The sequence below is a fragment of the Massilia luteola genome (assembly GCF_034420155.1).
GTDB classification, from domain to species: Bacteria; Pseudomonadota; Gammaproteobacteria; order Burkholderiales; family Burkholderiaceae_D; genus Telluria; species Telluria luteola.
Genome location: NZ_JAXOFN010000002.1, coordinates 227752 through 342715, shown reverse-complemented (window position 1 = coordinate 342715; position 114964 = coordinate 227752). Strand labels below are relative to the sequence as shown.

101 protein-coding genes and 1 pseudogene (2 of these 102 running past the window's edge) are annotated in these 114964 nt (G+C 67.9%); 65 read left to right on the top strand and 37 right to left on the bottom strand.

What is annotated here, in order from left to right:
* From U9J41_RS04560 to U9J41_RS04535, 6 genes are all read left to right on the top strand, one after another.
* Positions 1–864, top strand: the end of a protein-coding gene (locus U9J41_RS04560; RefSeq protein WP_322400504.1) for a glycoside hydrolase family 2 TIM barrel-domain containing protein. Its footprint begins 1158 nt before the window's first position; 864 of the gene's 2022 nt are visible here — the last part of the coding sequence; its start codon lies beyond the left edge, outside the window; its stop codon occupies positions 862–864.
* A gap of 131 nt (positions 865–995) precedes the next feature.
* Positions 996–2303: an extracellular solute-binding protein gene (locus tag U9J41_RS04555; protein ID WP_322400503.1), complete on the top strand. Its 1308-nt coding sequence runs from the start codon at positions 996–998 to the stop codon at positions 2301–2303.
* Between the two features lie 7 nt (positions 2304–2310).
* Positions 2311–3216: a carbohydrate ABC transporter permease gene (locus U9J41_RS04550; RefSeq protein WP_322400502.1), complete on the top strand. Its 906-nt coding sequence runs from the start codon at positions 2311–2313 to the stop codon at positions 3214–3216.
* Positions 3213–4037 (top strand): carbohydrate ABC transporter permease, encoded by an 825-nt coding sequence (locus tag U9J41_RS04545; RefSeq protein ID WP_322400501.1) that lies wholly within the window; start codon positions 3213–3215, stop codon positions 4035–4037. The genes U9J41_RS04550 and U9J41_RS04545 overlap by 4 nt, the downstream gene beginning before the upstream one ends.
* Before the next feature lie 15 nt (positions 4038–4052).
* Positions 4053–5168, top strand: a complete 1116-nt coding sequence (locus U9J41_RS04540; protein WP_322400500.1) for an ABC transporter ATP-binding protein — start codon at positions 4053–4055, stop codon at positions 5166–5168.
* Positions 5169–5396: 228 nt separating this feature from the next.
* Positions 5397–6029, top strand: a complete 633-nt coding sequence (locus U9J41_RS04535) for a PEP-CTERM sorting domain-containing protein (protein ID WP_322400499.1) — start codon at positions 5397–5399, stop codon at positions 6027–6029.
* Between the two features lie 87 nt (positions 6030–6116).
* On the opposite strand, the gene U9J41_RS04530 is transcribed toward U9J41_RS04535, so the two are convergent.
* Entirely contained in the window at positions 6117–6569 is a 453-nt protein-coding gene (locus tag U9J41_RS04530; RefSeq protein WP_322400498.1) for an ester cyclase, read from the bottom strand.
* Between the two features lie 94 nt (positions 6570–6663).
* Here U9J41_RS04530 and soxR point away from each other — a divergent pair, with 94 nt between their 5' ends.
* The 4 genes from soxR (at position 6664) to U9J41_RS04510 (ending at position 12028) form a co-directional block, all read left to right on the top strand.
* Positions 6664–7116: a redox-sensitive transcriptional activator SoxR gene (gene soxR / locus U9J41_RS04525; RefSeq protein WP_322400497.1), complete on the top strand. Its 453-nt coding sequence runs from the start codon at positions 6664–6666 to the stop codon at positions 7114–7116.
* A gap of 68 nt (positions 7117–7184) precedes the next feature.
* Positions 7185–8228: a LacI family DNA-binding transcriptional regulator gene (locus U9J41_RS04520; RefSeq protein ID WP_322400496.1), complete on the top strand. Its 1044-nt coding sequence runs from the start codon at positions 7185–7187 to the stop codon at positions 8226–8228.
* A 117-nt stretch (positions 8229–8345) separates the two neighbouring features.
* Positions 8346–11072 carry a TonB-dependent receptor gene (locus U9J41_RS04515; RefSeq protein WP_322400495.1) on the top strand — a complete coding sequence of 909 codons (2727 nt, stop codon included), beginning with the start codon at positions 8346–8348 and terminating at the stop codon, positions 11070–11072.
* A gap of 2 nt (positions 11073–11074) precedes the next feature.
* Positions 11075–12028 (top strand): glycoside hydrolase family 43 protein, encoded by a 954-nt coding sequence (locus tag U9J41_RS04510; protein WP_322400494.1) that lies wholly within the window; start codon positions 11075–11077, stop codon positions 12026–12028.
* Positions 12029–12120: 92 nt separating this feature from the next.
* Here the strand turns inward: U9J41_RS04510 and kefC are convergent, their stop codons facing one another.
* Both kefC and kefF read right to left on the bottom strand, forming a co-directional pair.
* Entirely contained in the window at positions 12121–13929 is a 1809-nt protein-coding gene (gene kefC / locus U9J41_RS04505) for a glutathione-regulated potassium-efflux system protein KefC (RefSeq protein WP_322400493.1), read from the bottom strand.
* Positions 13919–14506, bottom strand: a complete 588-nt coding sequence (gene kefF / locus U9J41_RS04500; RefSeq protein ID WP_322400492.1) for a glutathione-regulated potassium-efflux system oxidoreductase KefF — start codon at positions 14504–14506, stop codon at positions 13919–13921. Before kefF ends, kefC begins: the two co-directional genes overlap by 11 nt.
* 162 nt (positions 14507–14668) lie before the next feature.
* Between kefF and U9J41_RS04495 the strand changes: the two genes are divergently transcribed.
* A complete protein-coding gene (locus U9J41_RS04495) occupies positions 14669–14998 on the top strand; it encodes a hypothetical protein (protein WP_322400491.1) in 330 nt (109 codons plus the stop codon).
* Between the two features lie 121 nt (positions 14999–15119).
* Here the strand turns inward: U9J41_RS04495 and lpdA are convergent, their stop codons facing one another.
* From lpdA to U9J41_RS04470, 5 genes are all read right to left on the bottom strand, one after another.
* Positions 15120–16514 (bottom strand): dihydrolipoyl dehydrogenase, encoded by a 1395-nt coding sequence (gene lpdA, locus U9J41_RS04490; RefSeq protein ID WP_322400731.1) that lies wholly within the window; start codon positions 16512–16514, stop codon positions 15120–15122.
* 10 nt (positions 16515–16524) lie between these two features.
* Positions 16525–17919, bottom strand: coding sequence for a dihydrolipoamide acetyltransferase family protein (locus tag U9J41_RS04485; protein WP_322400490.1), 1395 nt, complete (start codon positions 17917–17919; stop codon positions 16525–16527).
* A gap of 4 nt (positions 17920–17923) precedes the next feature.
* Positions 17924–18964 carry an alpha-ketoacid dehydrogenase subunit beta gene (locus U9J41_RS04480; RefSeq protein WP_322400489.1) on the bottom strand — a complete coding sequence of 347 codons (1041 nt, stop codon included), beginning with the start codon at positions 18962–18964 and terminating at the stop codon, positions 17924–17926.
* A gap of 4 nt (positions 18965–18968) precedes the next feature.
* Positions 18969–20201 carry a 3-methyl-2-oxobutanoate dehydrogenase (2-methylpropanoyl-transferring) subunit alpha gene (locus U9J41_RS04475; RefSeq protein ID WP_322400488.1) on the bottom strand — a complete coding sequence of 411 codons (1233 nt, stop codon included), beginning with the start codon at positions 20199–20201 and terminating at the stop codon, positions 18969–18971.
* Positions 20202–20421: 220 nt separating this feature from the next.
* Positions 20422–21402: an alpha/beta fold hydrolase gene (locus U9J41_RS04470; RefSeq protein ID WP_322400487.1), complete on the bottom strand. Its 981-nt coding sequence runs from the start codon at positions 21400–21402 to the stop codon at positions 20422–20424.
* 140 nt (positions 21403–21542) lie between these two features.
* On the opposite strand from U9J41_RS04470, the gene U9J41_RS04465 reads away from it, so the two are divergent.
* On the top strand, positions 21543–22181 hold the full coding sequence (locus tag U9J41_RS04465; RefSeq protein ID WP_322400486.1) for a TetR/AcrR family transcriptional regulator: 639 nt from the start codon (positions 21543–21545) through the stop codon (positions 22179–22181).
* Between the two features lie 3 nt (positions 22182–22184).
* On the opposite strand, the gene xth is transcribed toward U9J41_RS04465, so the two are convergent.
* Positions 22185–22970, bottom strand: coding sequence for an exodeoxyribonuclease III (gene xth / locus U9J41_RS04460; protein WP_322400729.1), 786 nt, complete (start codon positions 22968–22970; stop codon positions 22185–22187).
* Between the two features lie 189 nt (positions 22971–23159).
* Between xth and U9J41_RS04455 the strand changes: the two genes are divergently transcribed.
* Both U9J41_RS04455 and U9J41_RS04450 read left to right on the top strand, forming a co-directional pair.
* Positions 23160–25559, top strand: coding sequence for a glycoside hydrolase family 31 protein (locus tag U9J41_RS04455; RefSeq protein ID WP_322400485.1), 2400 nt, complete (start codon positions 23160–23162; stop codon positions 25557–25559).
* A 119-nt stretch (positions 25560–25678) separates the two neighbouring features.
* A complete protein-coding gene (locus U9J41_RS04450) occupies positions 25679–27166 on the top strand; it encodes a hypothetical protein (protein WP_322400484.1) in 1488 nt (495 codons plus the stop codon).
* Positions 27167–27238: 72 nt separating this feature from the next.
* Here the strand turns inward: U9J41_RS04450 and U9J41_RS04445 are convergent, their stop codons facing one another.
* Together U9J41_RS04445 and U9J41_RS04440 are read right to left on the bottom strand one after the other, a co-directional pair.
* Positions 27239–27613, bottom strand: a complete 375-nt coding sequence (locus U9J41_RS04445) for a group III truncated hemoglobin (RefSeq protein ID WP_322400483.1) — start codon at positions 27611–27613, stop codon at positions 27239–27241.
* Positions 27614–27714: 101 nt separating this feature from the next.
* Positions 27715–30555, bottom strand: a complete 2841-nt coding sequence (locus U9J41_RS04440) for a M16 family metallopeptidase (RefSeq protein WP_322400482.1) — start codon at positions 30553–30555, stop codon at positions 27715–27717.
* A 267-nt stretch (positions 30556–30822) separates the two neighbouring features.
* Between U9J41_RS04440 and U9J41_RS04435 the strand changes: the two genes are divergently transcribed.
* Together U9J41_RS04435 and U9J41_RS04430 are read left to right on the top strand one after the other, a co-directional pair.
* On the top strand, positions 30823–31740 hold the full coding sequence (locus U9J41_RS04435) for a PLP-dependent cysteine synthase family protein (RefSeq protein WP_322400481.1): 918 nt from the start codon (positions 30823–30825) through the stop codon (positions 31738–31740).
* 24 nt (positions 31741–31764) lie between these two features.
* A complete protein-coding gene (locus tag U9J41_RS04430) occupies positions 31765–32310 on the top strand; it encodes a hypothetical protein (RefSeq protein WP_322400480.1) in 546 nt (181 codons plus the stop codon).
* Here U9J41_RS04430 and U9J41_RS04425 read toward each other — a convergent pair.
* From U9J41_RS04425 to hmgA, 8 genes are all read right to left on the bottom strand, one after another.
* Entirely contained in the window at positions 32307–32573 is a 267-nt protein-coding gene (locus U9J41_RS04425) for a cupin domain-containing protein (protein ID WP_322400479.1), read from the bottom strand. The genes U9J41_RS04430 and U9J41_RS04425 overlap by 4 nt on opposite strands.
* A gap of 62 nt (positions 32574–32635) precedes the next feature.
* Positions 32636–34006: an amino acid permease gene (locus U9J41_RS04420; protein ID WP_322400478.1), complete on the bottom strand. Its 1371-nt coding sequence runs from the start codon at positions 34004–34006 to the stop codon at positions 32636–32638.
* Positions 34007–34228: 222 nt separating this feature from the next.
* A complete protein-coding gene (locus U9J41_RS04415) occupies positions 34229–34930 on the bottom strand; it encodes an MBL fold metallo-hydrolase (protein WP_322400477.1) in 702 nt (233 codons plus the stop codon).
* Complete coding sequence (locus U9J41_RS04410; protein WP_322400476.1) at positions 34931–35401, bottom strand: DUF6691 family protein; 471 nt, start codon at positions 35399–35401, stop codon at positions 34931–34933. It abuts the gene before it with no gap.
* On the bottom strand, positions 35398–35838 hold the full coding sequence (locus tag U9J41_RS04405; RefSeq protein ID WP_322400475.1) for a YeeE/YedE family protein: 441 nt from the start codon (positions 35836–35838) through the stop codon (positions 35398–35400). Before U9J41_RS04405 ends, U9J41_RS04410 begins: the two co-directional genes overlap by 4 nt.
* Positions 35839–35840: 2 nt before the next feature.
* On the bottom strand, positions 35841–36161 hold the full coding sequence (locus U9J41_RS04400; protein WP_322400474.1) for a metalloregulator ArsR/SmtB family transcription factor: 321 nt from the start codon (positions 36159–36161) through the stop codon (positions 35841–35843).
* A gap of 95 nt (positions 36162–36256) precedes the next feature.
* Positions 36257–37567 carry a hemolysin family protein gene (locus tag U9J41_RS04395; protein WP_322400473.1) on the bottom strand — a complete coding sequence of 437 codons (1311 nt, stop codon included), beginning with the start codon at positions 37565–37567 and terminating at the stop codon, positions 36257–36259.
* A 387-nt stretch (positions 37568–37954) separates the two neighbouring features.
* Positions 37955–39235 (bottom strand): homogentisate 1,2-dioxygenase, encoded by a 1281-nt coding sequence (gene hmgA / locus U9J41_RS04390; RefSeq protein WP_322400728.1) that lies wholly within the window; start codon positions 39233–39235, stop codon positions 37955–37957.
* 132 nt (positions 39236–39367) lie between these two features.
* Here hmgA and U9J41_RS04385 point away from each other — a divergent pair, with 132 nt between their 5' ends.
* The 6 genes and pseudogenes from U9J41_RS04385 (at position 39368) to U9J41_RS04360 (ending at position 46048) form a co-directional block, all read left to right on the top strand.
* Positions 39368–40273 carry a LysR family transcriptional regulator gene (locus U9J41_RS04385; RefSeq protein WP_322400472.1) on the top strand — a complete coding sequence of 302 codons (906 nt, stop codon included), beginning with the start codon at positions 39368–39370 and terminating at the stop codon, positions 40271–40273.
* A gap of 78 nt (positions 40274–40351) precedes the next feature.
* Positions 40352–41431: a 4-hydroxyphenylpyruvate dioxygenase gene (gene hppD / locus U9J41_RS04380; protein WP_322400471.1), complete on the top strand. Its 1080-nt coding sequence runs from the start codon at positions 40352–40354 to the stop codon at positions 41429–41431.
* 431 nt (positions 41432–41862) lie between these two features.
* Positions 41863–42699, top strand: a complete 837-nt coding sequence (locus tag U9J41_RS04375) for a TorF family putative porin (protein ID WP_322400470.1) — start codon at positions 41863–41865, stop codon at positions 42697–42699.
* A gap of 14 nt (positions 42700–42713) precedes the next feature.
* Positions 42714–44720 carry a methyl-accepting chemotaxis protein gene (locus tag U9J41_RS04370; RefSeq protein ID WP_322400469.1) on the top strand — a complete coding sequence of 669 codons (2007 nt, stop codon included), beginning with the start codon at positions 42714–42716 and terminating at the stop codon, positions 44718–44720.
* An 88-nt stretch (positions 44721–44808) separates the two neighbouring features.
* Positions 44809–45159: pseudogene (locus U9J41_RS04365) on the top strand (CidA/LrgA family protein); the annotation flags it as partial.
* A gap of 148 nt (positions 45160–45307) precedes the next feature.
* The gene (locus U9J41_RS04360) at positions 45308–46048 is read left to right on the top strand and encodes an LrgB family protein (protein WP_322400468.1); all 741 of its coding nucleotides are present in this window, start codon (positions 45308–45310) and stop codon (positions 46046–46048) included.
* A 104-nt stretch (positions 46049–46152) separates the two neighbouring features.
* Here the strand turns inward: U9J41_RS04360 and U9J41_RS04355 are convergent, their stop codons facing one another.
* Positions 46153–46731 carry a hemerythrin domain-containing protein gene (locus U9J41_RS04355; protein ID WP_322400467.1) on the bottom strand — a complete coding sequence of 193 codons (579 nt, stop codon included), beginning with the start codon at positions 46729–46731 and terminating at the stop codon, positions 46153–46155.
* Positions 46732–47036: 305 nt separating this feature from the next.
* Here U9J41_RS04355 and U9J41_RS04350 point away from each other — a divergent pair, with 305 nt between their 5' ends.
* The 3 genes from U9J41_RS04350 (at position 47037) to U9J41_RS04340 (ending at position 50202) form a co-directional block, all read left to right on the top strand.
* Positions 47037–47978, top strand: a complete 942-nt coding sequence (locus U9J41_RS04350) for a manganese catalase family protein (protein ID WP_322400466.1) — start codon at positions 47037–47039, stop codon at positions 47976–47978.
* 154 nt (positions 47979–48132) lie between these two features.
* Complete coding sequence (locus U9J41_RS04345) at positions 48133–49500, top strand: family 43 glycosylhydrolase (protein WP_322400465.1); 1368 nt, start codon at positions 48133–48135, stop codon at positions 49498–49500.
* Between the two features lie 132 nt (positions 49501–49632).
* A complete protein-coding gene (locus U9J41_RS04340; protein WP_322400464.1) occupies positions 49633–50202 on the top strand; it encodes a hypothetical protein in 570 nt (189 codons plus the stop codon).
* A gap of 78 nt (positions 50203–50280) precedes the next feature.
* Here the strand turns inward: U9J41_RS04340 and U9J41_RS04335 are convergent, their stop codons facing one another.
* Positions 50281–51627 carry an MFS transporter gene (locus U9J41_RS04335; protein WP_322400463.1) on the bottom strand — a complete coding sequence of 449 codons (1347 nt, stop codon included), beginning with the start codon at positions 51625–51627 and terminating at the stop codon, positions 50281–50283.
* 148 nt (positions 51628–51775) lie between these two features.
* Here U9J41_RS04335 and cyoA point away from each other — a divergent pair, with 148 nt between their 5' ends.
* The 11 genes from cyoA (at position 51776) to U9J41_RS04280 (ending at position 61421) form a co-directional block, all read left to right on the top strand.
* Entirely contained in the window at positions 51776–52795 is a 1020-nt protein-coding gene (cyoA, locus tag U9J41_RS04330) for a ubiquinol oxidase subunit II (protein WP_322400462.1), read from the top strand.
* Between the two features lie 2 nt (positions 52796–52797).
* Complete coding sequence (gene cyoB / locus U9J41_RS04325) at positions 52798–54801, top strand: cytochrome o ubiquinol oxidase subunit I (protein ID WP_322400461.1); 2004 nt, start codon at positions 52798–52800, stop codon at positions 54799–54801.
* Positions 54794–55429, top strand: a complete 636-nt coding sequence (cyoC, locus tag U9J41_RS04320) for a cytochrome o ubiquinol oxidase subunit III (protein WP_322400460.1) — start codon at positions 54794–54796, stop codon at positions 55427–55429. Before cyoB ends, cyoC begins: the two co-directional genes overlap by 8 nt.
* On the top strand, positions 55426–55848 hold the full coding sequence (gene cyoD, locus U9J41_RS04315; RefSeq protein WP_322400459.1) for a cytochrome o ubiquinol oxidase subunit IV: 423 nt from the start codon (positions 55426–55428) through the stop codon (positions 55846–55848). The genes cyoC and cyoD overlap by 4 nt, the downstream gene beginning before the upstream one ends.
* Positions 55848–56672, top strand: coding sequence for an SURF1 family protein (locus U9J41_RS04310; RefSeq protein ID WP_322400458.1), 825 nt, complete (start codon positions 55848–55850; stop codon positions 56670–56672). Before cyoD ends, U9J41_RS04310 begins: the two co-directional genes overlap by 1 nt.
* Positions 56656–58041 carry an ATP-binding protein gene (locus U9J41_RS04305; protein ID WP_322400457.1) on the top strand — a complete coding sequence of 462 codons (1386 nt, stop codon included), beginning with the start codon at positions 56656–56658 and terminating at the stop codon, positions 58039–58041. Before U9J41_RS04310 ends, U9J41_RS04305 begins: the two co-directional genes overlap by 17 nt.
* Positions 58031–58612: a response regulator transcription factor gene (locus tag U9J41_RS04300; RefSeq protein ID WP_056446931.1), complete on the top strand. Its 582-nt coding sequence runs from the start codon at positions 58031–58033 to the stop codon at positions 58610–58612. Before U9J41_RS04305 ends, U9J41_RS04300 begins: the two co-directional genes overlap by 11 nt.
* 77 nt (positions 58613–58689) lie before the next feature.
* Positions 58690–59004: an autorepressor SdpR family transcription factor gene (locus tag U9J41_RS04295; protein WP_322400456.1), complete on the top strand. Its 315-nt coding sequence runs from the start codon at positions 58690–58692 to the stop codon at positions 59002–59004.
* On the top strand, positions 59001–59417 hold the full coding sequence (locus tag U9J41_RS04290) for a hypothetical protein (RefSeq protein ID WP_322400455.1): 417 nt from the start codon (positions 59001–59003) through the stop codon (positions 59415–59417). Before U9J41_RS04295 ends, U9J41_RS04290 begins: the two co-directional genes overlap by 4 nt.
* Positions 59418–59520: 103 nt before the next feature.
* Complete coding sequence (locus tag U9J41_RS04285) at positions 59521–59868, top strand: rhodanese-like domain-containing protein (RefSeq protein ID WP_322400454.1); 348 nt, start codon at positions 59521–59523, stop codon at positions 59866–59868.
* Between the two features lie 149 nt (positions 59869–60017).
* Positions 60018–61421: a metallophosphoesterase gene (locus U9J41_RS04280; protein WP_322400453.1), complete on the top strand. Its 1404-nt coding sequence runs from the start codon at positions 60018–60020 to the stop codon at positions 61419–61421.
* A gap of 307 nt (positions 61422–61728) precedes the next feature.
* Here the strand turns inward: U9J41_RS04280 and U9J41_RS04275 are convergent, their stop codons facing one another.
* Positions 61729–62250, bottom strand: a complete 522-nt coding sequence (locus tag U9J41_RS04275) for a MarR family winged helix-turn-helix transcriptional regulator (RefSeq protein WP_322400452.1) — start codon at positions 62248–62250, stop codon at positions 61729–61731.
* A gap of 56 nt (positions 62251–62306) precedes the next feature.
* On the opposite strand from U9J41_RS04275, the gene U9J41_RS04270 reads away from it, so the two are divergent.
* From U9J41_RS04270 to U9J41_RS04260, 3 genes are all read left to right on the top strand, one after another.
* Positions 62307–63650 (top strand): chloride channel protein, encoded by a 1344-nt coding sequence (locus tag U9J41_RS04270; protein WP_322400451.1) that lies wholly within the window; start codon positions 62307–62309, stop codon positions 63648–63650.
* Between the two features lie 52 nt (positions 63651–63702).
* Positions 63703–66519, top strand: a complete 2817-nt coding sequence (locus U9J41_RS04265) for a bifunctional diguanylate cyclase/phosphodiesterase (protein WP_322400450.1) — start codon at positions 63703–63705, stop codon at positions 66517–66519.
* A 75-nt stretch (positions 66520–66594) separates the two neighbouring features.
* Complete coding sequence (locus U9J41_RS04260; protein WP_322400449.1) at positions 66595–69000, top strand: penicillin-binding protein 1A; 2406 nt, start codon at positions 66595–66597, stop codon at positions 68998–69000.
* 34 nt (positions 69001–69034) lie between these two features.
* Here U9J41_RS04260 and U9J41_RS04255 read toward each other — a convergent pair whose 3' ends face one another.
* Complete coding sequence (locus U9J41_RS04255) at positions 69035–70162, bottom strand: mechanosensitive ion channel family protein (protein ID WP_322400448.1); 1128 nt, start codon at positions 70160–70162, stop codon at positions 69035–69037.
* Positions 70163–70310: 148 nt separating this feature from the next.
* Positions 70311–70496 carry a DUF3606 domain-containing protein gene (locus tag U9J41_RS04250; protein ID WP_322400447.1) on the bottom strand — a complete coding sequence of 62 codons (186 nt, stop codon included), beginning with the start codon at positions 70494–70496 and terminating at the stop codon, positions 70311–70313.
* A gap of 200 nt (positions 70497–70696) precedes the next feature.
* On the opposite strand from U9J41_RS04250, the gene U9J41_RS04245 reads away from it, so the two are divergent.
* From U9J41_RS04245 to U9J41_RS04230, 4 genes are all read left to right on the top strand, one after another.
* A complete protein-coding gene (locus tag U9J41_RS04245) occupies positions 70697–71020 on the top strand; it encodes a thioredoxin family protein (protein WP_322400446.1) in 324 nt (107 codons plus the stop codon).
* A complete protein-coding gene (locus tag U9J41_RS04240; RefSeq protein ID WP_322400445.1) occupies positions 71017–72321 on the top strand; it encodes an MFS transporter in 1305 nt (434 codons plus the stop codon). Before U9J41_RS04245 ends, U9J41_RS04240 begins: the two co-directional genes overlap by 4 nt.
* A gap of 13 nt (positions 72322–72334) precedes the next feature.
* Positions 72335–72745: a GFA family protein gene (locus tag U9J41_RS04235; protein WP_322400444.1), complete on the top strand. Its 411-nt coding sequence runs from the start codon at positions 72335–72337 to the stop codon at positions 72743–72745.
* Positions 72746–72864: 119 nt separating this feature from the next.
* Positions 72865–73356 carry a hypothetical protein gene (locus U9J41_RS04230; RefSeq protein ID WP_322400443.1) on the top strand — a complete coding sequence of 164 codons (492 nt, stop codon included), beginning with the start codon at positions 72865–72867 and terminating at the stop codon, positions 73354–73356.
* Positions 73357–73420: 64 nt separating this feature from the next.
* On the opposite strand, the gene U9J41_RS04225 is transcribed toward U9J41_RS04230, so the two are convergent.
* Positions 73421–74224 (bottom strand): DUF481 domain-containing protein, encoded by an 804-nt coding sequence (locus U9J41_RS04225; RefSeq protein WP_322400442.1) that lies wholly within the window; start codon positions 74222–74224, stop codon positions 73421–73423.
* A gap of 283 nt (positions 74225–74507) precedes the next feature.
* On the opposite strand from U9J41_RS04225, the gene U9J41_RS04220 reads away from it, so the two are divergent.
* Together U9J41_RS04220 and U9J41_RS04215 are read left to right on the top strand one after the other, a co-directional pair.
* Complete coding sequence (locus U9J41_RS04220; protein ID WP_322400441.1) at positions 74508–75137, top strand: response regulator transcription factor; 630 nt, start codon at positions 74508–74510, stop codon at positions 75135–75137.
* Between the two features lie 321 nt (positions 75138–75458).
* Entirely contained in the window at positions 75459–78146 is a 2688-nt protein-coding gene (locus tag U9J41_RS04215) for a GGDEF/EAL domain-containing response regulator (RefSeq protein WP_322400440.1), read from the top strand.
* Here U9J41_RS04215 and U9J41_RS04210 read toward each other — a convergent pair.
* Complete coding sequence (locus U9J41_RS04210) at positions 78131–79423, bottom strand: NCS2 family permease (protein ID WP_322400439.1); 1293 nt, start codon at positions 79421–79423, stop codon at positions 78131–78133. The two genes, U9J41_RS04215 and U9J41_RS04210, sit on opposite strands and share 16 nt — an antisense overlap.
* A 206-nt stretch (positions 79424–79629) precedes the next feature.
* Here U9J41_RS04210 and uxaC point away from each other — a divergent pair, with 206 nt between their 5' ends.
* The 10 genes from uxaC (at position 79630) to U9J41_RS04160 (ending at position 93604) form a co-directional block, all read left to right on the top strand.
* Positions 79630–81024 carry a glucuronate isomerase gene (gene uxaC / locus U9J41_RS04205; RefSeq protein WP_322400438.1) on the top strand — a complete coding sequence of 465 codons (1395 nt, stop codon included), beginning with the start codon at positions 79630–79632 and terminating at the stop codon, positions 81022–81024.
* A gap of 10 nt (positions 81025–81034) precedes the next feature.
* Entirely contained in the window at positions 81035–82633 is a 1599-nt protein-coding gene (locus U9J41_RS04200; protein ID WP_322400437.1) for a UxaA family hydrolase, read from the top strand.
* Positions 82634–82643: 10 nt separating this feature from the next.
* Entirely contained in the window at positions 82644–84071 is a 1428-nt protein-coding gene (locus tag U9J41_RS04195; protein WP_322400436.1) for a tagaturonate reductase, read from the top strand.
* 230 nt (positions 84072–84301) lie between these two features.
* Positions 84302–85597: an MFS transporter gene (locus tag U9J41_RS04190; protein WP_322400435.1), complete on the top strand. Its 1296-nt coding sequence runs from the start codon at positions 84302–84304 to the stop codon at positions 85595–85597.
* Positions 85598–85657: 60 nt separating this feature from the next.
* A complete protein-coding gene (gene kdgK, locus U9J41_RS04185) occupies positions 85658–86599 on the top strand; it encodes a 2-dehydro-3-deoxygluconokinase (RefSeq protein WP_322400434.1) in 942 nt (313 codons plus the stop codon).
* A gap of 37 nt (positions 86600–86636) precedes the next feature.
* Positions 86637–87362, top strand: coding sequence for a GntR family transcriptional regulator (locus tag U9J41_RS04180; RefSeq protein ID WP_322400433.1), 726 nt, complete (start codon positions 86637–86639; stop codon positions 87360–87362).
* Between the two features lie 86 nt (positions 87363–87448).
* A complete protein-coding gene (locus U9J41_RS04175; RefSeq protein ID WP_322400432.1) occupies positions 87449–88693 on the top strand; it encodes a hypothetical protein in 1245 nt (414 codons plus the stop codon).
* Positions 88694–89114: 421 nt separating this feature from the next.
* Entirely contained in the window at positions 89115–90353 is a 1239-nt protein-coding gene (locus U9J41_RS04170; protein ID WP_322400431.1) for a glycosyltransferase, read from the top strand.
* 118 nt (positions 90354–90471) lie between these two features.
* Complete coding sequence (locus U9J41_RS04165) at positions 90472–91422, top strand: LysR family transcriptional regulator (protein WP_322400430.1); 951 nt, start codon at positions 90472–90474, stop codon at positions 91420–91422.
* A 52-nt stretch (positions 91423–91474) separates the two neighbouring features.
* Positions 91475–93604: an alpha-L-rhamnosidase-related protein gene (locus tag U9J41_RS04160; RefSeq protein WP_322400429.1), complete on the top strand. Its 2130-nt coding sequence runs from the start codon at positions 91475–91477 to the stop codon at positions 93602–93604.
* A 12-nt stretch (positions 93605–93616) separates the two neighbouring features.
* On the opposite strand, the gene U9J41_RS04155 is transcribed toward U9J41_RS04160, so the two are convergent.
* Positions 93617–94060, bottom strand: coding sequence for a winged helix-turn-helix transcriptional regulator (locus tag U9J41_RS04155; RefSeq protein ID WP_322400428.1), 444 nt, complete (start codon positions 94058–94060; stop codon positions 93617–93619).
* 108 nt (positions 94061–94168) lie between these two features.
* Between U9J41_RS04155 and U9J41_RS04150 the strand changes: the two genes are divergently transcribed.
* The 4 genes from U9J41_RS04150 (at position 94169) to U9J41_RS04135 (ending at position 97352) form a co-directional block, all read left to right on the top strand.
* Positions 94169–94987 (top strand): oxidoreductase, encoded by an 819-nt coding sequence (locus U9J41_RS04150; protein ID WP_322400427.1) that lies wholly within the window; start codon positions 94169–94171, stop codon positions 94985–94987.
* Between the two features lie 26 nt (positions 94988–95013).
* Positions 95014–96015 (top strand): NADP-dependent oxidoreductase, encoded by a 1002-nt coding sequence (locus tag U9J41_RS04145; RefSeq protein ID WP_322400426.1) that lies wholly within the window; start codon positions 95014–95016, stop codon positions 96013–96015.
* Between the two features lie 163 nt (positions 96016–96178).
* Positions 96179–96670 carry an RICIN domain-containing protein gene (locus U9J41_RS04140; RefSeq protein WP_322400425.1) on the top strand — a complete coding sequence of 164 codons (492 nt, stop codon included), beginning with the start codon at positions 96179–96181 and terminating at the stop codon, positions 96668–96670.
* 184 nt (positions 96671–96854) lie between these two features.
* Entirely contained in the window at positions 96855–97352 is a 498-nt protein-coding gene (locus U9J41_RS04135; protein ID WP_322400424.1) for a signal peptidase II, read from the top strand.
* Positions 97353–98040: 688 nt separating this feature from the next.
* Here U9J41_RS04135 and glf read toward each other — a convergent pair.
* From glf to U9J41_RS04120, 3 genes are all read right to left on the bottom strand, one after another.
* Positions 98041–99195 carry a UDP-galactopyranose mutase gene (gene glf, locus U9J41_RS04130; protein WP_322400423.1) on the bottom strand — a complete coding sequence of 385 codons (1155 nt, stop codon included), beginning with the start codon at positions 99193–99195 and terminating at the stop codon, positions 98041–98043.
* A gap of 385 nt (positions 99196–99580) precedes the next feature.
* The gene (locus U9J41_RS04125; RefSeq protein WP_322400422.1) at positions 99581–99904 is read right to left on the bottom strand and encodes a KGG domain-containing protein; all 324 of its coding nucleotides are present in this window, start codon (positions 99902–99904) and stop codon (positions 99581–99583) included.
* A gap of 170 nt (positions 99905–100074) precedes the next feature.
* The gene (locus tag U9J41_RS04120) at positions 100075–101199 is read right to left on the bottom strand and encodes a mechanosensitive ion channel family protein (protein ID WP_322400421.1); all 1125 of its coding nucleotides are present in this window, start codon (positions 101197–101199) and stop codon (positions 100075–100077) included.
* Between the two features lie 131 nt (positions 101200–101330).
* On the opposite strand from U9J41_RS04120, the gene U9J41_RS04115 reads away from it, so the two are divergent.
* Together U9J41_RS04115 and U9J41_RS04110 are read left to right on the top strand one after the other, a co-directional pair.
* Complete coding sequence (locus U9J41_RS04115; protein WP_322400420.1) at positions 101331–105017, top strand: response regulator; 3687 nt, start codon at positions 101331–101333, stop codon at positions 105015–105017.
* Positions 105014–105448 carry an NUDIX hydrolase gene (locus U9J41_RS04110; RefSeq protein ID WP_322400419.1) on the top strand — a complete coding sequence of 145 codons (435 nt, stop codon included), beginning with the start codon at positions 105014–105016 and terminating at the stop codon, positions 105446–105448. Before U9J41_RS04115 ends, U9J41_RS04110 begins: the two co-directional genes overlap by 4 nt.
* Here U9J41_RS04110 and U9J41_RS04105 read toward each other — a convergent pair.
* Positions 105431–107788: a hybrid sensor histidine kinase/response regulator gene (locus tag U9J41_RS04105; RefSeq protein WP_322400418.1), complete on the bottom strand. Its 2358-nt coding sequence runs from the start codon at positions 107786–107788 to the stop codon at positions 105431–105433. The genes U9J41_RS04110 and U9J41_RS04105 overlap by 18 nt on opposite strands.
* Positions 107789–108001: 213 nt before the next feature.
* On the opposite strand from U9J41_RS04105, the gene U9J41_RS04100 reads away from it, so the two are divergent.
* Positions 108002–108835, top strand: coding sequence for a phytanoyl-CoA dioxygenase family protein (locus U9J41_RS04100; protein WP_322400417.1), 834 nt, complete (start codon positions 108002–108004; stop codon positions 108833–108835).
* Here the strand turns inward: U9J41_RS04100 and U9J41_RS04095 are convergent.
* The 4 genes from U9J41_RS04095 to U9J41_RS04080 form a co-directional block, all read right to left on the bottom strand.
* On the bottom strand, positions 108832–109068 hold the full coding sequence (locus U9J41_RS04095) for a hypothetical protein (RefSeq protein WP_322400416.1): 237 nt from the start codon (positions 109066–109068) through the stop codon (positions 108832–108834). The genes U9J41_RS04100 and U9J41_RS04095 overlap by 4 nt on opposite strands.
* A gap of 62 nt (positions 109069–109130) precedes the next feature.
* Positions 109131–109424, bottom strand: coding sequence for a DUF5985 family protein (locus tag U9J41_RS04090; RefSeq protein WP_322400415.1), 294 nt, complete (start codon positions 109422–109424; stop codon positions 109131–109133).
* A gap of 1 nt (position 109425) precedes the next feature.
* Positions 109426–109686: a DUF5985 family protein gene (locus U9J41_RS04085; protein ID WP_322400414.1), complete on the bottom strand. Its 261-nt coding sequence runs from the start codon at positions 109684–109686 to the stop codon at positions 109426–109428.
* Positions 109683–110036, bottom strand: a complete 354-nt coding sequence (locus tag U9J41_RS04080; protein WP_322400413.1) for a hypothetical protein — start codon at positions 110034–110036, stop codon at positions 109683–109685. Before U9J41_RS04080 ends, U9J41_RS04085 begins: the two co-directional genes overlap by 4 nt.
* Before the next feature lie 216 nt (positions 110037–110252).
* On the opposite strand from U9J41_RS04080, the gene U9J41_RS04075 reads away from it, so the two are divergent.
* From U9J41_RS04075 to U9J41_RS04065, 3 genes are all read left to right on the top strand, one after another.
* Positions 110253–111134, top strand: coding sequence for a DNA/RNA non-specific endonuclease (locus tag U9J41_RS04075; RefSeq protein WP_322400412.1), 882 nt, complete (start codon positions 110253–110255; stop codon positions 111132–111134).
* 10 nt (positions 111135–111144) lie between these two features.
* Positions 111145–111402: a hypothetical protein gene (locus U9J41_RS04070; protein WP_322400411.1), complete on the top strand. Its 258-nt coding sequence runs from the start codon at positions 111145–111147 to the stop codon at positions 111400–111402.
* A gap of 275 nt (positions 111403–111677) precedes the next feature.
* Positions 111678–113825 (top strand): general stress protein, encoded by a 2148-nt coding sequence (locus U9J41_RS04065; RefSeq protein WP_322400410.1) that lies wholly within the window; start codon positions 111678–111680, stop codon positions 113823–113825.
* Between the two features lie 15 nt (positions 113826–113840).
* Here U9J41_RS04065 and U9J41_RS04060 read toward each other — a convergent pair whose 3' ends face one another.
* Together U9J41_RS04060 and U9J41_RS04055 are read right to left on the bottom strand one after the other, a co-directional pair.
* Positions 113841–114845 (bottom strand): sensor domain-containing diguanylate cyclase, encoded by a 1005-nt coding sequence (locus U9J41_RS04060; RefSeq protein WP_322400409.1) that lies wholly within the window; start codon positions 114843–114845, stop codon positions 113841–113843.
* Between the two features lie 110 nt (positions 114846–114955).
* Positions 114956–114964: the 3' end of a hypothetical protein gene (locus tag U9J41_RS04055; RefSeq protein WP_322400408.1), read on the bottom strand. It continues 477 nt past the right edge of the window; only the last 9 of its 486 coding nucleotides appear in the window; its start codon lies off the right edge, out of view; the stop codon is at positions 114956–114958.

Below are 114964 nucleotides of genomic sequence, written 5' to 3'. Positions count from 1 at the left end.
GACGTCTCGCATCCCTGCATCGTGGCGTGGGTGCCGACCAACGAATCGTGGGGCGTGCCGGAACTGATGAACGACCGCCGCCAGGTCGACTTCGTGCGCGCCCTGTACCACATGACGCGGGCGCTGGACGGCACCCGGCCCGTCGTCGGCAACGACGGCTGGGAGATGCCGTGCGGGGACCTCGTCTGCGTGCACGACTACGAGCAGGATCCGGCCGTGCTGCTGGAACGCTACGGCAGCCGCGAGGCCGTCGCCTACACGCTGGAGCACGTGCAGCCCGACCGGCGCCGCCTCGTCATCGACGGTTTCACGGGCGTCGGCCGGCCGCTGTTCCTGTCCGAATTCGGTGGCATCGCGATGATGAAACCCGGCGAGGAGGCGGGCTGGGGCTATTCGGTCGCCCGGGACGGCAAGGAGCTGCTGGCGCGCTACCAGTCGCTGATGACCGCGGTCCACGCGTGCCGGCCGCTGTCCGGCTTCTGCTACACCCAGCTCACCGACACCTTCCTCGAGAAGAACGGCCTGCTGACCGAGGACCGCGTACCGAAGGCGCCCATCGAGGCGCTGGCGCAGGCCACGCGCGGGCCGCAGGCGCACCTGCAGGACTGGGTGCTGGACCCGCTGGGCCACAGCCAGCGCTGGCGTGCCAGGCGCGGGCCCGATTTCCCTGTCGAGTGGACGCGCGTCGGAGAAACAGCGGAAGTGTTAGCCTATCCGGGAGAGCGCCAGCCCCCGCAGGTGGCGGAGCCCGACGTCCCCCCGACCTTGCCGCCGACGGAGCCCGGCCCGGCCGCGGGTCCGCCGGGCTTCGAACGACGCGGGCGCGGCGCTCCGGGAGCGCGTGCCCGGCGGAAAGTGGCCTGAACCGGCGCTCGACTCGAAAGTTCCGGTAGGGTGGGCACGCCGTGCCCACGCGGACGCTTGCGATATGTTGGCGCCACGCGTGGGCGGAGGGCCGCCCACCTTACTGGAGCAGACACTAACAAGGAGACGACGTGGCGCGACGCGGATTCCCGCGCGCCGCCGCGCTGGTTGCGACCCTGTTCCTCGTGCTGGCGGGCGTGTGCGCCCCCGCGCGGGCGCAGGTCGAAGTCAGGATGTGGACGCTGCTCTCGGGCGGCGACGGCGCGCGCATGCGCTCGCTGGTCGACGACTTCAACGCCAGCCAGCACGACGTGCGCGTGGTCAGCACGACCCTGCGATGGGGCGAGCCCTTTTATACGAAGCTGATCACGGCCTCCGTCGTGGGCGCCGGGCCCGACGTCGCGACGATCCACCTGTCGCGCATCGTCAACCTGGCCGGCGGCGGCGTGCTGCGCCCGATTTCTCCCGCCGAACTGGCCGCCGCGGGCCTGCGCGGGCCGGACTACCTGCCGCGCCAGTGGGCCAAGGCGCAGTACGACGGGCGCACGTACGCCGTGCCGCTGGACGTGCACCCGCTCGTCCTGTACTACAACAAGACGCTCGCCGGCAAGGCGGGCCTGCTGGATGCGAGCGGCAACCTGAAACCCATCGTCGGCGTCGATGCGCTCACCGATGCGTTCCGCGCCGCCACCGAGCGCACCGGCCGGCGCGGCCTCACGATGGAAAGCAGCCAGAGTTCCTACGCCATCTGGCGCCTGTGGCTGGCGATGCTGGCGCAGCAGAACGTCACGATCATCAAGGACGGCCGCTTCACGTACGGCCCGGCGGGCGCCGCCACGCTGGCGCGCATCAGCGCCTGGTTCACGCACGGCTATGCGCAGGCCGGCCTCGATTATCCCGCGTCGACGAGCCAGTTCATGGGCGGCAACGCCGCGTTCATGCTGAACGGCGTGTGGGAAGTGCCGGAACTGGTGCGCGCCGCGCAGGCCGGCACGCTCGGCTTCGACTACGGCATCGTGCCGCTGCCGCGGATGTACGCGAACGCGTCCACGTGGGCCGATTCGCACGGGTTCGCGCTGCCCGCCAACCCGGGCCACGAGCCGTCGCCCGCGAAGGTGCGGGCGGTGCTGCGCTTCGTCGCCTACGTCAGCAAGCATTCGCTGGGCTGGGCCGAGGGCGGCCACATCCCCGCGTACAAGCCGGTGGCGGCGTCGCAGGCGGCCCGTAGCCTGATGCCGAACGCGCTGTACGCGCAAGCCGCGCGCGACGTCGTGTACGATCCGGACGGCTGGTACATGGGGGCCGCGGGGCCGCTGGAAGCCATCGCGTCGAAATTCCTGCCGGCCGCGTTGTACGGCTACCTGACGCCGGCGCAGGCCGTGCACCGGTTCGAGACGGAAGCGGCGCGCCTCGTGCGCAAGCGCCCGCCGCGCTATTGAGGCCCGCATGCGACGCGCCGACATCACACCGACACGCAGCGCCGGCCCCACGACGGCCCGGCGCGACACGGTGCCCGCCTGGCTGCTGCTGGCGCCGTTCCTCGTCGCCTTCGGCCTGTTCTTCTTCCTGCCCGCGCTGGAAACGCTCTGGCTCAGCCTCACGGAGAGCAGCCTGACGCGCACCAGCGCCTTCATCGGCCTGGACAACTATCACACCCTGCTGAACGACCCGTCGTTCTGGGATTCGGTCGGCAACACGTTTTATTTTGCGCTGCTGACGGTGCCCCCGCTGTGCGCCCTCGGCCTCCTGATGGCCATGCTCGTCGACCGCTTCACGGGCGCGCAGGGCTGGCTCCAGGGCACGTTCTTCCTGCCGTTCGTGCTGCCGATCTCCGTCATGACCTTGATCGCGGACTGGATGCTGCAGCCGTCGTCCGGCGTCGTCAACCACATCCTCGGCGGCGGGCGCGCGTGGCTCGCCGACCCGCACTGGGCACTGCCGGCCGTCGCCATCGGCACGATCTGGTGGACGGTCGGCTTCAACATGCTGCTGTTCCTCGCCGGCCTGCGCAACATCCCCGCCGAGCTGTACGAAGCGGCCGCGCTGGACGGCGCGCGCGGCTTCACGCTGTTCCGCGCGATCACGTGGCCGGCGCTGCGACCGGTCGTCTCGACGGCCGTGATCCTGCAACTGATCGCGTCCTTGAAAGTCTTCGGGCAGACCTACATCCTCACGAGCGGCGGCCCGTTCAACACCACGCGCGTGGCGCTGCACTATATGTACGAGACGGCGTTCACGCAGAGCGACGCCGGCTACGCGGCGGCGGTGGCGATGGCGTTCGTCGCGATCGTGATCCTGCTGTCGCTGCTGCAGGCGTGGATCGGCAGGTGGCTGGCGGGGAGGGACGCATGAAGGCATCGATCTGGTCCATCGCCGGTGCCGCCTGCGCCATCGTGCTCGCCGCGCTGTGGGCGTTCCCCCTGCTGTGGGCACTCTCCACGTCGCTGCGGCCGGAGCTGGAAACGGTGGCGAGCCAGTTCCACTGGCTACCGCAGGACTGGACGCTGGACGCCTACCGCCGCACGCTGGGCGCCGGCAACGTCGTGCGCTGGCTGGCCAACAGCTTCATCGTCGCGCTGCTGGTGACCGTCGTGACGATGGCGATCAGCCTGACGTCCGCGTACGCGTTCTCGCAGCTGCGCTTCCGCGGCCGCGGCATCGTGTTCGGCATCGCGATGCTCGGCTTCCTGCTGCCGTTCGAGGCGCTGCTCGTGCCGCTGTTCCGCACGATGCACCAACTGGGGCTCATCAATTCGTATGCGGGCATCGTGCTGCCGCAGGTGGTGTCGCCGGTGGTGATCTATGTGTTCAAGCAGTTCTTCGACGCGATTCCGGCCGACTTCCGCGAGGCCGCCGTGATGGACGGCGCGGGGCCGCTGCGCGTGCTGTGGAGCGTCTACCTGCCGCTCTCGGGCAACATCGTGTGGGCGATGGCGATCGTGACGTTCATCGCGGCCTGGAATAATTTTCTCTGGCCGTTCATCATCGTCACGTCGAACGATATGATGACGATCCCGCTCGGGCTCACGCAGACGTACGACGCGTTCGGTGTACGCTATGCCCAGCTGATGGCGGCCGCGCTGCTGGGCGCCTTGCCTGTCGCCCTCGCGTACGTGTTGTTCCAGCGCCGCGTGACGCAGGGCTTCCTCGCGGCGAGCGGATTGAAAGGATAAGGAGTTGGAGATGGTATGGCATCGGTGAAGCTGCGCGGCATCCGCAAGACGTATGGCGACAACCCCGTCATCAAGGGCGTCGACCTGGACATCGAGGACGGCCAGTTCGTCGTCTTCGTCGGCCCGTCCGGCTGCGGCAAGTCGACCTTGCTGCGCATGATCGCGGGCCTGGAAGACATCACGGACGGCACGCTGGAGCTCGGGGGCGTCGTCAGCAACACGATCGAACCCGCGCGGCGCGGCATCGCGATGGTGTTCCAGAGCTATGCGCTGTACCCGCACATGACGGTGGCGGAGAACATGGGGTTCGCACTCAGGCTGGCCAGGGTGCCGAAGGCGGAGATCGGCGCGCGCGTGCGCCATGCGGCGGACATCCTGCAGATCGCGCACCTGCTGGAGCGCAAGCCGAAGGCCCTGTCCGGAGGCCAGCGCCAGCGCGTGGCGATCGGCCGCGCGATCGTGCGCAAGCCGGAAGTCTTCCTGTTCGACGAACCGCTGTCGAACCTGGACGCCGCGCTGCGCGCCCAGACCCGCGTGGAACTGGCGCGCCTGCACAAGGACCTGCGGGCCACGATGATCTACGTGACCCACGACCAGGTCGAGGCGATGACCCTCGGCCAGAAGATCGTCGTGTTCAACGGCGGCCGCATCGAGCAGGCCGGCACGCCGCTGCAACTGTACGAGCGGCCGGCGAACCTGTTCGTCGCGGGCTTCCTCGGCTCGCCCCGCATGAATGCGTTTCCCGCGACGCTGGCCGGCCACACCGGCGGCCTCGCGACCGTGCGCGTGCCCGGCGGCGGCATGGCGCAGGTGGCGGCGGATGCGAGCCAGGCCGCTGCCGGCGCCGCCTTGACCCTGGGCGTGCGGCCCGAGCACCTGCGCCTGAACGTCGCGGGCGACACCGGCATCCCGGGCCGCCTCGCGCTCGCCGAATACCTGGGCGACGTGACGCTCGTATACGTGCAGGTCGACGGCGTGGACGGCATGGTGTGTGCCAAATGCCCGCCGGACGTCCCGCTGCCGGCGCCGGGCACGCCGGTGCGCCTGCGCTTCGATCCGGCGCGGGCCTGGCTGTTCGACGAGCAGGGCGCGGCGCTGCCGGCGCTGCGCGAGCAGGTGGCCGCGTCCTAGGACGGCCGCGGTCTTGCCGCTTGCGCGCGAGCCGATCTCTCATGTCCAACTGGATCCGGCGCGGCGCAGGTGCGCATCCCGAACAGCCCTTTGCGTGTCGGAAAATTTTACACTCCGGGCATTTACGCGCGCTGACAGATACTTAAGTTGCTGATGCGTAAAAAGAATTTCCCAATGGCATGAGACTTGCTATAAATCCCACTACATAACTATTCCAGGGATTCGGCCATGAAAAAATTCTTTATCGCAACTTTGTTGGCTGCCGCCGGTGTACAGGCTCACGCTACTGTTATTGATTTCAACAATGCTCCAAACGATAGCTACTTCGTGCCAAGCATTACGTCGAACGGTTTCATTGTTACGCCAAAGCAAAGTGGCAACAGCATCGGGTCGATGAGCAATTTTGACGGCGTCAATTTCACCAAAAATGGCACCATATACCTGGGGACGTGGTCGAACAGCTTCAGCACGACCGGCATCAATCTGCGGAGCGCCGACAACAGCACGTTCTCGCTGCAGTCTTTCGAATTCGATAACGCTTACCTGACCAGCATGATCGGTGACTCCATGAGCAGAACCGCGACGATCACGGTGACCGGCATCCACGCAGACGCCACCCAGGTCTCGCAAACGTTCACCGATCTGCGCGACCTCACGTCCTGGACAACATTGAACCTGGACGCGGGCTTCAATCATCTGGCGTCGGTCACGTTGACGTCATCCGGCGACCCGTACGTTCGCGCGCTGTACGACAACATCGTCGTCAACGCACCGCGCAGCAATGTCCCGGAACCGGCCTCGGTCGCCCTGCTCGGCCTGGGTCTGGCGGGTCTCGTCATGGCGCGCCGCAAGAAAGCTTAAGCGCCTACCTTGCCCGAACGGGGCCGGAGCGCGAATCGAAGCGGACGGACCAGGACGGGTGCGATGCGTCGAGCGGGCGGCCGCGTCCTAGATCGGCCGCGGTCCGGCCGCCTCCGCGAACGTGCGCGGCACGGCGCCGATCTGCTGCAGCACGCCCAGCCGGTCGGCCTGCAGCCACGCGCGGACGATCAAGCCGTCGCGCAACTGGTAGATCACATTGCCTTCCTGCGTCACCTCGGCGAGGCTGGGTTTCAGGCCGACGAAGCGGCCGCCGTGCACGGCGCGGAACGTCCAGCGGACCGCGACCCGGTCCGCTTCGCCGATGAGGTCGTGCAATTCGAAGCGCACGGCGGGAAAGCCGGTCAGCACGGCTTCGATGGTCGCGCGGAATTCGCGCGGGCCCCGTTCGCCGCGCGGGCCGGCGAAATCCGGGGCGATCAGCGTCTCCAGCCGGTCCAGGTCGCGCCCGTTGATGCAATCTTCGTACAACGTCCTCACCAGTGCCTTGTTCGTCGCGATGGTGCCCAGGTAATCGTTCATGCGGTTCTCCTTGTGGTTGCGCCCGGTTGCGCCGGTTGCGTCGGGTTCGGAAGCAGTGTAGAACCTCAACTTAACTTGAGGTCAAGGGGTTTTTATGGCGAAGCTGGATCCGGCCGACATCGGGCGGCCGTTGACGGTGGGAGAACTCGCGCGGCGCGCCGGCGTGGCCGTGTCGGCCCTCCATTTCTATGAATCGAAAGGCTTGATCGCGAGCCGGCGCAGCGCGGGCGGGCAGCGGCGCTACGGCCGCGACGTGCTGCGCCGCGTGGCCGTCATCAAGGTCGCCCAGCGCATCGGCATCCCGCTCGCGCAAATCAGCGCGGCGCTCGCGTCGCTGCCGGAAGAACGCACGCCCACGAAGGCCGACTGGACCCGCCTCTCCAGCCTGTGGCGGCGCGAGCTCGACCAACGCATCGCCCAGCTGACGCGCCTGCGCGACCAGCTGGACGATTGCATCGGCTGCGGCTGCCTTTCCATCGACGCGTGCCGGCTGCGCAATCCGCTGGACGAACTGTCGGAGCAAGGGAGCGGAGCGCAGCGCCTGTGATCTGCTGGCGGCACGTGATAATTAGTGATAATGTTGAGCTGTCGATATAGATTTGCCAACAAGACGCCATGACCAGGCCGCCCCGCAACCGCCGTCCCACGATGACCGACATCGCCAAGCTGGCCGGCGTGTCGCAGTCGACGGTGTCGCTGGTCATTAATCACATGAGCGGCGCGAAGGTGTCGAAGGTCACGCGCGAGACCGTGCTGCGCATCGCGCGCGAGCTGGGCTACCCGGTCGAGCGGCACGCGCATCTGGCCGCGGCACAGGCGCCGGCGTGCAACCTGATCGTGTACCTCACGGACGAGCTCACGACGAGCCCGCACGCCATGCAGACCATCGATGGCGCCAAGGATGCCGCGTGGGAGCACGATTGCCTCGTCGCCGTGTTCGCCACGCGGGGCGATCCGGAGGTGGAGGCGGCCGTGTTCGCGCGCATGCTGGACCATCCCGCGCTGCTGGGCGTGATCTATTCGACGATCTTCACCCGCGCCGTGACGGTGCCGGCCGCGCTGGCCGCCACGCCGGCCGTGCTGCTGAACTGCCACACGCGCGACCGGGGCCGCGCCGCCGTCGTGCCGAGCGAACTGCTGGGCGGCTACGCGGCCACGATGCATTTGATCGAAAACGGCCACAGCCGCATCGGCTTCATCAACGGCGAACACTGGATCGAGGCCGCGGCCGAGCGCCTGAAAGGCTACCGGCAGGCGCTCGCCACGGCCGACATCCCGTTCGATCCCGTGCTCGTCCGTTCCGGCGACTGGCAAGTCGCGGCCGGCTACGAACACGCGCTGGGCCTGCTGGACCTGGCGCCGCGTCCAACGGCCTTGTTCTGCGCCAACGACCTGATGGCGATCGGCGCCCTCGACGCCGCCCGCGAACGCAAGCTGGCGGTGCCGCGCGACCTGTCCATCGTCGGCTATGACGACCAGGACATCGCGCGCTACACGCATCCGCCCTTGACGACAGTGTTGTTGCCAAACTACGAAATGGGCCGCTGGGCCGCCGATTCCCTCATCGCGCAAGTGCGCGCGAACCACACCGCCAGGGCCGTCATCAAGATGGAATGCCCTCTGGTGGTCCGCGATTCCGTGGCACCGCCGCCGGTCTGAACACCCCTTTTTGGCGGGTTCAAGCGTGCGTCGTCCACGCCGCGTTTGCGTTAGCTTCCTGATAAAACTTATTACTAATAATGTTGACCCATCCCGGTCGACCGAGAGGAGAATCGCATGACCACGTTCCAGCGCCGGCCCGTGTGCGCGGCCATCCTTGTGCTGTTCGCGCAGGCCGCCAGTGCCCAGACCGACGACGCGCAGCCCACGCAAATCCAGCAGGTAACCGTCACGGGCCTGCGCAGCAGCATCCGCAGCGCCGAGGCGATCAAGCGCGACTCGCTGCAGGTCGTCGACTCGATCAACGCCGAGGACATCGGCAAATTCCCCGACCGCGCGGCCGGCGACGCCCTGCAGCGCATCGCCGGCGTGCAGGTCGGGCGCGACCGCGGCGAGACGAGCCAGGTCATCATCCGCGGCCTGCCGGACGTCGTGACGACCCTGAACGGCATGGAAATCTTCACCGGCAACGGCCGGCGCCTGCAGTACCAGGACCTGCCGGTGCAGTCGATCGGCGGCCTGGACGTATATAAAACGGCGACACCGAACCAGCTCGAAGGCGGCATCGCGGGCGGCATCGACGTGCGCCTGCGCCAGCCGTTCGACCAGAAGGGCGCGAACGTCACGGGCTATGTGGAAGACCGGCGCCAGAAGGTGACGGGGTCCAGCGCGACGGACACGAAGAACAACCCGGGCGGCGGCTTCTCGGCCAGCAACCGCTGGCACACGAGCTATGGCGAGATCGGCGCGCTGTTCGACGTCGCGTTCAACCGCGAGCACTGGGGCTTTCCCGTGCAATGGGTCGACCGGCCGGACCGCGTGCATTCCATCGACGCGAACGGCGTGGGCACGCGCCTGAACGACGGACCGCTCGCGCCATTGACCCCGGGCGCGCGCCTCGGCGAACTGCCGAATGTCGGCGGCATCTACAACGCCGGGGACCGCGACCGCGGCAGCATCCACGGCGCCCTGCAGTGGAAGGTCAACCCGACGCTGGAAGCGAACGTCCAATACCTCGGCACCGGCTACCGCGCGCGCAGCGCCGTCGACTACATCCTCGCCATCACGACGTGGACCCCGACCCTGTACAACGTGCAGCTGGCGCCGCAGGGCGATTACTGCAACACGCCCGAAGGCGTGGTGTGCCCGATCCAGGCGGCGTACGCGCAGGCGAAGCAGTACGGCGGGCCGTACGACTGGGATCCGTACACGGCGACGTCGACGTGGGGCGTGAAGGAACACACGACGTCGCACTTCCTGAACGTGGGCCTGAATTACCGCGACGGGCCGTGGAAGGCCGGCTCGAACTTCGCGTGGACCAAGTCGACGTTCGTGAACGACACGGTGATCGTCGACCAGCAGATCCCCGGCGCCAGTGTCGGCGTCTACACCTACGGCGCGGACGGCCACGGCGGCTATTCGAGCGTGAGCACGCCCACGAGCCCCAACCCGTTGCGCGATCCGAACGCGTTCGTGCTGCGCGGGATGGTGCAGAACTGGGGCATCTCGAAGGGCGAGCAGGTGCAGTGGCGCGGCGATGCGTCGTACCGCCTCGGCGACGGCTTCCTGTCCGGCATCGACGCCGGCCTGCGCCTGTCGAACCACCGCGCCAGCTTCCACGGCGCCGAAGGGCACAGCGACATCACGGGCGCCGTGCGCGCCAACCCAGTGGCCGCGTTCGGCCCCGGTTTCGAAACGCTCGCGCCGGGCCTCGATCGCCTCGGCGGCCCGTGGCTCACGCCGTCGCGCGACTTCCTGATCGACCAGGCCGACGCCGTGCGGTCGTTTTACGGCGCGGCGCCGGGACGCGTGGCGGACGATCCCACCCGCACCTTCGAACAGCGCGAAAGCACCAACACGGTGTACCTGGCGGCGCGCTGGAAGACGAAGGCGGGCACAATCGACCTGTCCGGCACGGTCGGCGGGCGCTACGTCCGCGTGGCGCGCAACCTGAACGGCAACAGCCGCATCGGCGACGTGGTCACGCCGATCGCCGTCAGCTCGACCGAGAACAACTTCCTGCCCAGCCTTGCGGCCGTCGTCGGCTGGCGCGAGAACCTGCAGTCGCACCTCTCGGCCGGCAAGACGATCACGCGGCCGGACTTCGCGTCGCTGAATCCGGCGCTGTCGCTGATCCCGCCCACCGTCAACGCGCCAGGTACCGGCACGGCCGGCAACCCGAACCTGCGGCCGACGCGCTCCGTCAACACCGACGCCACGCTCGAATACTACTTCCCGAAAAACGGCTATGCGCAAGTCGCGCTGTTCCACCGCGATATCGACGGCTATCTGCAGAACATGGAGTCGGACGAAGTCATCGGCGGCCAGAACTATCGCGTGACGCGTCCGCAGAATTCCGGCACCGGCACCCTGCGCGGCGCCGAATTCGGCATCCAGAAATTCTTCGACTTCCTGCCCGGCCCGTGGAACAACTTCGGCGCCCAGTTCAACTATACGTGGATCGACGGCGACAACCAGGTCCTCGTGTCGCCGACGGGCACCGCGTACCGCACGGCGGCCCTGACGAACGTCGCGAAGAAGAACTACAACGTCGCGCTGCTGTACGAGGGCAACGGCATCACGGGCCGCCTGACGGCCACGCACCGCGGCGAGTACGTGGAGCAGATCGCCGAGCCGCGCTTCGACATGGACCGCATCGTCAAGGCCAGCACGTTCGTCGACCTGAGCGTCTCGTACGCCATCAACAGGAACGTGTCGCTGCAGTTCGACGCCATCAACCTGACGCACGAGAAGTACGAGAGCTACCTGGCGTCGCCGATGATCCCGCGCGACATCCGCTACAACCCGACCACGTACGGCGTCGGCCTGCGCTTCTCGTTGTGACGATGAAGACGTACCGCAATCCGGTATATCCGGAGGCGATGGCCGACCCGTTCGTGCTGCGCCACGACGGCGTCTACTATGCCTACGGCACGGGCCCCGGCGCGGCGGACGGGCACCAGGTGCCGGTGCTGCGTTCGACCGACCTCGTCGACTGGCAACCGCTGGGCCATGCGCTGCTGCCGATCGGGGAGGCCCACTACTGGGCGCCGGAAGTGGCGTGCCACGACGGCCGCTTCTACATGTACTACTCGGCCGGCTCGGCAACGGAAGGCACGGACCAGAAGCTGCGCGTGGCCGTCGCCGACCACCCGGCCGGCCCGTTCGCCGACTGCGGCAAGCTGCTCGTGCCGGACCAGCCGTTCGCCATCGACGGACACCCGTTCCGCGCGCTGGACGGGCAGTGGTATCTGTTCTACTGCGTCGATTTCCTCGCGCCGGACGGCGATCACCGCGTCGGCACGGGCATCGTTGTCGACCGGCTCGTCGACATGACGACCCTGGCCGGCGCGCCGCGCGTCGTCGTGCGCCCGCATGCGGACTGGCACGTGTTCCGCAAGGGCCGCGCGATGTACGGCGGCGTCTACGACTGGCACACGGTGGAGGGCGCGGCCGCACTGTGCCACGACGGGCGCTACTACTGTTTCTACAGCGGCGGGGCGTGGGAGCGCGACAATTACGGCGTCAGCTGGGTCGTCGCGGACGATCCGCTGGGACCGTATTCGCGGCCCGCCGGCGGCGACGCAGCCCGGTTGATGCGCACGCCGAAGGGCGGGAGCCTGCTGGGGCCGGGGCATAATTCGTTCACCGTGTCCCCGGACGGGACCACGACGTGGATCGTGTACCACGCGTGGGACCTGGCGCAGACGGCGCGCCGCATGTGCATCGACCGCCTGGACTGGAACGACGGCACCCCGTCGACGCCGGGGCCGACGTGGACCGCGCAACCGGCGCCGTAGGGCACACACCGTCGTTCCCGCGAAGGCGGGAACGACGTTTGTCACGGCCCAATCCCAATCGCTGCCCGTGTCCTCGTCAACGTTGTCATGGCCTAATCCCAGTCGCTGCCGGTCTCCTCGTCGAACGCCTTGCGGTCGCGCGAAATCATTTCTTCCAGCTCCTCGCGCGCCTGCTTCGCCATCGACACGAACGTCTCCCGGTCCTTGTAATACGGGTACACCGTATCGAGCGTCTGCTTGTTGTAGCGCCTGAACTTGAGCGCCGCCTGCCGCGTCGCGTACGCGCTCTGGCCGAGGCCTGCCGTCATCACGGAGCGGCCCAGCCGCAGCGCCGCCTCGAACGTCTCGCGCTCGATCAGCTCCACGCCGCGGTCCATTAGCTGGTAGTAATGCGTGACGTTGCGGGCGCGCGCGAACACGGGCAGGTCCGGGTAGTCGCGCCGCACGGCGTCCACGAGTTTCAGGCTGTCCTCGATGTCGTCGATGGCGACGACGACGGCGCGCGCCTTCGCGGCGCCGGCGGCGCGCAGCAGGTCGGGTCGCGTGGCGTCGCCGTAGAACACCTTGAAGCCGAAGTTGCGCAGCACCTCGATCTGGTCGGGGTCGTGGTCGAGCACCGTCAGCCGCACGTGGTTCGCGTGCAGGAAGCGGCCGACGATCTGGCCGAACCGGCCGAAGCCGGCGACGATCACGTGGTCTTCGTTCGGCTCGATGCGGTCGGCGCCGCGCTTGCGGCCCGCGCCTTCGCGGCCGGCCGCGAGGCGGTCGTAGGCCATCAGCGCGAGCGGCGTGACGACCATCGACAGCGCGACGACGACGACCAGGATCGACGCGACGCCGGGTGAGAACACGCGCGCGGTGGCAGCCGCGCCGAACACGACGAAGGCGAATTCGCCGCCCTGCGCGAGCAGCAGCGCGAACTGCAGGTGCTGGCCGCGCGCGATGGCGAGCCCGCGCGAGAGCCCGTACAGCACGGCGATCTTGATGGCGAGGAAGCCCGCGACGAGGCCCAGCACGAGGCCCGGCTGGGCCAGGAGGACCTCGAAGTCGACCGACATGCCGACGGCGATGAAGAACAGGCCGAGCAGCAGGCCCTTGAACGGTTCCAGGTCGGTCTCGAGCGCGTGGCGGTATTCGGAATCGGCCAGCAGCACGCCTGCCATGAAGGCGCCGAGGGCCATCGACATGCCGACCCATTGCATCAGCAGCGAGATCGCGATGACGAGCAGCAGGGCGAACGCCGTGAAGATCTCGCGCGCGTCGGTCTTGGCGATGATGCGCAGCAGCGGCCGCAGGAGGAAGCGGCCCGCGACGACGAGGCCCGCCAGCACGCCCGCGACCTTGAGCGCCGCGATCCACGCATTGCCCCCGCCGCCGGCCGATTCGGGCACGCCCAGAAGCGGCACGATGGCGATCATCGGAATCGCCGCGATGTCCTGGAACAGCAGGATCGCGAAGCCGGCCTGGCCGGCCGGCGTCGGCATCAGGTTGCGTTCTTCCAGCGAGGCGAGGGCGATCGCGGTGGACGACAGCGACAGGCCGAGGCCCGCGATCAGCGCGATCTTCCAGTCGATCCCGGCCAGCAGCGCGGCGCCGAACAGCCCCGCCGCGACGCCGGCCACCTGCGCGCCGCCCCAGCCGAAGATCGGGCGCCGCAACGCCCACAGCCGGCTCGGTTCCAGTTCCAGGCCGATGAGGAACAGCAGCAGCACGACGCCGAATTCGGCGAAGTGCAGGGCGTCCTCGCCGTCCGCGATCAGGCGCAGGCCGAACGGGCCGATCACGATGCCGGCCACGAGATACCCCAGCACGGCGCCCATGCCCAGCCGCTTCGCCAGCGGCACCACCAGTACGGCGGCGCCCAGGTAGACGACCGCATTCTGCAGCAGATTATGTTCCATGGCCGCGCTCCGCCTGTCCCGCCGCCGCGAGGCCGGCATACCCTGCAAGCCGGTGCCGGAATTCGGCCGCGTGGGCCTCGACGGCATCTGGCAGCGCCTGCGCCGTCCCGTGCATGACGAGCGGCGCGATCCAGTCCATGCCGCACAGCGCGGCGGTCGCCTCGTACGGCGCGAGGAAGTCGGCGAACGGCCGGCCGTGCAGGCCGCCGGGCCCGTAGGCCTCCGGCCCGCTGCCCGTCGTCGTGACGAGCCAGAAGCTCTTTCCGCGCAGCGCGCATTCGCCGGTGTGGTTGTCGTCGTTGTAGGCCCAGCCGGGCAGCAGCACGACGTCCATCCATTCCTTCACGAGGGACGGCATGCCGTACCAGCGGAACGGATGCAGGAAGACGAGCAGGCGGGCGGCGCGCAAGAGGGCGCGTTCGTGGTCGCCGTCGATGTCGAAGTCGGGGTAGAGATCGTACAGGTCGCGCACCTCGACGCCGGGCAGCGCGCGCGCCGTGTCGGCCAGGCGGCGGTGGACGGGCGAGCGGTGCGGCGCCGGGTGGGCGTAGATCACGAGGATGTTCGGTTCGTTCATGCGTTGTTCTATTTATGCAACATCGTTTTATAGCATATCCCGCAGGCGTGCCTGGCGTCATTCTCGCCCGACATGTCCTACAAGCCAGCCGGATGCATGCCTATACCCGGCCCGCGCCGGGAGGATCAAGATGGTCGTCAACGCGAACGAATGGAGAACCTCATGTCCATGCAGAGCGAAGGCAAGGATGCCAAGGGACGCAACTACGACCAGGTGACGAAGGACGGCACGAGCGCCGCCGGCACGCTGGGCGCGGGCGGCACCGGCCCTGCCGGCACCAACGCACAGTCGGATACGGGCGGCAATCTGCAAAAAGGCCGCACGGACGACCTGCTGAGCAATGACGCCGAGCGCGACAGCGAAGGCTATGTCGGCGAAGAGGCGGGCGAACTGCAGACGGGACTCGGCGGCATCGGCAGCCTCAGCACGGGCAACGCGGGCAGCCGGCAGTCGGAAGAGGCCGCGGACGAGGACAAGCGCAAGCGCAGCTGACAGCGGAGCAAGGCCCGGCCTGGTCCGGGATCGGGGGCGTGCCAGCGGCCTGGTGCGTGGCGCGGGTGGAATGTGTCGGGGGCGACGCATGGCCACCCGCGCTTTTGTGCGTCCCGCGCGCTCAAATGTGCAAGGCGTGCCCCAGCGCCCGGAGCGCCGCCTCCTGCACCGCCTCGCCGAGCGTCGGATGCGCGTGGATCGTCCCGGCGACGTCCTCCAGCTGCGCGCCCATCTCGATGGACTGCACGAACGCAGTCGACATCTCGGACACGCCCCCGCCCACGGCCTGCCAGCCGACGATCACGTGGTTATCGCGGCGCGCGACGACACGCACGAAGCCGTCCGTCGACTCCAGCGTCATCGCGCGGCCGTTGGCGGAAAACGGGAAGCTCGCCTCGATGCAATCGACGCCCGCCTGCGCGGCGTCCCGCGGCGTCATGCCGGCGACGACGACTTCCGGGTCCGTGAAGCAGACGGCGGGAATCGCGGCCGGCGTGAAATGGCGGCGCTTGCCGGCGACGATCTCGGCCACCATCTCGCCCTGCGCCATCGCGCGGTGCGCGAGCATCGGTTCGCCCGTCAGGTCGCCGATGGCCCACACGTCGCGCATCGACGTGCGGCACTGGTTGTCGATGCGGACGAAGCGCCCGTTCATGTCGAGCAGCAGGCTCTCCAGCCCATAGCCCTCGGTGCGCGGACGGCGGCCGACGGCCACCAGCACGCGGTCCGCCGCCAGCACGGTCTCGTCACCGCCGCCGTTCTTCATGCGCACGCTGCGGCCGTCGTCGGCCAGCCCCAGGACGCTCGATTCGAGGTGGACGGCGATCCCGAGCCGCGCGAGATTCGCCGCCACCGGCTTCACGAGTGCGTCGTCGTAGGCGGGCAGCACGCGCCCGGCCGCTTCCACGACCGTGACCCGCGCCCCCAGCTTGCGGTAGGCGATCCCGAGTTCCAGGCCGATGTACCCGGCGCCCACGACGACGAGGTGGCCCGGCAGCGTGGCCGGGGCCAGCGCCTCCGTCGACGACACGACGTCGCCGCCGAACGGCATGGACGGCAGTTCGACGGGCGTCGAGCCCGTCGCCAGCAGCAGGTGTTCGCAGCGGATGCGCAGCGCGTCGTCGCCGACCGCGACTTCGACCGTCTTGCCGTCCAGGATGCGCGCCCAGCCCCGCACGACCTTCACGCCGTTCTTTTTCAGCAGCGCGCCGACGCCGCCGGTCAGCCGCTTGACGATGCCATCCTTCCACGCGACCGTGCGCGCGATGTCGATGGTCGGTGCGCCCGCGCGGATGCCCAGCGGCGACTCGCCCGCGTAGCCCGCGGCCTGGTGAAAGGCGTCGGCCGCGTGGATCAGCGCCTTGGACGGGATGCAGCCGATGTTCAGGCACGTTCCGCCCAGCTCCGCGCCCTCGACCAGCACGGTCGGGATGCCCAGCTGGCCGGCGCGGATCGCCGCGACGTAGCCACCGGGCCCGCCGCCGATGACGAGCAGGGTGGTGGTTTCCATGTTCAGTCCCATGCGCTCACTCCACGAACAGGGTGGCCGGCGACTCGAGGTAGCCGCGGATCGCCTGGATGAATTCGGCCGCCACCATGCCGTCGATGACGCGGTGGTCGAACGAGGACGACAGATTCATCAGCTTGCGCGCCACCATGCCGCCGTTCAGGATCACGGGCCGCTCGACGATGCGGTTGACGCCCACGATCGCCACTTCCGGATGGTTGATGACGGGCGTGCTGACGATGCCGCCCAGCGCGCCGAGGCTCGTGATCGTGATCGTCGAACCGGACAGTTCGTCGCGCCCCGCCTTGCCGTGGCGGGCCGCGTCGGCCAGCCGGGCGATTTCCGTGGCGCTGGCCCACGGGTCGCGCGCTTCCGCATGGCGCACGACGGGCACCATCAGGCCGGCGTCGGTCTGCGTCGCGATGCCGATGTGCACGGCCTGGTAGCGCGTGACGATGTTCGCCTGGTCGCCGCTCTCTTCCGTCACGCGCGCGTTCACGTCGGGGAACCTGCGCACGGCGAGGACGACGGCGCGCATCAGGAGGGGCAGCAAGGTGAGCTTGCCGCGCTCCTCGCCGTAGCGCGCGTTCAACTGGCCGCGCAAGGCTTCCAGCGCCGTCACGTCGACTTCCTCGACGTACGTGAAATGCGGAATCTGGCGCTTCGCGAGCTGCATCTTTTCCGCGATCTTGCGGCGCAGGCCGATCAAGGGAACGGCTTCTTCGCCATCCAGTTCCGCATAGCGTCCGTCCGGCGCGGCCGGGTGGCCGCGCCGCTGGCCGGCCACGTGCGCATCGAGGTCGGCGTGCGTGATGCGTCCCGCCGGGCCGCTGCCGGCCACGAATTGCAGCTGGATGCCGAGGTCCCAGGCGCGCTTGCGTACGGCCGGCGCGGCCAGCGGTTGTTCGCCCGCGGCGCGCAAGGTCGGCGCCGGCGTGCGCGCGGGTGTGGGCGTGCGCCCGGGCGCGGGTGTGGGACGGGCCGGCGGCGCGGCCACGGCCGGTCCGGCCTGCGCGATGCCGGCCGCCGGTCCGGCCTGCGCGACGCTGGCCGCCGTTTCGGCCACGCGCGCCGGCTCCGGCACGAAGCCGTGCGGCAGGTCGGCCGGTTCGTCCGCGGCCGGTTCATTCGCTGCGGGCTTCGGCCGCGCGGCCGCCGGCGCATTTCCCGCGCCCTCGACGTCGAGGCGGATCAGTTCCGCGCCCACCGCCAGCGACTCGCCCACCTTGCCGCCCAGCGCGACGACCGTGCCGTGCACTGGCGACGGTATCTCGACGGTCGCCTTGTCCGTCATGACGTCGGCCAGGACCTGGTCTTCGACGACGGCGTCACCCGGCTGCACCCGCCACGCGACGACTTCCACTTCCGCGATGCCTTCGCCCAGGTCCGGCATCTTGATCACATGCATACCCATCTGCTCAGGCCTCCATCGCACGTTTGAATGCCGCGCCCACGCGGTCCGGGCCCGGAAAATACGCCCATTCCTGCGCGTGCGGGTACGGGGTGTCCCAGCCCGTCACGCGTTCGATGGGCGCTTCCAGGTGGTAGAAGCAGTGCTCCTGCACGAGGGCCGCGAGTTCCGCGCCGAAGCCGCTGGTGCGCGTCGCTTCGTGGACGACGACGCAGCGGCCGGTCTTCCTGACCGACGCCACGACCGTCTCCAGGTCCAGCGGCCACAAGGTGCGCAGGTCGATGATCTCCGCGTCGATGCCCGTCTCGCTGGCGGCCGCTTCCGACACCCACACCATCGTGCCGTAGGTGAGCACGGTCAGGTCGCTGCCTTCGCGGAACACGGCGGCCTTGTCCAGCGGAACCGTGTAATAGCCGTCCGGGACCTCGCCCCGGGGATGCCTGGCCCACGAGACGACAGGGCGGTCGTGGTGGCCGTCGAACGGGCCGTTGTACAGCCGTTTCGGCTCCAGGAAGATGACCGGGTCGTCGTTCTCGATCGCTGCGATGAGCAGGCCTTTCGCATCGTACGGGTTCGACGGCATCACGGTGCGCAGGCCGCATACGTGCGTGAAGAACGCTTCCGGGCTCTGGCTGTGCGTCTGGCCGCCGTAGATGCCGCCGCCGCAGGGCATGCGAATCGTCAGCGGGGCCGTGAAATCGCCCGCCGAGCGGTAGCGCAGGCGCGCCGCCTCGGACACGATCTGGTCGGTGGCCGGATAAAAATAGTCGGCGAACTGGATCTCGACGACGGGCCGCAGCCCGTACGCCGCCATGCCGACCGCGGTGCCGACGATGCCGCCTTCCGAGATCGGCGCGTCGAAGCAGCGGTGCTTGCCGTATTTGACCTGCAGGCCGTCCGTGACGCGGAACACGCCGCCGAAATAGCCGACGTCCTGGCCGTAGATGACGACGTTGTCGTCGCGCCCGAGCATGACGTCCATGGCCGAACGCAGGGCCTGGATCATCGTCATCGGGGTCGTCTTGATGTCTTTGTCGCTGTCGCGCATCACCTTACACCCCCAGTTGTTGGCGTTGCCGGCGCAGGTGTTCGGGCATGTCCTTGTAGACGTCCTCGAACATCGACGCGGCGCTCGGCACGCGGCCGTCGATCAGCGTGCCGTGGCGCTCCGCTTCCTTTTGCGCGGCCACGACCTCGGCTTCCAGTTCCGCCTGCAGGGCCTCGTGTTCCGCGTCCGACCACCAGCCCTGTTTCATCAAGTGACGCCGCAGGCGGCCGATCGGGTCGCCCAGCGGGAAATAGGTCCATTCGTCGGCGGGGCGGTAGCGCGACGGGTCGTCCGACGTCGAGTGCGGGCCGGCGCGGTACGTCACCCATTCGATCAGGGTGGGACCGAGATTGCCGCGCGCCCGTTCGGCGGCCCAGCAGGACGCCGCGTACACGGCGAGGAAATCGTTGCCGTCCACGCGCAGCGACGCGATGCCGGCGCCGACGCCGCGCGCGGCGAAGCTGACGCTCTCGCCGCCGGCGATGGACTGGAACGTCGAGATCGCCCACTGGTTGTTGACGACGTTCAGGATCACGGGCGCCTGGTACACGTGGGCGAACGTGAGGCCCGTGTGGAAATCGCTTTCGGCCGTGGCGCCGTCGCCGATCCAGCCGGACGCGATCTTGGTGTCGCCCTTGATCGCGGATGCCATCGCCCAGCCGACGGCCTGCGGGATCTGCGTGGCGAGGTTGCCGGAGATGGTGAAGAAACCCTTCGCCTTCACGGAATACATGACGGGCAGTTGGCGGCCCTTCATCGGATCGGCCTCGTTCGACAGCAGCTGGCACACCATGTCGACGAGGGGATACTCGCGCGCCACCAGGAGGCTTTGCTGGCGGTAGGTGGGAAAACACATGTCGCCGTCGCGCAGCGCGAGGGCGTGGGCGCTGCCGATGGCTTCCTCGCCGAGCGACGTCATGTAGAACGACAGCTTCTTCTGGCGCTGGGCGATGACCATGCGCGCGTCGAAGATGCGCGTCTTCATCATCGTGCGCAGGCCGAAGCGCAGGGTGTCGCGATCGAGCCTTGGGTCCCAGGGTCCGACCGCATTGCCGTCGTCGTCCAGCACGCGGATCAGGCCGGACGCGAGCGGCGCCGTGTCCTGGTAGCGGATGTCGCTCGGCGGCCGGGGCGTCGACCCGGCCGGATGGATGTCGAGGTACGAAAAATCGGTCTTGCAACCCGGGCGGCCGGTAGGCTCCGGGACGTGCAGCGACAGAGGTTGACTCTGGCTCATAAACGCTCCCCCTTGGTAAGGTGTGTGCGGCAGCAACATATTAATTCCGGAAAGACAGCGCACGCCAGCGCGCGCGAGGAATTTTCGTGCTGCCGTGCAGCATGCCGGCGCGGGATCGCCGCGCGCATGCCTGCAGCACCAGGCCGCGACCTTAGCATGCGGCGCAGCGAAGGTGCGCCGATTCGCACAATGGGAATGGGGGCGCCTGGCCGCCCGACCGTCAAGCCTGCGCGGCGTCGGTGTTCCGGTCGCTGCGGCGAGCGGCGGCGGCCGCGAGGATGAAGGTCGCCGCCGCCTCCGGGTTCGTGATGGGGAGCATGTGGCCGCCGTCGATCAGTTGCAGGCGCGCGCCGCGCACCTTGTCGGCCAGCGCCTGCCCGTGCGCGTGTGGATCGAGGATGCGGTCGTCCCTGCCGTACAGGATGGTCACGGCCAGGTCCAGCTCACCGTAGCGCGTCTGCTGCGCGGGCAGGCAATCGGGCAGCGAGCGCAGGTCGTCGGACGCGGACAGGAAGGCGCCGGGGCGCAGGCCGAGCAGGGCGCCGCCGCGCGTCGCGAAATCGTGCGGCACCGGTTCCGGGCCGAACACCTGGTCCAGCGCCGCGCGGCTGTTCTTGATCGAGACGGGCGTCGCCAGAGTCCACGCGACGAGATGGCGCCACAGCGGCGACAGGATCGTGAGGCCGTCGAACACGGGCGGCACCTCGTCCTGCATGTGCGTCAGCGGCGCGATGAGGGCCAGGGCCCCCACGTGGCGCGGATGATCCAGCGCGAGCGCAAGGGCGAGGGCGCCGCCCAGCGAATGGCCGACGACGAGCGGCGCGCCGAGTCCCAGGTCGTCGATCAGCGCGGCGAGGATGGCGGCCTGCGTCCGCAGGTCCGCCGGCGTGCCCGGCGCGCGCGTCGAGTAGCCGGCGCCGGGGCGGTCGACGGCGACGACGCGGTGGCGCCCCGCGAGGCGGCCCGTGACGCCATGGGTGAAGTGCTCGAGCTGGCCGGCGAGGCCGTGCACCAGCAGGATGGCGGGAGCGCCGGGGTCGCCGTCGAACTCGCGCACGTGCAGGCGCGCGCCGGGCACGTCGACGAAGCGTCCCTGCGGCGGCAACAGGGCTTCGACCTTGCGCTTCACGTACACGGTGAACAGGACAGCCAGCGCGCCGGACAGGGCCGCGACGGCCAGGAGGGACAGGACGACAATCATCGCTTGCTCGCTTTCTCGGGAGGCTCCGGTGCGCGACGATCGGTATGCCGCGGCATGGCGGCTCGTGTCGCAGGTCGCGCCATATTGACACCATATATTGTCACAAGTTGACGCTCTATGTTCTGTGCGAAAATAGAAGAATGCCTCCAGAATCTTTACAACCGGCCCGGCCCTATCGGGGTGTTCCGCAAGACGAACGCCGCGCCCAGCGGCGTTCCCAGCTGATCGGGGCGGCGGTCGCCGTGTATGGCGAGCGCGGCTACCGCCTGTCCACCGTGAAGGCGGTCTGCGAAGCCGCCGGGCTCACCGAACGTTATTTTTACGAATCCTTCGCCAACAGCGAAGAGCTGTTGATCGCATCGTTCAACGCCGTCACGTACAGCGTGCTGGGCGAAATCACGGAGGCGGCGCGCCAGGCCGGCCGCAGCCGGGTCGCGCGGGCGCGGGCGATGCTGCACACCTACTTCGCGGCGCTGCAGCGCGAACCGCGCTCGGCCCGCGTCTTCCTCGTCGAGATCCGCGGCGTCAGCCGCGCCGTCGACAAGGCCTTCGACGGCGCGCTGAGCGCCATCGGCGAGCAGGTCGGCCGCCTCGTCGTGCCGTCCGGCGTGCAGGCCGATCCGCTGCTGGAAGCGGGCGTCGTGGGCGGCGTGATCCACATCGCGCTGCGCTGGATCGAGGACGGGTACACGCCGGATATCGAGATCGTCACCGACAGCGCGCTGCGCCTCGGCATGGTGTTGGGACGGCCGCCCGCGCGCCGCACGGCCGCGGCCTGACGCTCAGGCCAGTTTCGGCCAGTCCAGCTCGATCCACGTGGGCGCGTGGTCGCTGGGTTTCGGGCGCCCGCGCACGTCGCGGTCGACGCCGGCCGCCTTGAGTTTCGGCGCCAGCGCGGGACTCAGCAACAGGTGGTCGATACGCAGGCCGGCATTGCGGCCGTACGCGTCACGGAAATAATCCCAGAACGTGTAGATGACCTCATCCGGATGCATCGTGCGCAGTGCGTCCGTCCAGCCCTGGTCGAGCAGGCGCCGGTACGCTTCGCGCGTCTCCGGACGGAACAGGGCGTCGTCGAGCCAGCGCTCGGGCTTGTACACGTCGAGTTCCGTCGGCATGACGTTGTAGTCGCCCGCGATGACGACCGGGGCGCCCGTGGCGATCAATTCCTGCGCGCGCACGCGCAGGCGCTCGAACCAGCGCAGCTTGTAATCGAACTTGGGGCCCGGGGCCGGATTGCCGTTCGGCAGATACAGGCAGGCGACCAGGATGCCGTTCACGACCGCCTCGATGTAGCGGCTCTGCTCATCGTCGGGGTCACCCGGCAGGCCGCGCTGCAGTTCCTGCGGCTCCGTTCCCCGCGCGAGGATCGCGACGCCGTTCCAGCTCTTCTGGCCGTGCCAGATGGGGCAATATCCCGCCGCGCGGATCTCCATCTCCGGAAATTTCTCCTGCGGCGCCTTGAGCTCCTGCAGGCAGGCGACGTCCGGCTGCGTCTCTTCCAGCCATTGCAGCAGGGCGGGGAGGCGGCTGTTGATGCCGTTGACGTTGAAGGTGGCAATGCGCATGGGGTCTCTCATGGGTTGTCGTTGCCGCTATTCTGACCCGAGAACGCCGCGGGCGCCGTACGAAGCAGAAAAGTAGTCAAACTACGAAATATTTTATGCTAATCGTCGATTGCCTGCCTTGGCTTGTAGCTTTTCTACGTTAACCGTTTAAAATCCCCGGTTCCAACAACGACAACGAGACGGGAGACCATGAAACCCATCCCCCACGCCGTGCTCGCCCTGTGCCTGGCCGCCGGCCTGCCCGCGCTGGCGCAGAACGCGGACCGCGCCTTCCTGGGCTACAAGAACGACAACGGCACGCTGGACATCGCCACCAGTGACGGCCGCTACCTGATCCGCCCCTACGACGCCAACATCGTCGAGACGAGCTTCGTGCCGCGCGGCGAGACGTTCGATCCGGTGTCGCACGCCGTCGTGCTGGCGCCCGGCCAGGCGAAGGCGTCCGTGAAGGAGACGGACGGCCGCATCCAGCTCGTCACGGACGGCATCACGGTGACGGTCGAGAAGTCGCCGTTCCGCATCAGTTATGCGTACAAGGGCCGTCCGCTGGTCGCCGAAAAGCACGGTTACGCTCACGCAGGGGACCTGGACAGCATCGACTTCGCGCTTGCGGGCGACGAAGCCCTGTACGGGGCCGGTTCGCGCGCGGTCGGCATGAACCGGCGCGGCCAGCGCCTGCGGCTGTACAACAAGGCCTCCTACGCCTTCGGCAACCACGCGGACCAGATGGGCTATGGCATTCCGATGGCGCTGTCGTCGCACAAGTACGCGCTGCACTTCGACAATCCGCAGGCCGGCTGGCTCGATTTCGACAGCCGCAAGGACGGCACCCTGCGCTACGAAGTGATGGGCGGCCGCAAGACCTACCAGGTGATCGCGGGCGACGACTGGGCCCAGCTGATGGACGAGACGACGCGCCTGACGGGCCGCCAGCCGCTGCCGCCGCGCTGGGCGTTCGGCAACTTCGCCAGCCGCTTCGGCTACCACACGGAAGCCGAGACGCGCGCCGTCGTCGACAAGTTCATCGCCGACGGCATCCCGCTGGACGCCGTCGTGCTCGACCTGTACTGGTTCGGCAAGACCGTCAAGGGCACGATGGGCAACCTCGCCTGGGACCGCGACAGCTTCCCCCATCCGGAAGCGATGATGGCCGACTTCAGGAAGAAGGGCGTCAACACCGTCGTGATCACGGAGCCGTTCGTGCTGACGACGTCGAAGCGCTGGCAGGACGCCGTGCGGCACGGCGTGCTCGCGACGGATGCGGACGGCAAACCGTTCACCTTCGACTTTTTCTTCGGGAACACGGGCCTGATCGACGTGTTCAAGCCGCAGGCGCGCGACTGGTTCTGGCACATCTACAAGGACCTCAAGGCGGGCGGCGTGGCCGGCTGGTGGGGCGACCTGGGCGAGCCGGAGATGCATCCGTCCGCCGCGCGCCATGCCACGGGCAGCGCGGACCAGGTCCACAACATCTACGGCCACGAATGGGCGCACCTGATCGCCGACGGCTATGCCCGCGACTATCCGCAGGAGCGCCCGTTCATCCTGATGCGCTCGGGCTATTCCGGCTCGCAGCGCTTCGGCATGATCCCGTGGTCGGGCGACGTCCACCGCGGCTGGGACGGCCTGCAGTCGCAGATGGAGATCGCGCTGCAGATGGGCATGCAGGGCCAGGCGTACATGCATTCCGACCTGGGCGGCTTCGCGGGTCCGGTCCTGGACGACGAGCTGTACGTGCGCTGGCTGCAATACGGCGTGTTCCAGCCGATCTTCCGCCCGCACGCGCAGGAAGACGTGCCGTCCGAAGCCGTGTTCCGCACGCCGGCCGTGGAGGCGCTCGCGCGGGACGCCATTCGCCTGCGCTACGCCATGCTGCCGTATAACTACACGGCCGCGTTCGACGACAGCCGCACGGGCATGCCGCTGATGCGCCCGGTCCTGTTCGAGGATCCGGACAACGACATGCTGCCGACCAACGCCGTCGCGTCGACCTATCTGTGGGGCCCGGACTTCCTCGTCGCGCCCGTCACGGCAGCGAATGCCGTGCGCAAGGAAGTCGTGTTCCCGCGCAAGGGCAGCGTGTGGTTCGATTTTTATACGGACGCACCGCACCGCGGCGGCATCATCGAGACGGTGGCCACCCGGCCGGACCGCATTCCGACGTTCGTCCGCGCCGGCGCCTTCGTGCCGCTCGCGCAGCCAGTGCAGAGCACGCGCGACTATTCGACGGCGAAGCTCGACCTGCATTACTGGCACGATGCCGGTGTGACGGCGGCCGAGGGGCATCTGTACGACGACGACGGCCACACGGCGCATGCCTACGAGTCCGGCAAGTACGAACTGGTGCGCTTCTCGAGCCGCCTGGCCGATGGCCGCCTCGCGCTCGACATCGTGCCCGAGACCGGTGCCGCGGCGACGCCCACCGCGCGCGCCTTCGACCTCAAGGTGCACAACGTCGCGGACCGCCCACGCGCCGTGCGGGCCGGCGGCAAGCCCGTGGCGTTCCACTGGGACGCCAAACGGCACGTGCTCGACGTGCCGCTGCCGGCCGTCCGGTCGGCGCCGCTGCGGGTCGTCGTGACCTTGTAAAAGGTTATATGGATCGTGCCTGCCGGAAAGCCGGCATGGTCCGCGCGGGCAGGCGCGCTCCGCGCCTGGCCGGGATTCGGTACACTGCCCATCCGGTTATCCGGATTGCGCACCGCACGATGAAGACCCAACTGTTGCAAGACTTCCAGGAAAGCGGCTCGGCGCCATCGGCGCCGAAGCCGACGGACCCGTCGCCCGCCCAGGCGCCGGCGCCGGACGACGTCCATGCGGCGCCCGCCGCGAGGCCGCGGCCGGCCGTCTGGCACGGCCCCGGCGCGCAGCGTGCCGACGCCGGCCCGGCCGTCCAGCGGGCGGACCCGGGCACCATGCAGCGCGCGCCGGATATGCCTGCCCGCGGCCTCGGCGCGGCGATCGAAGCATGGGCCGAGCGTGCCGCCCAGGAGCGGCCCGCGGCGCCGGCCGCCGCGCCGCCGCAATCGGCGGAGCCGGCGGAAGAGGCGACGTTGCCGGGCCAGCATGCGCGCCACCGGCCCGCGCCGCCGCCCGTCGCGCCGCCCGAAACGCCCGCAATGCCCGCAACGCCGGCACCCGGCAGCACGGGCCAGCACGCGCGCCAACGACCCATGCCGCCGCCGGCCGCACCGTCCGAAATGTCCGGAACGTCCGCATGGCCGGCACCCGCCAGCACGGGCCAGCATGCGGGCCACCGGCCCGTACCGCAGTCCGTCGCGCCGTCCGAAGCGCCCGCAGAGCCGGCGCCCTTCAGCCCGGGCCAGCACGCGCGCCACCGGCCCATGCCGCCGCCCGCCGCGCCGCCCGAAACGCCCGCCGCGCCGGCGCCCGGCAGCCACGTCCCGCCGCCGCGCCCACCCGAACCGCACGTCGATCCCGGCACGGTCCCGCGCCCCGTCCAGCCGGAAGCGGAAGCCGACTGGCTCGCGGCCCGCATGCGCGCCGAAGCGACGCTGCGCGAGACGCCGGCCTGGAGCAGCCTGTGGAAGCGCCGCCTCGTCACCTGGAGCATCGCCGGCGGCCTGCTGGCCGGGCTGGCGGCGGGCGGCCTGTGGCTATACGAGGAAAACCGCGTCGACGGGGCGCTCGTGGTCGTGGCCAACACGTCGCCGACGCCGGCACCGCCCGTGGCGGCCAACGGCGCGCAGGCGTTCGCGGCAGGGGCGCCGGCCGTCGCCGCGCCTGCAGCCGGGGCGCCGGCGGCCGCTGCCGATGTGGTGAGGCCGATACCGGCGCCGCTCGAACCGGAGGTCGGGAATCCGGCCTTGCAGCCGGCGCCCGCGCCCGTGCCCGTAGCCGAACCGGAGGCGGCCGTGCCACCTCCGGCCGCGGCCGTGGCGTCTCGCGCCGCGGCCGGCACGGGGACGGCGGACGTCGAACCGCCCCGGCGCGTGCCACGCCACGCGGCGGCCACGCGCAAACGGGCGGCGGCGACGGCGACGGCGCGCCACGCCCAGGCGCGGAACGAGACGCCGGGCCGCGCGCCCGACCGTGCGCCGGCCGCCGTCACGCCATCGCCGCGCGAGCGGCGCGAAGAGACGCTGATGCAATGCCGCGCCCACGGCTACAACGAGCGCCAGTGCTTCCAGCACGCCTGCACGATGACGCGCTACGGCTTCGTCTGCAAGGGCTGAGCGCGGGTATGGTCGTCCTGTTCGGGTTCGGCGCTGGCGATCCGGCGGCGGGCCTGGCGCCCAGGCACGCCGTCAGGTGCGGATCTCGCCGAAAAAGCCGAGTTGCAGGCTGGAGGCGATGCGCTGGGCCACTGCCAGTGCTTCCGTCGCGCCGTCGATGCCGAACACGTCGACGGCCGTCAGGCGGAACAGCGTGAGCCAGCGCACGAAGTGCTCCGTCTCGATGCCGGACAGCGCCATGTGCTTGCCGAACACATTGCCCTGGAACTCGCCGGTGCCCAGCAGGACCTTGGTCCAGAACGCGTACATGCGCGGCATGTGCTCGTGCCAGCGCCCGGCCAGCTTCGCTTCGAACACGGGAGACAGCACGGCGTCGTCGCGCACGCGCGCGTAAAACGTGTCGACCAGGCGGACGATCGACGATTCGGTGATGGCGGAAGAGGGCATGCGTTGCTGGAAACAGGAGGATGACGCCCCATTCTAACAAAGATGCATCTTAAATGCAGCTATTGCCACCGCGGGAACGACGCCCCGCGGCGGACAATCGCTTATTTGGCGAGGCTGGCCGTCTTCAGCTTCGCTTCGGGCTGCAGGACGACCTGGACATAGTTGTCCTTGTCGAAATAGCGCCGTGCGGCCGCCTGCACGTCGGCCACCGTCAGCTTCTCGACCTCGTCCGTGATCGTCAGCAGGCGGGAGGGCGGCGTGTTTTCCAGCAGCGACGCTTCGAGGTTGGACAGCCAGTAGTTGTTTTCATGCTGCCAATGCATGAAATTCTGGCGCCAGTTGGCCTTGACCTTGTCCAGTTCGGCCTGGGTCGGACCGTTCGCCTTGACGCTGTCGATTTCGGCGAACAGTGCCGCCACGAGCGGGTCGACCTTGTCCGGTCCGGTCGGCAGCTGCGCGCTGATTTCGTAGTGCTCGTACGGGATGCGCAGCAGGGCACCGCCCATCTGGCCCGCATAGATCAGCCCCAGCTTTTCGCGCAGCACCGCGTTCACGCGCAGGTTCATCACTTCGATGAGCGCGCTCATCCGCAGCGTCTCGGCCGGCGACCACGCGGCGGGCCCGGAGAACGTCAGCGACACGATGCTCTTGGGCTCCGTGCCCGCCTGGACCTCCTTCTTGACGACGCCCTTCGCGATGCGCAGCCCGACGTCGCGGTAGGCGAGCGGCAGGTCGGGCGTGGGCAGCGTGCCGAGGTAGGCGGCGACGAGCGGCTTCATCGCCGCCATGTCGAAGTCGCCGACGACGATGAACGTCATCCCCCTGGCGCTGGCGAAGCGCTGGCGGTACAGGGCCAGGCTGCGGTCGAGGTCGATCTTGTCGACGTCTTCCTGCTTGGGCATGCGCAGCTCGTAAGGGTGGTGCTGGTACAGCGTGTCGGCGACGGCCTCGCCGAAGCGCTGCTCGGGCGCCGCGGCGCGGTTGCGCACCATCTCGTTCAGGGACCCCATGTAGGCCTTGTACAGCGCCTCGTCGCGGCGCACGCCGTCGAAGCGCAGCCACAGCAGCTGGAACATCGTTTCCAGGTCTTCCGCGCCGCTGCCCGAGTGGCCGCTGATCTCGTCGGTGTAGTCGCCCAGGCCGGCGGTCACCGCGGCATCGCGTCCCGCCAGCATCTTTTGCAGGTCGGCCGGCGCGTAATCCTTCAGGCCCATCATGGCGGCCAGGCCGCTGGCGGCGCGCGCGTTGGGGATGTCCTTTTCGTCGAACAGCGTATGGCCGCCGAAGCGCTTCGCCCCGAGCAGCACCTGGTCCTTGCGGAAGGCCGTCGGCTTCAGGATCACCTGCACGCCGTTCGACAACGTCAGGCGGGTCAGGCCGAGCGTCTCGTCGCGGGTCGCGGCCACGATGCGGCCCGGCGCCGCGGGACGCTCCATCAAGTGTTGCGCGACCTTCTTTTCGGCGTGCTCGGTGACCTGCGCGTGGCTGGCCGCGGCGTCGTCGGCCAGCAGTTGCGCGGTCGTGGGCGCGGGGCCCGCCTTCGTGTTGCCCGCGTACACGACGAGCTTGCCGGCGTCCGCCGGGAAGGCCTTGCGCGCGGCGGCGTTGAGGTCGGCCACCGTGATCGTCGGCAGCAATTCCTGCACGAGGCGGAATTCGGCGTCGATGCCCGGCAGCGACTCGCCGGTGAGGAAGTTGCGCTGGTATTCGGCGACGTAGGACGACGAGTCGGTCGTCTCCTTTTCCTTGAGCCCGCGTTCCATCCCGCTCAGGGCCATCTTGCGCGCACGCTCCAGCTCCGCTTCGGTGAAGCCGAACTGGCGTACCCGCTGCTGTTCCTGCTCCAGGGCCGCGATGGCGGGCGCCGCGCCGCCCGCGCCGAGGGCCGCACTCGCCATGAACGCCTTGTGCTGCGCCGTCAGCGGCACGGTGTTCGCGCCGGCGCCGAGGAACGGCGGGTTGGCCTGCTGGGTCAGTTCGCGCAGGCGCAGGTTCAGCAGCATGGTGGCCAGGCCGTTCACGACCTTGTTGCGATAGTCGCCGTACGTGCCGGTCGTCGGTTCGAAGCGGACGGGGTAGTGGATGGTGACTGCGTTGCCGGGAATCTCGTCGTCGGCGAACACGAACGCCTCGGTCGCGGTACGCGCGGCGATGTCCGGATAGGCGCGGGCCCGCTCGTGCGGCGGGTTCGCCAGGCCGCCGAAATGCGCCTTGACGAGACGCTCGGCGTCGGCCGGATCGATGTCGCCCACGACGATCACGGCCATCAGGTCCGGCCGATACCAGTCGTGGTAGAAGCGGCGCAGGGCCTCCGGCTTCGCATTGCGGATCACGTCTTCCTTGCCGATCGGCTCACGCAACGCATAGCGCGATCCGTTGAACAGCTTCGGCGCCAGCACCTTCTGCAGGCGCTCGCCCGCGCCTTTGCGCAGGCGCGCTTCTTCGAGGACGATGGCGCGCTCCTTGTCGATGTCGTCCGCGTTCAGCGTCAGGCCATGGGCCCAGTCTTCCAGCACCGTGAAGGCCGTCTCGACATTGTCCTTGCGGTCGGTGGGCACGGGCAGCATGTACACCGTTTCGTCCAGGCCCGTGTAGGCGTTCACGTCCGCCCCGAACTTCACGCCGATCGATTGCAGGTAGGAGATCAACTCCTGCTTCTTGAAATGGGTCGAGCCGTTGAACGCCAGGTGTTCGACCATGTGCGCCAGGCCCTGCTGGTCGTCGTCCTCCAGCACGGAACCAGCCTTGACGACGAGACGCAGTTCGACCCGGTGCTCGGGCTTGCCGTTGCGCTGGATATACCAGGTCAGGCCGTTGGCCAGCTTGCCGACCTTGACCTGGGGACCGACGGGGATCTGCGCCCCCAGGTCGACGGCGGCGGCGGCGGGGAGCACGGCGGCCAGGGCAGCGGCAAGCACCGTGGCGCGGAACAGAGAGGGCATGCGTTCATCCTTTGGAATCGTTTTCTTGAGGAACGAAGCTTAGCAAACGAAGCCATCGGATAAATACACACATTGTCACTCAGACATTACATTTGCTCCATTGAACCAATTCGGTCACAGCGGCACGAACATAGCTTGCGGGAACGCCCCATGGCCGGTTAAGGTACGGGGATTATCCCGGCCGCGCGCACGCCGATTCAATCCGACGCCATCGAATGGATTGTTGTGCTAGTCTTTCTTCGCGGCAATCTCAGAGAAAGGAGCGGCGTGGAATCCCAAGTCAAATCTTCCGTGATGGACGCGATCGGCAACACGCCCGTCGTCAGGCTGTCCCGCCTGTTCGCCGGCCTGGACGTGGTGGCGAAGCTGGAATACATGAATCCGGGCGGCAGCATCAAGGACCGCATGGTCCGCCACATGCTGAAGAGCCTGCCGCACGGCACGGCGCGCGTGGTCGAGAGCTCGTCCGGCAACACGGGCGCCGCGCTCGCGATGGCCAGCGCCGTGCTGGGGCTGCAGTGCGACGTGACCGTGCCGCAGACGACGAGCATCGAAAAGATCAAGCGCATCCGTGCCTACGGCGCCGAGGTGCATTTGTGTGCGCCGGACGATGGCCTGGACCCCTCCGGCGGCTACCAGGCCGTGGCCGAGCGCCTCGCCGAGGGCGACAACGTGCACTACCTCGACCAGTACCGCTCGGCGTTGAACCGCGAGGCCCATTATCGCGACACCGGCCCGGAGCTGTGGCAGCAACTGGCGGGCGAGATCGACGTGTTCGTGTGCGGCATCGGCTCGGGCGGCACGATCTCCGGCATCGGCCGCTACCTCAAGGAGCAGAAGCCGGGACTGACCGTGATCGGCGTGGAGCCCCGCAACTCGGCCTACCGCAAGCTCGTCAACGCCACGCATGCCGACGGCGCGTTCGCGAGCGTCGTCGAAGGTGTGGGCAAGCGCCAGCCGTCGGGCAGTTTCGACCCGCGCGTCGTCGACGACGTGGTGCAGGTCGACGACGACGATGCGCTGGACTGGTGCCGGCGGCTCGCGGCGGACGAGGGGATCCTGGCCGGCGGTTCGAGCGGCTGCGTCACGGCCGGCATCGCGCAGCTGCTGCCGCGGCTCGCGGGCAAGCGTGTCGTGACCGTGTTTCCGGACTCCGGCGTGTACTATCTGTCCAAGTACTTCTGATTCCTTCTGATCCCGGAGCCTGCGGTGTCCGACCTGCTTGCCCTGCTCGGTGCCCGCATCCCCGCCAACCTGGCGCCGTTCATGCTGGCCAATGTCGCCGCCCCCGCCGTGCGCGGGCTGCGGCACGGGCCGGACTTCCTCGCGCGCCGGCTCGGCTGCCCGTGCGGCAGCTGGGAACTCAGGCTGCGCACGGCGCGCCGGCAGGAGCGGCGCGGCCTGTTCGGCCGCAAGACGGTGGCGGCGCCGGTCGCGCCGGTCCATGCCGCCTGCCCGGTGTGCGGGCGCGAAGTGCTGTTGTTCGACCCGGCGCAGCACGGCTGGAGCGGCCGCCACGGCGACGGCGTGCGCCCGCGCGCGGACGACGAAGCGTGGTTCGGGCCCGTGGCCGGCGAAGTCGTCGTCATCTATGCCTACCAGGCCGAGGACGACTACCGCGCCATGCTGGCCGACGGCTGCCCCGATCCGCAGGACTGGTTCGACTGCTTCGCCATCGTGTTCCGCGCCCCCGGCGCGCAGCCCGTGCTCGTGCTGGCGGACGAGTGCGCGCGGAGCAAGGTGGCCGGGGCCTAACGGCGGCCGGCCAGGTAGGCCACGCCGTCCGGCCCGTAGCTCTCGCGGTGCGGCTCGGCGCGGCGCAGGTGGAACACGTCGCCGGCGCGGTAGATCTTGATTTCGCCGCCCGCGTGGATGCGCATCTCGCCGGCCAGGATCAGGCCCTTCGCTTCGAACGGATGGGCGTGGTCGTCGAGGCGGGCGTCCGGCGCGCGCCGCACGAGGACGGGTTCCGCATAGCCTTCCGCCTTCAGGATGTCGATGAATTCTTGTTGGTCCATGCCGGGCTCGCGAGTCGTGACGGGCCGAGTGTAGCGCGGCGCGGCCGATCGCGCCGCCCCCTTCAGGACACGGCGCGGGCCAGCCGCGCGCGCCGGCCCTCGGCCACGCGATACCCCACCGCCAGCGCGACCAGCCAGGCCGGGATCATCCACACGGACGGACGCAGTTCCGGCGTGGCATACATGATCGCGACGATCCCCGCGAGATACAGCAGGCAGGCCCAGTTGGTGAACGGGTAGAGCGGGCTCGGGAACGCCGTCGGCACGCCGGCCGCGCGCTTGGCGGCGCGGAAGCGCAGGTGCGACCAGCTGATCATCGCCCAGTTGATCAGCATGCCGGCGACGGCGAGACCCATCAACAGGCCCAGCGCCTTGCCCGGCACCGCGTAGTTGACGCCCACGCACAGCGCGGTCGCGACCGCCGACACGCCCAGCGACGCCAGCGGCACCCCGCGCGCGTTCACGCGCAGGAGCGCGCGCGGCGCATGGCCCTGCACGGCGAGGCCGTACAGCATGCGGCTGTTCGAGTACACGCAGCTGTTGTAGACCGACAGCGCGGCCGTCAGCACGACGACGTTCAGCACATGCGCGACGACGCCGGCGTCCAGCGCCTTGAAGATCAGCACGAACGGGCTGGCGCCGGGGACGATCTGGTCCCACGGGTACAGCGCCAGCAGCACGGCCAGCGCGCCGACGTAGAAGACGAGGATGCGCCACAGCGTCTGGTTGGTCGCGCGCGGGATCGAGCGCGCCGGATCGGCCGCCTCGGCCGCCGTGATGCCGATGACTTCCAGCCCGCCGAACGAAAACATGATGATGGCCATCGACATCACGAGGCCCTTGATGCCGTGCGCGAAGAAGCCGCCGTGCGTCCACAGGTTCGCCACCGACGCCTGCGGTCCGGCGCCGCCGCTGGCCAGCAGGAACACGCCGTAGACGATCATCGCGACGATGGCGGCCACCTTGATGACGGAGAACCAGAATTCGCTTTCGCCGAACGCGCGCACGTTGATCAGGCTGATGCCGTTCGCGAGCAGGAAGCAGCCCAGCGCCGACACCCACGTCGGCACGTGCGGAAACCAGTACTGCACGTAGATGCCGACGGCGGACAGTTCGGCCATGCTGACGAGCACGTACAACACCCAGTAATTCCAGCCCGAGACGAAGCCGGCGAAGCGGCCGCAGTACTTGTCGGCGAAGTGGCCGAACGAGCCGGCGACGGGTTCGTCGACCATCATCTCGGACAGCTGGCGCATGATCAGGAAGGCGACCAGGCCCGCGATCGCGTAGCCGAGCAGGACGGACGGCCCGGCCAGGCGGACCGTCTCCGCGACGCCGAGGAACAGGCCGGTACCGATGGCGCCGCCGAGGGCCATCAGCTGGATGTGCCGGCTCTTGAGGCCGCGGTGGAGTTGGGTGTCGTCGGAGGCCATGATGTCCGCTTGCTGAAAGACAAGGATTTTAATGGAAACGATGGCGGCTGTGACCACACGGCCGGTTTTACTGTGGCCGTGCGTGCGAAAGAACCTGTCGCGGCCGTCAAGATGCCGTAGGGTGGGCGGCCCTCCGCCCACGCGAACGCTTGCGTAATGCCGACGTCCGCGTGGGCCCGGGGTGCCCGCCCTACTGGCCAGGTTGCGACACCGCGCAAGCGTTCAAACGCCGTGCGGCAGCCCGAGATTGCGGTTCGCCGGCACGGCGATGTCGATGAGCTTCGGTTGCGGCAGGTGCAGGTTATCCATCAAGGCGATGAATGCGTCGCGGCTGCGTCCGGCGACACGCGCATTGTGCGCCTTTTCCCAGCCGATGGTCGACACGGCCTGTCCCTTGTAGTCGTGCGCGGGCCACACGCGGGTGGGGTCCGGCAGGGCGAACAGTTGATGCGTGATGCTGTCGTACAACGCACCCGCGCTGCCGCCCTGGAAGTCGGTGCGGCCGCAGCCGTCGATCAGCAGCGTGTCGCCGGTGAACACGTTGCCGCGCCAGACGTAGCACATGCTGCCGGCCGTGTGGCCCGGCGTGTGCAGCACCGCGACCGTTTCGCCGGCGCCGAAGCGGATCACGTCGCCGTCGTGCAGTTGCACCTCGGCGGGCGGGATGCCGCAGCCGCTCGGCACGGCGGCGTGGGCGCCGGTCAGCTGGCGCAGGCGGCCGGCCGACGTCACGTGGTCGGCGTGGGCGTGCGTCTCGAGGATGTATTCCAGCCGCAGGCCGAGGCGCGCGATGTGGGCGAGGTCGCGCTCGCAATGGTGGTCGACCGGGTCGATGATGACGGCGGCGTCGCTGCCCGGACCGGCGATGATATAGGTGTAGGTCGACGATACCGGGTCGAACAACTGGATCGGATTGGTCTGCATTCAGTCTCCTGGTGGACCTGCCGCGGCGCGGGTGGCGCCACGATTGGCCTCGGTGCCGGCGCGGATACGCTCGGCCACCTCGAATATTGCCATGCCGGCCACCATGGCCGCAACGAACAGCAGCGTGGAGCGGCCGCCGACGGCCAGCGCCGTCAGCGCCGGCCCGGGACAATAGCCGACGAGGCCCCAGCCGACGCCGAACGTGACGCTCCCCAGCACGAGCGGCACGTCGATGCGGCCCGCGCCCGGCACGTGGATGACGCTGCCGAACAGGGGCCGCACGCGCGTGCGCGCGAAGCGGAAGGCGACGGCGGCCACGAGGATCGCGCCCACCATCACGAACAGCAGCGACGGGTCCCAGACACCGCCCACGTCGAGGAAGGCGAGCACCTTGGCCGGGTTGCTCATCCCGGACAGGATCAGGCCCGCGCCGAACAGCAGGCCGGCCAGGAAGGCGGTGACGACGTTCATGGCGCGCCTCCGAGCACGTGGCGCACGACGAACACGGTGACGAAGCCGGCGGCCATGAAGGAAGCGGTGGCCAGCAGCGAGCGCGGCGACAGGCGCGCGATGCCGCAGACGCCGTGGCCGCTGGTGCAGCCGGAACCGAAACGCGTGCCGATCCCGACGAGCAGCCCGCCCGCGGCGAGCAGCGCGGGCGAGTGGTCGATCTGCGCCGGCGGCATCGCGTGCAGGGCCAGCCAGACGATGGGCGCCAGGAACAGCCCGGCGATGAAGGCCACGCGCCAGGCGATGTCGCCGCGCGCGGGCCGCAGCAGGCCGCCGAGGATGCCGCTGATGCCCGCGACGCGGCCGTTGGCGAGCAGCAGCAGCGCCGTCGCCAGGCCGATGAGGATGCCGCCCGCGAGCGATGCCCACGGTGTGAAGTGAAGCCAGTCGATGCGCATGATCAGTCCTCCTTGGGACAATAAAGCCGGTATAACAGCTGCAACACGGCCAGCGCTTCCGGGCTGGCCACGCTGTAGAAAATCTGCTTGCCCTCGCGCCGCGTGGCGACGAGGCCTTCCTGGCGCAGCACGCCCAGTTGCTGGGACAGCGTCGGCTGGCGGATGTCGAGCGCGGCTTCCAGCGCGCCGACGGGCTGTTCGCCCTGCGTGAGTTGGCACAGCAGCAGCAGGCGGTCCGGATTCGCGAGGGCCTTCAGCAGCCCCCCGGCCTGCAGGGCGGCGGCGCGCATGACGTCGGGCGAGGGTGTGGTGGCGGTATCCATGCAATCAGTATATAAGATTACAATATATATTTCAATATATTGTTTGGCGTCCGTGCGCACGTAGGATCGCCAGACCGGACTAGGGTTCCGCCGACTCAGGCGCGGCGGTCCGCGAGCGGCGCCACGAGCAGGCGGTCGATGCGGTTGCCGTCCATGTCGACGACTTCGAACCGCCAGCCGTCCCAGTCCAGCCGGTCGCCGGCGCGCGGGATCACGGCGAGCTGGTACAGCACGAAGCCGGCCAGCGTATGGTACGCGCCGCCGTCCTCGTCCGGGAAGCGCACGTCGGCGCCGGTCAGGTGGCGGAAGCGGTCGAGCACCATGCCGCCGTCCACGAGCCAGCTGCCGTCGTCGCGCCTGACGGCGTCCGGCTCGCCGTGGTCACCCGCCGGCGTCACGTCGCCGACGAGCGCGCGCATCACGTCCGTCAACGTGACCATGCCCTGGATGTCGCCGTACTCGTCGACGATCATCGCCAGTTCCACCCGGCTTTGCTTGAGCTGTTCCAGCAGGTCGATGGCGCTGCTCGAATCCGGGACGTACAGGATGGGCTCGACGGCCGCGCCGATGTCGATGCACGGCAGGCACTGGCCGCGGATGGCTTGCCCGAACAGGTTGCGCGCGCGCACGATGCCGAGCACCTGCGAGCGGTCGCCGCGGTAGACGGGAAAGCGGCTGTACGGCGAGTCCGCGATGCGGGCGAGATTGCGGTCGAGGGGCTGGTCGAGGTCGAGGAATTCCAGGTCCACGCGCGGCGTCATCAGCGCACGCAAATGCCAGTCATCCAGCCGCAGGGCGCGCGCGGCGATGTCGTACTCGGCCTTTTCGAACACGCCGGCCTCCGCGCTTTCCTTGATCATGCCCGTCACTTCTTCCTCGGTCGGCGTGTCGTCCTTGCGGTGGTGCATGCCGAGCAGGCGCATGATGCCGTCCGTCGCCATCGCCAGCAGCCGCACGAACGGGTGCGCGAGGCGCGACAGGAACTGCAGGGGCCGCGCGCTCGCCGCCGCCAGCCGTTCCGGATACAGGATCGCGATGCGCTTGGGCACCAGTTCGCCCAGCACGATCGAGGCGAACGTGATGCCGAACACGACGATGACGAGGGACACGGAGCGCGCATACCCGTCCGCCACGCCGAGCGCGGCGAGCCTGGGCGTGAGGCGCGCCGTCAGCGACGCTTCGCCGTACGCGCCGTTGAAGATGCTGATGAGCGTGATGCCGACCTGTACCGTGGACAGGAAGCGGCTGGGGTCTTCGTGCAGGTCGAGCGCGCTGCCGGCGCCGGCATCGCCGCCGGCCTTCATCTGGTCGAGGCGCAGGCGCCTGGCCGAGACGATGGCCAGCTCGGACATGGCGAACACGCCATTGAGCACGATGAGGGCGAGGATGATGACGACGTCGACCATGCGTTTCCCGAACTCCGCCGGGACGGCCCGTGCCGCCTGCCGGCGGGTCGATCATCGCATGGGGGAACTCGGTGAAGTCGCACAGGACGATTAACGTACAGCACAAACCACCGTCGTTCGCGGACCGGTTTTACGTCGCTCCCGGAGCGGTTTTACGTCGTTCCCGCGGAGGCGGGAACCCAAGTGTTCCCGGACCGGCTTTACGTCGTTCCCGGAGCGGCTTTACGTCGTTCCCGCGAAGGCGGGAACCCAAGTTCCCTGGCGCAGCCGGGCGGCATGCGAAATTGGCCCCCCGCCTCCGCGGGGGCGACGGTGCGCCGCGGGGGCGACGGTACTTTGCGGGGCTGCGGTGCGCCGCGCGGGCGACGGTGCCCTGCAGCCGGGCTTTCAGGGCTGCCGTGGATCGAAATGCTTCGCGATCCCGGCCCAGCAGTCCTGGTAATTGCCCTGCAACTGGGGCGACTGCAGCGCATACGGCGTCGCGACGAGCGGCGTGCGGGTCTCGAACATGAATGCCATCGTGTCCGTGACCTTGTGCGGGTGACTCGTGTCGGCGCTGCTGGCCTTGTCGAACGTGGCGGCGTCCGGGCCGTGGCCGCTCATGCAATTGTGCAGGCTGGCACCGCCGGGCACGAAGCCATCCGCCTTGGCGTCGTAGGCGCCGTGCACGAGGCCCATGAACTCGCTCGCGACGTTGCGGTGGAACCAGGGCGGACGGAACGTGTCCTCGCCGGCGAGCCAGCGCGGCGGGAAGATGACGAAGTCGAGCGTGTCGACGCCGGGCGTGTCGGATGGCGCCTGCAGCACGAGGAAGATCGACGGGTCCGGGTGGTCGTAGCTGATCGAGCCGATCGTGTTGAAATGGCGCAGGTCGTACTTGTACGGCGCATAGTTGCCGTGCCAGGCGACGACGTCCAGCGGCGAGTGGCGGATGCCGGCACGCCACAGGTTGCCGCCGAACTTGGCGACGAGTTCGAAATCGCCTTCGACGTCTTCGTAGCGCGCGACGGGCGTGAGGAAATCGCGCGGATTGGCCAGGCCGTTCGAGCCGATCGGCCCCAGGTCCGGCAGGCGCAGCAGGGCGCCGAAGTTTTCGCAGACATAGCCGCGCGCCTCGCCGTCCGGCAGGTCGACGGCGAACCGCACGCCGCGCGGGATCACGGCGATCTGCTGCGGTTCCACGTCGATGCGCCCGAATTCCGTGGCGAGCGCGAGCCGGCCCTGTTGCGGCACGATCAGCAGCTCGCCGTCGGCGGAATAGAACCAGCGCCCGCGCATGGGGCGGTTCGCCGCGTACACGTGGATGGCGCAGCCGGACATCGCGGCCGGCGCGCCGTTGCCGGCCATGGTGACGAGGCTGTCGATGAAGTCGGTGGGTGCGTCGGGCATCGGCAGCGGGCTCCAGCGCATCTGGTTGGGCGACGGCGCCACGCCCTCGACACCCGCGGCGATGCGGCCGTTGCTCATGGGTTCGAACGCGCCGTGCATCGCGGCGGGCCGGATGCGGTACAGCCAGGCGCGGCGGTTGTGGCTGCGCGGGGCCGTGAACGCCGTGCCCGAGAGTTGCTCCGCATACAGGCCGTAGGCGACGCGCTGCGGCGAATTGCGGTGCGCCGGCAGGGCGCCGGGCAGGGCCTCGGTGGCGAATTCGTTGCCGAAGCCGGACATGTATTCGGTCGAAGCAGTCAAGAGATCTCCAAAATCCGTGGTGTTTACGACACTCTAGAGGAGCGCGGCCGATTTTACGAGATGAATACAGAAATGTAGAATATTTAGATCATCAATAACACTATCTCGTGCATGATCGAACCCTCTAGCATCGACCTGAATCTGTTGTCGGTATTTCAGGAGGTCTACCGCGAACGCCAGATCTCGGCCGCCGCAAGGCGCCTGGGCCTGACGCAATCGGCGGTCAGCAACGCACTGGCGCGGCTGCGGCGCACGTTCGGCGACGAGCTGTTCGTGCGGACGGCGTACGGCATGCAGCCGACGCCGCTCGCGCAGCAGATGGCCGAGCCGATCGGCGCCGCGATGGTCCAGGTGGCACTGGCCCTGTCGCAGCGCAGCCGGTTCGACCCGGCCACGAGCAACCGCCGGTTCACGCTCGCGATGACGGACGTGGGCGAGGTGTATTTCATGCCGGTGCTGATCGAGCGTTGCCGGTCCAGCGCGCCGCACGTGGAGATCGCCTCGCTCCGGGCGAACGGCCTGAGCCTGAAGGACGACATGGAGACGGGCAGGGTCGATCTCGCCATCGGCGCGTTCGAGGACGTGTCGGAAGCGTTGTACCACCGGGCGTTGTTCCGGCAGCCCTTCGTGAGCATGTTCCGCAAGGACCATCCGCTGGCGAAGGGCAAGGTGGACCTGGCGCGCTTCGTGGCGGCGCCGCACCTGATCGTCGATGCGGCCCAGAGCCCTTACGACCGCATCAATGGATTGCTGGAAAAGGCCGGGGTGACGGCCGGCGCCCGGTTCCGGGTGCCGCATTTCACCGCGGTGCCGTACATCGTCAGCACGAGCGAGCTGGTGGTGACGGTGCCGCAGAAACTGGCCGAGAGCGCCGCAAGCCCGTTCGGCCTGAAGTGGATCGAGCCGCCGCTCGCCTTGCCGACGTTGCAGACGAACGTCTTCTGGCACCGGCGCTTCAACCACGACCCCGGCATCCAGTGGCTGCGGGGATTGATTGCCGACGTGTTTGCCGAATGATCCCGCAGACGCGTCGCCGGCGCGCCGTCACGAGCGGCGCGTGGAGCAGCTGACAACTTAATGAAAGAGGACTAGACAATGGCCGACCTGTTTGACAATCCGATGGGGCTGATGGGCTTCGAATTCGTGGAATTCGCCTCGCCCACCCCGGGCGTGCTGGAACCCGTGTTCGAGGCGATGGGCTTCAAGAAAGTCGCCGTGCACCGCTCGAAGGACGTCGTGCTGTACCGCCAGGGCGACATCAACTTCATCGTCAACAACGAGCCGAAGAGCGCGGCCTATTACTTCGCGGCGGAACACGGCCCGTCGGCCTGCGGCATGGCCTTCCGCGTCCAGAACGCGCACAAGGCCTATGCGCGTGCGCTGGAACTGGGCGCGCAGCCGCTGGATATCCCGACCGGCCCCATGGAACTGCGCCTGCCCGCCATCAAGGGCATCGGCGGCGCCCCGCTGTACCTGATCGACCGCTTCGAGGACGGCAAGTCCATCTACGACATCGACTTCGAATGGATCGACGGCACCGAACGGCATCCGGCCGGCCACGGCCTGAAGCTCATCGACCACCTGACGCACAACGTGTATCGCGGCCGGATGAGCTACTGGGCCGGCTTCTACGAGAAGCTGTTCAACTTCCGCGAGATCCGCTATTTCGACATCAAGGGCGAGTACACGGGCCTGACGTCGAAGGCGATGACGGCGCCGGACGGCAAGATCCGCATCCCGCTGAACGAGGAAGGCAAGGCGGGCGGCGGCCAGATCGAGGAATTCCTGCTCAAGTACAACGGCGAAGGCATCCAGCACATCGCGCTGCTGACGGAAGACATCTTCGCGACCGTCGACGGCCTGCGCGCCGCCGGCGTGCCGCTGATGGCCGCGCCACCGGCCACCTATTACGAGATGCTGGAGTCGCGCCTGCCTGGCCACGGCCAGGACGTGGAAGCGCTCAAGGCGCGCGGCCTGCTCGTCGACGGCACGACCGAGGACGGCAACCAGCGGCTGCTGCTGCAGATCTTCTCGGAGACGCAGCTGGGGCCCGTGTTCTTCGAGGTCATCCAGCGCAAGGGCGACGAGGGCTTTGGCGAGGGCAATTTCAAGGCCCTGTTCGAATCGATCGAGCGTGATCAGCTGAAGCGTGGGGCGCTCAAGACCGCCGCGTGAGCAATCCCGTCCCGGGCATCCGGCATCCGGGGGGCACACGCGTGTGACCAGGCTTGACGTCGGCTCGATGCGGGCGCCGCGCGCGGGCACGGGGTGCCCGCGCGTTCAACCAAGCGTGGGCGCGCGACACGCGTGTTGGCGCAATGCGGGTGTCGCTCGACCGCGCGGACGGCCGAGCCCTCCACCCTACCAGGTGTTAAAAGTATTCCAAGAACGCCCGTACACTTCATTTCCAGACAAATATCTGAGTGTTGCGTGCGCGTCGCATTTCGACGGTTTCCTCGGTTTTCCCTCCAGTTTGTGAGCAAAAGCGGCTGATCAGGCACTAGAATTTCCGTACGGCATCAATGCCGACCGACTTTCAACAACCGACCAGTCCAGGCCCATCGCCGATGGCGTCCCTCGCCGGTCACAACCGATCTCCTGACACCATGCGCTCCCGACTCCGACCGGCCCTCGCGCCGATCCGGCGCCTCGCCCCATTGCCATTCCTGTTGCTGGCCGCGGGCCCGTGCGCACATGCCGGCGAAGCGGCCGCCGATGCGCCGATCACGGCGGAGGCGCCCGCCGCGGCCAGCCCGCTGAGCGCCACCGTGTCCGTCAGCTCGCAATACATCTCGCGCGGCATCCGCCAGAGCTGGGGCGGGCCGGCGGCGATGGCCGGCGTCGACTACGCGCACCCGAGCGGCTGGTCGGCCGGCACGTCCGTCATCAACGTCAGCGACCGCTTCATCGAAAAGGGCTCGGTCGAATGGGACCTGTACGGCGGCTACGGCGGCACCGCCGGTCCGCTCGGCTGGTCCGCGCTGGTCTACTGGTACAAGTATCCGGGCGCGCGCATCAGCGCCACGGACACGGCGTTCGACTACGGCGAGCTGTCCGCCGGCGTCACCTGGAAGACGTTCTACGCCCGCTACAACTACACGTTCAGCCACGACTTCTTCGGCATCCAGAATGCCCGCGGTACGGGCTACCTGGACGTCGGCGCGGATCACCCGCTGACCGACAAGCTGACCCTGAACCTGCACGCGGGCGACGGCCGCGTGGCCGGCAGCGGCAACGACATCTGGAACTGGCGCGACCTCAAGGCCGGCCTGACCCGCCAGCTGGAAGACGGCTGGACCGTCGCCCTGAACTATACCCGCGCGATCGGCGCGACCGGCGTCTACGACCGCTACACGACGGGCGTCCCGCGCGCCGACGGCCGCCTCGCGGTGTCGAACGTGGCGCGCCGCGCCGTCGTGCTGTCACTGACCCGCAAATTCTGACCCGAGGAGAGAACATGAGCCGCAACCCCCTGTCGTCGCTGTCCCTGACGACGAAGATCTGCGCGACGGCCACGCTGCTCGTCGTGCTGAGCCTCGCGGTCACGTCGGCCGTCATCGCCGTGCGCAGCAGCGACAACGCCGAAGACGCCAGCATGCAGCTGGCGCGCACGTCCGCGCGCGAAGCCGCCGCCGCCGTGCGGGCGCAGCTCGGCTCGAAGCTCGGCGCCGTCGCCAACCTCGCGGGCGCCATGAGCGCGCTGCGCGAAGCCGACATCGCGCCGGCCCGCCCGCAGATCGCCGCCATGACCCAGGCAACGGTGCGCGGCGCGAAAGACTTCATCGGCGGCGCCGTGACGTGGGAGCCGGACGCGCTGGACGGCAAGGATGCCGACTATGCCGGCAAGGGTCCCGAATACGACGCCACCGGGCGCTACATGCCTTACTACACGCGCAACGCGGACGGCACCATGCACGTGGAACCGATCGTGTGGCCGACCACGCCGGGCGCCAACGACTGGTACGACGTGCCAAAGCGCACGCGCAAGGTGTTCTTCACCGAGCCGTACTCCTATCCCGTCAACGGCAAGGACGTCATGATGGCGTCGCTCGTGGTGCCGATCCTCGTCAAGGGCGAGTTCCGCGGCACGGCCAGCGCCGATTTCCAGCTCGCGCACCTGGGCGACATCCTCGGCGGCATCAAGGTCCTGGACGGCGGCCACCTGTCGCTCATCTCGAACGGTGGCCTGTACGCGAGCCACCCGGACGCGGCCAGGAACGGCAAGAAGGCCGACGACCTGCCGCCCGCCGCGCTGGCGGCCGTGCGCGCCGGCGAGCGTTATGAATACGTCGACCGCGCCGGCATGGAGCACCTGATCGAACCCCTGCGCCTGCATCCTGACCTCGCGCCGTGGGCAGTCAAGCTGACGTTCCCGCACAGCGAGGCGACGGCCAGCGCGCGCCAGCTGATGGGCTATTCGCTGTTCGCATCGCTCATCTGCGCCATCGTGGCGGCGATCGTGATGGTCACCGTGCAGCGCCGCCTGACCCGTCCATTGCGCGTCCTCGGCGCCACCATGACGGACCTCGCGAGCGGCAACGCCGACCTGAACGCCCGCCTGGACGCGCGCGGCCGCGACGAGCTGGCGCTGATCGCGGCCGGCTTCAACGGCTTCGTCACCAAGATCCAGCAAGTGCTCGTGCAGGTGCGCGAAAGCGCGGGCAGCGTCGCCGCCGCCAGCGTCGAAATTAGCCAGGGCAATATGGACCTGTCCGGCCGCACCGAACAACAGGCCGGCGCGCTGGAAGAGACGGCGGCGTCGATGGAGCAGCTGACGTCGACCGTCAGGCAGAACGCCGACAATGCGCGCCAGGCCAACCAGCTCGCCCTGTCCGCATCGGATACGGCCCGCCGCGGCGGCACCGTCGTGGCCGAAGTCGTCGAGACGATGGCCGCCATCGACACGGCGTCGCGCAAGGTCGTCGACATCATCGGCGTGATCGACAGCATCGCGTTCCAGACGAATATCCTCGCCCTGAACGCGGCCGTCGAAGCGGCGCGCGCCGGCGAACAGGGCCGCGGCTTCGCGGTCGTCGCCAGCGAGGTGCGCGGGCTGGCCCAGCGCAGTGCCGGCGCGGCGAAGGAGATCAAGGCCCTGATCGGCGACGCCTCCGGCAAGGTCGAAGCGGGCAGCGCCCTGGTGCAGGACGCGGGCCGCACGATGGAAGACGTCGTCGCCAGCGTGCGCCGCGTGAGCGACATCGTGGCCGAGATCAGCGCCGCCAGCGCGGAACAGAGCACGGGCATCGGCCAGGTCAACCAGGCGATCGTGCAGATGGACGGCACGACGCAGCAGAACGCCGCCCTCGTCGAGGAGGCGGCCGCCGCGGCCGACAGCCTGCACCAGCAGGCCGACCTGCTCGTGTCGCTCGTGGGCCAGTTCCGCCTCGACGGCGCGGCCGGCGCGCCGGCGCGTCCCGTGCTGGCCGCGCCACCGGTCAGGAAGGCGCTCGCGGCGGCGTGACCCCGGCGGCCGCGCGCCGTCGCGGGCCGGTCTGCTATCCTTCGGTGGACGCGGCCGTTCGTCGCCGCATGCCATCGCCGGGGGTCTCTTGCTGCTCGCATTCGCCGTACTACTCGTCTTCCAGTGTCTCGGGGAAGGGTTCGTATTCCTGTTCAAGGTGCCGGTTCCCGGACCCGTCGCCGGCATGCTGCTGTTGCTCGCGGCGCTCGTCGGGTTTCCGCGCCTGCACGAGGTCGTGGAGGCGGGCGCGAACGAGTTGCTGCGCCACCTGTCGCTGCTGTTCGTGCCGGCCGGCGTCGGCATCATCGTGGCGGCGGCCAGCGGCAGCGGGCACTGGCTGGCCATCGGCGCGGCCGTCGTCGGCAGCACGCTCCTGACCCTGGCAGTCACGGCGCTCGTGCTGCGGGCATTGACGCCGGCCGACCCGCGGGGCGAGGGCGGCGATGCGCCGACGCCGGCGCGCCAAAGGGGAGGCGACGATGCACCGACGCCGGCTCGCCAAAGGGGAGGCGGCGATGCGCTGGCGCCGGCTCGCCGAAGGGGAGGTGGCGATGCACCGACGCCGGCTCGCCGAAGGGGAGTCGGCGATGCTTAACCTCCAGGAATTCACCCACTTCTGGGTCTACCTGTCGGCGTCCCCGCTGCTGGGCCTCACGGTCACCCTGTGCGCCTATGTGTTCGCGCAATGGGTGTACGCGCGCTGCGGTTTCTCGCCGCTCGCCAATCCGGTCGCCATCGCGATCGCGCTCGTGAGCCTCGTGCTGGCGGCGAGCGGCATGTCGTATCCGCGCTACTTCGCCGGCGCCCAGTTCGTCCACTTCCTGCTCGGTCCCGCCACCGTGGCCCTCGCCGTGCCGCTCGCGCGCCAGATGCCGCGGCTGCGCCGCAGCCTGTTCCCGCTCGCGTGCGCGCTCCTGTGCGGCTGCGTGACGGCGATCGTCAGCGCCGTCGGCATCGCCGTGCTGATGGGCGCATCGCCGGAACTGGCGCGCTCGCTGGGACCGAAGTCGGCGACGACGCCCATCGCGATGGCCGTGTCGGAACACCTCGGCGGCGTGCCCGCGCTGACGGCGGTGCTCGTGATCTGCACGGGCATCTTCGGCGCCGTCACGGCGCGCTTCCTGATGAAGGCCCTGCGCATCGATTCGCACGCGGCGCAGGGCCTGGCGCTGGGCGTGGCGTCGCACGGCATCGGTACGGCGCGGGCGTTCCAGGTCAGTCCCGAGATGGGCGCGTACGCGGGCCTGGGCATGGGGATGAACGGCGTGCTGACGGCCTTGCTGGCGCCGTGGCTGGTGCCGTTGCTGCTCGGCTGGATGGGCCAATAAGGAAGCCCGCAACCACGCGCGGACGCGATTGCGGGCGGGGCAGGCGCGAGGTCACGCCGTGCCGGGGGAGCGCAGATGGCTTGCGCCGCTGCGGAAAACGACGGTCAGGCGGACTTGCGGGTAAAGGCGCGGGCCGCGAACAGGGCGCTCGCGACACCGACGACGATGGCGGCCGTGCTGCCGGAAAAGCCGACGGCCGTGTTGGCGGCGATCTTGCCGGCCTTCGGCGTCACGAGCTCCAGGCGGCGCTTCGTCATCTGCGCGCCGAGCTCGGACAGGCGGTCCTTGTCGAGCGCCTGCTCGGCTTCCGGCAGCAGCACGGTTTCCTCGTCGGCCACGTGGTGCTGGACGTCGCGCATCAGTTCGAACACGAGGTCGTCGTGGCGCGGCGACGTCGGCTCGGTGCGCCGCAGTTCGGCGATCACGGCCCGCATCTCGTCGTGTTCGGGCACGCTCTTGTCCATGACCTTCTGGTCGTGGACGCGCGGGCGGATGGCGGGATAGAAGATTTCTTCCTCGAGCGTCGCGTGGATCTCCAGCGCGTCGCAGATCGTCTCGGCCAGCGCCTTCTTGACGCTCGGGCGCTTGTCGCGGGTGTACTGGTGGAACGTCACCATGACGTGCGAGTGATCGAAGCGGATCATGTCGGTGATGTACGGACTGAGTTTTTTCAGGGAAAACATGATCGTCTCCTGTGGACTGTGGGGCGGATAGATGCATGGTAGTGCCGCCGCCAGAGGCGCCGCGTAGGAGGGCGCCGCACGGTCATGTCGGCCGATGACGCATGGGCTGTCCGGCCGGGGCCGGCAATCACTCGACAGGCTGTCGCCTCCGCTCCTACACAGACACGGCTTGGTTTCTGATTACTGTGTTCCATAACGCTGCGATGATGGCTGCAACCGGGCGCGCTGCGGCGCACCCGTTTGTCCGTGCGGTAACGCAGGACGCGTTCCGCGCGGTCATCCCAACCAACACTGGAGGAATCGGAATGTTTGCACACAATAAGCGCTTGCAGTACACCGTGCGCGTCAGTGAACCGAATCCGGGCCTGGCCAACCTGATGCTCGAGCAGTTCGGCGGCCCGCAGGGCGAACTGGCGGCCGCCATGCGCTACTTCACCCAGGCCGTCGGCGAGGACGACGCGGGCCGCAAGGACATGCTGTTCGACATCGCCACGGAGGAGCTGAGCCACCTCGAGATCATCGGCCACATCGTCGCCATGCTGAACAAGGGCGCCAAGGGCGAACTGGCGGAAGCCGTCGACGGCGAGGCCGAGCTGTATCGCAAGATCCAGGGCGCCGGCAACGACAGCCACGTGACGCAGGTGCTGTATGGCGGCGGCCCGGCGCTCGTCAACTCGGCAGGCGTGCCGTGGTCGGCGGCCTATATCGATACGATCGGGGAGCCGACGGCCGACCTGCGTTCCAACATCGCCGCCGAGGCGCGCGCGAAGATCGTCTACGAGCGCCTGATCGCGCTGACCGACGATCCGGGCGTGAAGGAGGCGCTGGGCTTCCTGATGACGCGCGAGATCGCGCACCAGAAGTCGTTCGAAAAAGCGCTGTACGCCATTGCGCCGAACTTCCCTCCGGGGAAAATGCCGGGCGACCCGCGCTTCGCCAACACCTATTACAACATGTCGCAAGGCCCGGGCGAAGCGCGCGGCGCGTGGAACCAGGGCGAGAACTGGGACTTCGTCACCGACCGCGACAAGCAGATGGCCGTCGACGGCGGCTCGGGCGAGGCGGAAGTCAAGCTGCCGGCCAAGGACATCGACATCCTCAAGCAGATGGCGGAGCGCACCATGTCCGACCCGAATGTCGATCCGACGACGGGCGCCGAACTGGGCATGGGCAACCAGACCCTCGCCGACGGCAGGACCGTCAGCCCGGGCGGCCAGCCCAGCCCCGGCGCGCCGCCGCTGCACTGACGCCGCCCCGGCGCACGATGTCTCCTGTCGCCGTGCGATACCGAAACTGGAATCGCACGGATGTTTTATTTCATTGGTGGGCCGGACTCGCTTTGCCTAAGCTGGTGGCGGGTTCATCCATTGAAATAACGATATAAAAAAGACAGGAGACGACATGTTCAAGAAGCTGCTGGCAGCCTGCTGCCTCGCGCTCGGCTGCGTTTCGGCCGGGGCGATCGACCTCGCGGGCGTGACCAATGCCCACGACCCGGGCACGATCACGAAGGACGGCGACACGTATTTCAATTTCACGACGGGCACCGGCATCTGGTATTCCACGTCGAAGGATCTCAAGACGTGGACCGGCGGGCCGGGGCCCGTGTTCTCGACCTATCCCTCCTGGATTGCGCAGAAGATCCCGAATTTCTCCGGTTCGTTCTGGGCGCCCGACCTGATCCAGATGAACGGCTACTATTATATGTACTACTCGGTGTCGACCTTCGGCACCTCGTCGTCCGCCATCGGCGTGGCGCGCAGCGCGTCGCTGAAGACCCCGAGCTGGCAGGACCTGGGCATCGTCGTCCAATCGTACGGCGGCAGCGCCGAGATCAACGCCATCGACCCCGCGCTGTTCCGCGACCATGACGGCAAGGTCTACCTGAGCTACGGCTCGTTCTTCGGCGGCATCGGCGTGGCGGAGATCGACCAGTCGACCGGCAAGCTGGCCGGCAGCGTGACGACGGTCTGGGGCGGCGGCGGCAAGGACATCGAAGCGCCGTACATCACGCGCGACGGCGGCTATTACTATCTGTTCGTGAACCGCGGCAGCTGCTGCAAGGGTTCCAACTCCACGTATTATGTGGAAGTGCAGCGGGCGACGAACATCCGCGGCCCGTATTCCGGCACCCGCACGATCCTGCCCGTCACCGACGGCAAATACCAGGGCCCCGGCCACATCGCCGACCTGCGCCAGGACGGCTGCCACTTCGTCTCGACCCACTACTACGACCTGTCCGACAACGGCAATCCCAAGCTGGACATCCAGCGCATGACCTACAGCTCGGGCTGGCCGGTCCTGACCCGCAACTTCACCGACTTCTCCGGCTGCGGCGGCATCAGCGACGGCGTCTATGCGTTCAAGTCGCGCCTGTCCGGCAAGGTGATGGGCGTGGCCGGCGCATCGACGGCCGACGGGGCGCTCGTGCAGCAATCGACCGACACGAACGCGCGCCACCAGCAGTGGTACGTGATCGGCCACGGCGACGGCTACTACAGCGTCATCAACGCGAACAGCCTGAAGAGCCTCGACGACTACAACAATTCGACGACGGCCGGCACGAACATCGCGCAGTGGGGTTACTGGGCCGGGCAGGGGCAGCAATGGCGTTTCGCCAGCCCGGCGTCCGGCTACTACACCGCGGCGAACCAGCTTTCCGGCATGGTGCTGGACGTGCAGAGCAAGAGCACGGCCGACGGCGCGCAGATCATCCAGTACCCGTCCAACGGCGGCAGCAACCAGCAATGGTCGCTGCTGCGCCGGTGAGCCGCGTCCCGGTGCGGGGCTGACCCAGGCGGCGGCGCGCGCGGGAAGCCCCGCCGCGCCGCGGTCGCGACAGCTTCCGCGCTATGATTCGTATCGCGTGCGGCCATCGCCGCGGTCCGATGAAGGGATGTGATGTTTCTTGTCCGTTGTGAGGCCCGATGCGACGAAGCGCTGGCCTTCCCGGCGCGGCTGCGCGCCGCGGTGCGCGCGGCCGCCGCCACCGTCGCCACCGGCGAACGGCACCCGCCGCGCGACGCCTTCGTGCTCAAACTGGATGGTGAAACCCTCGCCATACCATATCGTCTCCGCTACGATCCCGACCTGTTGCGGCGGGAACTCGCCAGTTCGCAGGCGGATGCCAGGCGCATCCTCCTGTGTCTGGGCACGCGGCATGACGACGGCCACGTGCGCCAGGAATGCCTTCGGCAACTGCTGGCCGACGAATCGTCCTGGCTCACCCCCTATCTGCTCCAACTCGCCGGCGAATACGTCGTCGAGATAGCGGCCGACGTCGCCGCCGCGATTGGCGCCCGCAATCCCGCCGCGCTGCGGGCGTTTGCCGTGGAAAATCCCGCCTACCTCGCGGCGCTCGAATCCCGCATCACGAGCTATTGGAACTGCTACCACCGGCAGGCTTACCCGGAACGGGGTCGTTATCCGGGGACGAGGGTCGTGGCGGCGGTGCGTGCCGCCATGGAATGACTGTCCGGGTTGCGCGTTCGATCGATAAAAAAATGCCCCGGCAGGACCGGGGCATGCGCTCCGTGATTGAACGGCGGCTCAGTCGCGGATCTCCAGCGCCCGGTTGAGGCTCAGCGCGGCGAGGGAACCGACGGCACCGGACAGCAGGTACAGGCTGACGTAGCCGAGGCCGAAGTTGGCGGCGAGGCCCAGCGCGACGAGCGGGGCGAAGGCGGCGCCCACGAGCCAGGCGAGGTCGGACGTGAGGGCGGCGCCCGTGTAGCGGTATTGCGGCAGGAAGTTCGACGTCACGGCGCCGGCGGCCTGGCCGTACGAAAGGCCCAGCAGCAGGAAGCCGACGAGGATGAACGTGTTCTGGCCGGTCACGCCGCCATCCATCAGCGTGGGGATGAAGCCGGAGAACAGGGCGATCAGCGCGGCGAGCGTGCCCAGCGTGTTGCGGCGGCCGAACTTGTCGGCGATGAGGCCCGACGCCAGCACGCCGACGATGCCCAGGCCCGCGCCCATGATCTGGACTTGCAGGAAATCGGCCATCGAGCGGGTGTCGTACAGCTGGATCCACGACAGCGGGAACACGGTCACCAGGTGGAACAGGGCATAGCTGCACAGCGCGGCGAGGGCGCCGATGACGATGTTCGCGCCCTGGTTGCCGATCACTTCGCGGGCCGGGGCCGGGTCGAGCTCATGCTCGTCGAGCAGGTGGGTATAGTCCGGCGTCGAGACGAGGCGCAGGCGGGCGAACAGCGCGACGACGTTGATCGCGAAGGCCACGTAGAACGGATAGCGCCAGCCCCAGACCAGGAAATCGTCCTGCGACAATTGGGACATCAGATAGGAAAACAACCCCGCCGCGATGATGAATCCCGTTGGTGCGCCAAGTTGTCCCAACATGGCGTACCATCCACGCTTGTTCTCGGGAGCATTCAGCGCCAGCAGCGACGGCAGCCCGTCCCACGACCCGCCCTGGGCAACGCCCTGGCCGATGCGCAGGATCGCGAGGGCGATGATGGACCACTCGCCCCAGCGGGAATACGTGGGCAGCATGGAGATGGCGACCGTGGCCGAGCCCATCAGGAACAGCGCGATGGTCAGCTTGATCTCGCGGCTGTAGGCGCGTTGCAGCGCCATGAAGACGAGCGACGCGAACGGCCGCGCCACATAGGCCAGCGCGAAGATGGCGAAGGAATACAGCGTGCCCTCCAGCCGGTCGGCGAACGGGAAGAACACGGCGGGGAACACGAGCACCGAAGCGATCGCATAAACGAAGAAGTCGAAGTATTCGGAAGCGCGGCCGATGACGACGCCGACCGCGATCTCACCCGGCGCGATTTTCGTGTCGCGGGTGTTGATGTTCCGGGCCCCGGAATGGGGTGCTGTGACGGGAGCGGCGCCTACGTCGCCGTAAGTATTATGGGTGCCTTGCATGTCTTCGTCTCCTTATCAGCCGACGGCCTCTGGACCCTCTGAAATGCTGCAATACGGAAAAGGGTAGGACAAAACGTCCAATCGCCAAACGCACGCCGTTGGCGTTACATTAGCATGTTATTTTTCCCATGTAACGTAAAACACAAGCATGATTCCAAAGACCCTCCGTCGCGGAGTGTTCCTCTCCCCACTGTTTGCGCTGCTCGCCGGCTGCAACACGGTGGTGATGAACCCTTCCGGTGACATCGCCAAGCAAGAGGCGCACTTGATCACGGTGTCCGTGATCCTGATGTTGCTGATTATCGTTCCCGTGATGATCCTGATCGTCTGGTTCGCCTGCAAATACCGTGCGGGCAATACCGAGGCGGACTACGAGCCGGACTGGGACCACTCGACCAAGCTGGAACTGGTCATCTGGGGCGCGCCCCTGCTGATCATCATCGTCCTGGGCCTCGTGACCTGGATCTCGACGCACAAGCTCGACCCGTACCGCCCGCTGGACCGCATCGCCGAAGGGCGTCCGATTCCCGCGTCGGCCAAGCCGCTGGTCGTGGAGGCCGTGGCGATGGACTGGAAATGGCTGTTCATCTATCCGGAGCAGGGCATCGCCACTGTCAATGAGCTGGTCGTGCCGGTCGACGTGCCGGTCCGCTTCAAGATCAGCGCGACGTCGGTCATGAATGCGTTCTACGTCCCGGAACTGGCGGGCATGATCTACGCGATGCCGGGCATGGAAACGGCGCTGAACGCCGTCCAGAACCGTCCGGTCCAGTCGGAAGGCTTCTCCGCCAACTACAGCGGCGCCGGCTACTCGGACATGCGCTTCTCCTACCGCGGCGTGGCCCAGGGCGACTTCGACGGCTGGGTCCAGTCGATCAAGTCCGGCGGCGGCAACCTCGATCGCGCCAACTACCTGACGCTCGAAAAGCCGAGCATCAAGGAGCCGGTGCACCGCTATGCGGCGGTCGACAACGACCTGTTCTATCGCGTCCTGAACCGCTGCGTCGCCGACGGCGCCGTCTGCATGGACAAGATGATGAACGACGATGCCAAGAAAGCCCGCGAAATGGCTATGCGTAACATGCCACAAACAGCGGCAGCGACCCGCCTGGCCCAGGCCAACGGCGCGGTCTGCACCACGCCCAATGATCCTGTGAAGAAGAAGTAATCATGCACGAGCAATTTGACTTAGCGAAGTTGATCTTCGGTCGGCTCAGCTGGGAAGCGATTCCCTACCACGAGCCGATCCTGATCGCGACATTCATCGGCGTCCTGCTGGGCGGCGTCGTCCTGCTGGGCGTACTCACCAAACTCAAGCTGTGGGGCTACCTCTGGAACGAGTGGTTCACCAGCATCGACCACAAGAAGATCGGCATCATGTACATGGTGCTGGGCCTCGTGATGTTCCTGCGCGGCTTTGCCGACGCGCTGATGATGCGCGCCCAGCAGGCGTTCTCGTTCGGCGATTCGCACGGCTTCCTGCCGCCGCACCACTACGACCAGGTCTTCACCGCCCACGGCGTGATCATGATCTTCTTCGTGGCGATGCCGTTCGTGACGGGCCTGATGAACTACGTCGTGCCCCTGCAGATCGGCGCGCGCGACGTGGCGTTCCCGTTCCTGAACAACTTCTCGTTCTGGATGACGACGGCCGGCGCGATCCTCGTGATGGCATCGCTGTTCGTCGGTGAATTCGCCCGTACCGGCTGGCTGGCGTACCCGCCGCTGTCCGGCATCCTGGCGAGCCCGGACGTCGGCGTCGACTACTACATCTGGTCATTGCAGGTGGCGGGTGTCGGAACACTTCTGTCAGGCGTGAACCTGGTCGTCACCATCATCAAGATGCGCGCCCCGGGCATGGACCTGATGAAGATGCCGGTGTTCACCTGGACCGCCCTGTGCACCAACATCCTGATCGTGATGGCCTTCCCGATCCTGACCGTCACCCTGGCGATGCTGGGCCTGGACCGCCTGTTCGACACGCACTTCTTCACGAACGAACTGGGCGGCAACGCCATGATGTACGTGAACCTGATCTGGATCTGGGGCCACCCCGAGGTCTACATCCTGGTCCTGCCGGCATTCGGCATCTACTCGGAAGTCGTCGCGACGTTCTGCAACAAGCGCCTGTTCGGCTACTCGTCGATGGTCTATGCGACCGTCGTGATCATGGTCCTGTCGTACCTCGTGTGGCTGCACCACTTCTTCACGATGGGTTCGGGCGCGAGCGTGAACTCGTTCTTCGGCATCACCACGATGATCATCTCGATCCCGACCGGCGCCAAGATCTTCAACTGGCTGTTCACCATGTACAAGGGCCGCATCCGCTATGAACTGCCGATGATGTGGACCGTGTCGTTCATGATCACCTTCATCATCGGCGGCATGACCGGCGTGATGCTGGCGGTCCCGTCGGCCGACTTCGTCCTGCACAACTCGCTGTTCCTGATCGCCCACTTCCACAACGTCATCATCGGCGGCGTGCTGTTCGGCCTGTTCGCCGGCGTGAACTACTGGTGGCCGAAGATGTTCGGCTTCCGGCTGGACCGCAAGTGGGGCCTGGCCTCGTTCTGGCTGTGGTCGATCGGCTTCTGGGTGGCCTTCACGCCGCCGTACATCCTGGGCTTCATGGGTGTGACCCGCCGCATGAGCCACTTCGACGACATGTCGATGCGCTGGCTGTTCCAGATCTCGCTGGCCGGCACCCTGATGATCGCGGCCGCCATCGGCTGCCTGCTGATGCAGATCACCGTGTCGATCATCAACCGCAAGAAGCTGGCCGACTTCACCGGCGACCCGTGGAATGCCCGTACCCTGGAGTGGTCGACGTCGTCGCCGCCGCCGGACTACAACTTCGCGTTCACCCCGGTCGTGCATGACAACGACGCCTGGGCCGACATGAAGAAGCACGGCTACAAGCGTCCGCTGAACGACTTCATCGCGATCCACATGCCGAAGAACACGTGGGCCGGCCCCGTGATCCCGGGCATCGCATTCCTGATGGCCTTCGGCATCATCTGGCACATGTGGCTGCTGGTCGGCGTGACGTTCTTCGGCATGATCGCCGTCGCCATCTACCACACGTTCGATTACAAACGCGACTTCTACATCCCGGCGGACGAAGTGACCCGCACCGAAGAAGAGCGCACCCGTTTGCTGGAAGCCCATGTCTGAAATTAACGCAACCCACGCCGGCGCCGCGAGCGCCGACCCGAGCTCGCGCTTCTACGTGCGCGAGCACCATCCGGAAAACGGCACGCTGCTCGGTTTCTGGATCTACCTGATGAGCGACTGCCTCATCTTCGCCTGCCTGTTCGCCGCCTATGCGGTCCTGGGCCGCAACTACGCGGGCGGCCCGTCCGGCGCCGAGATCTTCGAGCTGCCGACCGTGGCGCTGAACACGGCGTTCCTGCTGGTCTCGTCGATCACGTACGGCTTCGCCATGCTGGCCGCGCAGAAGAAGAACGTGAAGGGCACCCAGGTCTGGCTGCTCGTCACCGGCATCCTGGGCGCCTGCTTCCTGTTCCTGGAACTGCAGGAATTCGCGCACCTGATCCACGAAGGCAACGGCCCGTGGCGCTCGGGCTTCCTGACCTCGTTCTTCTCGCTGGTCGGGACGCACGGCCTGCACGTGACCTTCGGTATCGTGTGGCTCGTCACCCTGATGTTCCAGCTCGGTAAGCACGGCATCACCGCCGCCAACTACCGCCGCCTCGCCTGCCTGTCGATGTTCTGGCACTTCCTGGACGTCGTCTGGATCGGCGTGTTCACCTTTGTCTACCTGATGGGAGTCCTGCCATGAGCGACCTGCATCACGCCCACGCCCACGGCCATGACGACCATGGCCACGGCCACCACGACGACGATCACCTGCATGCCCAGGGCAGCATGAAGGATTACTCGATCGGCTTCATCCTGTCCGTGATCCTGACGGCGATCCCGTTCTGGCTGGTGATGACCCACCAGGTCGCACCCGGCGCGACCAAGGCCCTGATCATCGGCTTCGCCGCCGTGCAGTTCGTCGTGCACATGGTGTACTTCCTGCACATGAACTCGAAGTCGGAAGGCGGCTGGAACATGATGGCCATGCTGTTGACCATCATCCTGCTGTTCATCGTGCTGTCCGGCTCGATCTGGGTCATGTACCACATGAACGCCAACATGATGCCCAACATGGGCAATGACGGCGGTTCGGTACACGGCATGCACGACATGCAGTAATGGCGGGAGACGATCGCGCAGCGGCGCCGCGTAGCGCAGTACCTGCCCGGCGCCGGGGTTTCTCCCCGCTCCTGGCGGCCGCCGCGCTGCTGCTGATCGTCCTCTTTGCCGGTCTGGGCACCTGGCAGGTGGTTCGCCTGCAATGGAAACTGGACCTCATCGCACGCGTGAACGCACGCGTGCACGCCGCCCCGGCGCCGGCACCGCCGCGCGCCCGCTGGGCCGGCATCACCTCCGCATCCGACGAGTACCGCCGCGTCACGCTGCACGGTACCTATCTCTACGATCTCACCACCCCCGTCCAGGCCCTGACCGAAGAAGGCAGCGGCTACTGGCTGCTCACGCCGCTGTGCACGGCCGACGGATCGGTCGTCATCGTCAACCGCGGCTTCATTCCCGCCGAACCCGGCGCGCGCACGCGCTACACGCCCAGGCACGCGGCGGGCGACGTGTGCGCGACCGCGCGCGCGACCGCCGCCGACGTCACCGGCCTGCTGCGCACGAGCGAGCGCAACGGCCTCTTCACGCGCACCAACGATCCGGCGGCAAACCGCTGGTACACACGCGACGTGGCCGCGGTCGCCGCCGCGCGCGGCCTGGGCACCGCGGCGGTCGCGCCGTTCTTCGTCGACGCGGGCGCGCACCAGAATCCGCCCGGCAGTCCCGACCAGCCCCTCGGCGGCCTCACCGTCGTGAATTTCCCGAACAGCCACCTCGTGTACGCGATCACTTGGTATGCTCTGGCCTTGATGGTCGCCGGCGCCTGGTGGTGGGTGGCGAGCGGCCGTGGCCAGGACGACGACGACGATGAACGACACGACTGACCTGCTGAAGCGGGTATTCGAACGGGGCGCCGACAAGGCGGCCGCCGTCGCCGCCGCGCAGCGCGAGCGCACGGAATCCGCCGCCGACGTCGAATACGTGGCCGGCCACAAGAACATGCTGCAGCTGATCGAGCTGCGCTGGATCGCCGTCATCGGCCAGGTCACGACCATCGCCGGCGCGATCCTCGTGTTCGACGTGCGTCTGCCGCTCGTGCAGATGCTCGAAGTGCTGGCCTGCCTGATCGCCTTCAACGTCGCCAGCCACCTGCGCTGGCACGAACACCGGCCCGTCACGAACAACGAGCTGTTCCTCGCACTGCTCGTCGACGTGGCCAGCCTCACGATGCAGCTGTACCTCGCGGGCGGGACGACGAACCCGTTCGCCTTCCTCTACCTGCTGCAGGTGATCCTGTCGGCCGTGCTGCTGGAAGCGTGGTCCACGTGGACCATCGTCGCCATCACGTTGGCGTGCCTCGCGGGCCTGTCCGTGTTCGCCAAGCCGCTCGCGCTGCCGTTCGACCACGCGCGCGGCATTTCGAGCCTGTACGTGCAGGGCATGCTGATCTGCTTCACGCTGAACGCGGCGCTGCTCGTCGTGTTCATCTCGCGCATCACGAACACGTTGAAGGGCAAGGCGGCCCAGCTCGCGGACCTGCGCCAGCGCGCGGCCGAGGAAGAACACATCGTCCGCATGGGCCTTCTCGCGTCGGGCGCCGCGCACGAACTGGGCACGCCGCTCGCGACGCTGTCCGTGATCCTGGGCGACTGGAAGCGCATGCGCGAATTCAAGGCCAATCCCGACCTGCTGGAAGAGATCACGGAAATGGAGACGCAGCTCAAGCGCTGCAAGTCCATCGTCAGCGGCATCCTGCTGTCGGCCGGCGAGGCGCGCGGGGAATCGGCCGCGCGCACGACGATCCGCGGCTTCCTCGACAAGCTCGTCGAGGAGTGGCAGCACAGCCGCCCCGTGCGCGACGTCGACTACCGCAATCGCATCGAACACGATCTGCCGGTCGCCTTCGACTCCGCGCTCAAACAGATGATCGACAACGTGCTGGACAACGCGCTGGAAGCCTCGCCCGACTGGATCGGCGTGGAGGCGGGCGTGGCGGACGGCACCCTCGTATTGACCGTGCTCGATCGCGGTCCCGGCTTCGCGCCCGCGATGCTGGCGCAGTTCGGCAAACCGTACCAGTCCAGCAAGGGCCGACCCGGCGGCGGCCTGGGCCTGTTCCTCGTCGTGAACGTGGCCCGCACGCTGGGCGGGACGGTGCATGCCGTGAACCGGCCGGAAGGCGGCGCCGCCGTCACGCTGACCTTGCCGCTGTCCGCGATCGCGCTCGACAAGGAGCCCCTACATGCCCATTGAAGACGATAACGCAGCCGACGAACGCGACGATGAACGCGACGACGAGCGCCTCCTGCTGATCATCGAGGACGACGACGCGTTCGCGCGCACGCTCGGCCGCTCGTTCGAGCGGCGCGGCTACCAGGTGCTGCAGGCGCCCGGCCTCGAGGAAGCGCAGGAACTGCTGCAGGAACACTCGCCCAACTATGCCGTCGTCGACCTGAAACTCAAGGGGAACAGTTCGGGCCTGGCCTGCGTGCAGATGCTCCACGCGCACGACCCGGACATGCAGATCGTCGTGCTGACGGGCTTCGCCAGCATCGGCACGGCGGTCGAGGCGATCAAGCTCGGCGCCTGCCAATACCTCGCGAAGCCGTCGAACACGGACGACATCGAAGCCGCGTTCGGCCACGTCGCCGGCAACACCGAGCTGGAACTGACGAACCGCTCGACGTCGATCAAGACGCTGGAGTGGGAACGCATCCACGCGGTGCTGGCCGAGACCGACTTCAATATTTCGGAAGCGGCGCGCCGGCTCGGCATGCACCGGCGCACGCTGGCGCGCAAGCTGGAAAAGCAGCGCGTCAAATAGTCCGCTTGACACCTGCAAACAGGGCACGCCAAGAGGAAGTTGCTTGCAATAGTTCGATATTTAGCTAATAATCAATCATGTCTTCGATCTTCAAAGCGCTCGCCGATCCCACTCGGCGCCAGGTTCTGCAAATGCTGCGGTCCGGGCCGCTGTCCGCGGGCGCCCTGGCCGGTGCGTTCGACGTGTCGAAGCCGACGATGTCCGCACACTTCGCCGTGTTGGTGGCGGCGGACCTGATCGAGGCGGAGAAGAGCGGACGTACGATCATGTACCGGCTGAAGATGTCGGTGCTCGAGGAGGCGCTCATGGTTTTCGCACAAGCCTTCGGGTTGCAGCTTACGCACGAGACGCCGGCCACGACCGCTCCCGGGCAAACAAAGGAGGAATCATGATGCTGCACCACCAGATTCGCCGCGCGTTGTCGGTCGCCGCGCTCTACCTGTCGACTGCCGTGGTGCTCAATGAGTTGCGGCGGCGTGATGTCGTCGGCGCCGAGACAGCCGTGCGACTGATGGGCGTGCTGCTGGGCCTGGTGGTGCTCGTCTCGGCGAACGCGATCCCGAAAAGGTTGGTGCCGCTGGCGCGTTTGTCCTGCGACCCGATACGCGAGCAAACCCTGCGCCGCTTCAGTGGCTGGGTCCTGGCGCTGGGCGGCCTGGGTTATACGCTCGCGTACGTGCTGGCGCCGATCGCGATCGCCAGCAGGCTGGCAGCTTGCGTACTGGCGCCAGCCGTCCTCGTCGTGACCGGCATCGCGACGCGCTGCGCCTGGCGGCACCGCAGCGCCAGGCGCGGCGGCGCCTGAGGTCGATCTGCCTGATACGAGGCAAAAGCGCCGTTTCCGGGAGCACGTGCACGGCGCGCCCCCGATCGGGTAATCCCGCGGCTTCACTTTTGAGGAGAACGTCATGTACGCGATGCTGATGGGCTTGAAGGGAATTGCACCACGCGAACTGCACGCGCGCGTCGTGCAGGGCGCTGTAACCGTGGTGGACATGAATGCTCGCCATGCCTGGCTGCAGGCTCGCGTGCCAGGGGCCATCAATCTGGCGCCCGACTTCGATGCATCGGCATTGCCGACGGAGCGCGCGGCACCGGTGGTGTTCTATTGCTCGAATCCGTTGTGCCGCAAAGCGCCGTACGCGGCGCGCAAGGCCAGGAAACTGGGCTATACGGACGTGCGCGTGATGTCGGCGGGGATCAGTGGCTGGCTCAGTGCGAAGCTGCCATTCGACAGTGGCGAACCGCTCGTCTGATTACTACACCGGGCGGCGAAGGGCACTTTGCATGCCGTTGCGATCCCGGGACGGCGAGGCGCGCCACGCCTGGAACACGGATTTCCGCCGTGACCGGTTTCACCCGTGTCCATGCCTGTGGTAGATTGCCGGTTTTGCCCGGAATCCCAATGATCCCTCCGCACCTGCACCCGCGCGCCGGCGCGCTCGCGGCAATGGTCCTGCTGGCCGGCTGCGCCGGCCTCGGTGCGCAACGTCCGCCCGCCGCCGCCTTCGTCGTGCTGGGCGAAGACGGGGCGCCGCTCGCCCGCGCCATCACCACCGCGCCGGCCTGTCCGTCGATCACGATCGACGGCCGCACCCTGGCGATGGCCGTGCGGGCGCCATTCGGTGCGATCTCCCTGCGCGGAAAGGGCCACAGTGCCGGCTTTCATCCGGAAGCCGCCTCGACGCCCGTGTTGTCGTGCGAGACTGCGATCCCCGCCGGCAGCACGCACGTCGACGTCGCGGGACAGGCGTTGCCGCTGCCGCAGGCGGACATCAAACGGATCGTGGTAATCGGCGACACGGGCTGCCGCCTGAAGGGCCGCGAATTCCAGGACTGTAACGACCCTGAGGCGTACCCGTTCGCCCGCGTGGCGGCCAGCGCGGCCGCCTGGAAGCCGGACCTTGTCGTGCACGTGGGCGACTATCATTATCGCGAAGACCCGTGCCCGGCGAACCGCGCGGGCTGCGCCGGCAGTCCTTACGGGCACGGCTGGGACGCCTGGAATGCCGACTTCTTCGCGCCCGGACGCGCGCTGCTGGCGAGCGCGCCGTGGGTGTTCGCGCGCGGCAACCACGAGACGTGCGCGCGCGGCGGGCAGGGCTGGTGGCGCTTCCTCGATGCGCACCGCTACGATCCGGCCGCGAACTGCGACGACCCGGCCGCCGACGAACGCGCGGATTACACCGACCCGTACGCCGTGCCGCTGGGCGAAGGCAGCCAGCTGATCGTGTTCGACAGCGCGAACACGGACTGGCACGGTTTCAAGCCGGGCGACGTGCGCATCGCGCGCTACGCCGACACGTGGCGCAAGGTCGACCGGCTCGCGCGCCGCCAACCGTACAACATCGCCGTCGACCACCATCCGTTGTACGCGTTCGGCGCCAACCGCGACGCGCGCACGGGCGCCGTCACCTTGTTCGGCGGCGACGCCGGCCTGACGCAGGTCTTCGGCGCGCTCGACGCCCGCCTGCTGCCGGCGTCCGTCGCCATGCTGTTGTCCGGCCACGTGCACCTGTGGGAGCAGACCAGTTTCGCGTCCGACCACCCGACCCAGTTCGTGGCGGGCTTCGCCGGCACCGCGGAAGACATCGTGCCGCTGCCCAGGACCGCGCCGCCCGGCCAGTCGCCGGCGCCGGGCGCGGTGATCGAGGCGATGAGTTCGTGGATCGACGGCTTCGGCTTCATGACGATGGAGCGGACCGGCCCGGACACCTGGCACGTGGTCGTGCACGACCGCGACGGCAAGGCGCGCAACACCTGTACGGTGCGGGGGCGCCACTCCACGTGCGCGGTGCCGCAAGTGTAAGCCGCAAAAAAACTATATTGCTACAAAAGTGATTGCCCCAAATACACGGTTTGTGTGACAATGGATGTGTGAGCGGGGCAGCTTCCGCGGCCTTCGCGATCAGCGATGAGGATACCTTGTATCTCTTGTGCTCCCGGTCCGCCGGGAGCATTTTTTATGGTGTCACCCCATGAACGACCGGACAACAGCCCAAGCGCGGTACGCCGTCGCCATGGGCATGCGCCGTCCACGCGGCGCCGCGGCGCCGGCCCAGGCAGGTATCATCCGAGGAGAGCGGCGCCGCGGCAGTGCGCGGCCCGCGCGGGAATTACATCTGGGACAGCAGCACGTTGCCGCTGGTTTCGTCCGCTTCGAGCAAAGCGATCAACTTGGTGAGGTCTTGTTCCAGGCGTTCCAGCGTGGCCGGGTCGAGCGCGGACAGCGCGTCCGGCAGCACGCCGGCAAAGGGCAGGGGCGCGCTGCGCAACACCTCGGCGCCGCCCGGCTGGATGCGCAGGGACACGCTGCGGCGATCGGTGCCTTCGCGGCTCGTTGCCACGAGGCGGCGTTCGACGAGGCTCTTGATCAGGTTGCTGGCGGTCGACTGGTGGATGTCCAGTTCGCGCGCGAGCTCGGTCACGCCGATGCCCGGCCGGCGGTCGATGACCGACAGCGCCCACAACTGGGCCCCGCCGACGCCGGCTTCGCGCTCGACCTGGCGGAAATGGCTTTTGACGGAATTGAAGACGACCCGGAACTGGCGCAGGACGCGGGTCGACGGCGTGGAGGGCGGCGTCGGCTGCGGCGCGGACGGCCCGGCGGGCGCGTTGGATTGGGAAGACGAGGACATGCAAGAATGATAGCGGAAAACCCGGCAGGCTGCCGAAAAATGACATCCAGGAAACCATGAGCTTGATACCTGCACCGGACCTGCGCCGCGAACTGGGCGACTGGCGCCTGTGGACCGTGCGCGCCATCGTCATCGCCCTGGCGGGCACGGCGGGCCTGACGGTCGTCGGCTTTTCCTGGCTCGCGGACAAGGCCTACGAGACCTTCGCCGCGCTGCGCAACGTGGCGTGGTGGAGCCCGCTCATCTGGACGCCGGCCTGCACCGCGTTCGTCGTCTGGTGCACGCGCCGCTTCGCGCCCGGCGCGGCCGGCTCCGGCATTCCGCAGGTGATGGCCACCCTCGAGCCGGAGGTGGGCGACGCCGAGCGCGGGCTGTTCGTGTCGCTGCGCCTGACCGTGGCCAAGATCCTGCTGACGACCGGCGGCCTGCTCGGCGGCCTGTCGCTGGGGCGCGAGGGGCCGTCCGTGCAGATCGCGGCCGGCGTCATGCTGCAGGCGCGCCGGCTGATTCCGGCCGGCAGCGCGGTCGGCGTCCACGGCCTGCTCGTCGCGGGCGGCGCAGCCGGCATCGCGGCCGCCTTCAATACGCCGCTGGGCGGCGTGATGTTCGCCATCGAGGAACTGGCGCGCGCGCCGGAACAGCGTTCGAGCGGCCTGATCATCGTCGGCATCGTGCTGGCCGGCCTCGTCGGCGTATCCGCGCACGGCGACAGCGCCTATTTCGGCGTCATCCATGCGCCCGCGATCGGCCTCGACCTGCTGCTGCCGGGGCTGCTCGTCGCCGTGCTGGCCGGCCTGGCCGGCGGGCTGTTTTCCCGGCTGATGATCGCGTCGCTGTCCGGCCGGAGTCCCGACCGCGTCAGCCGCTGGCGCGCGCACCGGCCGGTGCTGTTCGCGGCTGGATGCGGCCTCGCCGTGGCCCTGATCGGCGTCGTGACCGACGGCGCCGCGTTCGGTTCCGGCTATGCGAGCACGCGCCACATGGTGGAGGGTAGCGCCGCGATGCCGTTCGCCTACGCCCCCTTCAAATTCCTGGCGACGTGGCTGACCACGTGGTCCGGCGTACCGGCCGGCATCTTCGCGCCGTCGCTGGCGATCGGTGCGGCGTTCGGCAACGATGTCGCGCTGCTGCTGTACGGCATGCAGGTCCCGGCGCTGATCGCACTGGGCATGGTCGGCTTCCTCGCGGCCGCCACGCAGGCGCCGCTGACGGCCTTCATGATCGTCATGGAAATGGTCGACGGCCACGCGATGGTACTGAGCCTGATGATGTGCGCGCTGATCGCGTTCGCCGTCGCGCGGCTGATCAGCCCACCCCTCTATCCGACACTGGCGAGGCTGCAGCTGGGCCGGATTCCCGCCAGCACGGCGGCGCCGGCGGCGCCGGTCACGGCGGACTGAGGCGGCACGGAAACAGCGCGTCCCGGCAGGTCCAAATTTGCTAGCATGGGACATGCTGACACGGAACCTGCGCCTCGGCCGCGCCCGGCCCCCGACCCCTGCCGCAGTGCTCACGCTGCTGGCGGGACTGGGCCTGACTGCCGTCCTCGCGGTCGGCATGGTCGATGGCGAACGCGAGCGCGCCCGCTCCGAATTCCTGCAGCGCGCGGAAATCCGTAGCGCGACCGTGACCCGCAGCTTCGGCGACGCGCTCGACGTGCTGCAGGCGGCGAATGCCCTGTTTTCCTCGGTGGGCATCGCGACCCGCGACGAGTTCGGCGCCTTCGCCCGGCCCCTGCTGGCCAACCACCCGTACCTGCAGGCCGTGGTGTTCCACCGGATGGTGAGCAGCGCGGACCGGGCCGCGTTCGAGGCGGCGAACCAGCGCTTCCGGCCCGGTTTCGAGATCCGCGAACGCCAGGCGACGGGCGACACGGTGCGGATCGTGCCCGCGGGCCGGCGTCCGCGCTACCTCGTGCTGGACTACGTGGAGCCGCTGGGCGGCAACGAACTCGCGCTCGGCTACGACGCGTTTTCGTTCGCGCCCCACGCCACCGCGTTCATGCGCGCCATCGACACGAACCAGCCCGCGGCCAGCGCCATGCTGCCGCTGCTGCAGAACGGCGACCGCCTCGGCTTCGTCCTGATCCAGCCCGTGTACCGGCGCGGCGCGCCCCTCGTCAATGCGGCCGCGCGCAGCGCCGCGGCGCTCGGCGACACGGCCGTCATCATCGACGTGGCCGCGCTGGTCGACTCGAACCTCGCGAAATCGAACCTGCTGGCGCCCAACGGCCTCAGGATCGAACTGTACGGTCCGGGCGCGGACGGTCCGCAGCGCGCCTACGTCTACGATTCGCTGGGCCGCGCGCGGCGCCCGCCCTGGCGCGCGTTGATCGGCGACACGCTGTTCACGAACCGCCACGCGTTCGACGTGGCCGGCCTGCCGTGGGAGCTGCGGATCACGGCGCGTTCGAGCGACATGACCGGCAGCACCGGTCCCCTGATCGCGTTCGTCCTCGGCTGCCTCGTGAGCCTGGCCACGTCGGCCTATGTGCAGAGCCGCGTCAAGCGCACACGCCGCATCGAGGCGCTCGTCGAGAGCCGCACGGCCGACCTGCACGACGCCCTCGATGCGCTGCGGCTGTACCGGCGCGCCATCGAGGCCAGCGCGAACGCCATCGTCCTCGTGAGCGCGACGCGTCCCGGCTACCCCATCGAATACGTCAATCCCGCGTTCGAACGCATCCGCGGCTATCGCGCCGCCGAGGCGGTCGGCCGCGGCCTGCTCGAACTGGGCGCGCGCGAACCCGACCGGGCCGCCGTCGCCGAACTGCGCGCCGCCATCCGCGAGCGGCGCGAGGCGCATGTGTCGATGCGTCTCAGCTGCGGCGACGGGCGCGAGATGCACGCCGAGGTGTACATCGCGCCCGTCAACAACGACGACGGCGTCACGACCCACTTCGTGATGACGCAGTACGACGTGACGATGGCCAAGCGCTACGAGGCCGAGCTCGAGGCGCGCGCCCGCTTCGACACGCTCACGGGCCTGCCCAACCGTTCGCTGCTGCAGGACCGCATCGAGAACGCGATCAACCTGGCGTCCGGGCGCGGCGTCGTGTGGGTGGTGGCGCTCGACCTCGACCACTTCAAGTTCGTCAACGACACGCTCGGCCACGACGCCGGCGACGAACTGCTCAAGACGGCGGCGCAGCGCATCTGCTGCTCGGTCGGGCGCACCGACACCGTGGCGCGCACGGGCGGCGACGAATTCGTCCTCGTGCTGCCGGGCCGCGAGAGCGAGTCGGAGGCGGCGGCCACGGTGCGTGCCGTGCTGCTGGCGCTCGCGCATCCGCTCGAGCTGTCCGGGCAGGACCTCGTGCTGACCGGCAGCGCGGGCCTGGCCGCATACCCGGCCGACGGCAGCGACGCCGCCACCTTGATCCAGCACGCGGAAGTCGCGATGTACCGGTCCAAGGAACTGGGCCGCAACATGGTGCAGTTCTACATGCCGACGATGAACGCCCGCGCCCGCGAACGGCTGGCGCTGGAGGGCGCGCTGCGCAGCGCGCTGACGCACGACGAGTTCGAACTGTACTACCAGCCGCAGGTCGACCTGGAGTCGGGCGCGGTGGTCGGACTGGAGGCGCTGATCCGCTGGCGCCATCCGAGCTTGGGCATGGTGCGGCCCGACCGCTTCATCAACCTGGCCGAGGAGACGGGACTCATCGTCCCCATCGGCGCGTGGGTACTGCGCACGGCGTGCCGCCAGAGCCGCGCCTGGCAGCACGCCGGCCTCGGGCCGCTGCGCATCGCCGTGAACCTGTCGGCGCGCCAGTTCGCGGAGCCGAACCTGGTGCGCGAGATCGCGCGGGTGCTGGAAGAGACGGGACTGTCCGCGGAATGCCTCGAAGTGGAGATCACGGAAAGCCTCGTGATGGGCGACGTCGAGAGCGCGATCCGCACGATGCGCGAACTCAAGCAGATGGGCGTGCTGCTGTCGATCGACGATTTCGGCACCGGCTATTCGAGCCTGTCGTACCTGCGCCGCTTTCCCGTCGACGTGCTCAAGATCGACCGCAGCTTCGTGCGCGACATCCCGTTCGACGAGGACGATGCCGCCATGGTCGCCGCCATCATCCAGCTGGCGCGCGGCCTGCGCATGCGCGTGATCGCGGAGGGCGTCGAAACCGAGGCCCAGCTCGACTACCTGCGCCGGCGCGGCTGCGACGAGGTACAGGGCCACGTGTATGCCCAGGCCGCCTCCGGACCCGACGTCGAGCGCATGCTGCGCACCGGACGGCATATGCTGCCGCATAACGCCACCGTATGAGCGTGCGCCAACCGAAACCCCGCTTGCCGTCGGCTATACTTGCGGCCATCACCGAAGAAGCTGACAGGAAACGAAGTGGATGACCATAACGACGGCAAGCGCTGGGACGGACGCGAACGCAGGATGATCGACCGCGCCGGCGACCGCGCCAGGGAAGCCTATGCGCGGGCGCACGGCCACCTGATGACGAAGCCGCCGCACGTGCGCTGGCTGTACATCGCCGCCGGCATGTTCCTGCTGCTCGTGACGCTGTTCGCCGCCTGGATCGCGCTGCTGTTTCCGCTCACGCCCGGCATCGAGGACGTCAAGCAGGCGCGCGTGGCGCGGCCCACGGTCGTCGTCTCGGCCGACGGCCGCCAGCTGGCCAAGTTCGAACAGGGCATCCAGATGAAAGTGCCGCTGTCGCAGATCTCGCCGAACGTCGTCAACGCCCTCATCGCGACGGAAGACCACCGGTTCTACGAGCACCACGGCGTCGATTTCACCCGCATCGCCGGCGCCTTCGTCGCCAACCTCAAGGGCGATGCGCAGGGCGGGTCGACGATCACGCAGCAGCTGGCGCGCAATATGTTCCGCGACGAGATCGGCCGCGCGCGCAACATCAACCGCAAGCTGAAGGAACTCATCACCGCCTTCAAGATCGAGAACACCTACAGCAAGACGGAGATCCTCGAAGCCTACCTGAACACGGTGCCGTTCCTGTACAACACGTACGGCATCGAGGCGGCGGCGCACACCTATTTCAACAAGACGGCCGCGCAACTGAACGAGACGGAAGCCGCCACGCTCGTCGGCATGCTCAAGGGGACCGCCTACTACAATCCCGTGACGAATCCGGAGCGCTCGCTGGCGCGCCGCAACGTCGTGCTGGGCCAGATGCTGAAGGCCGGGGTGTTCGACGACGCCAGGTACCGCCAGCTCGTGAAGCGGCCGCTGCGCGTGCATTTCACGCGCCTGGTCGAGCACACCGGCAAGGACGACCATTTCACGGCCTACGTGCGGCGCTGGCTCGTGGAGTGGGCGGACAAGAACGACGTCGACCTGCAGCAGGACGGCCTCGTCGTGCAGACGACGCTCGACTACGACCTGCAGCAGGCGGCGCTGCAGGCGGTCCAGCGCGAGGCTGGCGCGCTGCAGGCGATCGCCGACGTCGACTGGGCCCATTCCTGGCCCGTCAACGCGACGCAGACGCAGACCTACGTCGACATGCGCCCGGGCGTGAATCCGTTCGAATACTACTGGGCGTCGCACGGCGAGATGCTCGAGACGTTCATCCGCGAATCGTCCGACTACCGCAAGGCCGTCGACGGCGGCGAGAACCCGGTGGCCGTCCTCAAGCGCCTCAAGGCCGACCGCGACTTCATGCGCCAGCTGAAGACGGCCAAGTCGCGCCTGGAAGCCGGCTTCCTCGCGATGGACCCGACGACGGGCGAGATCAAGGCCTGGATCGGCAGCCGCGATTTCGAGCGCGAGCAGTACGACCACGTCGTGCAGGCCGCGCGCCAGCCAGGCTCCACGTTCAAGCCGATCGTGTACGCGGCCGCGCTGGAACAGGGCATCAAGCCCGACCACCCGTACCTGGACGCCGTGACGACGATCCGCTTCGCCGACGGCACCACCTGGCGCCCGACCGACAACAGCGGCACCACGGGCCGCCAGCTGACCCTGCGCGACGGTCTCGTGTACTCGAAGAACACCATCACGGCGCAGGTCGTGCGCGACATCGGCGTGGCGCCCGTCGTCAAGCTGGCGCGGGACATGGGCGTGCGCACCAGCAAGCTGGCGCAGGTGCCGTCCATCGCGCTGGGCACGAGCCCCGTCACGCTGCTCGAGATGGTCAACGCCTATGCGACGATCGCGGCCCAAGGCGAGTACCGCAAGCCGGTGTTCGTGCGCCGCATCACCGACCGCGACGGCCAGGTGATCGCCGACTTCGGGCAGCAGACGCCGCAGCGGGTGCTGTCGCAGGCGTCCGCCGTGACCCTGATCGACATGATGCGGGGCGTGATCAACCGCGGCACGGGCACCGGCATCCGCTACCGCTTCGGCATCACGGCCGACGTGGCGGGCAAGACCGGCACCACGCAGAACAACGCCGACGCCTGGTTCATCATGATGCACCCGAACCTCGTCGCGGGCGCGTGGGTGGGCTTCAACGACAACCGAGTTACGATGCGCTCGAATTACTGGGGGCAGGGCGGCCACAGCGCGATCCTGCTCGTGGGCGACTTCTTCAAGTCCGTGCTGGCCAGCGGCAAGATCAGCGCCGACGCGCTGTTCCCCGGCGGGCACAAGCCGGAACCGGTGATCCGCCACGAGACGCCGCCGCCGGAGGAAGACATGGAAGAGGGCGGCGACATGCAGCAGGAAGGCGGCCCGCCGGCCGACCTGCCGCAGCCGCCGGACAACGAACCGCCCGCGCCGCCGCAACCGGATCAGGCGCCCACGGAAGGCGGGGGCATCCAGCCGAACGACGCGTGAGCGCGGACAACGGGCGCCGCCGGCGCGAACCCGATCAATGCGCGGGCCGGGCCTGCGGCGCGCCGCGTCCGTCCGGGCGGCGCGCGCCGGTGTCGCTGGCGGCGCCCTGCTGCAGACGCAGCTCCTGCGCCCGCGGCGCCGTCGAGATGCCCAGCTCGCGCAGCATCTGCATCGTCTCCAGCAGCACGGCCTGCTGGGTGCGCAGGAACAGGCCGTAGTCGACGTCCGACAGGTTGTAGACGATGTCGTATTCGAGGTAGTTCTGGTCCATCGTCGTCAGGTTCACGTGGTCCGGTTGGACTTTTTCCTTGGCCGCGATGATGGCGGACAGCCGCTCCGGCACCTGCGCGGCCACGTCGGCCGGCGTGGCCGGGTTCACGCGCAGGGTGTACTGCACGCGGCGCGTGTGCTGGCGCTTGAAATTGTGGACGGTCTTGCGCAGCAGTTCGGCGTTGGCGATGACGATCTGCTCGCCGGACAGCGCGCGGATACGGGTCGTCTTGAGGCCCACGTGCTCGATGGTGCCGAAGAATTCCGGCACCGAGATCGCGTCGCCGACCTCGAACGGCTTGTCGGTGGCGATGGCCAGCGACGCGAACAGGTCGCCCAGGATGTTCTGCACGGCCAGCGCGACGGCCACGCCGCCGATGCCGAGGCTCGCGACGAACGTCGTGACGTTGATGCCCAGGTTCGCCAGCATCGCCAGCAGGAACACCGTCCAGACGCTCCATTGCAAGGCCCAGATCACGAGCGTGTGGGCGACCGTCACCTGCTCGTCCTCGCGACCCTTGCCGTGCACGCGGAAATAGCGCCGCGCCGTCACGGCGATCGCGTGGTGCAGGTACACGGCCAGTTGCGCGCCGAGGGTGATGAACCACAGGTGGCCGATGCGCTGGTTCCAGGGCGGCGGCAGGTCGAGCACCGACGCGCCGATCAGCAGCGCGGTGGCGAGGATGGCGAGATTGCTCGTGCGCGCCAGCGTGTGGCGCAGCACCTCGACGATGGGTTTGTGGGCGCGCGCGTCGTCCAGCTTGTCGAGGCGCCGCCGGACCAGGTGGACGGCGCCGTGGATGGCGATGAAGCTGGCGACGGCGACGCCCAGGGCGGCGGCCGCGTTGGCCCAGCCGATGTCGAGATTGGAAAAATAGCCGCGGATGGTCATTGGGCTCCTTTCGGAAGGCGGTCGGGGATGGGGTCGGGATCGGGCGGGCGCGGCGGCCCTGCGGCGCGGGCGCGAGGGCCCGTCCGGTTGCGGCGAAGAGGTGTGGCCCGGGCGGCGGGCGCCGCCCGGCGGGGACGGCCCGGTGGCCTCAGTGGCGCGTGGCGCTCAGGTGCGCGCGCACGGCATCCGCGCTGCTGCCGGCCGTCTTGACGGCCTGCTCCAGCTCATCCTCGGTCACGCCCAGTTCCTTCGTCCAGTACTGGACCTCCCACTTCTCGTGCAGGTTGATGCGCGAACGGTCCTGCGGGCCGCGGTTGTGCAGATTGTCGGACATGATGGCCTCCTTGATCGGTATGAACGCAGCATGCCACCGCGTGCGGCCGTATTCCGTTCGGTGCTTCACGTTGGGGGCGCCTGAAAAGGGGTTCGTTTCCGCATTTCGCTTCGCAGACACACTGCCCGCGGCGTCCCCGGGCTTACGGCGCGGGGGTGTTTTGTTGTAGGCTAGCGTGATCGACAACCAGGAGAACTTGCATGACGAAGCCTTACGACACCGCGCAGCCCGAGCGCAGCGCCATCGACGCGCTGCCCGGCGTGGTCGCCCTCGATTTCGGCACCAACTGGTGTGGCTATTGCCAGGCCGCGGCCAGCCACATCGACGACGCGCTGGCGCCGCATGCGGCCGTCCGGCACATCAAGGTGGAGGACGGCCCGGGTCGCAAGCTGGGGCGCTCGTTCAAGGTGAAGCTGTGGCCGACCGTCGTCGTGCTCAAGGACGGCCAGGAAGTGGCGCGGGTCGTGCGCCCGGTCGACAGCCGCGAGCTCGCCGACGCACTGTCGCAGGCCGGTGCCGCATGACCGGGGCCGCCACGCAGACCCGTCCCGCCCAGAACCGGCCCGCGACCGTGCTGTTCGCGAGCCTGATCGGCACGACCATCGAATTCTTCGACTTCTATATCTACGCCACGGCCGCCGTGCTGGTATTTCCCAAGCTGTTCTTCCCGGCCGGGGACGCCGCCGCGGCCACGCTGCAGTCGCTGGCGACGTTCGCCATCGCCTTTTTCGCGCGCCCCGTCGGCTCGGCCGTGTTCGGCCACTTCGGCGACCGCATCGGCCGCAAGGCCACCCTCGTGGCCGCACTGCTGACGATGGGCCTGTCCACCGTCGCGATCGGCCTGCTGCCGACGTATGCCGCCATCGGTACGCTGGCCCCGCTGCTGCTCGCGCTGTGCCGCTTCGGCCAGGGGCTGGGCCTGGGCGGCGAGTGGGGCGGCGCCGTGCTGCTGGCGACCGAAAACGCGCCGCCGGGCAAGCGCGCCTGGTACGGCATGTTCCCGCAGCTGGGGGCGCCGCTCGGCTTCTTCCTGTCGAGCGGCGTGTTCCTGCTGCTGTCCGGCCTGCTTTCCGATGCCGAATTCCTCCGCTACGGCTGGCGGATCCCGTTCCTGGCCAGCAGCATGCTGGTCCTCGTCGGCCTGTACGTGCGCCTCAAGATCACCGAGACGCCCGATTTCCAGGCCGTGCTCGACCGCAACGAGCGCGTCAAGCTGCCCGTCGCGGACGTGTTCGCGAACCACACGCGCGCGCTCGTGCTGGGCACGCTGGCGGCGCTCGCCACATTCGTCGTGTTCTACCTCATGACCGTGTTCGCCCTCAGTTGGGGCACGTCGGCGCTGGGCTATTCGCGCCAGACCTTCCTGCTGCTGCAGTTGGGCGCGATCGTCTTCTTCGGCCTGACGATCCCGATCTCCGCCGTGCTGGCCGACCGCCACGGCCGGCGCGCGGCGATGATCCTCGTGTCGGCCGGCCTGGCGCTGTTCGGCCTGCTGTTCGGGCCGATGTTCGGCTCCGGCAACCTGGCGCTCGTCGCCCTGTTCCTCGTGCTGGGCCAGTGCCTGATCGGCATGACGTACGGGCCGCTGGGCACGCTGCTGTCGGAACTGTTTCCCGCCGAGGTGCGCTACACGGGCGCGTCGCTCACCTTCAACCTGTCCGGCATCCTGGGCGCCTCGCTGGCGCCGTATGTGGCAACATGGCTGGCGACGCACCACGGCCTGCAGGCGGTGGGCTGGTACCTGACCGGGGCGTCCGTCATCAGCCTCGTCGCGCTGCTGCTGACGGCGCCCACGCCGCGCGGCACGCCGGCCGCGGCACGTTGACCGGAGGAATCCAATGGGATTGCAAGGCGGATGCATGTGCGGCGCGGTGCGCTACGAGGCGTCGGGGGCCGTCACCCATCCGACGCTATGCCATTGCGTGGACTGCCGCCGCGCCAGCGGCGCCCCGGCGCTGGCCTGGTTCAGCGTGCGCAGGGACGCGCTGCGCTGGACCCGCGGCACCCCGGCGCGCAATCCGTCCAGTCCCGGCGTCGAGCGCCTGTTTTGCGGCAACTGCGGCACGCAGCTAACGTGGCACAGCGCAGCGGCGCCGGACGAGATCGACGTCACGACCGGCAGCCTGGACGATCCGGACACGCTGCCGCCGGCCGACCACACCTATTATTCGCAGCGGGTACGCTGGCTGCATCTGGCCGACGATTTGCCGCGTTACCCACGCCTACGGACCGACGGCATGGAGGGTTGACGCAAACCCCACACAATTCGATTCTTCAGAGAAATAATTACAATAAAATACACAATTGTGCGCACGAAACGATAGCAAATCGTTAAAATGAAGCTCTACCAATTTACACGGAGAACTTCATGTTCCAGTCTGTCCTGCGTCTTGCCACCGGTGCTGTCCTCATGTCCGCCGCGCTCTGTGCCTCCGCCGCCCCGGCCACGTACAAGGACTTCAAGCTTTCCGGCGTGCTGCAGGAAATCCCCGGTCCGTCCGCGCGCTGCGCATCGCATTTCGGGGGCACCATCCTGGGTTTCGGCACCAGCCCGCTGGTCGGCAAGGTCACGTTCCTGGCCAGCGACTGCATCGCGCCGAACGGCACGTCCTACACGTTCAGCGAAGGCAAATTCCTGATCACGACGATGACCGGCGAACTGATCTTCGCCAACTACAGCGGCCAGTTCGTGCCGACGGGCGAGGGCACCAAATTCGTGTTCAGCGGCGCGACGTTCCAGGTGACGGGCGGCACGGGCCGCTACGCCAGGGCGAGCGGCGGCGGCGACATGACGGGCGGCGAGGATATGACGACGGGGCAGGGGACGATCCAGCTGTCGGGCCGGATCCTGGCGAAATAAGCGGATCGCGGATGCGACATGACGGCCGGGATCGCCCGGCCGTCGTCGTTTCGGATCACGACGATCAGAACGAATAGACCAGCGTCAGCGACGTCTGCGTATCCGTATTCTTCTTCGTGTCCGGCACGTTCGTGTCGTTGCGCGCGCTGAACGCGGCCTTCATCTGCATCGTGCCGTTGATCTTGGTGGAGAGCGCGGTCTCGGCGATCGAGTGCATATTCGACGTGCCCCGTTCCACGCTCACGCTCTGGGAAAACGCCGCGGACGGGCTCACGCGCCAGCGCAGCTGGGCCGCGCCGCGCACGGTCACGCCCGATTCGATGCCGCCGGCCGCATTCTCGCCGTGGAAATAGCCCGGACCCACCTCGACGTCGACGGTCTCGTCGTCGCGCTTGAGCAACTGGGTGCCGTAACCGACGCCGACCGAGGAATAGCGGGTGTAGGCGCCGAATTTATCGTTCACGTGCGAGCCCAGCAGGAAGGCGCGGTTGCCGTCCTCCAGCAGCTTGAACGCCGCCTTGGCCGACACCGAATAACGCTCGGCGGAGCGGGTGCGCGTCGTCGTGCCGTCCCCGTTGTGCGTGACGTCTTCCTTGAAATAGCCGCTGACGATGTACTCGTTGCTCCAGTTGGCCATTTCGTGGCGCGCGTCGACCTTGCCGGTCACGGACGTACCTTCGGTGTTGCCCGAGGTCGTGATGGCGCCGAGTTCGGCCGAGGTGTACCAGTTGCTGCCTTCCGGGATCGTCACGGCGGGCGCCTGGGTGAAGTAACTGGACGATGGCACGCTGTCGGCGAGATCGTCCGGAGCGGCCATCGCCGCCCCCGCGCTGGTCAGGGCCAGCACACAAAGCATCAGAGATTTCATGGGCAATCTGTACGGCTGCCTTCCGTCGCCATCGGGAGCGATGCACAGCCTGTCGTTCACGGATCGTCCGTCGGGCTGGAGCCCGCCGGCGGAGGCGACATTGTAGCCCAAAGCGCCGGTCGAAATACTTTCACGCGGAAATTTTACACATTGACCCGCGCGATCGTCCCGACCGATGCGCCAAGTGTTACGTACCCTATAATTGTGTTTGCATTTCTGGGCAACTGTTGCCTAGAATGCTTGCTTTGCCGACATACCGGCGTGCATGTATGAAGGAAGCACATTGATCAGGCTAGTCATCGCCGACGATCATGAGTTGATCCGCGAAGGGATCAAGAAGATCGTACGGCCCTGCGTCGACCTAAAAATCGTCGGCGAAGCCGCAGACTTGAAGCAAGCGATTGCCCTCATCACCCAGGTTCACCCAGACGTCGTGATCCTGGACTTGACCCTGCCCGACTATGACGGGCTGGACGGCCTTGCCGAATTGCGGCGCCATTTCCCCGACCTGCGGGTCGTGATCCTCAGCATGCATCCCGAGGAACGCTACGCGCTCGCCGCGTTGCGGGCGGGTGCGCTCGCCTATGTGTCGAAATCGATGGCCTCCGCCGAACTGGTCGACGCCGTCCGGCGCGCGGCCGCGGGCGGCACCTGGCTGGGTCCGCGCGTCGGCATGTTGCTCGCGCATGAGGCGCGTCCCGGTTTCCGGCCCGCGCACTACAGCCTGACGCCGCGCGAGGCCGAAATCGTCGCACTCATCGGTTCCGGGCTGCAGATCAAGCAGGTTGCGGCCGAACTCGGCATCAGCGTCAGTTCGGTCAACACCTACCGCACGCGTATCTTCCGGAAGATGGGCCTGTCGACGAACGCGGCCCTGATCCGCTACGCCCTGCAGCACGGCCTGGCGGGCTGACCTGCCGTACTGCCCGGCATGTTGTCGTATGGCAACAATGTTAAAGGGTCGCTGTCACAGAATTTGTGACAGCCGTTTCCGTGCAAATGTGTCTTCCCACAGGCCTCCACGGCCCGTCGATGTTAAATCTGTGTAAAACTAGAAGCGGGCCCTGCAGAAGTAAAGACGGTGGGACGCAGGGGCAGGGGCTCGAGCGAATGTTATTGCTTCGCCATCTTAGCTAATATCGGTGCAACTTTTCATGGCCGGGGTGTGCGCTGCACCGGCCACCGATTGCATTGATCACGGGCACGGACCGCCACGCGGACCGGCGCGAACAAGATGACAACAACGCACAAGAGAGAGCAGTCCGGCCGGCACTATGACGTCCTCGTGGCCGAGGACAGCCCGACCCAGGCCCAGCAGCTTGCCCGGCTGCTGGCACAGGATCCCGATTGCCGCGTGCGCCTGGCACCCGACGGCGTCGCCGCGCTCGCCGCGGCGCGCGAACAACCACCCGACCTGGTCATCAGCGACATCGCCATGCCGGCCATGGACGGCTACGCGCTGTGCCGCGCCCTCAAGGACGACGCCCGGCTGAGCGCCGTACCCGTCCTGCTGTTCACCCGGCTCACCAGCCTGCAGGACATCGTGCGCAGCCTCGAGGCCGGCGCCGACGGCTTCGTACGCAAGCCCTACGACGGCGCCCAGCTGCGCGAGCGCGTGAACCGCATCCTGCGCGGCCGCGACGCCGGCGCCGCGGCACGGCCGCTGGAAGTGATGGCGGACGAACGGCGCCACATCTACGAGCTGCTCGTGGCCACCCACGACCAGGCCTTGCGCCTGAACACCGAACTGGACACGCAGCGCAAGGACCTGGCGCGCATGGTCGACTCCCTGGCGCTGCTCGGCACGATCGCCGGCGCGCTCAACGAAGCGGCCAGCGAAGCGGACGTGGCCGGGGCAGCGCTCGACCATCTGCTGCGCATGCCGGCGCTCGCGGGCGCCGCGATCAGCACCGTCGCGCCCGACGGCGCCTGGTGCCTGCTGGCGCAGCGCGGCGCCGCGCCCGATGCCGGTGCCGGTGCCTGCCTGTGCGCGCAGGGCGGCGCGCTCGATGACCCGGCGTCCGTGTGCCTGCCGCTGCTTTCCGGCGAGCGCCGGCTCGGCCTGCTGCATGCGCGTGTCCGGCCGGATGCGTTCGGCGACGACGAACGCAAGCTGCTCGGCGGCGTGGCGCAGCAGGTCGCCCTCGCGCTCGAGCGCGCCCGCCTGTACACGCGCGCCGAGGCGCTCGTCGTCGAACGGACGCAAGCCCTGCGCTCGGAACGCAACCGGTTGTCGGCCGTCGTGGAGACGGCCGGCACGCTCGTGCTGCTGGCGGACCCGGAAGGGCGCATCGTGACGTTCAACCGCGCCTGCGAAGAATCGCTGGGCTGGCGCGCCGACCAAGCCCTGGGCCGGCGCTGCTGGGACGTGGTGCGCGGCGCCGAGGAGCCGGACATCGTGCGCAAGCTGTTCACCGGACTGGCCAGCGATCCGCCGCCGCCGCGGCTGCAGGGCGAATGGCGCACGCCGGACGGGCGCACGCGCAGCATCGTCTGGACCCACACGCTGCTGCGGCGCGAGGACGGCGGCGTGGAATTCGTCCTCGCCACCGGCATCGATGTCACCGAACTGCGCGGCGCCGAGCAACGCTTGCACTACGCCAGCAACTACGACGCCGTCACGGGCCTGCCGAACCGCGACCTGCTGCGCGAGCGCCTGCGCCGGATGAAGGCGCGGGCCAGGAGCGACGGCCGCATGCTCGGCTTCATGCTGCTGCGCTTCGGGCGCATGGCGCTGATCCGCGAAGCCCTCGGCCCGGGCGCCGAACTGGCCTTGCTGCAGGAAGCGGCGGTGCGCCTGCGCGACGTCGGCGCGCATGAATTCGTGGCGCGCTTTTCCGAAGGCGCGTTCGCGCTGGTGCTGGCGGGCGCGGACGCCGAGGAACTCGCGGCCGGCGCGCGCCGCGTACTGGCCGCGCTCAGCGCGCCGTATGCGTACGAGCACGAGGAATTCCACCTCGATCCGAGCATCGGCATCGCCATCTACCCGAACGACGGCGTCGCCTACGAAACGCTGGCCAAAGGCGCGGAAACGGCGCTGCGCCAGGCGGCGGACGGCGTCGGCCAGCGCTACGCCTTCTACCGCCCGGAACTGAACCAGGACGCCAACGACCGCTTCAAGCTGGAAAACGGGCTGCGCCGCGCCATCGAACGGGGCGAGCTCGAACTGCATTACCAGCCGCAGATCGCGGTGGCCGGCGGCGCCATCGCCAGCGCCGAGGCGCTGCTGCGCTGGCGCCATCCGGAGCGCGGCTTCGTCCCGCCGGCGACGTTCATTCCGCTGGCCGAGGAGACGGGGCTGATCCTGGAGATCGGCGAGTGGGTGCTGCACCAGGTGTGCCGCCAGCTCGACACGTGGCGCCGCGCGGGCCTGCCCGTCGTGCCGGTGGCCGTGAACCTGTCGGCGCACCAGTTCACGGAACGGATCCTCGGCACCGTACGGCGCGTGCTGGACGACTGCGGCCTGGCGCCGGGCCTGCTGGAACTGGAGCTGACGGAAAGCGCGTCGATGGCCGACGCCGGCAAGAGCTTCGCGCTGCTGGCCCAGTTGAAGGGATTGGGCATCCGCCTCGCCATCGACGATTTCGGCACCGGCTATTCGAACCTCAACTACCTCAAACGCTTCCCGGTCGACCGCCTCAAGCTGGACCGCTCGTTCGTGCACGAGCTGGAGACGGACCCCGACGACCTCGCGATCGCGCGGGCCGTCATCGCGATGGCCCACGGCCTGCGGCTGTCGGTGGTGGCGGAGGGGGTGGAGACGGCCGGCCAGCTGCAATTGCTGGCGGACCTCGGATGCGATCTCGTGCAGGGCTGGCTGTTCAGCCCCGCCGTGCCGGCGGAGGAATTCGCGGCGATGCTGACGGCCGGGCCGGCGCCGCGCGCCGCGGCGGCCGCCGCGCCGGCTCAGGCGCCGATGTAGACGATCTTGAAGGCGAACAGGGCGGCGATCACCCAGATCACCGGCTTGACCTCGCGCGCGCGGCCCGTCGTCAGCTTCAGCAGGGCGTAGGTAATGAAGCCGAAGGCGATGCCTTCCGCGATCGAATACGTGAACGGGATCACGAGGGCCGTGATCGCGGCCGGCACGGCTTCCGTCGTGTCGTTCCAGTCGATGTCGCCGAGGTCGCGCAGCATCAGGCAGGCGACGAACAGCAGGGCGGGCGCCGTCGCGTAGGCGGGCACCACGCCGGCCAGCGGCGCGATGAACAGGCAGGCGAGGAACATGACGGCCACCGTCAGCGCCGTCAGGCCCGTGCGGCCGCCGGCCTGCACGCCCGCGGCGCTCTCGATATAGGCCGTGGTGCTCGACGTGCCGAGCATGGAGCCGGCGACGATGGCCGCGCTGTCGGCCAGCAGCGCCTTGTTCAGGCGCTCCATCTTGCCTTCGACGAGCAGGCCAGCGCGGCTGGCGACGCCCATCAGCGTGCCGGTCGCATCGAACAGCTCGACGAGGAAGAACACGAGCACCACGTTGATGATGCCGACGCCCAGCGCGCCCTTGACGTCCAGGCGCATCAGGGTCGGCGCGATCGACGGCGGGGCCGAGACGATGCCGTGGAACGTATTCCCGCCGAAGAAGAAGCTGAGGATCGTGACGGCGACGATGCCGATCAGGATCGCGCCGCGCACCTTCAGGCGGTCGAGCGTGACGATCAGCAGGAAGCCGAAGACGGCCATGATGGCCGCGGGCTGGTGCAGGTCGCCGGCCTGCACCAGCGTCGCCGGGCTGGCCACGACGATGCCGGCGCTCTTGAGCGCGATGAGTGCGAGGAACATCCCGAGGCCCACCGTGATCGCCACGCGCAGCGAGCGCGAAATGCCGTTCACGATCAGCGCGCGCAACCCGAACACGGAGACGAGGATGAACAGGCAGCCCGACACGAACACGGCGCCGAGCGCCGCCTGCCAGGGCACCTTCATGCCCAGCACGACGGCGTAGGCGAAATAGGCGTTCAGGCCCATCCCGGGCGCCATCGCGATCGGGTAATTGGCGTACAGGCCCATGACCAGGCTGCCCAGCGCGGCCACGAGGCAGGTGGCGACGAACACCGCGTCCTTGGGCATCCCGGCGTCGCCGAGGATCGTGGGATTGACGAAGATGATGTAGGCCATCGTCAGGAAAGTGGTCAGGCCGGCCAGGATTTCCGTCCTGGCGTCGGTGCCGCTCTGGCGTAGTTTGAATAATTGTTCGAGCATGGTCTCTGGGCTCCGAGGCGTGGTTGCGGACCCGATTATTGTGTATATGCATCACGCGTCCGATGACCGAAGCATAACATCGCGACTTCGCCCGACGAAGCTTTCCCGGCTGCCCGCGCATATTCAGAACAAAAGTTCTTGCGTACGTAATATATTAGGCATACCATCCTGATATATCAGATCAGCTACCCAAGGAGCTACACGACATGACCGCCTTCATGGACCAGGATTTCCTCCTCACGACCGACGTCGCCCGCAAGCTGTACCGCGAAGTCGCCGCCGATTTGCCGGTGATCGACTACCATTCGCACCTGCAGCAGGGCGAGATCGCCGAGCGCAAGAAGTTCCGCAACATCGCCGAACTGTGGCTCGGCGGCGACCACTACAAATGGCGCTTGATGCGCACGGCCGGCGTGCCGGAGGAATACTGCACGGGCGACCGCTCGGACAAGGAGAAATTCCTGGCCTTCTGCAAGGTGCTGCCGCTCGCGATCGGCAACCCGATCTACCACTGGAGCCACCTGGAGCTGCGCCGTATCTTCGGCATCGACCTGGTCATCAACGAGAAGAACGCGGACGCGATCTGGGAACAGGCCAACGCCAAGCTGGCCACGATGGACACGTGGACGTTCCTGGAACAGGCGAAGGTGGAAATCGCCTGCACGACGGACGACCCGGCCGACGACCTGCTGCAGCACGCCGAGATCGCCCGGTCGGCGCTCAAGACGCGCGTGCTGCCGGCCTACCGTCCGGACAAGGCCATGCGCATCAATAATCCCGGCTACGTCGAGTACGTCGCGCGCCTGGCCGACGTCGCCGGCGTGAAGATCGATTCGTTCGCCTCGCTCATCGCCGCGCTGGCGAACCGCGTCGAATACTTCCACGCGCGCGGCGGCCGCATTTCCGACCACGCCATCGACATCCCGCTGCCGGCCGTCGCCGCGACGGCGCAGGAGCTGGACGGCCTGTTCGCCAGGCGCATGAAGGGCGAGCTGCTGGGCGACCTCGAACAGGCGCAGTACCTGCGCGGCCTGCTGGAAGCGATCGGCGCCGTGTACGCGAAATTCGACTGGACGATGTGCTTCCACATCGGCGCCATGCGCAACAATAATCAGCGTATGCTGGAGACGCTGGGGCCGGACACCGGTTTCGACTCGATCTCCGACATGACGACCAGTAACGGCCTGGTCGCGCTGCTGTCGGCGCTCGACGCCCACAAGCAGCTGCCGAAGACGATGCTGTTCAACCTGAACCCCGCGATGAACGAAGTGCTGTCGACGATGATCGGTAACTTCCAGGACGGCAGCGTCGCCGGCAAGGTGCAGTTCGGCCCGGCCTGGTGGTTCAACGACCACAAGCTCGGCAACCTGAACCAGATCGTCGCTTTCGGCAACCATTCCGTGCTCGGCATCTTCGTGGGCATGGTGACGGATTCGCGCAGCTTCGCGTCGTACCCGCGCCACGACTACTTCCGCCGCCTCGTGTGCCGCCAGCTGGGCGAATGGGTCGCCGCCGGCGAGTATCCGGAAGACTTCGATGCACTCGCCACGATCGTGCGCGGCATCTGCTACGAGAACGCCAAGAACTATTTCAAGCTCTGATTGGGCAACCATGCAAAAAGTAATCTGCATTCACCCGGACGACAGCATGCTGGTCGCCCTGGCCGACCTGGCGCCGGGTGACGTCGTGACGTGGAACGGGGAGAACATCCTCGTGTCGACGCCCGTCAAGACCAAGCACAAGCTGGCGCGCCGCGCCTTCGCCGAGGGCGACCTGCTGTCCATGTACGGCGTCGTCGTGGGCAAGGCCACGCAGGCCATCCGCAAGGGCGAAGCCGTCACGACCGACAACCTCGCCCACTACGCGTCGGAAGTCGAGATCGGGGACAGCAAGCCGTACACCTGGACGCCGCCCGACGTGGCCGACCTCAAGGAAGCGACGTTCGACGGCGTCGTGCGCGCCGACGGCCGCGTGGGCACCGCGAACTACTGGCTGATCTTCCCGCTCGTGTTCTGCGAGAACCGCAACGTCGAGCACCTGCGCAACGCCCTCGAAGGCCCGCTGGGCTATTCCACCAACGACCTCGCGGCGCTCACGTTCCAGCTGCTGGGCGAGGACATGGAAGCGCCGAAGGCGGTGGTCCGTCCGTTCCCGAACGTGGACGGCGTGCGGATCATCACCCACAACGGCGGCTGCGGCGGCACGCGCGCCGATGCGCGCTCGCTGTGCAAGATCCTGTCCGCGTATGCCGACCACCCGAACGTGGCCGGCGTCACCGTGTTCTCGCTGGGCTGCCAGAATGCGCAGATCGGCATGTTCAAGGATGCCCTCGCCAAGCAGAATCCGGACTTCGCCAAGCCCGTGCTGATCTACGAACAGCAGCAGTGGGACAGCGAGGAAAAGATGATGAAGGCGGTCCTGCAGGACACGCTGGCGAACCTGAAGGATGCGAACAAGGTCCAGCGCCAGCCGGTGCCGCTGTCGCACCTGAAGATCGGCGTGAAGTGCGGCGGCTCCGACGGTTTTTCCGGCATCTCCGCCAACCCGGCCATGGGGTATGTGTCGGACATGGTCGTCGCCGTGGGCGGTTCGTCGATCCTCGCCGAGTTCCCGGAACTGTGCGGCGTCGAAGCGAGCCTGATCGAGCGCTGCGTCGAGGACGACGACAAGCGCCGCTTCCTCGGCATGATGCGCGACTTCGAACAGCGCGCGCTGGCCGTCGGCACGCATTTCGCCGACAATCCGAGCCCCGGCAATATCCGCGACGGCCTGATCACGGACGCGATGAAATCGGCCGGCGCCGCGAAAAAGGGCGGCACGTCGCCGATCGTCTCCGTGCTGGACTACGGCGAGCAGACCGACAAGCAGGGCTTGTCCCTGCTGTGCACCCCGGGCGGCGACGTCGAATCCGTGACCGGCATGGTGGCGTCGGGCGCGAACGTCGTGCTGTTCTCGACCGGCCTCGGCACCCCCACCGGCAACCCGATCGTCCCCGTGCTGAAAATCTCCAGCAACAGCCGGGTGGCGACGAAGCTGTCCGACCTGATCGACTACGACTGCGGTCCGATCATCGAAGGCGAGCCGCTGCCCGACGTGGCGAAGGGCCTGTTCGCCATGGTCGTCGACACCGCGGGCGGCAAGTACAAGTGCAAGGCCGACCGCCTGCAGCAGTACGACTTCATTTTCTGGAAACGCGATATTTCCCTGTAAGGCGAGACATATGAACCAACTCCGTCGTCAAGCGCCGTTCGCGCTGCCCGTCAAGATCCTGCAATTCGGCCAGGGCAATTTCATGCGCGGCTTCTTCGACTGGCAGGTCGACCTCCTGAACGAACGTACGGGCCTGAACGCGGGTGTCGTCGTCGTGCGGCCGCGCGGCGGCTCCGCGACGCCGCTGCTGGACGTGCAGGACGGCCTGTTCACCGTCCTCGTGCGCGGCCTCGACGAAGCCGGCCTGCCGGTCAAGCAATACCGCAAGGTCGAATGCGTGCAGCGCGAAATCGACCCGGCCACGATGTATGGCGACTATCTCGCGCTGGCCGCGAATCCGGACCTGCGCTTCGTCGTCTCGAACACGACGGAGGCGGGCATCACCGTCAACGACACCGACCGCGTCGACGACGCGCCGCCCGTGACGTTCCCGGCCAAGCTCACGCAACTGCTGTTCAAGCGCTTCAGCGCATTCGCCGGCGCCCAGGACAAGGGCCTCGTGCTGCTGCCCTGCGAACTGATCGACAAGAACGGCGCCGCGCTCAAGGACGCCGTGCTGCACTATGCGCGCCTGTGGCGGCTGCCGGCCGGCTTCGCGGCGTGGATCGGCGACGCCTGCACGTTCTGCAATACACTCGTCGACCGCATCGTGACCGGTTATCCGGCCGCCGACGCCGAGCAGATCGGGCGCGAACTCGGTTACGCCGACCCGTTCCTCGTGGCGGCTGAATACTACTACCTGTTCGTGATCCAGGGCCCGGCGACGGTCGCCGAGGAACTGAAGCTGGCCGGCAGCGGCTTGAACGTCAAGCTCGTCGACGACATCACGCCCTACAAGAAGCGCAAGGTGGGCATCCTGAACGGCGGCCATACGACGCTCGTGCCGGTCGCGCTGCTGGCCGGCCTGGAAGCCGTCGGTCCGGCCGTCGACGACGCGCAGGTGGGCAGCTTCCTGCGTGCCGCCATCGATGAAGAAATCATCCCGGCGCTGGAGATGGACCGTGCGGAACTGGAGGCGTTCGCCGCCGACGTGCTGCGCCGCTTCCGCAACCCGGCCATCCACCACCGCCTCGCGTCGATCGCGCTGAACAGCTGGAGCAAGTTCGCCGCGCGCGTGATGCCGCAACTGCTGCGCTACGCCGACCTGCACGACGGCCGCCTGCCGCGCCGCCTCGTGCTGGCCATGGCCGCGACGATGGTGCTGTACCGCGGCGGCGTCATCGACCTCGCCGACGACGCCGCCACGCTGGCATGGTTCCGCGCCGGCTGGGACAAGGTGGCGGCCGGCGCATGGACGCTGGACGACCTGGCACGCGGCTGGCTCGGCCACGCCGCGCTGTGGGGCCGCGACCTGAACGAGGTGCCGGGCCTGGCCGCGCAACTGGCGGCGAACCTGCGCGCCATCGAGCAGCAGGGCATCCGCACGCTGCTGCCGTAAAAAAAACCGTCGTCCCCGCGCAGGCGGGGACCCAAGTCTTGCGGCAATAGCCGAGAAATCAGGTTCCTGCCTGCGCAGGAACGACGAATTTCGCGGCAATCGCCGAAAACCGGGCTCCTGCCCGCGCGGGAACGACGAGTTATTTCATTCATTTTTCAGAGGCCGCCGGCGCATCCGCGCCCAACGGTCCGGGGTTCTTGCGCGCCGAAACCGGCGCCGGAGGAGGCATCATGAACAAACTGAAAGGCATGCGCTGGTGGATGGTGGGGCTGGTCACGCTCGGCCTGATCGTCAACTACCTGGCGCGCAACACGCTGTCCGTCGCGGCGCCGACGATGATGGCCGACCTGCACATCGACACGAAGCAGTACTCGTACATCGTCGTCGCGTGGCAGGTCTGCTATGCCGTCATGCAGCCGGTCGCCGGTTTCGTGCTGGACGCGATCGGCACCAAGATCGGTTTCGCCATGTTCGCGTTCGCGTGGTCGCTGGCCTGCGCCTGCGCCGCGCTGGCGTCCGGCTGGCAGAGCATGGCGTTCTTCCGCGGCCTGCTCGGGCTGACGGAGGCGGCCGGCATCCCGGCCGGCGTCAAGGCGACGACGGAATGGTTCCCGGCCAGGGAGCGTTCGGTCGCCATCGGCTGGTTCAACATCGGCTCGTCGATCGGCGCCCTATGCGCACCGCCGCTCGTCGTGTGGGCGATCCTGCACGCGGGATGGCAATGGGCGTTCGTCATCGTCGGCGTGCTGGGCGCCGCCTGGACCGTGCTGTGGATGGTGTTCTACAAGCACCCGCGCGACCAGAAGCTGCTGTCCGATGCGGAGCGCGACTACATCCTCGCGGGCCAGGAAGCGAAGCACCAGGACAGCGGCGCGAAAGCGTCGTGGCGCGAGATCGTGCGCAACCGGAATTTCTGGTCGATCGCGATCCCGCGCTTCCTGTCCGAGCCGGCCTGGCAGACCTTCAACGCGTGGATCCCGTTGTACATGGCGACGGAACGCCACATGGACCTGAAGGAGATCGCGGCGTTCGCCTGGCTGCCGTTCCTGGCCGCCGACATCGGCTGCGTGCTGGGCGGCTATCTGTCGCCGTTCGTGCACCGGCACTTCAACGTGTCGCTGTTCGGCTCGCGCAAATGGGTCATGGCGTTCGGTTCCCTGTGCATGATCGCCCCGGGCTGCATCGGCCTCGTGGCGAGTCCGTACACGGCGATCTTCCTGCTCTGCATCGGCGGCTTCGCCCACCAGACCTTGTCCGGCGCGCTGTACGCGATCACCTCCGACGTCTTCGGCAAACACGAGGTGGCGACCGCCACCGGCCTGGCCGGCATGTCCGGCTACCTGGGCGCGACCTTGTTCACGCTGGTGTTCGGCGTCGTGGTCACGCGCGTGGGCTACAGCCCGATGTTCGTCGTGCTGGCCGTGTTCGACGTGCTGGCGGCGATCGTCGTCTGGACCCTGGTGCGCGACGGCGGCCCGCGCGCGCCTTCGACGACGGCTGCGCCGGCCATCGCCGAGCCCCGGTAATCTCTCTGCGGTACACTCTCCGGCCCCGACAACCACATGAACGAGCGACAAGGATTAACGATGGCAGCACACACCGTCTACGCGATCGGCGAATGCATGATCGAACTGCAGCGCAGCGGCGAAGGAGCTGGCGGCACGATGGATTACCGCTTCGGCGGCGACACCCTGAACACGGCCGTGTACATGGCGCGCCTGCTCGATCCGGCCGTCGCCAACGTCGCGTACGTGACGGGCCTGGGCGTGGACGGCATGTCCGCCGAGATGCTGGCCGCGTGGGAGCGCGAAGGGATCGACACCGCGTGCGTGCAGCGCCTGCCCGACCGCCTGCCGGGCATCTACATGATCGAGACCGATCCCGACGGCGAACGCCGCTTCCACTACTGGCGCCGCGATTCCGCCGCGCGCCACTGGCTGCACGCGCCGGACGCGGGCAGGGTGCTCGTCCAGCTGGCGCGTGCGCGCATGGTCTATTTGTCGGGCATCAGCCTGGCGATCCTGGCGCCGGCCGACCGCGAACTGCTGATCGCGGCGCTGGCCCAGTGCCGCGCGGCCGGCGGCAGCGTCGTGTTCGACAATAACTACCGGGCGCGCCTGTGGGAAGACGCCGCGACGGCGCGCGACGTCTACGACCGCGTGCTGGCCCATGCGGACATCGCGCTGCTCACGCTGGACGACGAGGTGGCGCTGCACGGCGCGACCGACGCGCACGGCGTCGTCGAGCGCACGCGCGCGCTGGGCGTGGGCGAAATCGTCGTCAAGTGCGGCGGCGCGCCGTGCGTCGTGTGGCATGACGGCTGGACGTACGCGGTCGCGCCCGAACCCGTGCGGGACGTGATCGACACGACGGCCGCCGGCGATTCGTTCGGCGCCGGCTACATGGCGGCGCGCCTGTCCGGCCACGGACCGGAAGCCGCCGCCCGCGCCGGCCACCGCCTGGCCGGGACCGTGATCCGCCACCGCGGCGCGATCATCCCGCGCGCCGCCATGCCGGCAACCGAATAGCGCGACTGGACGCCCGAGTTTCGCTACACTTCCGACCATGAACATCCTGACCCCACCTTCCGACGTGGTCGAGGCCGAAAACGGCTTGAGCGCGTCGCGCCGCGTCTACCTGTGCCTGCGCCGGCGCATCGTCGAAATGACCATGCTGCCGGGCGCGCGCGTCGTCGAGCGCGACATCGCCGAGGAGTTCGGCACGAGCCGCACCCCCGTGCACGAGGCCGTGCAGCGCCTGGCCGACGAGGGCCTGATCGAGATCGTGCCGCGCTCGGGCACGTTCGTCGCCCGCATCCCGCTCGACGCGCTGGATGAGGCCAACCTCGTGCGCCACGCGCTCGAGACGGCGATCATCGAGAAGGCGGCGGAACGTGTCGGCCCCGACGACGCGGCCCGCCTGCGCGCGATCCTGGGCGAGCAGGAGGCCGCCATCACGGCCAACGACTTCGGCACGTTCCACCGCACGGACGAGCGCTTCCACGCGCTGCTGGCCGAGCTGTCCGGCTATCCGGGCGTATGGCCGATCATCCAGCAGGCCAAGACGCAGATGGACCGCTACCGCCAGCTCACGCTGCCGCTGGAAGGCCGCATGGCCGGCGTGCTGGAAGAGCACCGCGCCGTCGTCGAGGCCATCGAGGCGCGCGATCCGGCACGGGCCGTCGCCGCCATGCGCGAACATCTGGACCACGTGATGCCGGTGCTGGAAATCACCCGCAAGCTGCGGCCGGAGTTCTTCACGACCCACCTCGACACCCGTCCCGCGCGCTGAGCGGGCGTCCCGATGGCGCGCCCGGCCTGGGTTCCGCGCGACCGATTTGCTACCATGGTGACTTGTTCACTAAAATGAAGTCAGCCATGCCCAATAACAAGCGCCCGGCCAAGGGCCAGTCGGCCCAGCCCAACCGCAAACCCGCCGCCAAGCCGGTGGAAGCGGATCCCGACGAGCTGGCCCAGAACCTCGTCGACCTGGCGCTCGAGATCGCCGAGCGCGAGTCCGCCGACGCCTCGACGCTCGACGCGCGCAGGCAAGACCTCACGGTATTGATCCGGCGGCTGCTGCGGCGCAAGCAGGACGACGTGCTGCACGGCGCCATCGAGGTGGCGCGCTACACGGATGCCGACTGCTGCCGCCTGCTGCGCGACCGCGTGGAAGAGGAGGCCGCCACGCTGCACCTGCGCGGCGAGAGCAAGGATGGGATCGAAGCCGGCGAACTCGAGATCGACGCCTTCATGATTCCGCTGTTCGTGCACAGCACGGGCGGCATCGACCAGGCCGCCGTGTTCCGCGACGATGCCGATTACGAGGCCCTGATGGACAGCTTCCGCTCGGCCGGCCTGGCCAGCGCGGGCACGCGCATCGTCCTCGTACGCCACCTGTACGACCTGGACGCCGTCGACCGCATCCGCTACAGCGAGCTGCAGGAGATGCTGCGGGAAGCCGCGCAGGCGCTGCGCTCGCGCAAGCTCGTGCCCACGCCCGCCATCGAGGCGAGCATGCGGCCCTGGCCGGCCGGCGACTACGGGCCGGACGAGGAGGCGATGGAATTGCGCTTCCTGCTCGGTTTCGCGCTGAAGGCGGCCGACGATCCGTTCTATCACGTGCCGGCCGACGAGGCGGCGGCGGACGCGTATTTCGAAGGGCGCATGGCCCGCTACCGCATGTGGGCGGGCAGCGTCGCGCCGCTGCTGCAGCGCTGCCTGTCGGTCCACCCGGCGGAAGTGGCGCTGAATTTCCTGTACCAGGACCTGTTCTACGGCGCCAAGGAGCAGGGCGTGGCCGAGCTGGGCATGCTCGCGACGCTGTCCGAAGTCAACCAGCGGCTGGACGAACAGCAGCGCGCGCCGGAGCGCATCAAGGCCGTCGTCGCGCCGGTCGAGACCAACGGCGATCCCGTGCTGCGCATCAACCTGTATCCGCTGGACGGCGGCGCGCCGCTCGCCACCGTCGACAAGCCGCTGGACCTGGCCGCCGACCTGTCGGCCGACCTCGCCGACTTGTGCGACGCGCTCGGCACCGTCGGCCTCGACGGCGTGCTGCTGGCGCGCGGCTTCGACGCCGCCGGCGAGCCGGAAGACGCGGAACCCTATCTTTCGGCCTGAGCCGGTTCGGCCGGCCCGGCCGGCCGGCCGGCGCCTCGCCTGCATCCCCGGCCGCGCCGCCCGGCGCGACCTTCTCCCTCTGAAATGACGTCTTTTCGGGCCCCCGGACCGCCCGGTTTCTCGTCGTTTCGCAAGCGCGAATGATGCGATTTCGTAGTGTTTTTTCCTGCCTCCCCGTAGGAGGGAGCCTACATGGCTGAGCACCGTGCCGAGCTCTCCTAGGGAGACCCGGACCCTGCCGGTACGAGCGGGTTTCTTGATATAAATATTGCAATGCATAAATGAAAAACTTAAGAATTTTGCATGATACGATGCACTGGTCCGGCATCTGATCTGTCGGTGTTTTCCAGAGCATCGAAGCATCAGTGGCTGGCCTTGAATCCAGATCAACTAGAACGCCCCAAGGCGAAAGGAAATCAACATGCCGACCCTGATCGTGTTTTGCCATCTGCGCTGGGACTTCGTCTTCCAGCGCCCCCAGCACCTCATGACTCGCCTGGCGGAACACTACCGAATCCTGTTTGTCGAGGAGCCGGTGTATGACGAGGGCGAGGCGCACCTGAAGAAGACGGCCGTCGCGCCGAACATCACGGTGTGCCAGCCGCATACCGGCATCCAGGCACCCGGCTTCCACGACGACCAGATCCCCACGCTGCAGACGCTGCTGGCCGACCTCGTCCCGGAAGGCGAGCGCCCCGTCGTCTGGTTCTACACGCCGATGGCCCTGCCGCTGCTGCAAGGCTTCGATCCGGCGCTCGTCATCTACGACTGCATGGACGAACTGGCCGCCTTCAAGAATGCCCCGAAACAGCTGCTGCAGCGCGAGAACGCGCTGCTGAACATCGCCGACCTGTGCTTCACCGGCGGCCCGAGCCTGTACCAGTCCAAGCGCGACCGCCACGCCAACGCGCATTGCTTCTCGAGCAGCGTCGACGCCAAACACTTCCAGAAGGCCCTCGACCGCGACGACAGCCATCCCGAGCAGGCGCACCTGGCACGTCCCCGCCTGGGCTTCTACGGCGTGATCGACGAGCGCTTCGACACGGAGCTCATCAAGCAGGTCGCCGCGGCGCGCCCCGGCTGGCAGATCGTGCTCGTCGGCCCCGTCGTCAAGATCGACCCGGCCAACCTGCCGCGCGCGGACAATATCCACTACATGGGACAGCGCACCTATGAACAGCTGCCGCAGTTCCTGGCCGGGTGGGACGTCTGCCTGCTGCCGTTCGCGCTGAACGAGTCGACCAAATTCATCAGCCCGACCAAGGTGCTGGAATACATGGCGGCCGAATTACCGTCCGTCAGCACCCCGATCACGGACGTGAAGGTGCCATACGGCGACGTCGTCGCCATCGCCGACACGCCGGAAAAATTCATCGTGGCCTGCGACCGCATGCTGGCGATGACGGCCGAGCAAAAGACGGCCCTTACGGAGCGCATGCGCGCCATCGTCGCCGGCACGTCGTGGAACCTGACGGCCACCAAGATGCACCAGCTGATCCAGACGACCGCGCCGAGCAACAAGGCGCAGCGCTTCATCGCCCGCGCGGAAGAAGCGGACTTCGACGCCGTCGTCAGCGCCGAGAACGTCAACCCGCTGCCGATCGCGGCGCTGGCGGCGCGCATGACGCCGAAGGACGGCATGGCGAAGGCCGCCGGCTGACCCCGCGGTTGCGGCACGATCGTCGCCGCGGCGTTATGCCGGCAATAACCGGACGGTGATAGTGGGGCGGGGCCGGTTGCGCTATGTTGCAGGACATATAGCGCAACCCGGCCCCGACATGTCCAGAGAAATCATCGACACCCATCTGATCCGCATCCTGCACACCCTGATGGAAGAGGGCAGCGTGTCGCGCACCGCCGACCTGCTGGGGCAGACCCAGCCGGCCATCAGCGTGGCGCTGCGGCGCCTGCGGACGATCACCGGGGATCCCCTGCTGGTGCGCAGCGGTAACCGCATGGTGCCGACCGTGCGCGGCCTGGCGCTCATCGGGCCGGCGAGCCAGGTGCTGCGCGGCGTCGACGACATCCTGCGCCCGGCCGACGGATTCGATCCGCGCGTCGCCGACCAGACGTTCCGGATCGCCTCCCCGGACTATCTCGACGTATTCTTTGTCCCGGCCATCGTCGACCGCCTGCGCCGCCAGGCGCCCAACGCCAGGATCGAGTTCACGCACCTGCTCGCGGGCGGCGGCTACGAACGGGGCCTGGAAAGCGGATTCGTCGACCTCGTGATCGGCAACTGGCACACGCCGCCGGAACACCTGCACCTCCAGCCGCTGTGCGACGACGAACTGGTGTGCCTGATGCGGGACACCCATCCGATCGCGCCCGGCGCCCTCGACACGGCGGCCTTTGCCGCGGCGGACCACCTGACCGTCACGACGCACGGCGGCGCCGGTCCGGGCACGATCGACATGGCGCTGCGCAGCGCCGGGTTGCGGCGCAACGTCGTCGCGACCTTGCCGTATTTTTGCGCCGCGCCGTATGTGCTGGTGAAGTCCGACCTGATCTTCACGACGACGCGCTCGTTCGCACGCCATTACGCCGAGTTCCTGTCGCTGCGCGTGGAACCCTTGCCCACGGCCGCGCCGGCGCTGCGTTACTACCAGCTCTGGCACGACCGCACGCACCGGGCGCCGGCGTCGAAATGGCTCAGGGACCTGGTCGCCCACGCGACCACCGACCAGCTCGGCCTGAGCGCGCACGTGCGGAACAGATCAACGCGCTGATCATTGTTCTGATCAGTAACGATACGTGGATTGTTATCGATACAATCCACGGATGCGAATCCAAACATTCCTCATCACGCTCCTGCTCGCACTCGTGTGCGGCCGCGCGGGCGCGCAAGGCGCGGCAACCTGGATCTGGTATCCGGGCGACTTCGAAATCTGGCTGAGCAACAAGATGCAGGCCCAACGCGTCGAACGCGACGTCGCCTGGCCGCCGTTCTGGCGGCTCTACAGCCACCAGCCACAGGTGAACTTCGCGCGGCAAGTGGATCTCGCCGAGCCGGAAGACATCGCCGTCACCGTCGAGGGGACGTACAACGTCGCCATCGACGGCCGCTTCGTCCACGGCGACCAACGGCATATCGAGGTCCCGGCCGGCAAACACACGCTGAATATCCAGGCCTACAATCCGGCGTCGCCGCCGGCCGTCCTGGTGCAGGGCAAGACCATCCGCTCGGACGCGTCGTGGACGGTCGGGCCGCGGCCCGGCATGCCGGCACCCGGCGGCGCCGTGCATGCGGCCCACTGGAATTTCGACACGGCCGACAACCCGCCGTCGCACTACCGGCTGGCGACGCGCGAGGTGCGCCCCACCGCCGTCACGCGCGGGGACCACGCGATCCTCGTCGACTTCGGTGCGGAAACGACCGGCTTCGTCAAGCTGAAGAACCTCGCCGGCAGCGGCCGCGTGACCCTGTACTACGGCGAATCGCGCGAGGAGGCATTGTCGGAAGCCGGCGCCGAAACGCTCGACACGTTCACGCTGGCTAACCACCGGGGCGACTTCACGGCCCCCACGTCGCGCGCGATGCGCTACGTGAACATCCGCCTCGACCCCGGCCTGCGCGTGGGCGACGTCACGCTCCTGTACGAATACCTGCCCGTCGCGCACCGCGGCAGCTTCCGCAGTTCCGACGATGAACTGAACCGGATCTGGGACGTGGCGCAGCGTACGCTGGAACTGAACACGCGCGAATTCTTCATCGACGGCATCAAGCGCGACCACTGGGTCTGGTCCGGCGACGCCGTGCAGGCGTACCTGATGAACTATTACGCCTTCTTCGACAGCGATACGGTCAAGCGGACGACGTGGGCGCTCAGGGGCGCCGACCCCGTCGACATGCACATCAACACGATCCTCGACTACTCGCTGTACTGGTTCATCGGCATCCGCGACTATTACCAGTACACGGGCGACGACGGGTTCGTGAAGACCATCTATCCGCGCATGGTCTCGCTGATGGATTTCGTGCTGGCGCGGCGCGGCGCCGACGGCATGCTGGCGGGGCAGCCGGGCGACTGGGTCTTCGTCGACTGGGCCGACATGCCGAAGGATGGCGAACTGACCGTCATCCAGCTGCTGTTCGCGCGCAGCCTGGACGCGATGGCCGATTGCGCGGCGCTCGCCCACGACGAGGCGAAGGCCGCCACGTACCGCCGGCTCGCCACCGAACTCAAGGCGAAGATCCGGGCGGCGTTCTGGGACCCGCAGCGGCAGGTCTTCATCCACGGCCGCAAGGACGGCAAGACGAACCCGCTGGTCACGCGTCATCCGAACATGTTCGCGCTGCTGTTCGGCTACCTGGACGACGCGCAGGCGGCCGCCGTCCGGCGTAACGTACTCATGAGCGGCGAGGTGCCGAAGATCACGACGCCGTATATGCGGTTCTACGAACTCGCCGCCCTGGCGGAAAGCGGGCAGCAGGCCTATGTCACGGACCAGATCAAGGATTACTGGGGCGGCATGCTGCGCGCGGGCGCGACGTGTTTCTGGGAACAGTACGATCCGAAGGTCCAGGGCGCCGCGCGCTATGCGATGTACGGCAAGCCCTTCGGCATGAGCCTGTGCCATGCGTGGGGTGCGAGCCCCTTGTACCTGCTTGGCAAGTACTACCTGGGCGTGAAACCGACGCAGCCCGGTTATGCGGCATATGTCGTGGAGCCCAACCTCGGCGGCCTGCGCTGGATCGAAGGGAAGGTGCCGACGCCGCACGGTGACATATCGGTGTTCGCCGACACCCGGCGGATCGAGGTGACCGCCGTCGCCGGCGATGGCGTGCTGCGCTTCACGAGCGCGACGACTCCCCGCAGCAAGGACGGTGCGATTCGCCACGTCGCCGACCGGCGCTACGAAATGACGCTGGAGGGCGGCAAGACCTATGTCGTCGAACGGGCGGATTGACGGCGCCCCCGTTCAGCCGCCGTCCGCTTCCACGATACGGATAGGGCGGGTACCGATCCTCGCCCCCGTCACGGCATCCACGGCGACGGGTTCGATGTCCGTTCCCGCGCCGGCATCCACGAAGCGCGTCAGTGCGCCGCCGCCGCGGTGTCGACGTCCCCATGCGCCGAGCATGAACAGCACCGGCAGGAAATCACGGCCGGCGGGCGTCAGCACATACTCCTCCCGCGGCGGCCGCTCGGAATAGTTGCGCTTTTCCAGTAGTCCCTCATCCGTCAAATCGGTCAGGCGCCGCGTCAGGATGCCCGGCGCGATCCCGAGACTCTTGCGAAACTGGTCGAAACGGGTGAGGCCGGCGTGCGCGTCCCGGAGGATCAATATGCTCCATGCATCCCCCGCAACGGCCAGCGTGCGGGCGATCGGACAAGGGGAATCACAAGAATTCTTGGCATTCATTCGACTTAATTCTCTTTTGGTAGTGACTTGGTTTCATTTTGGAAGTATAGTCAGTATTAAATCGGTAGTAAATGGCCGGGAATGGCCGCACATCAAACGGAGGTTCGGATGAACATGAAGAAAGCGTCGGGCGTCGCCCTTGTCACGGGAGCGTCTTCCGGTATCGGTGAGGCGACCGCGCGGCGGCTCGCACAGGCCGGGTACACAGTCTACGGCACCAGCCGGCGCGGCACGGCGTCCGGCAGCCAGCCGTGCGACCTGCTCGCGCTCGACGTGACGAGCGACGCATCCGTGGACGCTGCCGTCGCGGAAGTGATACGCCGCGAAGGCCGCATCGACCTGCTCGTCAACAACGCCGGTTTCGGTGTCGCGCCCGCGGCGGCGGAGGAGAGCTCGCTCGACCAGGCGCGCGCGGTGTTCGATACCAACTTCTTCGGGATCGTGCGGATGACCCGCGCCGTCGTGCCGCACATGCGGCGGCAGGGCCGGGGCCGCATCGTCAACATCGGGTCGGTGCTGGGTTTCCTGCCGATGCCGTACATGGCGTTGTATTCCGCGACCAAACACGCCGTCGCGGGCTATTCGGAATCGCTCGACCATGAATTGCGCACCATGGGCATCCGCGTCTCGGTCGTCGAGCCGGCCTATATCAACACGCCGTTCGACGCGAACCTGATGCAACCGGACGCGCCGCTCGACGTGTATCGTGAGATCCGCGCGGCCGTGTCGACGCGGGTCAAGGAAGTGCTCGTCGGCGCGGACGGGCCGGACGTCGTCGCCGCTGCCGTGCTGAAGGCGGCCATCGCCGACAACCCGAAACGCCATTACACGCCCGGTGCCGCCGGCCGCCTGCAGTTGCTGCGCAGATTCGCGCCCGCCCCGATGGTGGATGCGGGTGTGCGCAGGGACCTGAGACTCGGCGCATGAGCGGACTCACCGTGGAACAGGACACAATGAAAGCATTCGTCATCGATCGCTATGGCAAGGACGTGGCGCTGCGGGCCGCCGACGTGCCGGTCCCCGAGCCGCGCGACACGCAGGTACTGGTGCGCATCCATGCGGCCGGCGTCAACTTGCTGGATGCGAAAATCAGGCGCGGCGAATTCAAACTCATCCTGCCGTACCGTCCCCCGTTCATCCTGGGCCATGACCTGGCCGGCGTCGTGGTTCGCGTGGGCAGCCGGGTCACGGGATTCCGGCCCGGCGACGAGGTGTACGCGCGCGCCGCTGACCGCGCCATCGGTACCTTCGCCGAATTCATCGCCGTCGATGAAAGCGATCTGGCGATCAAACCCGGCAACATCGGCATGGAGGATGCCGCGTCGATTCCGCTGGTGGGCCTGACGGCCTGGCAGGCGCTCGTCGACACGGCCGGCCTCGCGAAGGGCCAGAAAGTGTTCATCCAGGCGGGTTCCGGCGGTGTCGGCACGTTCGCGATCCAGCTGGCCAAGCACATCGGCGCGACGGTCGCGACGACGACCAGCGCGGGCAATATCGACCTGGTGAAAAGCCTCGGCGCCGATATCGTGATCGATTACCGGAAGGACGATTTCGAACACGTGCTGCGTGACTACGACGTGGTCTTGCACAGCCAGGACGCCAAACATCTCGAGAAATCATTGCGCATCCTGAAGAGCGGGGGCCGCCTCGTCTCGATTTCCGGCCCGCCGGACCCACGCTTCGCGAAGGACGCCGGCTTGCCGTGGTTCGTGGCGCTCGCCACGCACTTGCTGAGCTTTGGCGCCAGGCGAAAGGCGCGGGCACGCAACGTCGGCTATTCGTTCCTGTTCATGAAGCCGAACGGCGACCAGCTGCGCCGGATCGCGAGCCTCATCGAATCGGGTGCGATACGCCCGGTCGTGGACCGGGTTTTCCCATTCGACGCCGCCGACGCGGCCCTGGCCTACGTGGAACAGGGCCATGCGAAAGGCAAGGTCGTCGTCAAGATGGGCTAAGACGCCTCCCAAACCTCTTACTTGCCCAGAGAGCAACAACATCGTACACTGGGCCGTGTCGGTCGTACGTTATCGGCCAGCCGGCACAGACTCGATGACCGATCTTTGCGAAAACGGCGGGCACGATCGATCGGCATCGATATGTTTATTCAAGGAGAAGACGATGCGACTGCTGCTGCCGTTCCTGCTCGCCGTTGTCGCCCATGGCGCCAGCGCAAACCCGCCCAGCTTCAGCCTGTATTCGGCCTTTACCGGACATGACAACTGCCTCGATATCGTCAAGGCGGAGAATCGGGATCAGTTACACATGACCCGTTGCGGTCCGTACACGGGCCAGATGTGGGAGCTTGTGCCGGACGCCGGCAACAGCTTTGTGCGTCTGCGGACGCGCTTTACTGGCGAGGATATGTGCCTGGACGTGGTCAATGACGGCAACAATAGTCAGGTGCACATGGCGTCCTGCGCCAACGTGACGGGCCAGCAATGGCACATGGATCAGACGGGTCCAGACCACGGCGTACGGTTGTGGAACGAATTCACGGGCCAGGGCAAATGCCTGGATATCGTCAACGATGGCAGCGGACGCGTACACCTTGCATCGTGCGGCGATTATTCGGGCCAGTACTGGAACAAACGCAGCAGGCGGCGTGGTTAAATTTCGGGGATTTTCCAGCTTGGTAAGAAGATGCTGTGCGGCGGCCAACGGCCGGGCTCCGCCAAAAGCAGTCGGTTGCCGGGCATGGCGTCCTGCCGGTTTCCGAACACGTTTATGTCGCTAACATTGGGCGCGCAGACCTTATCAACCGACGCCGAGAGAAGCGAATTATTTACTTTGACCTATGATCCGGATCGCTATCACATCGTTTCTCGCATTCGGCCTCGACCGTCTTTCAAAGATCATTATCGTTGACTGGCTCAACCTGATATCCGTCCAGACGATCCCCGTTTTTCCGCCTTACCTCAGTTTCGTAATGGCCTGGAACAAAGGGGTCAATTTCGGTTTCCTGAACAGTTTCGATGCCCGTTGGCTGCTGGTTGCCATCAGCATCGTCGTCTCGTTGGCGCTGATCCTATGGGCGCGCAACAAGTCGGGATGGGTCTTGATACTGGCGTCCGGCGCAGTGGCGGGCGGCGCACTCGGCAATGCCTACGACCGCATTGTCTACGGCGCGGTTGCCGACTACATCAACGTGAGTTGCTGCGGGATCAACAACCCATATTCGTTCAATGTCGCCGACGTGTTGATTTTCGGTGGCGCGATTTTCCTTGCTCTCGGCTACGAGGCCGAAAAACGGCGCGGCGATCCGGCAGCCCCGATACGCGGTGGACAGAGCTAGACTTCTGAATTGCGAACTTGCGCGGTCGATGCGCCAGTCATACGTTCGTAGTCTGGTGGTCAAAGCGACGAAACGCGAGCGGCCATCCAGTGCATACGAAATTATAAAACAAACAATTAACGCAATGATTCGTCGTCGGCAGGCTGACTTGTGGGCAATTTGGCATTAATTTATATAAGAACAATGATGGCGCGTAAATGAATACGAATTCAACGGCACCGGCGCTTGCTCGGCCCAAACCAAGTCGTTTTTCTCTCGCCGTAGTGTGTATTAGCTCTGTTGGCGCCGCTTGTGGCTGCGTTCTCTCTATAACTGAGGGAAGTTATACCTCAGCAGTATGCGCCGGGTTTTTAGCGATAGTAAACGCTTCATTGGCGTCCACAATATATAAGGTGCGGCGCGCCAGACGCTAAGTTGTCGAGAGACTTCCAGACGTGTGAACGTGGCGATGGGTGTCCGCTCCGGGTCGGATATTGCCTGTCGTGACAGCACGGGATCGAGCCAGCGTCGAGGCCGCCGGCGTACCGACACCCGCCGATGGCGAGCGTGCGGGCCGAAACCCGACCAATCGTGGCAAATTCGGCTGCAAACACCGTTCCTTTGCTTGCCCGCTCGCCCACTCGTTGATGACATGGAGCGCGGTTTTGTCGGGCGCTCCCGGGCGCGGCCGTGGCCGCGCCGCAGACGTTCAGGCCAGCGGATCGATCGCAAACGCCGGCATCGGCACCTTCTCGCGCGCGGCCGCGAGGAATTTATCCGACGTCTGCAATGCCTCGTGGATCGTCACGTCCATGTCGAGGTAGCGGTATGTGCCCAGGCGGCCGACGAAGGTGACGTTCGTTTCGGTGCGGGCCAGGTTGACGTATTTTTCCAGCTGCGCCTTTTCGCGCGCCTGGCGGATCGGGTAGTACGGCGTATCGTTTTCCTCGCACTGGCGGCTGTATTCCATGTAGCAGACCGTGCGCTCATGCTGTTCCCACGGCGAGAAATGCTTGTGTTCCGTGATGCGCGTGTACGATTGGGAATCGTCGCAGTAATTGATGACGGCATTGCCCTGGTAATCGCCGGTATCGCGGAACACTTCGAAATCGAGCGTGCGGTAGGGCAGGCGGCCTTCCACGTGGTTGAACCAGGCGTCGATCGGGCCGCTGTAGAACACGTGATCGTAGTCCGACTTGGCGGCCGGGTCGAAGCGCGTGCCCAGGTGAACGGTAATGCCCGGCACCTTCAGGACGTTTTCCACCAGCGCCGTATAACCGTTGGCCGGCATGCCCTGGTATTTGTGGTTGAAGTAGTTGTCGTCGTAATTGAAGCGCACGGGGAGCCGTTTCAGGATGCTGGCCGGCAGCTCGCTCGGATGCAGGCCCCACTGCTTCATCGTATAGGTCTTGAAGAACGCTTCGTACAGCTCGCGGCCGACGAAACGCAGCGCCTGTTCCTCGAACGTGGCCGGATTCTCGATCGACTTGTCGCCCAGCGACTGGATGAAGGCTTCCGCTTCGGCTGGACGGAACGTCTTGCCGAAGAACTGGTTGATCGTCAGCAGGTTGATCGGCAGCGTGAACACGCGGTGATTCGTGATCGCCTTCACGCGGTTGACGTAGGGCTTGAATTCGGAGAAGCGGTTCACGAATTCCCAGGCCCGTTCGTTATCGGTGTGAAAAATGTGGGGGCCGTACACGTGGACCATGACGCCCGTTTCGCTGTCGCGCTCCGAATGGCAATTGCCGGCGATATGGTCGCGCGCCTCGAAGATCTCGACGGTATAGCCCGCATGGGCCAGCTGGTTGGCGATGACAGCTCCGGAAAATCCAGCACCGACAATGGCAATATTCTTTTTCATTCGCTTATCCTGTTTGATGGTTATCCCTGCCGGCGCGGCGCCCGCGGCCGCGCGGACTCCATGCCCCGCATGCGCTGTTTCCCGCATCCCAAGTTCATACGTAAAGACCGTAACGACTTACGGTTACGAAGCGTTTGGAATGTGAAATATAGTGCCAAAAATATATCACCCTTCACCCGTTTTGCCCCGCACAATTGGACGCGGGCGCAGACGAGGCGAGCCCGTCAATACGAGTGCGGCGGCACGCAGCGGCGGGATGTCGGGGGCGGGGAGAGGGCGCGGCCCGCTGTTTCTGGACGCGTCACGGAAATGCGAAAACCGCCGGCCGGAGCCAGCGGTTCGATATGCCACGACCTGCCCGGACGTGCCGGGCACGCGCTGACGGTCAGCGCTTGTTGTCGTTCTTGTGGCTCTGCGAGCCGGCCTTGGCGTGCTGCTCCGGCGTGCCGCCGCGGGTGCTGTTGCCGCTCTGCTGGTTGCCGGTGTTGCCGCTCTGGTTGTTGCCGTCGTTCTTGTGGCTCATGGTGCCGGCGCGGCGCGCTTCTTCCGAGGTGAACTCGTGGGCGTTGCCCGACGCGTGGGCGGCCTTGCCGCCTTCCGAGGCGATGTCGCGCTGCTTTTGCGGGTCCATCGATGCGAAGCCGCGGTTGCTGGTGTCGCCGCTCTGGTTGTTGCCCTTGTTACCGCCTTGCTGGTTGTTCGATGCCATGATCGTACTCCTCGAGTTGGTTAAACAATGTAGTGCCTTTGCCGGATCAGCGTCTCGTGACTGCCGATCGGGACGAGGTGAAGGCATGGTAAGGCGCACGATATGCAGGGTGAATAGGACTCGTTATGGCTGGCTTGTAGGACGAGTCCGGCTAACACGGTGCAACGGATTCAGTGAAAGGACGGGCCCGGCGGCGGGGTCGCGGCGCCGTTGCGGCGGAACGTCTCCGCCAGCCCGGGATCGGCCAGGCGCACGATCGACAGCGGATGCGCGAACTCGATCCCCTCCTGTTGGAAGCGGCGGTAAATCTCGAGGAAGATGGCCTGTTGCGTATCCATGTGCAAAAGATAGTCCGGGCTGCGGTAGTGGTACACGATCTCGAAATCCAGCGACCACTGGCCCCAGCTGAAGAAATGGGCGCGTTCGAAGTCGACGTTGTCCTTGCTCGTGACGATCTCGCGGATGATCTGCGGGATGCGGCCCAGCAGCTCGTCACCCATGCCGTAGGCTACCCGCAGCACGAACGCCACGCGCCGGGTCTGCATGCGCTTGTGGTTGTGGATGCGGCTCTTCAGCAGCTCGCCGTTGGAGAACACGACCTGCTCCCCGCCTAGGCCGCGCACGCGCGTCGTCTTGAGGCCGATGTGCTCGACCGACCCGAGCACGTCGCCCACGATGATGAAGTCGCCCACCTCGAACGGCTTATCCAGCATGATCGAGAGCGAGGCGAACAGGTCGCCGAGGATGTTCTGCGTGGCCAGCGCCACGGCCACGCCGCCGATGCCCAGGCTGGCGACGAGCGTCGTGATGTTGATGCCGAAATTATCGAGCACCATCAGCGTGACGATCACCCACAGCAGCAGCCGCGAGATGAAGCACAGCACGCCGCTGGAGGCGCGCCGTTCGCTGTCGACGGGGCCGACGCGGAACTGGTCGCGCCAGGCGCGCAGGCCCGCGTCGCCCCAGATTGCCGCCTGCAGCAGCAGGCAGGCGATGGCGATGCGCGTGACGAACTTGTCCTGCTTCGCCGTCAGCGCCAGGAAGGTGCTGCCGAAGTACAGGGCGAACACGACGATGAACAGCAGATAGGTCTGGGACAGCATCTTGACGACGAAATCGTCGAGGCGCGTCCCGGTGCGCCGCGACAGCGTCTCCACGCGGCGCAACACGAAGGCGCGCACGAACACCATGGCGACCGCCGATCCGGCTGCCACGGCCGCCGCCATCGCCCACGATTCGAAAGGATTGTTCAGGAAGGAAAAATGCCCTGTCCGGGACAGGAAGGAAAACGTCATCGAATACTCCAGGACCGTCGAAAGCCAGCCGCCAGTTTGGGGGCGGGCGGCGCCGGGCCGCGCACAATTGACTTTCGGCAGGGCGCGGAATACATTGCATTATTTACATCGCTCCTTTCCCCAGATACCTGATGGCCTCGGACCAGACCACCAAGATCCTGCTCGTCGATGACCAGCCGGCCAACCTGGCGGTGCTGGAGGCCATCCTGGCGGACCTGGGCCAGACGCTCGTCGCCGTGACGTCGGGCGAAGCCGCGCTGCGCGAGGTGCTCGCCCACGATTTCGCCGTCGTGCTGCTGGACGTGCGCATGCCGACGATGAACGGGTTCGAACTGGCCGAGCTGATCCGCGAGCACCCGCGCACGCACAGCCTGCCGATCATCTTTCTGACCGCCGGCGACGCCGACGAATTCCCGCTCGAGCGGGCGTACGCGCTCGGCGCGGTCGATTACCTCACCAAACCCTTCAATCCCGTGGTGCTGCGCGCCAAGGTCGCCGTCTTCATCGACCTGTACCGCAAGAACGCGGAGCTGGCCCGCATCGAGGAAGAACGCCACCGCGCCCAGCTGCGCTCGCGCGACGCCCGGCTGCGCCTCATCCTGGACAATATCCGCGACTATGCCTTCATCGGCACCGACGTCGACCGCGTGGTGACGGAATGGGAGGGCGGCGCCGCCGCGATCACGGGCTGGCCGCCCGACGCCGTTCTCGGGCGCTGCGTCGACCTGTTGTTCACGCCCGAGGACCAGGCGGCCGGCCAGCCGGAACAGGAAGCCCGCAACGCACTCGCGAACGGCCGCGCCGAGGACCGCCGCTGGCACGTACGGCGCGACGGGACGCGTTTCTTCGCCGACGGCGTGATGGTGCCGCTGCGCGACGAGGCGGGCGTCCACGCCGGCTTCGCCAAGATCATCCGCGACGCCACGGTGGAAAAGCTGGCCGCCGAGCGGCTGGCCGAGAGCGAGCAGCAGTTGGGCGAGAGCCGGCGCCAGGCCGAGGCCGAGCGCGAACGCCTGCTGCGCGAGCTGCAGGCCGCCAGCGAGCGCATGCGCGACATCTTCCACCGCGCCCCCGCCATCATGTGCGTGATGAGCGGCCCGGAACACGTGATCGACATGGCCAACCAGCGTTACCTGGAACTGGCCGGCGGCCGTCCGCTCGCGAACCTGGCCGTGCGCACGGCGCTGCCGGAACTGGCGGGGCAGGGCTTCGTCGACGTGCTGGACCGCGTCTACGGCAGCGGCGAAGCCGTCGAGGGCCACAACGTGCGCCTGCTGCTGCAAGGCCAGGCCGACGACGCGCACATGGGCCTGGAAGAACACTTCCTCGACTTCGTCTGCATGGCCCTGCGCGACCCGGACGGCAGCATCTCGGGCGTGCTGCTGCATGGCATCGACGTCACCGAGCGCACGCGCGCGAACCTGCTCGCCGTCGGCCAGCGCGGCGCGCTGGAGCTGGCCGTCACCGACGCGCCGCTGGGCGACGTGCTGGACGTGCTGGCCCGCACCGCCGAGGACTACAGCGGCGGCGCGGCCTTCGCGTCGGTGCAGCTGACGGCCCCCGGCGGCCGCCTGCATCACGCGGCGGCGCCGTCGCTCGCGATCGACTTCCAGCGCGCCATCGACGCCGTTCCCATCGGCCCGGTCGCCGGCGCCGCCGGCAGCGCCGCATGGCGCGGCGAACCGATCGTCTGCGCCGACGTCGCGACCGATCCGCTGTGGTTGCCGCACGCCGCCCTCGCGCAGGCGCACGGCCTGCGCGCGGCGCGCGCGCTGCCGATCCTGGCGCCGTCCGGCGCGGTGCTCGGCACCTTCACGCTGTATTACCGCGAACGGCGCCTGCCCGGACCGCAGGAAGAAGCGGCGCTGGCGCTGCTGGCCAACACGGCGTCGCTCGTGATCGGCCAGCGCCACGAGGCGCAGGAGCGGCAGGCGGCCGAACACCGCTCGCGCGCGATCCTGGAAAGCATGAGCGAAGGCTTCATCGCCCTCGATCCGGCGTGGCGCATCACGTATGCCAACGGCGCGGCGGAGGCCGTGACGCGGCGCCGCCGCGAGGAGCTGGTCGGGGCGCAGTTCTGGGACCTGTTCGCGCAGATGCGCGGCAGCGCGCAGGAACGGGCGCTGCGGCGCACGGCGCAAGAGCGCACGCGCAGCCGCATCGAGGCCTACGACGACGCCCAGAACCGCTGGTTCGAAATCAATTCGTTTCCGATGGAGGCGTCCGGTTCCGACACCGGCGGCCTCGCGCTGTACTTCCGCGACGAGACCGACCGCCGCCGCGCCGAGGAAGGCATCCGCCGCCTGGCCGCCGTGGCCGAGCAATCGTCCGACTTCATCGGCATCTTCACGCCCGACGCCGGCGGCATCTACCTGAACCCGGCGGGGCGCCGCATGGCCGGGCTGGACGACCGCACCAACATCGCGGCGTGGCGCATGATCGACTTCTTCCCGCGCGAAGACCGGCCGTTCGTGCGCGACCACGTGATGGCGGCGCTGACGGGCGGCGCGGCCGAATGGGAAGGCGAACTGCGCCTGGACCAGCCCGAGGGCCACGAGCCGATCCCCGTGTACTTCAAGGGCTTCGCCGTGCGCGACGCGGATGGCCACAACATCGGCCTCGCCACCATCACGCGCGACATCACGGCGCAGAAGCGCTCCGAGGACGAGCTGCGCCGCGTGGCCGCCGACCTCTCGGAAGCGGACCACCGCAAGAGCGAATTCCTCGCCACGCTGGCGCACGAGCTGCGCAACCCGCTGGCGCCGATCCGCACGGGACTGGACCTGCTGCGCATGGCGCCGCGCGACCCGGAGGCCACGGGGCGCGTGCACGCCATGATGGACCGCCAGCTGGGCCACCTGATCCACCTCGTCGACGACCTGCTCGACATCGCCCGCATCACGCGCGGCAAGATCGAACTCAAACGCGAGCCCGTCGACCTGAAGGTCATCGTGCAGATGGCGCTGGAGACGAGCGCCGCGCTGATCGACAGCCATGGCCACCGGCTGGAAGTCGACCTGCCGCACGAACCGCTGCCGCTGGAGGCGGACGTCACGCGCATGGTGCAGGTGCTGTCCAACCTCCTCAACAACGCCGCCAAGTACACGCCCGCCGGCGGCCGCGTCACCCTGGCGGCCTGGCGCGAGGATGGCCACGCCGTCGTCGCCGTGTCCGATACCGGCATCGGCATCCCGCCCGACGCCATCGGTTCCGTGTTCGAGATGTTCACGCAGGTGCGCGGCAGCCTCGATCGCGCCCAGGGCGGGCTCGGGATCGGGCTGTCGCTCGTGCGCCGGCTCGTCGAGCTGCACGGCGGCCGCGTGAGCGCGTTCTCGGCCGGACGCGGCAACGGCAGCACCTTCACCGTGCGCCTGCCGCTGCGCCCCGGCTCGCCGCACGCCCGGCCGGCGGACACGGACGACGCGCTGCACACCCAGCCGCCGGCGCCGCTGCGCGTGCTGGTCGTCGACGACAACGCCGACGCCGCCGACAGCCTCGTCGCGCTGCTGGAGGCGCTCGGCCACACGACGACGGTGGCGCGCGACGGCCCGCAGGGCCTGCGGCTGGCGCTGGAAGCGCGGCCGGACCTCGTGCTGCTGGATATCGGCCTGCCCGGCATGAGCGGCTACGAAGTGGCGCGGGCGATCCGGCGCCGCCAGGGCCTGCGCCAGATCGTCCTCATCGCGCTGACCGGCTGGGGCGCCCAGAGCGACCAGGAACAGTCGCACGAGGCCGGGTTCGACCAGCACCTGACCAAGCCGGTCAGCCTGGAGGCGCTGGAACAGGCGCTGGCCGCCGCCGCGCGCACGCTGCGATGAGGACGCCGCCCGTCGTCGCCGTGTCGTGCGGCACGTTGATCGTCGATGCCGGCGGGCGCCTGCTGCTGGGCCACGTCACGCACACGCCGCGCTGGGACATCCCGAAGGGCTTGCAGGACCCGGGCGAGTCGCCGCTCGACGCCGCCGTGCGCGAGCTGTGGGAAGAGACGGGCCTCGCGTTCGCGCCGGAGGCGTTCCGCGACCTGGGCCGCTTCGACTACCGGCGCGACAAGGTGCTGCACCTGTTCCGCGTGGACGTGGGGGCGGCGCTGCCCGACCTGGCGCACCTGAACTGCACGAGCATGTATCCGCACCACGCCACGGGCGCGCCCACGCCGGAGATGGACGGCTACCGCTGGGCCACGCGCGAGGAAGTCGCAACCCTGTGCTGGCCGCGCATGGCAGCGCGCCTGCTAGCCGTCGGCTGGTGACGGGGTCCCGCGGGCCGTCACTTCGCGCAGCACGGCCTCGATCGCCGCCACCGTCGCCGGCTTGGTGAGATGGGCGTCGAACCCGGCTTGCGCCGTGCGCGCGCGGTCGTCGGCGCCGCCCCAGCCGGTGAGGGCGACGAGCATCACGCCGTCGTGGCGCAGCTCGCGCCGCACGGCCTCGGCCACCTCGTAGCCGGACAGGCCGGGCATGCCGATGTCGAGGAACACGGCGTGCGGATGCAGCCCGTCCAGCATGCGCAGCGCCTGGTGCCCGTCGTGCGCGACGACGACGTCGTGGCCCATGATCGACAGCAGCGCGGCCAGCGTGTCGGCGGCGTCGCGGTTGTCGTCCACGACGAGCAGGCGCAGGGCGGGAATGCCCGCCGTCTCGGGGTGGGGCGCAGCGGCGGCGGCGCCCGTGCCGGCGCCGCCGTCGGCCAGCGGCAGGCGCACCGTGAAGACGCTGCCCATGCCCGTGCCTGCGCTGGCCGCCTGGATCGTCCCGCCGTGCAGTTCGACGAGGCTGCGCACGAGCGACAGGCCGATCCCCAGTCCGCCCGGCACGTTGCGCGCGGCGTGGGCCACCTGGGTGAACATCCGGAACACTTCGCCGATCGACTCCGGCGGGATGCCGATGCCGTTGTCGGACACGGCGATCAGCGCATGGTCGCCGTCGCGTTCCGCCGCCAGCACGATGTGGCCGCCGCGCGGGGTGTACTTGGCCGCATTGTTCAGCAGGTTGCTGACGACCTGCGTGATGCGCGTGGCGTCCGCGAACAACGCCAGCGGATCGTGCGGCAGGCGCACGTCGAGCTGGTGGCGGGCCGCCTCGATCAGCGGCAGGCTCGTCTCGACCGCCGCGTTCAGCACGTCGGCCAGCGCGATCAGGGCCGGCTTGAGTTCCACCTGGCCGCGCGTGATGCGGGCCACGTCGAGCAGGTCGTCGACCAGGTGCACGAGGTGATCGAGCTGGCGGTCCATGATGTCCTGCACGCGCGCGATGGCGGCCGGATCGGAGCGCGTGCGGCGCATCAGCTGCAGGCCGCTGCGGATCGGCGCCAGCGGATTGCGCAGCTCGTGCGCCAGGGTGGCGAGGAATTCCGTCTTGCGCCGATCCTGCTCGGCCAGGTCGTCGGCGAGGCGGCGCAGTTCGACTTCCGTGCGGCGGCGCTGCGTGATGTCGGTGAGCAGCACGACCACCTTGCGGCTCCCTGCGGGGCCCACGCGCGCCGCGTACACGTCGTACCAGCGGCCGAGCTGCGCGGCCTCGTCGACGAAATGCATCGGCTCCCCCGTGGCGGCGACTTTGCCGTAGACCTCGAACCAGCGCGGCTCGTGGTCCGGCAGCATCGACCGGATCGTGCGCCCGACGGCGCCTTCGAGGCCGGTGGCCTTGACGAACGCCGGATTGACTTCCAGGAAGCGGTAGTCGCAGGGCTTGCCGGCATCGTCGTACAGCATCTCGATCACACACACGCCCTCGTCGATCGCCTCGAACAGCGTGCGGTAGCGTTCCTCGCTGGCCTGCAGGCGTTCCTCGGCCTGCTTGCGGACGCTGGCGTCGATCAGGACGCCGCGCATCATCCCGCGCGGGCCGGCGCTGCGGTCCAGCCGGCCGCGCGCGAGGACCCAGCGCCAGCCCCCGGCCGGCGTGCGGACGCGGAACGTGGCGTCGTACGGCGCGCCCGTCTCCATGGCGCGTCCGAGCAGGGCTTGCGTGGGCGGCACGTCGTCCGGATGGATCACGGCGAAATACGCGGCCACGTCCACGCCGTCCCCGTCTTCGGGACGCAGGCCGAACATCTCGATCATGCGCGCATCGGCGCGGACCCGGCCGCTGGCGATGTCCAGCGACCACACGGCCACTTCGGCGGCGGCGATGATGGCCTCGAGGCGCGCGCGGGTGTCGCGCAGCGCCGCTTCCGCGCGGCGCCGCTCGGCCGCCGTCGCATGCGCTTCCAGGAAGAAGCGCGACTTGGCCATGAGGATGGGGATCGAGACCGGATCGTGCAGCACGGCGAGCGCGCCGGCATCGAACAGCGCCTCCAGCGCGAACGGCGCTGCGGCAGGGATGCCGTGCGCGATCACGGGCGTCTGCGGCAGGGCGGCGCGCAGGCGGCGCACGCTGTCGAACAATGCCGCAGCGTCGCCGGAATAGCCGGCCAGCACGAGCGCGAAGTCGGGCAGCTCGTCGCCATGGCGCGCGTGCGCGAGTGCTTCGTCGAGCGTGCGGGCGCGCACGAGGTCGCAGCCCAACTCGGCGGCCACGACGCCGACACCGGGATCGGAGACGGGACGGTCGCACAGGAACAGCACCCGTCCCTGGATCGTCGCGCTCATGCCGCGCTCCCGCATGCGGCGATGGCGGCCACGGACCGGCAAGCGGTCCGATAAGCGGGCGCGGTATTTACCGCGGAATGCATGCGCACGGTGTCGGGATCATCGTATTGCGACTGTAGGAGTTGCGGGCCCGGCTGTCAACAGTCGGCAGCCGGGCGCCATGCGGTGCGGATCGCCGGTAGGATGGGGCCGCGGCACAGCGAGGAGGACACCATGCAAGCATCGAACGGGAGCGCCGGCTACGACGTGGGCGCCATCATGGGCGGCCTGTACGGCGACGGGATCATCGCCAGCAAGGGCGCCTTCAGCGCCGAGTGGGTGGCGCAACTCAAGGACGACATCGAGACCCTGTTCGCCGAGGCGCGCGCGCGTCCGCGCGGGGCCCTCGAGCGCGGCCCCTGCCGCTTCTACGTCGAGGTGCATCCGGAACGGCTGCGCGGGTTCGTCGAGCTGGCGACGCATCCGTGGGTCGTCGCCGTGTGCCGGGCCGTCCTCGGGCCGGACTACAAGATCGTGGAAGTGGGCTTCGACATCCCGTTCCCGGGCGCGATGCACCAGCCCTGGCACCGCGACTTTCCGGCGCCGCCAGAGACGCTCGTCGGGCGCCGGCTGAATTCGCTCGCGTTCAACCTCACGACGGTCGACGTGACGGAGGAGATCGGCCCGTTCGAAATCGCGCCGGGCACGCAGTGGGACGACCTCGCGGGCGGCGACCCGATGTTCCCCGATCCGGCGCTGTACCCGCGCTACGAGGCGCGCGCCCAGCGCAAGCTGCCGCAAGTGGGCGACATCTCGGCCCGTTCCGCGCTGACGATCCACCGCGGCACGGCGAACCGCAGCCGCCTGTCGCGGCCCGTGCTCGTGCTCGGGGTCGACGCGCCGGATGCCCGCAACGCCGAGAAGCACGACCTGCAGGTGACGCAGGCCTACTGGGATGCGCTCCCGGCCGCCGTGCGCGACCACCTGCGCTGCCGCATCGTGCCGGCGCTGGAAAGCATCGAGCAGGCCCACACGATCGAGGGCCTGCGCATGGGGTTGACGGGTTAGCCGGGCCCGACGTCCTTGGGCGGCTTGCCCACGCGGCGCAGCTGGTCCGATTGCTGGTCGAGGTTCACTTCCTCGGCCACGTCGTAGCGGCCATCCTGGGCGTCGTCGCCCGGCAGCAGGTTTTCCGAGCGGTCGTGCGAGCGCTGCGCCGGGCCGGGATCGGCGCGCTGGAGGTTGCGGTCAGCGCCGTCCCCGGGTTTGTCCTGCTTGTGCTGCTTGTCCTGTTTCGTCATGCCGTCCTCCTCGAATGGTGTCGCGGCCGATTATGGCGCGGGGACGGGCGGCCGGGCGCACGCTAACTCCGGTCGTCGCGCCGGGTGCCGCGCGCGGGCAGGTTCTTTTCCAGGATCGCCCACAGGATCAGGCCATAGGCCAGCAGCCGGACGAGGTAGTGCAGCGGGGAGTCCTCGTTGTCGTCGTATGACAGTGCGGACACGATCCGGTGCACGCCCTCGATGCCGAACGACAGCGCGAAATACAGGAAGAACCGGTCGCGCGAACTGCGCCAGAAACGCAGGAAACACAGCGCGATGACGAAGGAGGCCATGGCGATGCCGCCGGCGAACAGGTCGTTCAATTCATTGCGCATGTCATTCCTTCTCGTAAATCAGGCCGTACAGCAACAGAAGTACGGACACGAGGGCGGATACCTGGCGCACGGGAAGCAGGTACACGTCGGGGAACACGACCTTGTCGAGCACGAGGAAAACATTGTTCACGGTCATCGCCACGAACGAGGCGCCGCTCCAGAACAGGAGACGGTGTCCGGTGCGCCGATAGCTGCCCAGCAGCAGCCAGGCGCAGGCGAGCGACGTCAGGGTGCACAGCAAATAGATGGTAATCGCCATCATGAGTCCTTTCGCCATTTGAAGGCGTCCGCAAACTGCTGGGCCTTGCGGTCGAGGGAGGAATGTATCAGGTGGGTCACTTCGACCAGATGGGTCGCGTACAGCTCGGCCAGGAGGTCGATGCGCTCGCGCAGCCCGGCGTCGGCCGGGTCATAGCGGTAACCCTCCACCCCGGGCTCGGCGCAGGGAACGGCGATCCGGGCCGTGCACAGCTCGGCCAGCAGGTCTTCCGCCGTCTTTTCGCGGACGTACAGCCGGCGCGCCAGCGTGTCGCGGCGCCATGCCTGGTTCGGATCCGCGCGCATCAGCAGCAGTGCCTCCAGGAATGGAACCGAAGGGATGCTGGTCAGCACAAAGCGCCGGAGATCCTCAGGTATGGAGGGGTTATCCATCGCCATCGTGTTTGGACAAATGTTCTTAGCTTTTTGAAACCGTAATTTTATAGCATTCCGGGCGGAAATGCAGGGAATTGTGTCGAAGCGTGCGCGGGTACGCAATACCGGGACGCCTGCGGAGGTGCAAGCGCGCGTCGGATAAAATGACACATTCCTTGATCTTGCCGAATCACCATGTTTAAGAAGTTACTCACGCCGGCCCTCGTGCTGGCATCGCTGTTGTCGCTCGGCGCCTGCCACCGCGAGTCCACGCATCAACCGGCCGCCCATGCCCATTTCCACGCCGAGGCCGGGGCCGGGGCGGCCGCGGCGCGGGGCGCCGGCGCGCCGCAGCCGCAATCCTGCGCCGACCATTTCGTCGACGGGGAGGCGCCGCGGATCACGAATCCGAAGCTCGGCAAGTCGACGGAAGCCCTGTGCTTCAACGTCTTCAGCGTGCTGCATTCCGGGATCACACGTACGCCGCTGTGGTCGGCGGAACACCTGCAGGCGCAAAACATCGCGGCGGCGCAGGAATTATCGCGCGAAAATTCATTCCATCCGGAGCCGCGCCTGCAATCGGACCAGCGCGCCGAACTGGCGGACTACGCGCGCAGCGGCTACGACCGCGGCCACATGGCGCCGAACGGCGACATGCCGGACCGCGGCAGCCAGCGCGACAGCTTCAGCCTCGCCAACATCGTGCCGCAGAACGGCGAGAACAACCGCAACCTGTGGGCCGGCATCGAAGGCGCCGTGCGCAGGATGGCCAGGAAGGAGGGCGACCTGTACGTTGTCACCGGGCCGGCCTTCCTCGGCACCGACCTGCACAAGATCGGCAACGTGCTCGTGCCGACCCATTTGTATAAACTCGTGTACAGCCCGCGCCAGCGCGCCGGCGCCGCCTGGTTCGTCGAGAATGCGCCGGACGCGAAGGCGAACGTGATCCCGATCCCGGAACTGGAGCGCATCATCGGCATCAACCTGTTGCCCGCGCTGACCGACGCCGAGAAGGAACGCGTGCTGGACCTGCCGGAGATCCACGACAAGCCGGCCCGCAACCGCAATCGCCATTGAGAGGAAAGCCATGAGCAGCACACCGAATTTCGCCCCGTACGCAAACGAGGCCGACGTCGTGGAGATCGGCAACCTGATGCTGGAGAACCGGCTCGACCGGATCACGATCTCGGGCGACGTCGACCTCACGGCCGACAAGGATGGCCTGGCCAGGGCGCGACAGTTGCGCGACCTGCTGGGCCGGATCGTGGCCGGGCTGGAAGGGAAGGACTTGCCGGACCGCCTGCCGCCGCCGGACGTCAAGACGGTGGCGAATCCGTTCGGCTGACCGCGCCCCACGGGCCGGCAAGCCGCGCGCCGGTCGGTGCGCGGCCTCACCGAAGCCATCGATGACACGGGCCGCGAGGCCCGTTTTTCGTGGCGTGATACGCATGAGTCGTAAGGGGTCAATGGTGCGCGCAACGCGGCCGCTTTGGAGTACTCTCGACTGGTACCTGCACGAGGATCTCCACGCGGAATACGTCATGCTCGGCGGCGAGCAGGTCGGCGTGGCGCGCTTCGGCAGGGTCGGCAACCCCACACGATGACAGCGGAGGAAACATCATGCGACATACCCTAGTAGCAGTCTTCGACAATCGAAGCGATGCCCGGAACGCCCAGGACGAATTGCTGGCGTCGGGCTTCGCGCGCACCGACGTGAGCATCTCGAGTGCCGATCCCACGGGCCAGTCGAACAGCGTCACCGGCGAGGACGAACGGCTGGCCGGCGAACACGAGGAAGGCTTCGGCGCCTCGCTCAAGCATTTCTTCACGACCCTGTTCGGCTCCGACACGAACGAGCACGCGATGAAGTATTCGTATGCCGTCACGCGCGGCCACCACGTGCTCACCCTGACGACGGACTCGGAGCCGGAAGTGGAGCGCGCGGCCGACATCATCGAGCGCTTCGGCCCCGTCGACATCGACGAACACCATGACGAGTGGACGCGCGGCGCGGCCGGCGCGTCGGCGGGCTTGCCGCAGTCGACCGGCCTGCAGCAGTCGGGCGGTATGTCGGCGCAATCCGGCGGCATGGGTTCCGCATCCGGATCGACGGCATCGTCGTCCGGTTCGTACCAGGGCACGCCGGCGGGTACGGAGCCGGGGTCGCTGCAGTTCACCGGGCACGACGACCGCAATTTCTTCGGCACGCAGGACATCAACGACCCGGCTCCCAAGGGCCAGACCTACGAAGAGCCGCAGGGCGCCAACGAGCAGTCGGGCGGCTCGCTGAACCAGAGCGGCTCCACGCTGCAGGGCACCGCGTCGATCCCCGGCTCGGACGACACGTCGCTGGGCGGCACCGCGATGATGGGCAACCGCTCCGGCTCGCTGCAGCGCGACTCGAATCTGGCGGGTTCGCAGCAGCGCGACGTGGGCGCGCGCGGCAACGTGCGCGTGTACTCCCGCGACACGGGCATGGGCAGCACGCACGACGACGCGTTCCGCAACGACTGGGACCGGCACTATTCCAGCCTGGGCGGCAGCTACGACGACTACGCGCCAGCCTACCGCTTCGGCAACGAGATGCGCCGCGACGAGAAATACCGCGATCGCGACTGGTCCGACGTCGAGCAGACCCTGCGCACCGGCTGGGAAGCGCGCAACCCGGGCGCGTCGACCTGGGACAAGTTCAAGGCCGCCGTGCGCCACGGCTGGGACCGCATCAAGCCGGACATGGACGAGAACGACTGGTATCACGCCGACTGGCACGACAATTACTCGAGCCTGGGCGGCGGCTTCGACGAGTACGCACCCGCTTACCGCTACGGCACCGAGATGCGCACGAGCGCCAGGTACCGCGACCGCTCGTGGGACGAGGTCGAATCCGACCTCAGGAGCGACTGGGACAAGCGCCATCCGGGCGCGTCGACGTGGGACAAGTTCAAGGCCGCCGTGCGCCACGGCTGGGACAAGATCACGCCAGACATCGACGACGACAGCTATTACCGCAGCCACTGGAACGCGAAGTATTCGAACGCGTCCGACAAGTACGACGACTACCTGCCGGCCTACCGCTACGGCGACGAAGCGCGCCGCCTGCAGAAATACCGCAGCCGCCACTGGGACGATGCCCAGGCCGACCTCAAGGCCGACTGGGAATCGCGCTACACGAGCGGAACGTCGACGTGGGACAAATTCAAGGACGCCGTGCGCCATGGCTGGAACAAGATCACCCCGGACATGGATGACTCGACCTACTACCACACGCACTACGAGTCGACGTACGCCGCCACCGGCACCGACTACGACGACGTGGCCCCGGCCTACCGCTACGGCAACGAAATGCGCAGCAGCGACACCTACCGCGATCGCTCGTGGGACGATGTCGAGGGCGATCTCAAGAACGACTGGCATACCAGGTATGGGGCACACGACGAGCCGTCGGCCTGGGAGCGCATCAAGGCCGCGGTCCGGCATGGCTGGGACAAGATGACGGGCGAGACGGCTGGCATGGACGGCGACAGCCATTACCGCAGCCACTGGTCGGACACGTATGCATCGAGCGGCACGAGCTACGACGACACGGCACCGGCCTACCGCTACGGCGCGCAGATGCGCAATGACGTCCGATACCGCAACCGCGACTGGTCGGACGTCGAAAACGACCTGCACACGGACTGGGATGCGCGCTACGGCAAGGACGGCGCGTCGACCTGGGACAAGATGAAGGCGGCCGTGCGGCACGGGTGGGACCAGGCCACGTTGTAACCGCCGGGCGCCAGCTCAGGCCGGCTCGGTCAGCGGCAGGCTGATCCGGTTCCTGCCCATGTGTTTGGCGCGGTACAGCGCCGCGTCGGCGATGGCGACCAGTTCGCTGGCGCTGTTGTCGGGGGCGGCGATGGCGGTTGCCGCGCCGATGGACACGGTGACGTGCTGTCCGCCCGCCAGGCAGTTGGGAACCTGCAATTGTTCGACGCGGGTACGGACGCGTTCGGCCACGCTGGCCGCGCCTTTCAGGGATTGGTTCGGCAAGATGACGGCGAATTCCTCGCCGCCGTAGCGCGCGACGAGGTCGTTCGCGCGCATTTCGCTCGCCACGGCCGTGGCGATGCGCTTGAGGCATTCGTCGCCGCCCAGGTGGCCGTTCGCATCGTTATAGGCCTTGAAATTGTCGACGTCCACCATCAGCAGCGAGAGCGGCTGGCGCTGGCGCAGCGCGCGCGCCCATTCGGCGTGCAGGGTCTCGTCGAAGCAGCGACGGTTGGCCAGCCCGGTCAGGCCGTCGCGCGTGGCCAGTTGTTCGAGGGCGATCTGGGCCAGCTTTTCGTCCGTCATGTCGCGCAGCGTCTCGACGACGGCCGCCAGCCGGCCCCGGTCGTCGTAGATGGGGCTCGCGTCGGTCGCGAGATAGCGCCGCCGGCCGAGGCGCGGCATGTCGCACCAGTACTCGGCCGACAGGTGCGCATCGTCGGCCAGGCCGTGACGCGGCTGGATCCGGCCCGCTTCCGCGGCGCGCCCTTCGATCAGCAGGTCGGCGAGGGTAGGGCGGCGGTCTTCGAAAAAGCTGCGCCAGTGCTCGCGCGTGCCGATGATGTCGTACGCCGGCACACCCGTCAGGCGTTCGCAGGCGCGGTTCCACAACATCACGCGGGACGTGGTGTCGAGGACGAAGATGGGAATGGCCAGCGTCTCCATCAGCTGGTGCGAGAAAGCGCGATCAGCGGCAGCCGGCGTACCGGTCGCGCCCGAGGAATCCATGAGGCGCTGTATTGTTGTTGTGCTTGTCATGAGGCGTCCTTCGGTTCTGTCTGTTGAGCAATTACTTGCTGACGAGAACCGATTGTGCGCCCCGGACAATGGCGCCCCCTTGATCTTTAGCAAGAGAGATCAGCGGTGCGTCACCCCGG

What these genes read in the sequence shown, in the direction of transcription:
- U9J41_RS04345 (WP_322400465.1), top strand. Translation starts at nt 48,133, where the DNA reads ATGTTCAAGAAGCTGCTGGCAGCCTGCTGCCTCGCGCTCGGCTGCGTT.
- U9J41_RS04070 (WP_322400411.1), top strand. Translation starts at nt 111,145, where the DNA reads ATGAGCAGCACACCGAATTTCGCCCCGTACGCAAACGAGGCCGACGTC.
- cyoA (WP_322400462.1), top strand. Translation starts at nt 51,776, where the DNA reads ATGATTCCAAAGACCCTCCGTCGCGGAGTGTTCCTCTCCCCACTGTTT.
- kdgK (WP_322400434.1), top strand. Translation starts at nt 85,658, where the DNA reads ATGGCAGCACACACCGTCTACGCGATCGGCGAATGCATGATCGAACTG.
- U9J41_RS04060 (WP_322400409.1), bottom strand. Translation starts at nt 114,845, where the DNA reads ATGACAAGCACAACAACAATACAGCGCCTCATGGATTCCTCGGGCGCG.
- U9J41_RS04200 (WP_322400437.1), top strand. Translation starts at nt 81,035, where the DNA reads ATGCAAAAAGTAATCTGCATTCACCCGGACGACAGCATGCTGGTCGCC.
- U9J41_RS04465 (WP_322400486.1), top strand. Translation starts at nt 21,543, where the DNA reads ATGCCTCCAGAATCTTTACAACCGGCCCGGCCCTATCGGGGTGTTCCG.
- U9J41_RS04270 (WP_322400451.1), top strand. Translation starts at nt 62,307, where the DNA reads ATGAGCTTGATACCTGCACCGGACCTGCGCCGCGAACTGGGCGACTGG.
- U9J41_RS04275 (WP_322400452.1), bottom strand. Translation starts at nt 62,250, where the DNA reads ATGTCCTCGTCTTCCCAATCCAACGCGCCCGCCGGGCCGTCCGCGCCG.
- U9J41_RS04440 (WP_322400482.1), bottom strand. Translation starts at nt 30,555, where the DNA reads ATGCCCTCTCTGTTCCGCGCCACGGTGCTTGCCGCTGCCCTGGCCGCC.
- U9J41_RS04255 (WP_322400448.1), bottom strand. Translation starts at nt 70,162, where the DNA reads ATGACCATCCGCGGCTATTTTTCCAATCTCGACATCGGCTGGGCCAAC.
- U9J41_RS04480 (WP_322400489.1), bottom strand. Translation starts at nt 18,964, where the DNA reads ATGCGCGACAGCGACAAAGACATCAAGACGACCCCGATGACGATGATC.
- U9J41_RS04300 (WP_056446931.1), top strand. Translation starts at nt 58,031, where the DNA reads ATGCCCATTGAAGACGATAACGCAGCCGACGAACGCGACGATGAACGC.
- U9J41_RS04375 (WP_322400470.1), top strand. Translation starts at nt 41,863, where the DNA reads ATGCGCTCCCGACTCCGACCGGCCCTCGCGCCGATCCGGCGCCTCGCC.
- U9J41_RS04360 (WP_322400468.1), top strand. Translation starts at nt 45,308, where the DNA reads ATGCTTAACCTCCAGGAATTCACCCACTTCTGGGTCTACCTGTCGGCG.
- U9J41_RS04405 (WP_322400475.1), bottom strand. Translation starts at nt 35,838, where the DNA reads ATGCGCATCGACTGGCTTCACTTCACACCGTGGGCATCGCTCGCGGGC.
- U9J41_RS04510 (WP_322400494.1), top strand. Translation starts at nt 11,075, where the DNA reads ATGAAGACGTACCGCAATCCGGTATATCCGGAGGCGATGGCCGACCCG.
- cyoC (WP_322400460.1), top strand. Translation starts at nt 54,794, where the DNA reads ATGTCTGAAATTAACGCAACCCACGCCGGCGCCGCGAGCGCCGACCCG.
- U9J41_RS04520 (WP_322400496.1), top strand. Translation starts at nt 7,185, where the DNA reads ATGACCAGGCCGCCCCGCAACCGCCGTCCCACGATGACCGACATCGCC.
- U9J41_RS04245 (WP_322400446.1), top strand. Translation starts at nt 70,697, where the DNA reads ATGACGAAGCCTTACGACACCGCGCAGCCCGAGCGCAGCGCCATCGAC.
- U9J41_RS04065 (WP_322400410.1), top strand. Translation starts at nt 111,678, where the DNA reads ATGCGACATACCCTAGTAGCAGTCTTCGACAATCGAAGCGATGCCCGG.
- U9J41_RS04115 (WP_322400420.1), top strand. Translation starts at nt 101,331, where the DNA reads ATGGCCTCGGACCAGACCACCAAGATCCTGCTCGTCGATGACCAGCCG.
- U9J41_RS04235 (WP_322400444.1), top strand. Translation starts at nt 72,335, where the DNA reads ATGGGATTGCAAGGCGGATGCATGTGCGGCGCGGTGCGCTACGAGGCG.
- U9J41_RS04075 (WP_322400412.1), top strand. Translation starts at nt 110,253, where the DNA reads ATGTTTAAGAAGTTACTCACGCCGGCCCTCGTGCTGGCATCGCTGTTG.
- U9J41_RS04340 (WP_322400464.1), top strand. Translation starts at nt 49,633, where the DNA reads ATGTTTCTTGTCCGTTGTGAGGCCCGATGCGACGAAGCGCTGGCCTTC.
- U9J41_RS04420 (WP_322400478.1), bottom strand. Translation starts at nt 34,006, where the DNA reads ATGGCCTCCGACGACACCCAACTCCACCGCGGCCTCAAGAGCCGGCAC.
- U9J41_RS04290 (WP_322400455.1), top strand. Translation starts at nt 59,001, where the DNA reads ATGATGCTGCACCACCAGATTCGCCGCGCGTTGTCGGTCGCCGCGCTC.
- U9J41_RS04135 (WP_322400424.1), top strand. Translation starts at nt 96,855, where the DNA reads ATGATCCGGATCGCTATCACATCGTTTCTCGCATTCGGCCTCGACCGT.
- U9J41_RS04090 (WP_322400415.1), bottom strand. Translation starts at nt 109,424, where the DNA reads ATGCGCAATGAATTGAACGACCTGTTCGCCGGCGGCATCGCCATGGCC.
- U9J41_RS04310 (WP_322400458.1), top strand. Translation starts at nt 55,848, where the DNA reads ATGGCGGGAGACGATCGCGCAGCGGCGCCGCGTAGCGCAGTACCTGCC.
- U9J41_RS04535 (WP_322400499.1), top strand. Translation starts at nt 5,397, where the DNA reads ATGAAAAAATTCTTTATCGCAACTTTGTTGGCTGCCGCCGGTGTACAG.
- U9J41_RS04515 (WP_322400495.1), top strand. Translation starts at nt 8,346, where the DNA reads ATGACCACGTTCCAGCGCCGGCCCGTGTGCGCGGCCATCCTTGTGCTG.
- U9J41_RS04240 (WP_322400445.1), top strand. Translation starts at nt 71,017, where the DNA reads ATGACCGGGGCCGCCACGCAGACCCGTCCCGCCCAGAACCGGCCCGCG.
- U9J41_RS04410 (WP_322400476.1), bottom strand. Translation starts at nt 35,401, where the DNA reads ATGAACGTCGTCACCGCCTTCCTGGCCGGCCTGCTGTTCGGCGCGGGC.
- U9J41_RS04155 (WP_322400428.1), bottom strand. Translation starts at nt 94,060, where the DNA reads ATGAATGCCAAGAATTCTTGTGATTCCCCTTGTCCGATCGCCCGCACG.
- U9J41_RS04120 (WP_322400421.1), bottom strand. Translation starts at nt 101,199, where the DNA reads ATGACGTTTTCCTTCCTGTCCCGGACAGGGCATTTTTCCTTCCTGAAC.
- U9J41_RS04150 (WP_322400427.1), top strand. Translation starts at nt 94,169, where the DNA reads ATGAACATGAAGAAAGCGTCGGGCGTCGCCCTTGTCACGGGAGCGTCT.
- U9J41_RS04195 (WP_322400436.1), top strand. Translation starts at nt 82,644, where the DNA reads ATGAACCAACTCCGTCGTCAAGCGCCGTTCGCGCTGCCCGTCAAGATC.
- soxR (WP_322400497.1), top strand. Translation starts at nt 6,664, where the DNA reads ATGGCGAAGCTGGATCCGGCCGACATCGGGCGGCCGTTGACGGTGGGA.
- kefC (WP_322400493.1), bottom strand. Translation starts at nt 13,929, where the DNA reads ATGGAACATAATCTGCTGCAGAATGCGGTCGTCTACCTGGGCGCCGCC.
- U9J41_RS04450 (WP_322400484.1), top strand. Translation starts at nt 25,679, where the DNA reads ATGAAGACCCAACTGTTGCAAGACTTCCAGGAAAGCGGCTCGGCGCCA.
- U9J41_RS04475 (WP_322400488.1), bottom strand. Translation starts at nt 20,201, where the DNA reads ATGAGCCAGAGTCAACCTCTGTCGCTGCACGTCCCGGAGCCTACCGGC.
- U9J41_RS04305 (WP_322400457.1), top strand. Translation starts at nt 56,656, where the DNA reads ATGAACGACACGACTGACCTGCTGAAGCGGGTATTCGAACGGGGCGCC.
- U9J41_RS04140 (WP_322400425.1), top strand. Translation starts at nt 96,179, where the DNA reads ATGCGACTGCTGCTGCCGTTCCTGCTCGCCGTTGTCGCCCATGGCGCC.
- U9J41_RS04400 (WP_322400474.1), bottom strand. Translation starts at nt 36,161, where the DNA reads ATGGATACCGCCACCACACCCTCGCCCGACGTCATGCGCGCCGCCGCC.
- U9J41_RS04385 (WP_322400472.1), top strand. Translation starts at nt 39,368, where the DNA reads ATGATCGAACCCTCTAGCATCGACCTGAATCTGTTGTCGGTATTTCAG.
- U9J41_RS04550 (WP_322400502.1), top strand. Translation starts at nt 2,311, where the DNA reads ATGCGACGCGCCGACATCACACCGACACGCAGCGCCGGCCCCACGACG.
- hmgA (WP_322400728.1), bottom strand. Translation starts at nt 39,235, where the DNA reads ATGTCCGGCTTCGGCAACGAATTCGCCACCGAGGCCCTGCCCGGCGCC.
- U9J41_RS04265 (WP_322400450.1), top strand. Translation starts at nt 63,703, where the DNA reads ATGCTGACACGGAACCTGCGCCTCGGCCGCGCCCGGCCCCCGACCCCT.
- U9J41_RS04545 (WP_322400501.1), top strand. Translation starts at nt 3,213, where the DNA reads ATGAAGGCATCGATCTGGTCCATCGCCGGTGCCGCCTGCGCCATCGTG.
- U9J41_RS04425 (WP_322400479.1), bottom strand. Translation starts at nt 32,573, where the DNA reads ATGGACCAACAAGAATTCATCGACATCCTGAAGGCGGAAGGCTATGCG.
- uxaC (WP_322400438.1), top strand. Translation starts at nt 79,630, where the DNA reads ATGACCGCCTTCATGGACCAGGATTTCCTCCTCACGACCGACGTCGCC.
- U9J41_RS04540 (WP_322400500.1), top strand. Translation starts at nt 4,053, where the DNA reads ATGGCATCGGTGAAGCTGCGCGGCATCCGCAAGACGTATGGCGACAAC.
- cyoD (WP_322400459.1), top strand. Translation starts at nt 55,426, where the DNA reads ATGAGCGACCTGCATCACGCCCACGCCCACGGCCATGACGACCATGGC.
- U9J41_RS04190 (WP_322400435.1), top strand. Translation starts at nt 84,302, where the DNA reads ATGAACAAACTGAAAGGCATGCGCTGGTGGATGGTGGGGCTGGTCACG.
- U9J41_RS04370 (WP_322400469.1), top strand. Translation starts at nt 42,714, where the DNA reads ATGAGCCGCAACCCCCTGTCGTCGCTGTCCCTGACGACGAAGATCTGC.
- U9J41_RS04285 (WP_322400454.1), top strand. Translation starts at nt 59,521, where the DNA reads ATGTACGCGATGCTGATGGGCTTGAAGGGAATTGCACCACGCGAACTG.
- U9J41_RS04180 (WP_322400433.1), top strand. Translation starts at nt 86,637, where the DNA reads ATGAACATCCTGACCCCACCTTCCGACGTGGTCGAGGCCGAAAACGGC.
- U9J41_RS04215 (WP_322400440.1), top strand. Translation starts at nt 75,459, where the DNA reads ATGACAACAACGCACAAGAGAGAGCAGTCCGGCCGGCACTATGACGTC.
- U9J41_RS04210 (WP_322400439.1), bottom strand. Translation starts at nt 79,423, where the DNA reads ATGCTCGAACAATTATTCAAACTACGCCAGAGCGGCACCGACGCCAGG.
- cyoB (WP_322400461.1), top strand. Translation starts at nt 52,798, where the DNA reads ATGCACGAGCAATTTGACTTAGCGAAGTTGATCTTCGGTCGGCTCAGC.
- xth (WP_322400729.1), bottom strand. Translation starts at nt 22,970, where the DNA reads ATGCGCATTGCCACCTTCAACGTCAACGGCATCAACAGCCGCCTCCCC.
- hppD (WP_322400471.1), top strand. Translation starts at nt 40,352, where the DNA reads ATGGCCGACCTGTTTGACAATCCGATGGGGCTGATGGGCTTCGAATTC.
- U9J41_RS04230 (WP_322400443.1), top strand. Translation starts at nt 72,865, where the DNA reads ATGTTCCAGTCTGTCCTGCGTCTTGCCACCGGTGCTGTCCTCATGTCC.
- U9J41_RS04145 (WP_322400426.1), top strand. Translation starts at nt 95,014, where the DNA reads ATGAAAGCATTCGTCATCGATCGCTATGGCAAGGACGTGGCGCTGCGG.
- U9J41_RS04295 (WP_322400456.1), top strand. Translation starts at nt 58,690, where the DNA reads ATGTCTTCGATCTTCAAAGCGCTCGCCGATCCCACTCGGCGCCAGGTT.
- U9J41_RS04095 (WP_322400416.1), bottom strand. Translation starts at nt 109,068, where the DNA reads ATGACGAAACAGGACAAGCAGCACAAGCAGGACAAACCCGGGGACGGC.
- U9J41_RS04395 (WP_322400473.1), bottom strand. Translation starts at nt 37,567, where the DNA reads ATGGTCGACGTCGTCATCATCCTCGCCCTCATCGTGCTCAATGGCGTG.
- U9J41_RS04170 (WP_322400431.1), top strand. Translation starts at nt 89,115, where the DNA reads ATGCCGACCCTGATCGTGTTTTGCCATCTGCGCTGGGACTTCGTCTTC.
- U9J41_RS04165 (WP_322400430.1), top strand. Translation starts at nt 90,472, where the DNA reads ATGTCCAGAGAAATCATCGACACCCATCTGATCCGCATCCTGCACACC.
- U9J41_RS04225 (WP_322400442.1), bottom strand. Translation starts at nt 74,224, where the DNA reads ATGAAATCTCTGATGCTTTGTGTGCTGGCCCTGACCAGCGCGGGGGCG.
- U9J41_RS04350 (WP_322400466.1), top strand. Translation starts at nt 47,037, where the DNA reads ATGTTTGCACACAATAAGCGCTTGCAGTACACCGTGCGCGTCAGTGAA.
- U9J41_RS04125 (WP_322400422.1), bottom strand. Translation starts at nt 99,904, where the DNA reads ATGGCATCGAACAACCAGCAAGGCGGTAACAAGGGCAACAACCAGAGC.
- U9J41_RS04455 (WP_322400485.1), top strand. Translation starts at nt 23,160, where the DNA reads ATGAAACCCATCCCCCACGCCGTGCTCGCCCTGTGCCTGGCCGCCGGC.
- U9J41_RS04445 (WP_322400483.1), bottom strand. Translation starts at nt 27,613, where the DNA reads ATGCCCTCTTCCGCCATCACCGAATCGTCGATCGTCCGCCTGGTCGAC.
- U9J41_RS04485 (WP_322400490.1), bottom strand. Translation starts at nt 17,919, where the DNA reads ATGGGTATGCATGTGATCAAGATGCCGGACCTGGGCGAAGGCATCGCG.
- U9J41_RS04280 (WP_322400453.1), top strand. Translation starts at nt 60,018, where the DNA reads ATGATCCCTCCGCACCTGCACCCGCGCGCCGGCGCGCTCGCGGCAATG.
- glf (WP_322400423.1), bottom strand. Translation starts at nt 99,195, where the DNA reads ATGAAAAAGAATATTGCCATTGTCGGTGCTGGATTTTCCGGAGCTGTC.
- U9J41_RS04495 (WP_322400491.1), top strand. Translation starts at nt 14,669, where the DNA reads ATGTCCATGCAGAGCGAAGGCAAGGATGCCAAGGGACGCAACTACGAC.
- kefF (WP_322400492.1), bottom strand. Translation starts at nt 14,506, where the DNA reads ATGAACGAACCGAACATCCTCGTGATCTACGCCCACCCGGCGCCGCAC.
- U9J41_RS04110 (WP_322400419.1), top strand. Translation starts at nt 105,014, where the DNA reads ATGAGGACGCCGCCCGTCGTCGCCGTGTCGTGCGGCACGTTGATCGTC.
- U9J41_RS04100 (WP_322400417.1), top strand. Translation starts at nt 108,002, where the DNA reads ATGCAAGCATCGAACGGGAGCGCCGGCTACGACGTGGGCGCCATCATG.
- U9J41_RS04415 (WP_322400477.1), bottom strand. Translation starts at nt 34,930, where the DNA reads ATGCAGACCAATCCGATCCAGTTGTTCGACCCGGTATCGTCGACCTAC.
- U9J41_RS04085 (WP_322400414.1), bottom strand. Translation starts at nt 109,686, where the DNA reads ATGATGGCGATTACCATCTATTTGCTGTGCACCCTGACGTCGCTCGCC.
- U9J41_RS04355 (WP_322400467.1), bottom strand. Translation starts at nt 46,731, where the DNA reads ATGTTTTCCCTGAAAAAACTCAGTCCGTACATCACCGACATGATCCGC.
- U9J41_RS04105 (WP_322400418.1), bottom strand. Translation starts at nt 107,788, where the DNA reads ATGAGCGCGACGATCCAGGGACGGGTGCTGTTCCTGTGCGACCGTCCC.
- U9J41_RS04250 (WP_322400447.1), bottom strand. Translation starts at nt 70,496, where the DNA reads ATGTCCGACAATCTGCACAACCGCGGCCCGCAGGACCGTTCGCGCATC.
- U9J41_RS04530 (WP_322400498.1), bottom strand. Translation starts at nt 6,569, where the DNA reads ATGAACGATTACCTGGGCACCATCGCGACGAACAAGGCACTGGTGAGG.
- U9J41_RS04160 (WP_322400429.1), top strand. Translation starts at nt 91,475, where the DNA reads ATGCGAATCCAAACATTCCTCATCACGCTCCTGCTCGCACTCGTGTGC.
- U9J41_RS04335 (WP_322400463.1), bottom strand. Translation starts at nt 51,627, where the DNA reads ATGCAAGGCACCCATAATACTTACGGCGACGTAGGCGCCGCTCCCGTC.
- U9J41_RS04175 (WP_322400432.1), top strand. Translation starts at nt 87,449, where the DNA reads ATGCCCAATAACAAGCGCCCGGCCAAGGGCCAGTCGGCCCAGCCCAAC.
- U9J41_RS04470 (WP_322400487.1), bottom strand. Translation starts at nt 21,402, where the DNA reads ATGATTGTCGTCCTGTCCCTCCTGGCCGTCGCGGCCCTGTCCGGCGCG.